The organism is Microbacterium resistens (assembly GCF_031456305.1).
Taxonomy (GTDB): Bacteria; Actinomycetota; Actinomycetes; order Actinomycetales; family Microbacteriaceae; genus Microbacterium; species Microbacterium resistens_A.
In genome coordinates this window covers 112,794-226,147 of sequence record NZ_JAVDUM010000002.1, presented here as the reverse complement: position 1 = coordinate 226,147, position 113,354 = coordinate 112,794, and the positions used below count along the sequence as shown (strand labels likewise).

The window sequence follows — 113,354 nt, the reverse complement described above, 5'->3', positions numbered from 1 at the left end:
CTCCATCGGCTTCGTCGACGCACCGGCGCCGTCGCCCGACGACGTGTTCCACCGCGGACTCGTGGAGACGGAGGAGCGACTGGGGCTCGCCCGCCACGGCGACCGGATCCTCATGAGGATCCGCCTCTCCCCCACGATGAAGGACATGGGCGCAGAGGAGTTCGAGGCCCTGGTCGTCGCCGAGCTCGACCTGCTCCCCGATGACATGGTCGAGGGCCTCGACAACGTCGTCTTCGTCGTCGAGGACCGCCCGGAGGACGGGAGCCTTGATCTGCTCGGCCTCTACGACGGCCTGGCGTTGACCGAGCGGGGCGGCTACGGCATGGGCGAGCTGCCCGATCGCATCGTCGTCTATCGAGAGCCGCACCTGATGCAGTGCAGGAACATGGACGACCTGCGCGACGAGGTCCACACGACCCTCGTGCACGAGATCGCGCACTACTACGGCATCGACGACGCGCAGCTGCACGAGATGGGGTGGGCATGAGCACTCCTCTCCTCGTGCCGGGGACCGACGAGCAGACCGACCTGCGCTCGGCGCCCGCCCACCCCTGGCAGCTCGTCGTCTGGGACGATCCCGTGAACCTGATGAGCTATGTGGTCCGTGTGTTCCGGACCTACTTCGGGTACTCCCAGGACGCCTCGACACGGCTCATGCTCGCCGTGCACAACGAAGGACACGCCGTGGTGGCGACCGGCCCGCGGGAGACCATGGAGGTCCATGCACAGGCCATGCACGACTACGGCCTCTGGGCGACCGTGCGGAGCGGCGATGAATGACGGAATGGATGACCCTGTGAACGACCGCATCGTGCTCCTGCCCCTCGCCCGCATCGAGGGCCGGCATCTCGCCGATCTGATCGAGCAGTTCCTCGGGCTGCTCGCCGATCCCGATGCCGACGCGGAGGTCGACCCCGGTCTCCGCCGGCTCACGCCCGTGGTCTATCCCGATGACGCGGAGGCGTCAGCGGAGTTCGCCCGCGCGACCTCCGACGATCTCCTGGACCGACGCGCTGCGGACGCGCGGATCGTGCGCGCGGGCCTCCAGCGTTTCGTCGACGGCTCCGGTGACGACGGCGACCCGCTCGACGTGGTCATCGCCGACGCCGACCTGGACGCCTGGCTGCGCACCCTCAACGCGCTGCGCCTCATCATCGCCTCCCGGCTCGGGATCGAGAGCGACACCGACCACGATGCCGAGGACCCGCGGTTCGGCGTGTACGACTGGCTCGGCTACCGATTGGACGGACTCATCGAGGCGGCGGAGTCCCCTGACCGGGACTGACGCACCGCGTCGAGGGCGATCCGTACCGCGCCGTGAGCCCCGGCCCAGCCGCCGAGCGTCGCCGGACGGATCGGCGGCACCCGGTGGAACGTCGCCTCCGCGGCCACACGCTCCGCGGTCAGGGTCACCAGTCGATGCGGTGCGGATGCGAGCCCGCCACCGATGACGATGCAACCAGGGTCCACCAGGGCGCTGAGCGTCAGGACCGCCTCGGAGAGCGCGGCGACGGCGTTGCGGACGACGTGGCGAGCCGTCTCGACGCCCTCCTCGTACGCGTGGAGGAGATCCTCGACGCCGCCCGTGCCGCCGACCCTGTGCCATGCCGCCGCGAGCGCCGGAGCGCCGACGACCGTCTCCAGACAGCCGTTGCGCCCGCAGGAGCAGGGGGCGCCGGGGTTGTCGACGGAGATGTGACCGAGCTCCCCCGCCGAGCCGTGCGCTCCGCCGGACAGGCGCCCGCCGACGATGTGGGCACCGGCGATCCCGGTCCCCAACGCCAGGACGAACACATCGTCCCTTCCGCTCCCCGCACCCCACGACGCCTCGGCGAGTGCGGCGGCGTGCCCGTCGTTGACGACGCGCACGGGGAGCCCGGAGCCGTCGGAGAGGACCGCGGCGAGAGGATGCCCGTCAAGGGCGGGTACGTTCGAGGAGCGGATCACGACTCCGTCCTCGTCGACGATGCCGGGGACCGACACCGTGACGGCCGACAGCTCCTCCCCCGCGGCGAACTCGGCGATCAGCTCCTGAAGGCCCGACAGCGGGTCGTGCTTGGGCGTCGGGCGACGCTCCTGTCGCACCACGCGGGGCACCGCGTCCGGCCGGGCATCGGCATCGGCCTCGACGAGCAGGCACTTGACGCTCGACCCGCCGACGTCCAGCCCCAGGACCCTCGCGACGCTCACAGGGACGCGGCCGGCGCGCTCACGCGTGCACCGCCAGCCGCGCCTCCCGGCGCTGCGCCTGCGCGTCGGGATCGGGAACCGGCACCGAGGCCAGCAGCCTCCTGCTGTACTCGTGCCGCGGAGCGAGCAGCACCTGGTCGGCGGGTCCCGTCTCGACGATCTCGCCGCGGAGCATGATCGCCACGTGGTCCGAGATCTCGTGTACGACCGCGAGGTCGTGGCTGATGAACAGACAGGCGAAGCGGAACCTCTCCTGCAGCGTGCGCAGCACCTCCAGGACCGCGGCCTGCACTGAGACGTCGAGAGCCGAGGTCGGCTCGTCCGCGATGATCAGCTCCGGATCCAGAGCGATGGCCCTGGCGAGCCCGATCCTCTGGCGTTGCCCGCCGGAGAGCTCGTGCGGATAGCGGCTCGCGTAGGCGGCGGGGAGCTCGACGGCCTCGAGGAGCTCGGCGACGCGCGCCGCCCGCTCCCGCGCGGAACGAGGACGGACTCGGCGCTGGACGAGCATCGGCTCGGAGATCGCCTCGCCCACGGTCATCCGGGGATCAAGGCTCGAACCCGGGTCCTGGAAGATCGTACCGACCCGCCCGCGCAGTGCGCGCTCCTCGCGACGGGAGACCCCGCCACGCCCGACTTTCCGGCCGAACAGGTGCATCTCACCGTCGGACAGCGGAAGGAGGCCGAGGGCCGCCCGCCCGAGCGTGGACTTGCCGGATCCCGATTCGCCGACGAGCCCGAGGATCTCCCCGGCGCCGATCGCGAGGCTCACCCCGTCGAGCGCCCGGAAGGAGCGTCCGCCCCGCCGGTAGGTCACGGCGACGCCGGAGAGCTCCAGAACAGGAGAGGACGCAGGATCCGACACGGGATCGGAGACGGGGTCGGAGGCGAGCGCGGAGACAGGCGCGGAAGCGGAATCGGTTCGCGCCTCGGCATCGATCGTCCCGGTGAAGGACGCCGCATCCGGCAGCGTCGGCACCGCGCTGAGGAGTCGCCGGGTGTACTCCTCGCGAGGGCGGAGGAGGACATCCCGCGTCTCGCCCACCTCGACCATGCTGCCGCGCAGCATCACGGCGACCCGGTCCGCGATGTCCGCGACCACGCCCATGTTGTGCGTGACGAGCAGGAACGCGGTCCCCGACTCCTTCGCCAGCGTGCGGATGAGATCAAGGATCTCCGCCTGCATGGTCACGTCGAGCGCCGTCGTGGGCTCGTCGGCGATGATGAGCGCGGGCTCGCAGGCCAGGGCGATCGCGATCACCACCCGCTGCCGCTGGCCGCCGGACAGCTCGTGGGGATAGCTCCGCGCCCGCCGCTCCGGCTCAGGGATGCCGACTCGCGTCAGCAGGTCGACGGCACGCGTCCAGGCGTCCGCCTTGGAGGACGCCTGGTGGTTGAGGAGTGCCTCGGTGATCTGGTCGCCGATGCGCATGCTCGGGTTCAGAGCGGTCATCGGCTCCTGGAAGACCATGGAGATCTCCGCGCCGCGCACGCCGTTCATCGCGCGTTCGTCGAGGCCGAGGAGGTCACGGTCACCGAGGACCACCGACCCCGAGATCGCCGCCGTGCGCGGGAGGAGCCCGAGCACGGCCATCGCGGTGACGGACTTCCCCGAGCCCGACTCGCCGACGAGGGCGAGCACCTCGCCCGCACGCACGTCGAGGTCGATGCCCTTGACGGCCTGGACCGGCCCGTCGTCGGTCTGGAATTCGACGCGGAGATCGCGGATCTCCAGCAGCGATGCGCTCATGCGTTGCGTCCCTTCACGTCGAAGAAGTCCCTGAGGCCGTCGCCGATGCTGTTGAAGGCGCAGACGGTGAGCACGATGCAGAAGCCCGCGGGGAAGATCAGCCACCACGCCCCGGCGTAGGTGTAGGTGATGCCGGAGGTGAGCATCGCGCCCCAGTCGGTCGCCGGCTTCTGCAGGCCCATCCCGAGGAAGGAGATGTAGGCGACCAGGAGGATCGCGTCCGCGACCTGGAAGGTCGCGTTCACCACGATCGTGCCGACGGTGTTCGGCACGATGTGCCGCAGCACCGCGCGGCTGTGGGTGCCGCCCATCGCGCGGAGCGCCAGGACGTACTCACGGGACTTCAGCGAGATCGACTCCGCGCGCACCAGCCGGGCGGGCACCAGCCACGACACCAGACCGATGACGACGATCATCAGGGGGACGCTCGGCCGCATGATCGCGGAGAGGATCAGCAGGAGGAAGGTCGCGGGGATCGCGATCCCCGCATCGACGACGCGCATCATGACCGCGTCCACGGCTCCTCCCACGTACCCGGCGATCGCGCCCCAGAGGGTTCCGATGACCGTCGCGAGGACGCCGGCGGCGAGCCCGATGAGGATGGAGATCTGCCCGCCGGTCATGAGGCGACCGAGCACGTCGTACCCGACGTCGTCCGTTCCCAGCAGGTGCCCGGCCGTTCCGGGCGGGAGCATCGTGTTCTTGAGGTCCGTGTGGATCTGATCCGTCGGGTACATCAGCGGCCCGAGGAAGCAGAAGACGAGGAACAGCGCGATCGTCACGATGCCGAAGACGGCGAGGCGGTTGTGCAGGAACCGGCGCAGTCCCCGTTGCCGGGGCGAGAGGATCCGCGACGTCGTCGTGGTTGTGGTGGCGGTCACGAGAGCTCCCCTCGGGTGCGCGGGTCGAGCAGCGCCTGGATGATGTCGGCGAGAAGGGATCCGATGACCGTCGCGACGGCGATGACCATGATGCATCCCAGGAGGACCGGATAGTCGGAGGTCTGCGCGGACGTCCAGAACAGCAGCCCCATGCCGGGGTAGTTGAACAGGGACTCGACGACGATCATGCCGCCGAACATCACGGGCAGGTAGTAGCCGAGCATGGCGATCACGGGCGTGAGGGAGTTGCGCACGACGTGCCGAGTGATCACCACGGGGACCGGTGTGCCCTTCGCCCGCGCGGTGCGGACGTAGTCCTCGGAGAGGTTGTCGATCGTCGCCGAGCGCATGTACCGGGAGAAGGTGGCGATGATGCCCAACGCCGCCGTCACCACCGGGAGCACGAGTCCCGCCGGCTTCGCGAGGACGTCCAGGACCGTGTCGCCCTGAGGCGCCTGGGCCGGCACGAGACGCAGCCACTGGGCGAAGACGACCACGAGGATCAGCCCGAGGAAGAACGACGGCGTGGAGTAGACGATGAAGTTCCAGGTGGTGATGATGTAGTCCGCCGCCTTGCCGCGCCGGACGGCCTGGAAGATGCCCATCGGGATGGCGATCACGAGGGCGACCAGCATCGAGATGAGCGCGAGCATCAGGGTCTTCGGGAGGCGCTGACCGATCGCATCGGCGACCGGCCGGTTCAGCTTGAAGGAGTCGCCGAGATCACCGCGCAGCAGCTGCGCGACGAAGTTGAGGTACTGCTGCCACACCGGCAGATCGAAGCCGTTCTCACGGTTGAAGGCGTCGATCTGCTCCTGCGTGGCCTGCATCCCGAGGACGCCGACGGCCGGCCCCTCGGGAAGCGCGAGGTGGAGCAGGGCGAACACGATCAGGGTCACCAGGAGGATCACGATCACTCCCTGGCCTATCCGCCTCAGCAGATACCACCAGAAGCGGGATCCGCTCGGTGTCCGGGTCTTCGCGCTCTGCGCCTGCTCCACCACGCTCATGTGCCGCTCCGGCCTACTTCTTCTCGGTCCAGGACCAGCGCTGCGGCAGGAAAGACGCACCGGGGTCCTGGTTGGCGACATCGAGCCCGTCGCGGACGACGGACACCTGGTACACCGGGTTCGGCATCCACATCACCGGCAGGTCGGCGGCGAGCAGCGCCGAGTACTTCTTGCCGATCTCCGGGTCGGTCGAGAACGCCATCGCCTGGACGAGCTCCTCGGCCTGCGGGTTGTCGTACTGGCCGGCGTTCCACTTGGTGTCACGCGCGAAGACGCGCTCGCCCGTGGCGTACGGCGGGAAGTACCAGCTGCCGGCGGTGCCGAAGAACGCGAGCTCCCAGGTGCAGGTGGAGCCGCTCTTGCACTCCTGGGCCTGCGAGAGGACGCTGTCCAGGGGCTTCGCGTCGATCGTCATCTTGACGCCGATCTTCCCCAGCGAGGACTGGATCTCGGCCATCATGTTGTCGGTCTCCTGCGAGCCGTTCTGGGTCGTGACGACGATCTCAGCCTTGGTGCCGGCGGCGATGCCCTCGCCGCACTGGTCGGCGCCCGCTCCGGCGTTCGCGCATTCGAGGGTTCCGTCCCCGCCCTTCTTCCAACCGTGGTCGGCGAAGAGCTTGGCGGCGGTGTCGAGGTCGAACGGGTACGGGTTGTTCTTCTGCTCGTCCGACAGGCTGGTCGACTCCGCGGTCTGCGGGATCGGGCCGTAGTCCGGGGTGGCGGCGCCGTGCCAGATCACCTCGGAGATGGTCTCCTGGTCGACCGCATGCTGGAGCGCCTGGCGGATGTAGAGCTGCTTGTAGAAGGAGCCCTTCTCCGGGTTGGCGAAGTTGTACGGCATGTACGTGATCGACCAGCCCTTCCACGGCTCGACCTGGTATCCGAGATCCGTGAACTGCTTCTCGTTCTCCAGCTGCGAGCTGCTGATGTAGCCGTAGTCGACGTCGCCGGAGCGCACGACGTTCATCTCCGCGTCGGCGGAGGTGAACGGCAGGAAGGTCACGTTGGCGATCGACGGCTTGTCCTCGCCGGTGTACTTCTCGTTCGCGGTGAGCTCGACCTGGCCGGAGTCGGACCAGCTCTTGACCGTGTAGGGGCCGGCGACGGTCTGCCACAGCGGGTTGGTGGCGTAGGTCTTCATGTCCTTCGCCTCGCTGAACAGGTAGTCCAGCACCTCCGCGGCACCGGCGGCGTCGCGGTCGGCATCGCCGACCTTGCCGTCCGCGCTGGACTTGTCCCACACGTGCTGGGGCATCGGGTAGACCAGGCTGAGCTGGTTGCCGAGCAGGAACTCGTCGTTGTAGACCTTGTCCATCGTCAGCGAGAAGGTCTTCTCGTCGACGGTGGTGAACGCGACGATGTTGTCGGGGATCATCCCCTGCGAGTATCCGCCGGTCTTCTCCTTGTTGAACCGGACGAGGTTGTACCAGAACTCGACATCGCGCGACGAGACCGGCTTGCCGTCGGACCAGCTGAGGTCCTTCAGGGTGATGGTGATCGTGCGGTGGTCCTCGGAGAACTCGTAGGACTCGGCCGCCGAGGCCTTCTTGTCCCAGCCCATCTCGCCGTCGACCCCGTTGTACTCGAAGAGCCGCGGCCACATGGTCGCCTTGATGGCGCTGTTGTGGGTCGCCATCTTGTCCGGGGCGGCGATCGGAAGGATCCAGTTCGGTCCGGTGCCCACCTGGAGCGCGAAGCTGACCGAGTCCTTCTTCTCGCCGCCGGCGACGTCGCCGCCCGCCGCGCAGGCGGTGAGGGCCAGTGCTGCCACCGCGAGCGCGCCCAGAGGGGCGAGCATCCGGCGACGCAACGTGTGCGTGCGCATCAAACCTCCTTGTCAGAGCGCCACGTTTCAGATCATTTATTCAACGTGTGACGCACTTTTCATCCTGGTCGAAGTAAGTGTTCATCAACGACCACAGCTATTACGTTTCAGTAACAGACTTTGAACGATTTCGAACGAAGTCTCAAGGAACAAGCTCAGCGGAGAGATCCGGCGCGGCGGCGAACTCGTCGAAGGGCGCCATCGGACGCGGGATCCGGTGATGCCCCAGCCGATTCAGATCCTGATCCACCCCTCCGGGGGTGAGCGCCAGCGTCCAGCCGCGCTGGATCGCGTACAGCTCCGGCTCGAGGTAGCCGATCTTGGTGACGACGATCTGCGCCGACGCGGGATCGAGGCCGATGGAGGTGAAGTCGCCGACGTCGTGATAGGCCTTGCGGAACTCCGTGACGATGACGTGGAGCCCGCCGACCCGGATGACCGCGACTCCCCCGGCGTCCACATCGCCCTCGTGGAGACTGTGCAGCACGCCCTCCACCCGGACCGGTCCGCGCGGGCCGTGGTCCACGCGCGCACCCACCTCGACCGAGACCGGGGCCCCGACCACATGCCTGCGCAGCTCCTCGACCGCGCCCCGGTCGAACTCGGACGCGCAGAGCGTGACGGGAGCGCCCTGCGCCGTCAGCTCCGGCATGGCGAGGAGCTCGCCGAGCGTCCAGGTGACGTCCCCAGTGCCGCCGGCGCCCGGATTGTCCCCCGAGTCGCTGATGAAGTACGGGGTCTCCGTCGCCGCGAGCCCTGCGGCGACGCCCTCGGCGAGCGTGCCAGGAGGCCCGACGAAGACGAAGTCGTCACGGACATCCCAGAACGCCCGTGCGAGCTCCTCGGCGGCGGACGATGTCGCGGCCTCGTCATGGCCGGTCACGACGACCGTCGCGTGGCAGCGCGGCTCGTCGGCCCAGGCGTACCCGATCCAGATCGCGGCGTCGACGATCCCCGTCCGCGACTCGATCTCGGGGATGCGCGCGTAGAGGCTCCTCGCCGGCTCGACGCGGGTGCTCGTCTTCTCCCCCGGCAGGAGGATCGGCACCCGCACCCAGGCCTTGTGGGGCACGGCGTCGCCCTCGAGCGCCTCCACCAGGTTGCGGATCGCCCGGTCCCTCGTCTCCGCGGTGTCCTCATGCGGCGCGAGCCGGTAGCAGGTGATCAGGTTGACGTTCTCGATGAGGGCGCGGGAGACGTTGCCGTGGAGGTCCATCGAGGCCGAGACGACCGCGTCCGGGCCGATGACGCCGCGGATCGCCGCGATCAGGTCGCCCTCGGCGTCATCCATGCCGACCACGCTCATCGCGCCGTGGATGTCGAAGAAGAGGCCGTCGAGGGGTGCGTCCTCGACGAGCGCGGACAGGCCGTCGAGGATCCTGGCCTTGATGCCCTCGTACACCTCGGGGAGCACCGCGCCGCCCGGGATCGATCGCGCATGGTAGACGCCGTGCCACTCCGCGCGGTCGATGAGCTCGCCCTCCCGCAGTGCGTCGTAGCGGTCGATGAGTGCGGCACCCTCCAGACGATGGAAGTCCCGCTCCCCCGCGCGGTGCGGGGAGAAGGTGCTGGACTCGATGGCCATGCCGGCGATGGCGATGCGGGGACGGGTCTGAGAGGTCACCCCTTCAGACTAATCCAGCGATCGAACGCAAGAAGCGCACTTCCTGCGATTCTCGAATTTATGGGACGCGCGAGACCGACGCCTCCCCGAGCGCCGCATCGATCGAGGCGGGATCCAGGAGACGCTCCAGCATCTCCCAGCCCACTCCGCGCACGCCGGCGAGCACCCCGGCCTTGCTGACCCGGATCTCCAGGACATCGGTCGACATCGGCAGGCACAGCGTGTAGAGCGCCTGCCGGACACCGGCGACGAAGGCGTCCGCAGAGGACAGCCGCCCGCCGAGCGTGAGCACCTGGGGGTTGAAGAAGTTGATGATCGTCGCGAGCACCTCGCCGGTCCGCGCACCCGCCTCGCGCAGCAGCGCCGTCGCCTTGGCGTGGGCGTTCTGAGCCATCTCCAGGACGTCGTCCACCGTCTCCACCGCCTCGCCTGCCTCGCGAAGGGCGTCGACGATCGCGTTCCCGCTCGCGACGACATCGAGGCAGCCGACCCGCCCGCAGGAGCAGATCACCGGAGGGGCGTCGTGCAGGGCGACGTGGCTGATGTCCCCCGCCACCCCGCGGAACCCCCGATAGACAGCGCCGTCCAGGACGATGCCGCAGCCGATGCCGCTCCCCGCCTTCACGAAGACGAGCTGCTGCGCGTCGCTGCCGCTCTCCAGGTACTCGCCGAGCGCCATCGCGTTCGCGTCGTTCTCGATGATCGCGGGGAGCCCGGTCACCGACTCCAGGACGTCGCGCACGTCCACGCCGTTCCAGCCCGGCATCCGCATCGGGGCCAGGAGCCGAGAGGTGCGGACGTCCACGGGCCCGGGGAGGCCCATCGCGATCCCGTCGACCCGTGGCGAGCCCGCCTCGGCGACGAGCGCCTGCGTCTGTGTCCACACGTTGCGCACCACGCCCTCGACACCGGCGAGGAGCGAGATCTCCTCGGTCGTGGAGGCGATCACCTCGCCACGGCGGTCGAGGAGCCCGACGGTCGCATGCCGCTCCCCCAGATCGACCGCGGCGACGACCGACTCGTTCGCCTTCACCGCGAGCATCCGCGGGCGCCGGCCGCCGCGGGACTCGCCTCGGCCCGTCTCCTCCAGATAGCCGTGGGCGATCAGCGCATCGACGCGGAGGGACACCGTCGATGCCGACAGGCCGGTGACCCTGGCGAGGTCCGCCCGGGAGGACGCCTTGGCCCGGCGGACGAGATGGAAGAGCTCACCGGCGGTGGTTGAGGCGTGCGGAATGGCCTGCATGTTCCCTCCCAGGATCGACATCGAACGATCTTAGTTCGCTCATAGGAGGAACAGGGGTCGCGACGCGAGGATGACATCATGAGTCGACGCGATCCCGTCGATGCGATCACGCGATCGTCACGGGATGTCGATCAGCAGCGTTGCCAGCTCTCGTGGCCGGTCCCGGCGCAGGTGCGTCTCCTCCTGCGCCGCCCACCGGTCCCAATGCGGACGGAACGCGTCGCCGTCCCGTCCGAGCGCCCGCGCCTTACGGCTGCGCTCCGGCGACTCGACCCAGACCCGGACATCGGCGATTCGCGCGGTCCTCGGGGTCAGCGCCCCGCATCCTTCGAGGATCACGCCTCTCGCCGGATCGATCGCATGGCTCTCGGCGTAGGCCCCGGCCTCCCAGTCGTAGCGCTGCCAGGTGCCGACCGTCCCCCTCCCGTGCGGACGGAGGATCCAGTCGTACGCGTTCGCGACGCCCTCCGCCAGCCCGCCCCATCCCGGGTAGAGGGAGTCGAGCGCGACGGGCTGGACATCCGTCGTCAGGGGCCAGTGCTCGGCGAGCAGGCGGGCGATGGTCGTCTTGCCCGCGCCGCTGCGCCCATCGATCAGGACGACGGGGTTGGACGTGGAGACGGAGTGGACGGCGGCACGCATCCGCGCCACGCCGTCCCGAAGCGCCTCCGCGACCGGATCGTCACTTCTTGAGGACACGGATGATGCGAGCGATCGCCCGTCCGGCGACCCAGACAAACGGGATCGCCACAGCGAGCAGCGAGACGAAGTTGGGCTCGAAGCGGAGTCCCTCCTCGCGTCGGACGTACACGCCCAGCGGGATCGCGAAACCGCCACCACCGCCACCGCTCGCGTCGCCCGAGGCGCCGGCCGCGTCGATCCCGCCGCCGCCGAAGCCCGACATCGTCAGCGCCACGGGGGTGAAATGCGCCCCGTCGACCTCCTGGGTCTCTCCATAGGCGCTCTTCACGCCGAGCGATGCGGCGTTCTTTCCCAGTTCGAGTGCGATGTGCGGCATGGACCCACGCTAACCCACCCGGCGCGGGGACGGGGGCCGATTCTGCACCGAAGTCAGTCCAGGCCGTGCGCCCGGGGGTGCTGCGGCGCCCCGCGTCCGTCACCGGCGCCCAGATGTCGGGCGCGGGTGATCATCGTGCTGCCGAACCTCGCGCGCGCATCGTCCACGGCGCCCTCCACGCTTCGCCAATCGGCATCGTCGTCCCACAACGCCATCCCCGCGCCGGTCGTCCTCAGACGCTCGGCGCGCACGCCGATCAGCCGGACCGGATCCCTGCGCTCGACCGCCTCGAACAGGGTCCGCGCCACCTCGCCGATGCGCTGCCCGACCGACGTCGGCTCGGCGAGCGTCTGCGACCGGCTCAGCGTCTTGAAATCCGAGAACCGCACCTTGATCGCCACACCCGCCGCCTCCCAGTCGGCCTTCCGCAACCGCGCCGCGACCCGATCGGCCAGGCGCAGCAGCTCCGACCTCAACAGCTCCCGATCGACGACATCGCGCTCGAAGGTCTCCTCATGACCGACGCTCTTCTCCACCCGCGCCGTGTCCACCGCACGCGGGTCCCTCCCCTCGGCGAGCTCCCGGAGCCTGGTCGCCAGAGCCGGGCCCACCGCGCGGTCCAGCGCCGGCTCGGAGGCGGTGCGGATGTCTGCGATCAGGCGGATGCCCCGCGACTCCAGCGCCTCCGCGGCCTTCGGGCCCACACCCCACATGGCGCGCACGGGCCTCGGCGCGAGGAAGTCCCGGGTGTACGCCTCGGCGATGACCAGCACACCGTCGGGCTTGGCGAGGGTGGAGGCCATCTTCGCAACGTGCTTGGTCGCCGCCGCCCCCACGCTGCAGGTGATGCCGACCTCCTCCACGATCCGACGACGGATCAGCCGGGCGATCTCCGCCGGGCCGCCCCAGAGGCGGCGGACGCCCCGCACGTCCAGGAAGGCCTCATCGATCGACAGCGGCTCGACGAGCGGGGTGATCGACTCGAAGATCTCCATGACCTGACGGGAGACCGCCTGATAGCGCCGGAAGTCGGGCGGGACGATGCGGGCGGAGGGGCACAGCCGGATCGCCTGGGCGACGGGCATGGCCGAGCGGACGCCGAAGCGACGCGCCTCATAGGACGCGCTGGAGACGACCGAGCGGCCGTCGGGAGAGCCGATGATCAGCGGAAGCCCGCGCAGTGACGGATCGTGGAGCACCTCGACCGCCGCGTAGAACGCGTCCATGTCGACGTGCAGGATCCCGGCGCCGGTGTCGTCGACGTCGTCGGGCGAGACGATCCGCCCCGATCCATCGCCACGTCCCATGCGTCCATTCTCGCCGAGGCCGGGGACATTCCGGTCGGGCGTCCGGATTCCGGGGCCCGCTGCCGCGGAACAGCGCAGCGGACCCCGGAACGCACCGGATCAGGAACCGGCGGAGGCTGCCCGCTCGAGGATCAGCTCACGCACGCGGGCGGCGTCGGCCTGACCCTTCATCGCCTTCATGACCGCGCCGATGATCGCGCCGGCGGCCTGGACCTTGCCGTCCTGGATCTTGGCGAGGACGTCGGGCTGAGCGGCCAGGGCGTCGTCGATCGCGGCGATGAGCGCGCCGTCGTCGGACACCACGGCGAGGCCGCGTCCGTCGACGACCTCCTGCGGGGTCCCCTCGCCGGCGATCACGCCCTCCAGCACCTGGCGCGCGAGCTTGTCGGTCAGCGTCCCCTCGTCGATCAGCCGCTGGAGGGCCGCGACGTTCTCCGGGCTCACCAGATCGGCCGGCTCACGCTCCTGCGCGTTGGCCACCCGGGTGATCTCACCCGTCCACCACTTGCGTGCGGCGGCAGGTGCGGCACCGGCGGCGATCGTCGCCTCGACCTCGTCGAGGAGCCCGCCGTTGCGCACGTCCTGGAGCTCCAGGTCGGTGAAGCCCCACGCGGCCTTGAGGCGACGACGACGGGCCACCGGCTGCTCGGGCAGCGCCGCACGCAGCTCTTCCACCAGCTCGGCGGCGGGCTGCACGGGAAGCAGGTCGGGCTCGGGGAAGTAGCGGTAGTCGTCGGCGTCGGACTTCGGACGACCGGGGGACGTCGTCCCCGTGTCCTCATGCCAGTGCCGCGTCTCCTGGATGATCGTGCCGCCGTCGGCGAGGATCTGCGCCTGGCGCTGGATCTCGTACCGCACCGCGCGCTCGACCGAGCGCAGGGAGTTGACGTTCTTCGTCTCGGTGCGCGTGCCCAGCTTCTCCTGGCCGCGCGGGCGGAGCGACACGTTCGCGTCGCAGCGCAGGTTCCCCCGCTCCAGACGCGCCTCCGAGATGCCGAGGGCGCGGACGATGTCGCGGATCGCGGCGACGTAGGCCTTGGCGATCTCGGGCGCACGGCCTTCGGCTCCGAAGATGGGCTTGGTCACGATCTCCACCAGGGGGACGCCGGCGCGGTTGTAGTCGACCAGCGAGTACTCCGCCCCCTGGATCCGCCCCGCGGCGCCGCCCATGTGCGTGAGCTTGCCCGCGTCCTCCTCCATGTGCGCGCGCTCGACCGGGATCGTCAGGAGCGTGCCGTCCTCCAGCTCCACCTCGACCGACCCCTCGGCCGCGATCGGCTCGTCGTACTGGGAGATCTGGTAGTTCTTGCCGAGGTCGGGGTAGAAGTAGTTCTTCCGCGCGAACCGGCTCGACGCGGCGATCGAGCAGCCGAGCGCGAGGCCCAGGCTGATCGAGGAGCGGATCGCCGTGGCGTTCACGACCGGGAGGGATCCGGGAAGGCCCAGGTCCACGGGCGAGATGAGCGTGTTGGGAGCGGCGCCGTGGAACTCTTCGTGTGCCGGGTTCGGCGCGTCCGAGAACATCTTGGTGCGCGTGTTCAGCTCGACGTGCACCTCGAAGCCGAGCACCGGCTCGAACATCTCGATGGCCCGATCGAAGTCCATGAGCGTGGGCTTGGCCATCAGCGGTTCCCTCCTGCGAGCTCGGGGGCGCGGTCCAGCAGCGGGCCGCCCCAGGAATCCACGAGCGCCGACTCCAGCGCGGCGCCCACCCGGTAGAGCCGGGCATCCTCGCGCGCCGGTGCGAGGAACTGGATGCCGACGGGCAGTCCGTCCTCGGCGGCGAGACCCGACGGGATGGAGATCCCGGGGACGCCTGCGAGGTTCGCGGGAATCGTGGTCAGGTCGTTCAGGTACATCTGGAGCGGGTCGTCGATCTTCTCCCCCAGCCGGAACGCCGTGGTCGGCGCCGACGGGGTGGCGATCACGTCCACCTCGGCGAAGGCCGCGTCGAAGTCGCGCTGGATGAGGGTGCGCACCTTCTGCGCGCTGCCGTAGTACGCGTCGTAGTAGCCGGCCGACAGCGCGTAGGTGCCGAGGATGATGCGGCGCTTGACCTCGGGGCCGAAACCGGCCTCGCGGGTCGCCGACATGACGTCCTCCACGGTCGGGTTCCCCTCGGGGATGACCCGCAGCCCGAAGCGCACCGAGTCGAACTTCGCGAGGTTGCTCGACGCCTCCGCCGGGAGGATCAGGTAGTACGCCGCGACGCCGTACTCGAAGTGCGGAGCCGAGATCTCGACGATCTCCGCGCCGTTCGCCTCCATCATCGCCAGCGCCTCGCGGAAGGAGGTCGCGACCCCCGGCTGGAAGCCGGAGTCGGGCAGCTCGCGGATGACGCCGACCTTGAGGCCCTTGAGCGCCTCGCCCGTCGCCCCCTCTCGCGCGGCGGCGGCGAAGGACGGCCAGGCGTCGGGCAGCGAGGTGGAGTCGCGGGGGTCGTGCCCGCCGATGATGTCGTGCAGGAGCCCTGCATCGAGGACCGTCCGGGTCACGGGGCCGACCTGGTCCAAGCTCGAGGCGAGGGCGATCGCGCCGTAGCGGCTCACCCCTCCGTACGTGGGCTTGACGCCCACGGTGCCCGTCACGTGCGCGGGCTGGCGGATCGAGCCGCCGGTGTCGGACCCGAGCGCCAGCGGGGCCTCGAAGGCAGCGACCGCCGCTGCGGACCCGCCGCCGGAGCCGCCGGGGATCCGGTCGAGGTCCCACGGGTTGTGCGTCGGCCCGTAGGCGGAGTGCTCGGTCGAGGAGCCCATCGCGAACTCGTCCATGTTGGTCTTGCCCAGCGGCACGAGGCCGGCAGCGCGGGATCGGGCGACCACGGTCGCGTCGAAGGGCGAGAGATAGCCCTCGAGGATCCGTGAGCCGCTGGTCGAGGGCTGGTCGGTGGTGACCAGCACGTCCTTGATCGCCAGCGGCACGCCGGCGAGCGGCCCCTGCTCCTCGCCCGCGGCGCGGCGCCGGTCGACGTCGGCTGCGGCGTCCAGCGCCGCCCCGTTCACGTGGAGGAACGCGTGGACGTCGCCGTCGACCGCGGCGATGCGGTCCAGGTGTGCCGTCGTCGCCTCGACGCTGGAGACGTCGCCCGCGGCGATCCTCGCGCCGAGCTCCGCGGCCGTCCAACGGATGATCTCGTTCACAGTCCCACGCTCCGTCACTGTTCTTCTCCGAGGATCGCGGTCACGCGGAAGCGGTCGTCCGCGGAGTCGGGGGCGTTCTGCAGCACCTGCTCGATCGTGAGCGGCTGCCCCACCTCGTCGGGGCGGAAGACGTTGCTCAGCGGGATCGGGTGGCTCGTCGCCGCGATGTCGGGCGTCGCGACCTCCGACACCTTCGCGATGTTGTCGACGATGGCGTCGAGCTGACCGGTCAGCTGCGTCACCTCGTCGTCGTCGAGCTGGATGCGCGCGAGCACGCCGAGATGGCGCACGAGATCGGGGGTGATTTCAGACACCTCCCCAGTCTAGGAGAGGAGGCCGGGTCCCACGTTCGCGAAAGGAATAGGCTGTGGGCCATGACGACGTTCGTTCCCCCGCGTCCGTGGACGGCAAGCTATGCGGAAGGCGTTCCGGAGGATCTGGCGGAGGTGGACGGGTCGCTCGTCGACATCGTCGCCGCGTCCGCCCGCGACTACCCGGACGCTCCCGCCCTCCAGTTCTTCGGCCGTGAGACGACCTACGCCCACCTCCAGGAGGCGATCGACCGCGCCGCCGCGGGCCTCCGCGACCTCGGCGTCCGCGCCGGGGACCCGGTCGCGATCGTGCTCCCCAACTGCCCGCAGCACATCATCGCCTTCTACGCGGTCCTCCGGCTCGGCGCGATCGTCGTCGAGCACAACCCGCTGTACACCCCGCGCGAGCTGCGCAAGCAGTTCGAGGACCACGGCGCGACGCACGCGATCGTCTGGAACAAGGTCGTCGCGACCGTCCAGGACCTCCCCGCGGATCTCGCCGTCACGAACCTCATCTCGGTGGACGTCACCCGGGCGATGCCCGCCCTCACCCGCCTCGCCCTGCGCCTCCCGGTCGCGAAGGCCCGCGCGTCCCGTGACGCGCTGACCGCACCGGTCCGCGGGACGGTGGTCTGGGAGTCGCTGCTCCGCACGGATCCGCTCCCGCCGACGCATCCTCGCCCCCAGACCGACGACCTCGCGATCATCCAGTACACCTCCGGGACGACGGGGACGCCCAAGGGCGCGTCGCTCACCCACCGGAACCTGCTCGCGAACGCGGCCCAGGCGCGGGCGTGGGTCCCCTCGATCACCCGCGGCGACGGATGCGTCGTCTACGCGGTCCTGCCGATGTTCCACGCCTACGGACTGACGCTCTGCCTGACCTTCGCGATGTCCATGGGCGCCCGGTTGGTGCTCTTCCCGAAGTTCGACCCCGACATGGTGCTGGAGGTCGCGAAGAAGCACCCCGCGACCTTCCTCCCCCTGGTCCCGCCGATCGCGGAGCGGCTGCTGCGCAGGGCCACGGAGACGGGCGTGTCTCTCGCCGGCACCGAGGTCGCGATCTCCGGGGCGATGGCGCTGCCGCACGAGCTCGTCGTCCCGTTCGAGGAGGCGTCCGGGGGCTTCCTCGTCGAGGGCTACGGCCTCAGCGAGTGCTCGCCGGTGCTGATGGCGAACCCTGTGGCCGCAAACCGTGTGCCCGGGACCGTCGGACTCCCCCTGCCCGGCACCGAGTGCCGGGTCGTGGACCCCGATGAGCCGGACAAGGACGTCGAGCCGGGCTCCCCCGGCGAGCTGATCGTCCGCGGTCCGCAGGTGTTCTCCGGCTACTACGGCAAGCCCGAGGAGACCGAGGCGGTGTTCGTGGACGGCTGGTTCCGGACCGGCGACATCGTCACGGTCGACGAGGACGGGTTCATCCGGATCGTGGACAGGATCAAGGAGCTCATCATCACCGGCGGCTTCAACGTCGCCCCGACCGAGGTCGAGGGCGTGCTGCGTCAGCACCCCGACGTCCTCGACGCGGCCGTCGTGGGGCTCCCCAACGAGCACTCCGGCGAGGAGGTCGTCGCCGCGATCGTCGTGGACGGCGGCAAGGATGTGGACGTCGAGGCGATCCGGGAGTTCGCCCGCGGGATCCTGACGCCGTACAAGGTTCCGCGGCGCGTGTTCGTGGTGGACGAGCTGCCGACCTCGCTCATCGGGAAGGTGCTGCGCCGCCAGGTCCGCGAACGTCTCCTCGCCCTCACCTCCGGGAGCTGACGCCGTGCAGGGGACGCCCGTCGCCCGCTGAGCCGCGCGTCGTCGTCCCCGGAACCCCCGGGAGAGAGGTCGAGGCGCTACGGTTGGGAAGTGACTCCTGACGATGCGCTGACGACCGATGCTCCCGATGAGGTCCTCGGCGACGCTCCCCCCGCCTCCGGGTTCGACGATCTCGGCCTCACCGGCCCCGTCCTGAAGACCGTCAAGGATCTCGGCTACGAGACGCCGTCGCCGATCCAGGCGGCGACCATCCCGCTGCTGCTCCAGGGGCGCGACGTGATCGGCATGGCGCAGACCGGCACCGGCAAGACCGCGGCCTTCGCCCTCCCGGTGCTGGAGCGGCTCGACCTCGCGCAGAAGTCACCGCAGGCGCTCGTGCTCGCCCCGACCCGCGAGCTGGCGCTGCAGGTGTGCGAGGCGTTCGAGGCGTACGCGGCGCGGATGAAGGGCGTCCACGTCCTCCCCGTCTACGGCGGCCAGGGATACGGCGTGCAGCTGTCCGCGCTCCGTCGCGGCGTGCACATCATCGTCGGCACGCCCGGCCGGATCATGGACCACCTGGCGAAGGGCACGCTGGACCTCTCCGAGCTGAAGTACCTCGTGCTGGACGAGGCCGACGAGATGCTGAAGATGGGATTCGCCGAGGACGTCGAGCAGATCCTCGCGCAGACCCCGGCCGAGAAGCAGGTCGCGCTCTTCTCCGCGACCATGCCCGCCCAGATCCGCCGCCTCGCGCAGAAGTACCTGCACGAGCCGGAGCAGATCTCGATCACCTCCAAGACCGCGACGAACGCCAACATCACCCAGCGCTACCTCGTCGTCTCCTACGCGCAGAAGGTGGACGCCCTCACGCGCATCCTCGAGGTGGAGAACTTCGACGGGATGATCGTCTTCGTCCGGACGAAGAACGAGACCGAGACGCTCGCCGAGAAGCTGCGCGCACGCGGGTACTCTGCCGCCGCCATCAACGGCGACGTCGCCCAGGTGCAGCGCGAGCGCACGGTCGGCCACCTCAAGGACGGCAAGCTCGACATCCTCGTCGCCACCGATGTCGCGGCGCGCGGCCTGGACGTCGAGCGCATCAGCCACGTCGTCAACTTCGACATCCCCACTGACACCGAGTCCTACGTGCACCGGATCGGGCGCACCGGCCGTGCCGGGCGTTCGGGCGACGCGATCAGCTTCATCACGCCGCGCGAGCGCTACCTCCTCGCGCACATCGAGAAGGCGACGCGGCAGCGCCCCGACCAGATGCAGCTACCGAGCACCGACGACGTCAACAGCACCCGCCTCGCGCGATTCGACGACGCCATCACCGCCGCCCTCGAGGAGTCGGCACGCGTCGCCGGCTTCCGCGACATCATCGCCCACTACGTCCGCCACCACGACGTCCCCGAGGGCGACGTCGCCGCGGCGCTCGCGATCGTCGCCCAGGGCGAGACCCCGCTGCTCCTCGACCCCGAGAACGACCCCCTCGCGAAGGCGGTCGCCGTCGACGGCGCACCGCGGAAGGCGCAGGCCGACCGCGGAACCCGGGAGCCTCGTGCCCCGCGGCGCGGACGCGAGGACTACGCCCCCTACCGCATCGAGGTCGGCCGCCGTCATCGCGTCGAGCCCCGCCAGATCGTCGGCGCCCTGGCCAACGAGGGCGGCCTCGGACGGGACGACTTCGGCGCGATCACGATCCGCCCCGACTTCTCGATCGTCGAGCTCCCCGCGCGCATGGACCCCTCGGTCCTGGAGCGACTGCGCGACACTCGGATCTCCGGCCGGCTCATCGAGATCGCCCCGGACTCGGGGCGTCCCGGCGGACGTGGCCGCTCCCGTGACGACGCGGGTCCCCGGCGCACGGACACACGACCGTACCGCGAGGCTCCCCGGGACGACCGTCGCCCGGAGAACGGACCCGAAGAGGATCGCCCCGCCCGTAAGCCGCGCCACAAGCGCTGAGCTGCGCGGTCCCGCCGGCGCGTTGACGGTGAACGCTGAGGGTGGGCGCTGAGGGTGGGCGCTGACCTCAGTCCTCGGCGGACTTGAGGTCCGCTCCGTCCTCGTCGTCCGTCTTCTCCGCGCCATCCGTCTTCTCTGCGCCGTCCGTCACCTCTGTGCCCTCCGGTGCGGCCAGGGCGTCCGGTCCCTCGGTGACGAGGAGGTGGAACTCTGCGGCGTCGAGGATGCGGATGCCGAGCTCCTCCGCCTTCGCGAGCTTGGATCCCGCCCCCGGGCCCGCGGCGACGAAGTCGGTCTTCTTCGAGACGCTCGACGCGGCCTTCCCGCCCGCCTTCATGATCGCCTCCTGCGCGCCCTCACGGGAGTATCCATCGAGGCTTCCGGTCGCCACGACCGTGAGGCCGTCGAGCACACCGCCTTCGGCGACGGCCGCTCCGGGGCCGGGGTGCCCCGGGGTCGCCCACTGCACGCCGGCCTCCGACCATCGCCGGACGATCTCCTGGTGCCAGTCGACGTCGAACCAGTCCAGCAGCGAATCGGCGATGATGCCGCCGACGCCCTCGACCGCCGCGAGCTCCTCCCGTGACGCGGCGCGGATCGCATCGAGCGAGCCGAACCACTGGGCAAGGGCGCGGGCGGCGACAGGGCCGACGTGACGGATGTTCAGGGAGACGAGCAGTCGCCAGAGCTCCTTCGTCTTCGCCTTCTCCAGCTCGGCGAGGAGCGTCAGCGCCTGCGTCGAGGGCTGCGGTCCCTCCCGCCCCGCCTTGCGCTCCGCCGCGGTCGGGTTGCGACGGAAGGGCGCCCTGGTCTTGACCAGCCCGTCCTCGTCCTCCTTCGGGAGCCCGGTCTCCGCGTCGCGGACGACCAGCTCGATCGGGACCAGCTGATCCAGCGTCAGGGCGAACAGCCCGGCCTCGGTCTCCAGCGGCGGGGAGGCCGGCGTCGTCGGCTGGGTGAGCGCGGCGGCGGTCACCTCGCCGAGGGCCTCGATGTCGAGCGCGCCGCGGGAGCCGATGTGCTCCACCCGCCCGCGCACCTGGGCGGGGCAGGACCGCGCGTTCGGGCAGCGCAGGTCGATGTCCCCCTCCTTCATCGGACGCAGGGGCGTGCCGCACTCCGGGCAGTCCGCGGGCATCACGAACTCGCGCTCGGTGCCGTCGCGCTTGTCCACGACCGGTCCGAGGACCTCGGGGATGACGTCGCCCGCCTTGCGGAGCACGACAGTGTCCCCGATCAGGACGCCCTTCGCCTTCACCACGTCCTTGTTGTGCAGGGTCGCCTGCCGGACGACGCTGCCGGCGACGTGCGCGGGCGCCATCACCGCAAACGGGGTGGCGCGACCCGTCCGCCCCACCGACACCACGATGTCCAGGAGCGTCGTCTGCACCTCCTCCGGCGGGTACTTGTACGCGATCGCCCATCGCGGGGCCCGGCTCGTCGCGCCGAGCTCGTCGTGCAGCGCGAGCTCGTCGACCTTCACCACGATCCCGTCGAGCTCGTGCTCGATGTCGTGACGGTGCTCGCCGAAGAAGGCGACGACGTCCGCGACCTCGTCGATCGTCCCGCACACGCGCGTGTGCGGGCTCGTGGGCAGCCCCCAGCCGGCGAGCAGCTCGTACACCTGGCTCTGCGCCGCGACCGGCGGCTCGGGCCACGCCCCGATCCCGTGCACGTAGAGGGCGAGGGACGCGACCCGCAACAGGCCGGCCTCGAGCTCCAGGCCCTCCTTCTTGTCCAGCTGCTGGCGCAGACCGCCGCTCGCCGCGTTGCGCGGGTTCGCGAAGGACGGGAACCGCCGGGCGGCCGCGACTCTGGCCTTCTCCTCGTCGAACGGCTTCTTCGCCCCGCCGCGGGCCTCCCATCGCGCCAGCGAGTCCGCGTAGGCGCGATCCCGGAACGAGGCCTGCGCCGCGTTGAGCCGCTCGAAGGCGGCGACCGGGATGAAGACCTCTCCGCGCACCTCGACGATGCGCGGATGCCCTTCCCCGACGAGGCGGGCGGGGATCCCCGCGACCCGCAGGGCGTTCTCGGTCACGATCTCGCCGACCCGTCCGTCGCCGCGCGTCGCCGCGGAGGTCAGGACGCCGTCCTCGTAGCGGAGGTTGATGGCGAGGCCGTCGATCTTGAGCTCGGTGAGCCAGGCGACCTCGCGTCCCGCCGAGGCCTTGGTCTTCGCCGCCCATTCGCGCAGCTCGTCGACGGAGAAGACGTTGTCGAGGCTCAGCATGCGCTCGGCGTGCTCGATGGTCGCAAGCCCCGTGCCCCCGGCGGCGCCGACCATCTGCGTCGGCGAGTCCTGTCCCTGGAGCTCCGGGTACAGGCGCTCCAGCTCTTCGAGCCGGTGCATCCACCCGTCGTAGGTGGCGTCGTCGACGAGGGACGTGTCGCGTCCGTAGTACGCGTCCTTCGCATCGAGGATGCGGGTGGTCAGCCCGTCGGCCTCGGCTCGGGCGGCTTCCAGCGAGATCTCGTTCTCCGGCACCTCGCAATTGTACGAGCGGCCGCCGACATCGACCGGCGCGGAGCGCGATCCGGACTCCGCGCCGGCCGATCAGGACTGCAGGAAGAGGAGGATCGCGCGAACGCGCCGGTTCTCGTCGGTCGGGGCGAGTCCCAGCCCGGAGAAGATGTTGCCGACGTGCTTGCGGACGGCGGCGTCGCTGAGGTGCAGCGCCCGGGCGATGTCCCCGTTCGAGGCGCCCTCGGCCATGAGCGCCAGCACCTCCCGCTCCCGTGGGGTGAGACCGTCCAGAGCGCTGGGCGCGTCGCGCCGGAGCAGATGTCGCGAGACCTCAGGGTCGATCACCGTCCCGCCCGCGACCACGGTCCGAAGCGCCTGCTCGAAGTCCGCGACCCTGTTGACGCGCTCCTTCAGCAGATACCCGACCCCGCCCTCCGGCAGCGTGAGCAGGTCGCGCGCATAGCGATCCGCCACGTACTGCGAGAGCACGAGGATCGGCTGCGACGGCCGGTCCCCCCGGATCGCCAGCGCGGCGCGGAGCCCGTCGTCGGTGTCGTCCGGCGGCATCCTCACATCCGTCACCACGATGTCCGGGGCGGGGTCCATCGCGCGGTAGCGGGCGCGCAGCTCGTCCGCGGTGGCCGCCGTGTCGACCACGTCATGCCCCAGCCGTGTGAACAGCGCGCTGAGCGCCTCGCGGAGCAGCGCCGAGTCCTCAGCGAACAGGATCCGCATGGCGGCTCGCCTCCTCATCGTCCGCCGTCTCCGGCGGGGATTCGGCGACCCTCCGGGTCGCGGGCAGCGTCAGGACGAGCCGCGTCGGACCGCCCGGAGGCGAGACGATCTCGAGGGTCCCTTCCAGAGCGGCCGCGCGGGCGGCGAGCCCTGCCAGACCCGTGCCCTGTTCCGGGTCGGCGCCACCGCGTCCGTCGTCGACGACGTCGACCACCAGCGCGCCGCCGGCCGTCCGCGCCGTGATCGTCACGCGGGACGCGTCGGTGTGCTTGGCGACGTTGGTCAACGCCTCGGTGACGAGGAAGTAGGCCGCCGCTTCCTCTGCGGCTCCCGCCCGCTCCAGCCCTTCGCCCAGGATCCGGACCGGGACGGCGGCACGGCCGGCGAGCTCGTCGAGCGCCGCGCCCAGCCCATGGTCCGTGAGCACCGCGGGATGGATGCCACGGACGGTGTCTCGGAGGATCGATGCCGCCCGCTCCGCCTGGTCCTGGGTCGCGGCGAGCGCGGCCCTGGCCGGCTCCCCCTCCGAGCCGAGCGCACCGAGCTCCAGCTCGAGGACGGCGAGCCGCGAGGCGAGGACCACAAGCTCCTGCTGCACGCCGTCGTGGAGGTCCCGCTCGATCCGTCGCCTCTCCTCCTCATGGGCGGCCACGATCGCCGCACGCGATCGGGTGAGCCGCTCGACGCGCTGATCGATCTCCGCGTCCCGTGGTGCGAGGAGCCAACGGACGGCCACCGCCTGCCCCGCGGCCAGGAGCATGTTGAGATAGGCCGCGATCACCAGCAGGCCGAGGGCGATGAGGGCGGGCTTCCACCAGTCCGCAGGAGTCATCCGGATCCACGTGTCCCCGAACAGCCGCGCCCGCCCCTCCCACTGGCTCACCATCGCGATCGGCACCGCGACCACGGCGATGAGTGCGAGCGCCTCGAAGAAGAGCGTCACCAGGGCCACGGCGCCGACGGCGATGTCCAGCAGGAGCACCAGCAGCTCGCGCCAGGTCGCGGGCTCCGTCAGCCGCACGTTCAGCCAGTTGTGCCGCTGGTCCCGTCCCACCCGGACATGCCCGGAGGGCTGACGGGGGAATCCCAGCATGCGCAGCCGGAGGCGCTCGATCATCCCGCACAGGATCGCCCAGAGCGGGAGCAGGACGAACAGGACGATGCTCGGCAGCAGGAACAGCGCCGCGATGACCGCGCTGAGGGCTGTATAGCCCAGCGCCAGCCACGGCCAGCGGGAGAAGAGCACCCGCCACGGCGGACGCATGAGCGCCTGCGCGACGTTCTCCGCCGGGAGCGGCGCAGGCCCATCGATCCGCCGACTCGTCATCGGGCCAGTCTAGGATCGCGCGCTCCTCCGCGATCGGGCGGAGGACAAGAGTAGCGCCAGGTCTACCCCGTCCCTCTCCCCCGGCCCCTGAGTACACAGCGGGACGCGAGCGCGCGCCGGGCGCCGAGGAGTCCCTTCGGCTCGCTGAGATGACCGCCAACTGCCCCAAGCCGCTCTCAGTCGCTGTCTGACTGGCGCGCCAGTCCGGTGTCTCTCAGGACCATCCCCAAACGAGCAGCTGCCGTTGACGGCAAGAGGCCCGGGTCAAGGTCACCGGGCCTCCTATGCGTGGATCAGCGTGTCTCGATGGGGTGGTCTGTATCCACTTCATCTTGCTGGTTCCGGACCGCTTGGTTGGCGGGGAGCTCGTTCCGGTGGGCGCGGATCATCGATCCCTTGAAGAGCATCACTCGCACGCGTTCGCCGTAGCGCTGCCCCTCCAACGCGGGGTGGCCCTGCCAGAACACACCTGCAGCGAGAACGAAGCTGAAAATGGCCGTGAGCGTCAGGACGAGGCCCGGCATTGAGCCGGTAGGCCCCGCCAGAATGAAGGACAACATTGCAGCGACGAGGAGAACCACGCAGCACAGTCTTGGCCACCAAGAAGCGGTTCGCGTGTCGATCCAGCAGAGCAATACGCCCCAGCTCAGGCCGAACGAGCCGGCCAGAATCCATGCCATTCGATGCCTCCTCCAGACGAGGGTCTAGTAGCAGTCGCCATCGTTGTATCGCCAGACCGATGGGGCCGGGGCCACGATGATGACAACGCACTCACCAGCACCGTTGGCGATGCCAGCTTGCCCTACAAGATAACCCGCGAGTGCCCCGCAGACCCCAGCGAGTGCAGGATTCGCAAAGAGCCCCAACGCACAGATACCTGCGTTGCCGCCGCCATTGGCGACGTCCCGAGTCTCGTCACGATTGAGCTTCGCACCGTATCCAGCGTTCCACCAGGCCCACGTCGGATCAGCCACGATCGGATACGCCGTCGATGCCGAGGGGGTCACCACCTGAACGAGCCGATCACCTCGGATCTCGTATCGAGTCGCGACATCTGCGCCGTTGGCGTCCTTCGCCCACGGGGAAGCGACCGGCACCAAGATGCCATCACCGTTAAGGAATCCGAAGTTCCCCTCGCCGTCCTGGACAGGCGTGAACCCATCCAGCTCATAGCCGAACTCATGTGCACTCGTCGGCGAAGCCAGCACCGTTTGCACGCGGGTAGATCCGTCGGCGAGCGTCTGCACAGCAATCGCATCTCTCGAGGCGGGCGACGCACCCGCATCCGCATACACGACCGTCCCATCTGCCCCGATCGTCCCCTCCGCGGAGACGAATCCCTCAGGCAAAGTGATGGCGGTACGGATCGTCTGCCGCTGATCGCGCCCATCCACCTCGGCCGTAACGTCGACGAAATCAGGAAGAGTCAGCGGCACAGACACCGCCGTGTTCTGAGCCGAGACGTTGAAGGCTTCCTCCTTGGTGAGCCCAGTGACGACGCTGGCCGACGGAGCGACTTGAGCTATCTGCTCCGCAACAGCATCGGCTACTACACCGTCGTGATCGTCTGCGGCGAATGCTGGTGTCGACATCGTCACGGCGAGTGCGACCGCTATCGCTCCCGCGATAACCGGAGTACTGGTGATCCGCTTCTTCACGATTCTGTCCTCTCAACCATCCAACTACGTGGTCCTTCGACAGTAATTAGACACAGTCCAATTGTCTGTCACCCTTTTGGGGGACAGACACGGCATTGATCCGGCAGTGTGATCTCGAAGCCTTCCCCGACAGCGGTATCCCGGCTCGCAGAGCCGCCCGTCAGGGTTCGACTGACAATGCACTGCTCCCACGGCAGCGTCCATCTCCTCGACCTCGGGGCGCTCTTCGAAGAGTAGCGCCAGGTCTACCCCGTCCCTCTCCCCCAGCCTCCTGCGTCCGCCACCGCGTCCCGATGGACTGGGGGGATGAACGAGATCGTGCTGCACGCCACCGGCGTGACGAAGGAGTACGCGGTGGGACGCGAGCGCACCCCGGTGCTGAGGGGCGTGGATGTGGAGGTCCGCGCGGGCGAGATGCTCAGCATCGTCGGCCCGAGCGGCTCGGGCAAGTCGACGCTCCTGTACTGCCTCGCGGGCCTGGAGCGTCCGTCCGGCGGCGAGATCAGATTCGAGGACGTCGACCTCCACTCCGCCTCCGCGGCGCGCCTCGCCCGGCTGCGCCGCGATCGCCTCGGATTCGTGTTCCAGGCGTACAACCTCATCCCCTCGCTCTCGGTGCGCGAGAACGTGGCCCTCCCCGCGCGCCTCGCCCGGCGCCGCAGCCCGGACGTCGACGGCGCCCTCTCGGCCGTCGAGCTCGACGGCCACGGCGCCAGGCGTCCGGGTCAGCTGTCCGGCGGCCAGCAGCAGCGCGTCGCGCTGGCCAGGGTCCTGGCGGCGCGACCGCGACTCGTCTTCGCCGACGAGCCGACCGGCGCCCTCGACTCCGCGACCGGCGTCGTGGTCCTCGACCTCCTGCGCGCCTCCGCGGCGGCGGACAGGGCGGTCGTGCTGGTCACGCACGATCTGGAGGCCGCAGCGCGCGCCGACCGCACCATCGTCCTGCGGGACGGGCTCGTCGTCGCCGAGCTGACCCGGGCCACCCCGGCGCAGATCCTCGACGCCCAGCGCGGCGGGGTCCGCGCATGATCCGCCTGCTGGCCGCCGAGCTCCGCCTCGAATGGCGCTCCTGGGCGGGTCTGGTCCTCGTCGCCGCGGTCGGCTCGCTGGCTCTCGGCGTGGGCGGGTCGATGCTCGAGACCGGGATCACCGCCGGCGGACGGTACGCGATCGGCTTCGGCGGCGCCGCATCCATGGTCCTCGTCTTCAGCGGCGCGAGCGCCGTAGCGGTGACCGCTGCCGTCGCTCGACTGGCCGTCGACCTCGGACGGGCGTCCTATGCGCGCTGGCTGCTGGCGGGGGCGGGGCCACGGCAGGTGGGCGGCATCGTCTCCATGCAGGTGGCGGTCATGAGTCTCCTCGGAGCACTGGCGGGGCTCGCGGCGACATCGCTGGTCGCCGCCCCTGTCGTTCACGGAGCCTTCGAGGGCGGATCCGGCGGGTATCAGGAGGTCCCGGTCGTGGTGGGCCCCCTGACGGCGCTCTTCGCCGTCGGCGGCATCCTCCTGGTCGCGCTGCTCGGCGGCCTCTCGGCGGCCAGACGGGCCGCGCGCACCCCGCCCCTCGACGCGCTCAGGGAGCCGGAGGCGCAGGGCAGGCGCATGCGCTGGTGGCGGTGGGGCCTCTTCGCCGCGATGGTCGCGGCGGCGACCGCGGCGTGCGTCAGCTGGCTCTCGCTCGCCGCGGTGGCGACGGACGATGACCGCAACACGCTGATCTCCCAGACGCCGCTCATCGCCCCGCTGCTCTCCCTGGTCGTCGTCTCCGGCGGCCCCGTCCTCTACGGCGCCGTCCTTCGTGCCTGGACCGCCCTCATCCCCGCCCGCGCCTCCTCCGCCTGGTTCCTCGCGCGTCACCAGGCCCGCTATCACCTGGGGCGCAGCACCGCGTCCGTGACCCCGCTGTTCACGGGGACGGCGATGGTCGGCGGGCTGTACACGGTCACCGCGATCTGGGGGGATGCGGCCAGGGCGTCGGGCGAATCGTTCAACGGCCTGCAGCTCGGACAGGTGATCGTGCTCCTCGGCGGCCCGGTGCTGCTGGCCACGGTCGGCGCGGCCGTCGTCGTCTTCATGAGCAACCGTGCCCAGGCCAGGGAGCAGGCGCTGCTCTCGGCGAGCGGCGCCACGACGGACGTCATCCTCCGCGCCGCCGTGTGGCAGGCCATGATCCACGTGCTGACCGCGGCGATCCTCGCCATCGGGGTGATCGTCGTCACCGGCCTGCTCGCATCGGTCATGCTCGCGCCGTTCTATCCCGTCGTCGCCCTCCGGTACGACCTCGCGGGCACCGCGGCGATCCTTGCGCTCGGCCTCGTCCTCACGGTCGCCGCGGTGGCGCTCCCCGTGGCCGCACGGCTACGGGAGCCGGTCGCCACGGCCCTCGCCGTCACCTGAGGTCTCCCCCTGTGCGGGGCGAGCCGTGCGGGGCCCGGACAGGAAGGATCCGGCCGGGCTCAGACGCCGACCGGGACCGCGGAGACGGTCCGGTCGATCGTGAACTGGCCGAGCACGCGCGTGCCGACGTAGAGGACCGCGCTCTGCCCCGGAGCCACCCCGTCGAGCGGGGCGTCCGGGATCACCCGCACGCCGTCGTCCGTGACGAACGCCCTGGCGGGGACCGGGTCGGCGTGGGCGCGGATCTGGACCTCGCAGCCGAACTCCTCGACGGCGGGGGCAGCCCCCGCCCAGGAGCGGCGCTCCCCGGAGATCTCTCCGATCGCCAGCGCCTCCTTGGGGCCGACGACCACCGTGTTCGAGACCGGCCGGACCTCCAGGACGAAACGGGGCTTGCCGTCCGCCGCCGGCACGCCGAGGCGGAGGCCGCGACGCTGCCCCACCGTGAAGGCATGCGCGCCCTCGTGCGTGCCGACGACGGCACCCTCACGATCGACGATGTCGCCCTGCTCCGCGCCGACCTTCTCCGCCAGCCAGCCGCGGGTGTCGCCGTCGGGGATGAAGCAGATGTCGTGGCTGTCCGGCTTCTGGGCCACGCTCAGACCGCGCTCGGCGGCCTCGGCGCGGACGAGCGCCTTGGACGGGGTCGCCCCGAGGGGGAAGTAGGTGCGCGCGAGCTGCTCGGCGTCGAGGACTCCCAGCACGTAGGACTGATCCTTCGCGGCGTCCGACGCACGATGCAGCTCGAGCCCTTCGGAGCCGTCGACGAGCGTCGCGTAGTGGCCGGTGCAGACGGCGTCGAAGCCCAGCTCAACCGCCCGTTCGAGGAGGGCCGCGAACTTGATCTTCTCGTTGCAGCGGAGACACGGGTTCGGTGTGCGACCCGCCCGGTACTCGGAGACGAAGTCCTCGATCACGTCCTCACGGAACCGCTCGGAGAAGTCCCAGACGTAGAACGGGATGCCGAGCCGGTCGGCCGCGCGACGCGCGTCCATCGCGTCCTCGATCGTGCAGCATCCGCGGCTCCCGGTGCGCAGCGTCCCGCCCGCTCGGGAGAGCGCCAGGTGCACGCCGACCACGTCGTGACCGGCCTCGACCGCGCGCGCCGCGGCCACGGCCGAGTCGACGCCGCCGCTCATCGCCGCAAGGATCCGCATGTCCCCAGTCTAGGAGCGCTCTGCTGGACGGGCACCGAGCGTGCCGCCCGACGCCCTGGCGTAGACGTCGCCGATGAGCGACAGGACGGCCAGGACGTCCTCGGACCCCGAGGTCCGCCCGAGCGTGAAGCGGATCACGCAGCGGGCCTCCGCCTCGCTCCGCCCGAGCGCCTGGACGACGTGCGAGGGCTCCGCGACGCCCGCCTGGCACGCGGAGCCGGCGGATGCGGAGATCCCGGACTGGTCGAGGAGGAACAGCATGCTCTCGCTGGGGGCGCCGGGGAAGAGCAGATGGGCGTTTCCCGGAAGGCGTCCGCCCGGATCCGGATCTCCGAGCAGCTCAGCGTCGGGGACCGCGGCGAGGATCCCCCTCACGAGCTCGTCCCGCAGCTCTCCGAGTCGTCGTGACTCCTCGATGCGCTCGCACTCGGCAAGCTCCGCGGCGAGCGCGAGCGCGGCGGCGCCGGCCACGTCCTGCGTGCCGGCACGAAGGCCCCGCTGCTGTCCCCCGCCGTGCAGGATCGCGGTCATCCGCGCCGTCCGGGATACCACCAGCGCCCCCGTCCCGGCCGGGGCGCCGATCTTGTGACCGGCAAGGCTCATCGCGACGAGGCCCGCACCGACGGGAGCATCCCCCCTCAGCGCGCCGAACCGCACCGGGAGATGTCCGAGTGCCGAGACCGCGTCCAGGTGCAGCGGCACACCGGCGCCCGCCGCCGCTCGGGCCAGGCGGGCGGCGTCGTTCACCGTCCCGACCTCGTTGTTCGCGACGAGGGCGGTCGCCAACGCCGTTGCGGGGTTCGCAACCGCGTCCTCGAAGACGGCCGCGTCGATCCGCCCATGCGAGTCGAGCGGGACGGAGACCATCCCTGCCCCTTCGCCCGCGAGCGCGGCGACGGTGTCGAGAGTCGCGTGGTGCTCGCCGTCGGGGATCACCACGGCCGTGGTCGGCTCGGACCGCGCGCGCCAGAGCCCCTGCAGGGCGAGGTTCACGGACTCGGTGCCCCCGGAGGTGAAGACCACCTCGATCGGCTCGGCGTCGAGGACGGCGGCGAGGCGCTCCCTGGACTCCTCCAGCAGACGCCTCGCCCGCTGTCCGGCACCGTGCGTCGAGGAGGCGTTGCCGACGACGGCCGCCGCGCGCAGCCATTCGCGGGCCGCCTCGTCGCGGAGCGGGGTCGTCGCGGCGTGATCGAGATAGTGCACCTCCCCACTCTCCCACCGTGCGCGGCAGCCGGGCACCCCGATCCGCGCATAGGCTGTCTCCCATGTGCCCGCACGCCACCGCCCTGTCCATCGACCAGGTCGCCGACAAGGCGTGCTCGTTGTGCAGCCCGGCCTACGACGATCTGGGCGTCCGCGTCCGGGACGGCGTCGGGACGCTCCGCGTCTGGTCCGTGAACGCGACGGCGATCCAGCTGGTGATCTTCGACAGCGCGGACGTGGACTGGGCCATCGCCGACCTCCCGCTCGCGCCGGTCGGCGAAGGGGTCTGGGAGATCACGACGCCCCAGCTCTCCGTGGGCGCGCGATACGCGATCCGCGTCACCGGGCCCCAGGGCGGCGGCAACTCCTTCGACCCCAGCGCCGCCCTCATCGAGCCGTACTCGCGAGGCCTCGTGCGCGCGGGCGGGACGGACGACTGGCGTTCGGTCGTCGTCGACGGGACGTTCGACTGGGGAGGCGTCGAGAAGCCGGGGACGCCCCTCGCGGACACGGTGATCTACGAGGGGCACGTCAAGGGCCTCACCAAGCGCCACCCCGACATGCCGCCGGCCCTGCACGGCACGTATGCGGGGCTCGCCCATCCCTCGATGATCGAGCACTTCCACTCGCTGGGCATCACCGCCGTCGAGCTGCTGCCCGTGCACGCGTTCGTCTCCGAGCCCTGGCTCCAGCAGCGGGGCAGGGCGAACTACTGGGGGTACAACACCCTGAACTTCTTCGCACCGCACGCGCCGTACGCCACGACGGAGGCCCGCCGGAGCGGTCCGGAGGCCGTCCTCCGGGAGTTCAAGGGCATGGTCAAGCTCCTGCACGCCGCGGGCATCGAGGTCATCCTGGACGTCGTCTACAATCACACCTCCGAGGGCGGGCCCGACGGCCCTCGGACGAGCCTTCGGGGCATCGACAACGCCCGCTACTACCGGCAGCAGCCGGACGGCTCCTCCTACATCGACACCACCGGCTGCGGGAACACCCTGAACACCTCGGTCGACGCGGCGGGACGGCTCGTGCTGGACTCGTTGCGCTACTGGGCGCAGGAGCTGCAGATCGACGGCTTCCGCTTCGACCTCGCCGCGGCCCTCGGCCGGGACTCCTCCCACACCTTCGCGCCGGGGCATCCGCTCCTCCAGGCGATCCGCACCGACCCCGCCCTCGCCGACGTCAAGCTCATCGCCGAGCCCTGGGACACCGGCATGGGCGGATGGCAGACCGGGAACTTCGAGCCCGGCTGGCACGAATGGAACGACCGGTACCGCGACCGTGTGCGCAACTTCTGGCTGAGCGACATCGACTACGCGCGACGCGCCGCCAGCGCCCCGGTCGGCATCGGCGGTTTCGCGACACGTCTCTCCGGCTCCTCCAACACGTTCTCCCAGGAGCGCGGCCCGCTCGCGAGCGTCAACTTCGTCACCGCGCACGACGGCTTCACGCTGCGCGACCTGGTGTCCTACAACGTCAAGCACAACGAGTCCAACGGCGAGGACAACCGCGACGGCGCCGAGATGAACCGCGCGTTCAACCACGGCGCGGAGGGCCCGACGACCGATCCGGTCATCGAGGCCACCCGGCGCAAGGCCATGCGGAACCTGCTCGGAACGCTGCTCCTCTCCGCGGGCGTGCCCATGCTGACCGCCGGAGACGAGACCGGCCGCAGCCAGGACGGCAACAACAACGCGTACTGCCATGACTCGCCGCTCACCTGGCTCGCCTGGGAGCACGAGGACTGGCAGCTCTCGCTCCGCGACCACGTCTCGACCCTCATCCGCCTGCGCAAGGAGAACCCGGCGCTGCGGCCGACCCGCTACGCCCGGCTCGGCGAGGAGACCCCCGGCGCGAGCGAGATGTACTGGTACGACCAGAACGGCGCGTCGATGTCGATCGACCGCTGGACGGATGCCGCGAACCGAACGCTGCAGTACGTCGCCGCGGCCGAGGCCGAGGAGACCCCGAACCGGGTGCTGCTGATGGTGCACGGCACGGAGAGCGCGATCGACGTGCGGCTCCCCGCGGCCCCCGGCGTCACCCGCTACGTCTCGCTCTGGTCCAGCGCCGACGAGCGCCCGAGCGGGGTGGAGACCCTGCACGCGCCCGGCGACGTGATCGCGCTCCCCGGCACGTCGATGCGCCTGTTCCGCGCGGAATGAGACACCCCGCGAGGATCCGCTGACGCGTCTGCTATCCGCACGACCCGGGGAACGGTAGGTTCAGGGTGTGGCCGCTCGATCCGTTACCCGTCCCACGCCCGACATCCTCCGGAGCCCGGCGCAGATCCCCCTGCGACCCGCGCCGCCGCAGCCCGATACAGAGGCCCTGACGACGCGCATCCCGCTCTCGGATCCGCGACCGACCGCGCCCGGCGGATTCTCCCCGAAGGCGTTCGAGGGCGAGGTCGTCCCGTTCCGGGTCATCGCATTCCGCGAGGGGCATGATCTGATCGGCGTGCACCTGCGCCTCCGCTCCCCCGACGGCGTCGAGTCGCTGCACCGGCTGGCTCCGGTCGAGGACGGCACGGACGGCTGGGAGACGTCGATCGCACTGGATGCCCGGGGACGCTGGTCCTTCCGATTCGAGGCCTTCGCGGACGAGTTCGCCACCTGGGCGCACGCCGCGGAGCTGAAGATCCGCGCGGGCGTCGATGTGCCGGTCATGCGGATGCTCGGTGCGGGCCTCCTGTCCCGCGCCGCCGCCGACGCGGGACGTCCTGCCCCGGAGCGCGCGCGGCTGAAGGCCGACGCGAACGTCCTCGCCGCGCCCCACGACACCCCCGAGGCGGCGGACGCAGCGCTCGCCCTGCTCCAAGACGACACGCTCGCCCGAGCCTTCCGCGAGCGCCCGCTCACCGCCCTCGACTCCGCCACCGCCTGGCAGACGCTGCTCGTCGAGCGCACCAGGGCGGGCGTCGGCGCCTGGTACGAGTTCTTCCCACGGTCGGAGGGGGCCGTGCGCCGGGCGGACGGCTCGATCGCCGGCGGCACCTTCCGCACCGCGGCCGAGCGTCTGCCCGCCATCGCCGGGATGGGCTTCGACGTGCTCTACCTCCCACCGATCCATCCCATCGGGCGCACGCATCGCAAGGGGCCGAACAACACGCTCGTGACCGCCCAGGGCGACCCGGGATCCCCGTGGGCGGTCGGCGCGGCCGAGGGCGGGCACGACGCCGTCCATCCCGATCTCGGCACCCTCGCCGACTTCCGCGCCTTCGTGGAGCGGGCAGGCGGCCTCGGGATCGAGGTCGCCCTCGACCTCGCCTTGCAGGCGGCCCCCGACCATCCGTGGGTCGCCGCCCACCCGGAGTGGTTCACGACGCTCCCAGACGGGACGATCGCCTACGCGGAGAACCCGCCGAAGAAGTACCAGGACATCTATCCGCTGAACTTCGACGACGATCCGGCGGGGCTCGCCGCCGAGGTGCTGCGGGTCGTCGAGCACTGGATCGCACAGGGCGTCCGCATCTTCCGCGTCGACAACCCCCACACCAAGCCCCTGCGCTTCTGGGAATGGCTCATCCGCACCGTGAACGCGCAGGACCCGGACGTGGTCTTCCTCGCCGAGGCGTTCACGCGCCCCGCGCCCCTGCGGGGCCTTGCCGCCGTCGGCTTCCAGCAGAGCTACACCTACTTCACCTGGCGGAACACGAAGGCGGAGCTCGAGGAGTTCCTCACCTCCGTCACGCAGGAGACCGCCGACTACCTCCGTCCCAACCTCTTCGTGAACACCCCCGACATCCTCACGGAGTACCTGCAGTTCGGCGGGCGCTCCGCCTATCGGATCCGTGCCGCGATCGCGGCGACCGCCGCCGCCTCCTACGGCGTCTACGCCGGCTACGAGCTCTACGAGAACGTCGCGAGGCCGGGCTCCGAGGAGAACATCGACAACGAGAAGTACGAGTACAAGCTCCGGGACTGGGATGCCGCTGAGGCCGCGGGAGACTCCCTCGCCCCGTACCTGCGGCGCCTCAACGAGATCCGCCGTGCGCACCCCGCTCTCCGGCAGCTGCGCAACCTGCGCGTGCACTGGAGCGACGACGACGCGATCCTGGTCTACTCCAAGCATCTCGACGCGGCCTTCACCGGGACGGGGGCGCCGGACACCCTCATCGTCGTCGTCAACGTCGACCCGCACTCGGTGCGCCAGACCACGGTCCACCTCGACACGCGCGAGTGGGGCGTTGAGCCCGGCGAGGCCTTCGAGGTCGAGGATCTGCTCACCGGTGCGGTCTGGCCGTGGACGGACCACGCCTTCGTGCGACTCGATGCGTTCACCGAGCCGGTCCACATCCTGAGAGTGAGGGAGCAGGGATCATGATCACCGTCGAACCCGTCGTCCTGGAGTCCGTGAGCGCGGGAACGCATCACGACCCGCATTCCATCCTCGGCGCCCATCCGGAGGTCGACGACGAGGGACGCCGTTCGACGACGATCCGCGTCCTCCGCCCGCTCGCCGAGACCGTCACCGTCCTCCTCTCCGATGGCGGATCCGTGCCCCTGACCCATGCTGCCGAGGGCGTGTGGGAAGGCTCGGTCCGAGGCGCCCCAGGGCCGTATCGCGTCGCGGCGACCTACGAGAACGCCCCGGACTGGATCTCGTCCGACCCCTACCGGCATGAGCCGACGGTCGGCGAGCTGGATCTGCACCTCATCGGCGAGGGCCGCCACGAGCGCCTGTGGGAGGCGCTCGGGGCGCATCCGCTGATCCACGACGGCGACGCCGGGGTCGCGTTCGCCGTCTGGGCGCCGAACGCCAGGGCCGTGCGCGTCGTCGGAGACCACAACGGCTGGGACGGGCGGCTGCACGCCATGCGCTCGATGGGCGCCAGCGGCGTCTGGGAGCTCTTCATCCCGGAGGTCGAGGTCGGCGCACGCTACAAGTACGAGATCCTCACGCGGGCCGGTGAGTGGATCCTCAAGGCGGATCCGATGGCGCAGCTGGCCGAGACCCCTCCGGCGACCGCGTCGGTCGTCACGCGCTCTTCCTACCGATGGCAGGACGGCGCCTGGATGACGCGGCGCGCGGCAACCCATGCCGTCGCGCAGCCGCTCTCGGTCTACGAGGTGCACCTCGGCTCGTGGAAGCCGGGACTCGGGTACCGCGAGCTCGCCGACGAGCTCATCGCCCACGTCACGGCGACCGGATTCACCCATGTCGAGCTCATGCCGGTCGCCGAGCACCCGTTCGGCGGGTCCTGGGGGTACCAGGTCACGGGGTACTACGCGCCGACCCATCGCTTCGGCGAGCCGGACGACCTTCGTCACCTCGTCGACCGGCTGCATCAGGCCGGGATCGGCGTGATCCTCGACTGGGTCCCCGGCCATTTCCCGAAGGACGCGTTCGCCCTGGCCCGCTTCGACGGCGAGACGGTCTACGAGCACCCCGACCCGCGCCGCGGCGAGCACCAGGACTGGGGCACCCTGATCTTCGACTACGGCCGCGCCGAGGTGCGGAACTTTCTCGTCGCCAACGCCCTGTACTGGCTGGAGGAGTTCCACGTCGACGGGCTTCGCGTCGACGCGGTGGCCTCGATGCTCTATCTCGACTACTCGCGACGCGACGGCGAGTGGGAGCCGAACGTCCACGGCGGCCGGGAGAACCTGGAGGCGATCCGGTTCCTCCAGGAGGTCAACGCCACCGCATACCGACGGCACCCCGGAATCCTCATGATCGCCGAGGAGTCGACGAGCTTCCCCGGGGTCACCGCGCCCACGGATCATGCCGGGCTCGGGTTCGGCTTCAAATGGAACATGGGCTGGATGAACGACTCCCTGGAGTACATCCAGCGGGATCCCATGTACCGCGGGCACCACCAGGGGGAGATGACCTTCTCCTTCGTCTACGCGTTCGGCGAGAACTACCTGCTCCCGATCAGCCACGACGAGGTCGTGCACGGCAAGGGCAGCCTCCTCGCGAAGATGCCGGGCGACCACGCCCAGAAGCTCGCGAACGTCCGGGCGTACCTGGCGTACATGTGGGGGCATCCCGGCAAGAACCTGCTGTTCATGGGGCAGGAGTTCGGCCAGCTCGCGGAATGGACGGAGTCCCGCGGCCTGGACTGGTGGCTCCTCGACCAGCCCTCGCACGCCCAGCTCCAGTCCTTCGTCGGTTCCCTGAACCGGACCTATCGCGGCAACGCCCCGCTCTGGGAGCGCGACGGCGACGGCTCGTCCTTCACGCGGATCGGGGCGCCCGACTGGGACCCGAGTGTCGTCGCCTTCATCCGGAGGGACGCGCACGGCGGCCATCTCGCGGTCATCAGCAACTTCGCCGGCGTCACGCGAACAGGGGTCGCCCTCGATCTCCCGCTCGCGGGCGCCTGGAACGAGGTGCTGAACACCGACGCCGCCGAGCACGGCGGACACGGTGCGGGCAACCTCGGCATGGTCTACGCGAACGAGCGTGACGACGGCTCCCCCCGGGCGATCGTCACGCTTCCTGCGTTGTCGACGCTGTGGCTGCGCTATCAGCGCGACCCGCACATCCCCACGGCGACGCGCGGCTGAGGCCGTCTGCGCAGGACCGTCGGAACCCGCGGAGGAGGACGGTCAGAACAGCAGGGATGCGAGGCGCTTGCGCGCGACGACGACCCGCGGATCCGCGTCGCCGACCAGCGCGAACAGCTCGACGAGGCGCTCGCGCACGCGAACGCGCTCGGCGTCCTCCGTCTCGGCGAACAGCGTCAGCAGGCGGTCGAAGGCGTCGTCGACATGCCCGCCGGCGACGTCCAGGTCCGCGACCGCGAACTGGGCATCCACATCGCGAGGAGCCGCTGCCGCGGCCTCGCGCACGGCGTTCAGGTCGAGTCCCTGGGTGCGGTGCAGCAGGCGCACCTGGCCGAGACCGGACCGGGCGTCCTCATCGCGGGGGTTCTCCGCGAGCGCCTTCTGGTACGCCGTGATCGCGGCGGCGAAGTCGCCCGTCTCGATCGCGTCGTAGGCCGCCTGGTGCAGCGGCGGGAGCGGCTTCTCCTCCGCCTCAGCCGGCGGCTCGGCGCCGTCGACGGGCACGACCCCGGTCACGCCGTTCTGCGCGGCGACCTCGAGGAGCTTGTCGAAGACCTGGCGTACCTCTGCCTCCGGCACCGCCCCGGTGAAGAGCGGCACCGGCTGCCCGCCGATCAGCGCGACGACCAGCGGGATCGACTGCGCGCCGAAGCCCTGGGCGAGCTGCGGGTTGGCATCGACGTCCACCTTGGCGAGCACGACGCGTCCGGCGAGCTCCAGGACGACACGCTCGAGGATGGGGCTCAGCTGCTTGCAGGGGCCGCACCACTCCGCCCAGAGGTCCATGACCACGGGAACGGTCTTGGAGAGCTCCAGGATGCTGCCGAAGGTCGCGTCGGTCACATCGACGATGAGGTTCGCCGCACCCTGCCCGCCGGCCGACTGCGCTCCTGACGGCTGCGCACCGGCCGGAGCCGCCGCGGGACGGTTGCGCAGCGAGGAGAGATCGACGGCGCCACGAAGCGCTGCGGGAGAGATGTCGCTCACGGGATGACCTCCACGGAGAGGAGCCGCTGGGTGGCGGCGAGAAGGGTGATGGGTTCCTTGGAGTCCTGCCCGGGGACGGAGAAGAACAGCTGCATCCCGTAGGTCGTCGTGAAGCCCTTCGCCGACGACTCGACGCCGGTGAGCGCCTTGGCCGACGGGTTGTTCGTCAGACGGATGTCGACGCCGGCCTGCGTCGGGGCGACGGCCTGCACGTCCTTGAGCGTGACGGCAACGACCGCACCGCTCGTGATCGAGGACACGGCGACGGGCGCGTCATCGCCCGGGACCGCGTCGAAGGACATCGACGACGTGGTCGACGCGCCGCTGGCACCCAGCTTCTGCACGAGGTCTGCGCGGCTCGCCTGGATGGTGGCCGCGAACTCCACAGCGGTCTTGTCGAACTTCGCGTAGGACGCGCTCTTCTCGGCGTTGTCGATGACATCCGCGAACTCGGTGGCGAGCTTGTCGGGGGTCACCGCGAGGAACGGCGAGTCCGGCGGCGCGAGCTTCGCGCCCAGCCAGGCCGGCGCCATGTCGGGAAGCTTGGCCGATGCCTGCATCTCCGAGAGGTAGTCGACCTTGTAGTCCGCCCAGGGATCCTGCTGGGACATGGTGAGGATCAGCGGAGGCACCGTGTCGTCGCTGCCGTGCTGGACGAGCATGAGCGTCGTCCTCGGCCACGCGTCATATGCCTGCGGCACGAGGATCTGGATCTTGTCGGCGGGGATGACCGGCGGGAGCGCGAAGTCGGGCACCGTCCCGCGGACCGCGTAGGCGGTCGTGCGCTCGGCCAGCGCCGAGCCGGACAGGCGCGTCCCGGCGAGGGTCGAGTCCCGCGTCTCGTCGGCCTGCGCGAGGGTCTTCGAGACGTTCTCCAGGACGCGAGCCGCCTGGGCCTCGGTCATCGCCGGGGCCTGCTGGTTCGCATCAGGCGTCGCGGTGGGAGACGGACTCGCCGTCGGGCTGGCATCGGGCTGCGGCCAGGCGTCGGGCGAGCAGCCGGTCAGCAGGATCGCGGAGAGGCCGATGGCGGGGACCACGAGCAGTCCACGACCGCGGGGGCGCGAGGACGCGGAGCGCTCGGCACGGGCCGGCGGCTCCGGGGGCGTTGTCCCCTGCCGCGCGCCCTCGGACACAGAGCCGACCTCGATCGCACCAGTGCGCCGGCGGGCGACGTCGACCGGCTCGGTCGGGGGCATCGGCGGCGGGCCCTTCCGACGGGGACCGCGGCCACGGCGGGAATGCAGCACCGCGAGGACGTACAGCACGAGGCCGAGAAGCATGAACGCGCCTCCGGCGACCATCAGCGGGCCGGCCCACGGGGTCGCGGTGTCCAGCGGCCAGGACAGGACGACGTCCTTCGGGGCCGGAGCGCTGCCGTCCGAGGCGACGAGGACGCTCACGCCCTCCGGCAGCTGCATCCGGTCGATCAGGGCGTTCTCATCGTTCACCGTCTCCAGCCACAGGTCGGACGCGGCGGGGTTGCGCACGGCCTCCGCCTGATCCGTCGCACTGGAGCTGGAGGAGCTGGAGCTGGACGAACTCGCCGCGGCGTCGGCCTTCGGCTCGACGACCTCGCTGACGGGCTTGCCCGACTTGTCGAGCGACACGTGGTTGTACGACACGTCGGAGAGCCAGGCCTCGAGGTCCGCGGTGCGGGCCTGTGCCGCGAGGATCGGGCCATCGCCCCGGGCGACGAGCGTCTGCTCCCCCGGGTGGGAGCGCAGCACGTCGCCGTCGATCATGGTGTAGCGCTGCTGCTGATCGACGCTCAGCTCGGCCTTGACTTCCTTGGGTCCGAGGAAGATGGTCCGCTGGGCGATGCCGGTCCCGATCAGGACCGCGGCCAGCACGAAGGCCAGGACGGCCCATACAAATCGCACGAAAAGACTCCTCCGCGATCCACGGACTCGTGCCGTGGATCTCGCTCGACGTTTCAGACTAGCGAAACGACCTGAAAGGATGCCAGGCGCGGGCGTCGCTCCCCCGACAGGCTCCTCTGCAAGGCTACGCTGTCGGACGAGTCCGAGGGAGCCGTATGAAGATCCACAATCCGTTCCGCACCGCGCTGGTGGCGACGCTCGGTGTCGGTCTGGGCCTGCTCTTGATCGAGAGCGTCCAGTCGCTCTCGACGATCCTGCTCTATGTGGGCACGGCGCTCTTCCTCAGCCTCGGCCTGGATCCCGCGATCGCCTTCCTCACCAGGCACCGCCTCCCCCGATGGGCTGCCGTTCTCATCTCGATCCTCGGCGTTCTCGGGATCTTCGCCGGGATCGTGCTGATGGTGCTCCCGGTCCTCATCGACCAGATCAGCCAGCTGGTGCGGCAGATCACGTACTTCCTCCAGAGCACCTACATCGGCGACGTCAAGGACTGGATCCTCTCCGTCTTCCCCGGCCTGCAGCCGTCATTCCTCGACGAGGTCGTCAGCAATGCCCAGAAGTGGCTCGGCGAGAACTGGAGCTCGATCACGGAGAGCGTGGTCGCGGTCGGCACGGCGATCGTGGGAGGGCTCTTCGGCGCCTTCATCGTCCTCATCCTGACGATCTATTTCACCGCTGCGATCCCCTCCCTCAAGGGCGCCGTCTACCAGCTTGCCCCCGCCTCCAAGCGAGCGCGGTTCATCGACCTCGCCGAGCAGATCACCGCCTCGGTCGGCTATTACGTCATGGGCCAGGTGACCATGGGCGTGATCAACGGGGTCCTGAGCGCGATCTTCCTCTCCATCATCCGCGCCCCCTTCCCCGTGGTGCTGGCCGTCATCGCGTTCTTCTTCTCGCTCATCCCGCTTGTGGGGACCCTGACCGGCTCGTCGATCATCGTGCTGATCTGCCTCATCCCCGGGCTCGGCGGACTCCCCTATCCGACGACCGCGATCGTCGCGGCGATCTACTACCTGATCTACATGCAGATCGAGGCATACGTGATCTCGCCGCGGGTGATGAACCGGGCGGTCTCGGTGCCAGGAGGCGTGGTCGTCATCGCGGCCCTGGCCGGAGGCGCCCTGCTCGGACTCCTGGGGGCGCTCATCGCGATCCCGGTCGCGGCGAGCATCCTGATCATCTACCGCCAGGTGCTGATCCCGCGCATGAACGAGCGCTGACCCGACGTCCGGGCCCACCGCCCCGTCGCAGCGTTGCCCCGCCCTTCCACGACCGTTCCGGTCGCGAAATCTGCCGTCCGGAGCGGCTTCTCGCGGCACATATCGCGACGGGAACGGCCGAAGGCGGGGGAAGCGCGACAGTCAGCCGGCGGGCCACTCCGTCGGCAACGGCAGTGCCTCGGGGTTGACCGCCGCGACGATCTCGGTCAGCACACGCCTGGTCTGGTTCTCCCCCACCCAGAGGTGCTTGCCGCCGTCCACCGGGATGATGGTGGCGTGCGGGATCGACGCGAACCGCTCCTTCGCCGCGTCGGGGCGGAGATAGTCGTCGAACTCCGGGATCAGCGCGATCACCCGACGCGGGTCGTCGGCCCAGGCCGCGACCTCACCCTCGGTCGCCCGATGCAGGGGCGGGGAGAGGAGGATCACGCCTTCCACGTCGTGCTCCCTGCCGTACTTGAGGGCGAGCTCCGTCCCGAAGGACCAGCCGACCAGCCAGGGCCGGGGCAGCCCACGCTCGTGCACGAAGTCCATCGCGGCATCGAGATCGTGCCGCTCCGCGACGCCGCCGTCGAAGGCGCCGTCGCTCGTGCCCCGAGGGGAGGTCGTCCCGCGGGTGTTGAATCGGAGCACCGCGAGATCGGCCAGCGCCGGAAGACGCCCCGCGGCCTTGCGGATGATGTGGGAATCCATGAACCCGCCCGCCGTGGGCAGCGGGTGGAGAGTCACGAGGGTTGCCACCGGCGCGTGCTCCAACGGCATCGCCAGCTCGCCGACGAGCGTCAGCCCGTCCTCGGTGCGCAGCTCGATGTCCTCCCGCCGCGCGGGAAGCTCCCGCGGTCCGCGAATCTCCATCTCAGCCCTTCCTCCAGCATCCGTTGTGCCAATGCCGTCGCGCGGCGAGGTCGGCCGCATCGCCGAGCACCCCGTCCGCCCGCCAGACGACGAGGTGCGCCGTTCCGCGGAGAACCGTCCCGGAGCACCCGGGACAGACGTACTCCTTCTGCGCCTGCGCGGCCGAGACCGGCTGCACGTACCATTCACCGCCGCCGCGCATCTCAGTGCGCTTCCAGCCTGCGATGAGGCGGTCCAAGGAATCGTCGTTCGATCGTTCCGGACGTCGTCGGTGCGAGCGGGGCATGGCCTAGAGGCTGGTCACCACCAGTGGTTGTTCGACCAGAACGACTGCGCGGCGGCCCAGCTGCCGTAGCGGCCCACGGCATAGCCGTTGGCCCAGCGCAGGTTGTCCACCGGATCGAAGCAGTTTCCGGGGACCTTGCTGCACGGCAGCGCCTGGACGAGTCCGCTCGCGCCCGAGCCCGAGTTCACGGCGTTCGGGTTCCAGCCGCTCTCGCGGCTGACGATGTAGTCGACGTATCCCCAGTCGGCGGGATCGATGCCCGCAGCGGCCAGCCATGTAGAGGAATCGCCTCCACCGGTGTACTGGACCGGCCCGGAGCCGCCGCCGGAGCTCTCCCCTGAGGAATCCTCGCCCGTGGAGGCGGGAGCGGGGGCCTGCGTCGGCGTCGGTGTGGGCGTGGGGGTCGGCGTGACGTAGACCTCGAAGCCGTCGCGGCTCATGGGCGTCGCCTGCGCGCCCTGCACGGTCACGGTGATGTTCTGCGCGTCCTTCGCCGCGAGCGAGTACGTCGTCTGAGCGGCCGCCACCGGTGCGGGCGTCGCCATCGCGAGGCCGGCCGGCGCGAGGATCGCCGCAGAGAATCCCACGACGGCGACGCCGGCGAAGATCGCCGAGAAGCCGCGACGACGCGTCCAGTGCGATGCACCGGACGCGGAGCGGGAGGAACGGGCTGTGTCCTTGACGGCGTCCGCTCGGGCAGCGGCGGTCGAAACCAAATCGTTATCGGGAGTCACAATGCGCACTAGTCTAGCGAGGGCTTTCTGAATCCACCATGGGAACACACGGAGTGCCCGAGGTTCCGTCATCGGACGGCGAGCAGCACCTCGATCGTGGAGTCCAGCAGCGCGTCCACCTGCTCCTCGCGGTATCCGCGGCGCTGCATCCGGAAGGCCGCCTGCCGCACCTGCTCCGCGGACAGGGCGTCGCCGTCGCGCAGATACCGGACGATGCGGTCGGCGACGTGGTCCACCTCATCGATGCGGTACCCGAAGGTCAGGAGTCCCGTGCGGGCGAAACGACGTCCTTGCGGGCGTCCGAGATGATCCAGAATCACCTGCGCGTCCGTCCTCGCCCTCCGCACCCAGGCCCGTGCCCCCCGCTGGGACAGCGCCGTCGTGCGCTCCCGCTGGGCGAAGGCGTCCTCCACGCGGGCGAGAGCGGCGTCCACGTCCGCGATCTGGTAGCCGCCCCGGACGACCGGGAACGACGCCGCACGGATCGAGGCGGAGTCCAGAGTGGGCGGATCCGTCTCGAACGCGTCCTTGGCGCGGGTCAGGAAGACATCGACGGCCGCACGCTGATATCCCTTCTCCTTCCCCTTCGCGAGAGGGAAATGCGTCCGGGCCGCGGAGTCGGTCGCTGAATCTGAGAACGTCACGGTACCGCCAAGGGATCAGGAGACGGACAAGGGGCTGAGGAGGTGGAACAGGCCGAGCGCGACGACCGCCGAGGGCAGGATACTGTCCAGGCGGTCCAGCAGTCCGCCGTGACCCGGCAGCCAGGAGCTCATGTCCTTGATGCCGAGATCGCGCTTCAGCAGCGACTCGCCGAGGTCGCCGATGGTGGCCGACGCGACGAGCGCGGCGCCGAACAGGAGACCTGCCCACCAGGGAATGTCCAGGGCGAAGATGCCGAACAGCACGCCGGCGGCGAGCGAGGCCGTCACGGCGCCCGCGAAGCCCTCCCACGTCTTCTTCGGGCTGACCCTGGGCGCCATCGGATGCCGACCCCCGCGGCCGAAGAGCAGGCCGGACGCGTACGCGGCGGTGTCGGCGGCGACGACGACCCCGATGAAGGCCAGCACCCACCACTCGCCGCTTGGCTCCCGCAGGAGCATGAGAGCGGTCGCCGCGAGGAAGGGGACGTAGATCTGGATGAACCCGCTCGCCACGGCATCGGTGAGGACGTCGCCGTAGGTGCGCTCGTCGCGGACGATCATCTGCGAGACCAGTCGCCAGACCACGACCGCCGCGACCGCGACGAACAGCATGATCCAGCAGAGCCAGGGCTCCGCGAAGTAGCCGGTCACGACCAGCGCGGTGCCGGCGACGAGCTGCGGCCAGAGATCGACGCGGCGTCCTCCGGTGCGCAGGGCGATGGTGAGCTCGCCGATCGCCAGCAACACGCCGGCGCCGGCGAAGATGACGAACGCCCACTTCACGAAGAGCAACGACGCGAGCAGCACGGCGCCGATGAGCAGACCCATCAGGATCGCGAGGACGAGGTCGCGCCCCGTACGCTCCTTGATCCGCTCATTGGCCTGGTCCAGCTGGTCACGCGCATGCGAGACGTGCGTGCCGATCTCCGCCTTCTTCGCCTGCCACTGGGCATGCAGCTGATCGGCGGGCCGCGACGGCGATCGAGGCGGGCCTTCCTGCTCCCCCGGATCCGGTGTCATCCCGACCTCACACCTCGAGGAGCTCGGCCTCTTTACGCTTCACAGCGTCGTCGATGAGGTCGACGTGCTGACGCGTGAGGGCGTCCAGCTCCTTCTCGCCACGGGAGATCTCGTCCTCGCCGAGCTCGCTCTTGAGACCGTCCAGCTCGTCCTTGGCCTTGCGGCGGATACCGCGGACGTGCACCTTGGCGTCCTCGCCCTTGGACTTCACGAGCTTGACGTACTCCTTGCGGCGCTCGGCGGTGAGCTCCGGCATCGTGATCCGGATGAGGTTGCCGTCGTTCGTCGGGTTCGCACCGAGGTTCGGCATGTCGCGGATCGCCTGCTCGATGGCCTTCAGCGCCGACTTGTCGTAGGGCGTGACCAGGAGCGAGCGGGCCTCGGGGTTCGCGAGCGAGGCGAGCTGCGCGAGGGGCGTCGGCGTGCCGTAGTAGTCCACGAGCAGCTTCTGGAAGAGCTGCGGGTTGGCCCGTCCGGTCCGCACCGTGCTGAAGTCCTCCTTGGCAGCCTCGACGGCGCGCTGCATACGGGATGTGGTGTCGGCGAGGACGTCCGCGATCACGGTTGCTCCATTCGTCAGGGTGTTCTTCTCAGTCTAGCCGGGCGGGCCCGGGGATCCCGTGCGAGCGACGGGGCCCCCGTGCCCGCCTCTGTCATGCCGAGACGCGGGTTCCGATCGCCTCGCCCCGGAGCGCCCGGGTGATGTTGCCCGCCGGCTCCATGCCGAACACGCGCATGTCCATCCCGTTGTCCATGCAGAGGCTGAACGCGGTGGAGTCGACGACCTTCAGGCCGCGCTGCAGCGCCTCGCGATAGGTCACCTGATCGATGCGGGTGGCGGTGGCGTCCTTGTTCGGATCGGCCGTGTAGATCGCGTCGACGCCGTTCTTGGCCACCAGGACCTCGGTCGCCCCGATCTCGAGCGCGCGCTGAGCGGCCACGGTGTCGGTCGAGAAGTAGGGAAGGCCGGCGCCCGCGCCGAAGACGACGACGCGCCCCTTCTCCATGTGCCGCTCCGCCCGCAGCGGAATGTAGGGCTCGGCGACCTGCGTCATGGCGATGGCCGACTGCACACGGGTCGCGGCTCCCGCCTGCTCCAGGAAGTCCTGGAGTGCGAGCGCGTTCATCACCGTGCCGAGCATGCCCATGTAGTCCGCTCGACCGCGGTCCATCCCGCGCTGGCTGAGCTCGGCGCCGCGGAAGAAGTTCCCCCCGCCGACGACGACGGCGATCTCGACCTCATCGGTCGCGGCCGCGATCTCACGAGCGATCTGGCTGACGATGTCGGGGTTCACCCCGAGCTGCCCACCGCCGAACGCCTCGCCCGACAGTTTCAGGACGACGCGCCTGCGTCCGGTTCTCTCCGTCATGGATTTCTTCCTCTCGTCCGAGATCAAAATACCCTGCGCTCCCCCGTGAAGCGGGCATGAAGAAGGGGTTCGGATCTGTTGATCCGAACCCCTTCCGTGGTGCTACGCGCCGACCTTGAATCGGGCGAAGTCGGTCACCGTGATTCCGGCGTCCTTTGCGACCTGGCCGACGGACAGCTTGTTGTCCTTGGCGTAGTCCTGCTCGAGCAGGGCGACCTGCTTGAAGAAGGCCGTCACACGGCCCTCGACGATCTTCGGCAGGGCGGCCTCGGGCTTGCCCTCGTTGCGGGAGATCTCGGTGACGATCTCGCGCTCCTTCTCCACATCGGCCGCCGGCACGTCCTCGCGAGCGAGGTACGAGGGGTTGGCGAACGAGATGTGCTGGGCGATGCTGCGCGCGGTCTCCGCGTCGTCTCCCGTGTAGGCGACGACGACGCCGATCTGCGGCGGCAGGTCCTTGCTCGTGCGGTGCAGGTAGACCTCGGTCTTCTCACCCGAGATGGTGCGGACCCGACGCAGCTCGACCTTCTCGCCGATGATCGCCGCCTCGTCCGAGATCAGCTGCTCGACGGTCTGCTCACCGGCGGACGCGGCAAGCGCCTCCTCGACCGTGCTCGCCGAGACGTCGGCGGCGACGTCGGCCACCTTCTCTGCGAGGGCGATGAAGCGGTCGTTCTTCGCGACGAAGTCGGTCTCGCAGGCGAGCTCGATCAGAGTGACCGAGCCGCCGTGCTCGCGGGCGACGACGAGACCCTCGCTGGTGGAGCGGTCGGCGCGCTTCGCGTTCCCCTTGGCACCCTTGAGGCGAAGGATCTCGGTCGCCTTCGCGACGTCGCCGCCGGCCTCTTCGAGAGCCTTCTTGGTGTCGACCATTCCGGTTCCGAGCTGCTCACGCAGCGCCTTGATGTCGGCGATGGTGAAGTTGGCCATGTGTCCTGGCTCCTTGCTTCGTATGTCGTTCGTGTTCGCGGTCAGTCGGTGATCACTCGGCGGCCGGAGCGTCGGCGGCCGGAGCCTCCTCCGCGACCGGTGCGTCGGCGACAGGCGCCTCGTCAGCGACCGGAGCGGCCTCGGCAGCCGGGGCCTCCTCGGCGGCAACGACCTCGGCGGCCGGAGCCTCCTCCGCAGCAGCCTCGGCGACCGGGGCGGCCTCCTCGGCGGCGGCCGGCTGCTCGAGCAGCTCCTGCTCCCACGCGGCCAGCGGCTCGGCGTCACCCTCGGGGTTGTGCTTCTGCTGGAGGCCCTCGGCCGCAGCGTCCGCGATGATGCGCGTGAGCAGCGAGACGGAGCGGATCGCGTCGTCGTTGCCGGGGATCGGGTACTGGAAGTCGTCCGGGTCCGCGTTCGTGTCGAGGATGCCGATCACCGGGATGCCGAGCTTCTTGGCCTCGTCGATCGCGAGGTGCTCACGCTTGGCGTCGACGACCCAGAGGGCCGAGGGCGTCTTGGTGAGGTTGCGGATTCCGCCGAGGGACTTGTGCAGCTTGTCCAGCTCGCGCTTCTTGAGCAGGAGCTCCTTCTTGGTGAAGCCGCTCGATGCCGGGTCGTCGTAGTCGAGCTCCTCGAGCTCCTTCATGCGGGCGAGTCGCTTGGACACCGTCGAGAAGTTCGTGAGCAGACCGCCGAGCCAGCGCTGGTTGACGTAGGGCTGTCCGACGCGCGTCGCCTGCTCGGCGAGGATCTCCTGCGCCTGCTTCTTGGTGCCGACGAAGAGGATGGTGCCGCCGTGGGCGACCGTCTCCTTGACGAAGTCGTAGGCGCGGTCGATGTAGGCCAGCGACTGCTGCAGGTCGATGATGTGGATCCCGCTGCGCTCCGTGAGGATGAAGCGCTTCACCTTCGGGTTCCAGCGACGGGTCTGGTGTCCGAAGTGGACGCCGCTGTCGAGCAGCTGGCGGATGGTGACGACGGCCATGGTCGTTCTCCTGTTTTCTGGCGCTGTGCGCCGTTCCGGTTGATCGAGCCGAACGGGCGTTCGGCTGTCCCTGGTGCCCGGCGCACACCCCGCCCTCGGAAGGGACCGTCGGAGTGAGTCGCCACGTTGAACGCTGTGGGCACGCGTAGTCACCTCGAAACCGAGATGCTCGTCCAGCATATCAGCACGTACACCCCCGCAGCACCCGGCTCCCGGCCCGATCCCGCACCCTGATCCCGCACCCTGATCCTGCGCGCTGGTCGTGCGTCTGGGTCCCCCGCTGTTCGGTGCCGCAGGCATGCCCGCCGCCGTCCTGCACGAGGTCAAGTCCTCGACGCGTTCTCCACGAACGGCGACAAGACGGTCCCGCCCGTCGCTCCTGGCATGGAGCATCGATGGATGACCGCTCGTCCCGCACTCCGCCCGACCCGTCGCATCCCGATGCTCGCCGCCGCGATACTCTCGACCGCCCTCTCGGTCCTCCTCGTCGCCTCGCCGATCATGTCGCCCCCGTCGTTCGGGTCGGTCCTGCCGCCCGGGTCCACCGCCCATGCCGTATCGGCCGACGACGACCGGGCAGGGCCCCGGACATCGAGCGGCGACTGGGCCTGGCCGTTCGCCGGCGCCCGCCGGATCGTCGCTCCGTATCGAGCGCCCGCGCACGCCTACGGCCCGGGGCATCGGGGGATGGACATCGCGGGTTCCGGCGAGGTGCGCAGTCCCGCGGACGGAGTCGTCGCCTTCCGCGGCGTCGTGGTCGATCGCCCGTTGATCACGATCGACCACGGCGGCGGGCTCGTCACGACGTACGAGGCACTGGAGAGCACGCTGACTCCGGGCACCGCCGTGCGCCGGGGCGAGGGCGTGGGGATCGTGGGCACCGGAGGCCATGCCCCGCCGGGAACGCTCCACGTCGGGGTGCGCCGGGACGGTGCCTACGTCGACCCGCTGCCCCTGTTCGGGAAGGCACCGCGGGCGATCCTCCTCCCCTGTGGCGGGACGACCTGCTGAGGCCGGATCTCTGCCCGACACGGGGCGCGGCAGAGCAGGGAGGCGGGTCTATGCGCGGGGATGCGCGAGCCGATAGGCGGCGGTGAGCCGCTCGGCGGAGACATGCGTGTAGATCTGCGTCGTCCCGAGGCTCGCGTGCCCGAGGATCTCCTGCACGGCGCGGAGGTCGGCGCCGCCGTCGAGCAGATGCGTGGCCGCCGAATGGCGAAGGGCGTGCGGCCCCACGGTCTCGGCGCCAATGAGCGGTCCGAGCGTCCGGGCGACGAGGCTGTAGACCGTGCGGGGGCCCAGCACCCCTCCCCTGGCCCCGCGGAAGAGCGCCGCCGAGGGGACGGCCGCGCGTGCCAGGAGAACCGGCCGCGCCCGGCGGAGGTACGCCGCGACGGCATCGCCCGCGGGCCGCCCGAACGGGACGACCCGCTCCTTGCCGCCTTTCCCGAGAACCCGCGCGGTCTCCCGGTCCAGGTCCACGTCGTCCACGTCGAGCCCGCAGAGCTCGGACACCCGCATGCCGGATCCGTAGAGCATCTCCAGCACCGCGCTGTCGCGGAGCGCGATCGGGTCGCCCTCGGCCGCGATGGCCCTCAGATCCTCCAGGAGCCCGCGCAGCGCGTCGGCGGAGGCGACGGCGGGCAGCGTGCGTCCGCGCTTGGGCGAGACGAGACGCAGGCTCGGGTCCGTGACGATGCGCTCCTCATCCTTGGCCCAGGCGAAGAACGAGCGGGCCGCCGCCGTCCGGCGCGCCAGCGTCGCCCTGGCGTCGCCGCGCTGCGTCGCCTGCCACAGCCAGTCGCGCAACGCCTCCAGATCGACCTCAGCGAGGGGCGGATCACCGGTGACCGCGGCGAGGTCGGCGAGGTCCGATCGATACGCGCGCACGGTCGCCGGCGACAGACGACGCACCCTGGCGAGGTGCACCGCGAACTCCTCGACGGCGGCGGACAGCTGCATGCCTCCAGCATGCGCTCGGCCGCACGGCCATCGGACATCCCGCGCCGTCATCGATGGAAGCCACGAGGCTCCCCGTCACCCCGCTCCTCGTCGCTCATGGCCTCGACGCGGATCCCCGGCCAGTCGCTCGTGAGGTAGGCCTCGATCGCACGGTGCCGGAACGTGTACGGCCGACCTCGATCGATGATGCCCCGCACGGTGTCCAGCCGTTGGGAGGTGGGCCCGGCGTCGGTGACCTTGGCGAAGCCCATCATCTCGGCGATCCTCGAGAGGGTGCGCTCGGCGGCGGGGAGCTCGGCCATCGCCTGCAGGAGCTGACGTTCGCGGGCGGGGAGACGCTCGAGGACGCGCTCGACATGAGCGGTGGCCTCGCGCTGCGCACCGCGCCAGCCCCGGCCGACCTCCGCCGCCGTGATCGTCTGGCCCTTGCCCGCGTACCACGCCTGCTCACCCGCGAGCTGGAACAGGAACGGCTCGCCTCGGCACACCTCCGCGATAAGCGCTGCCGCCCTGGGCTCCATCCGGATTCGGGCGGTGCCGCCGTTCTCGTCAGGAATCCCCCAGCCCTCCAGGACGAACTCCTGGAGGGCCTCGGCGAGGTCCTCGTCATCGATCGCGAAGAGCGTCGTGGTCTTGAAGCGGCGAGCGAACGTGGCCCCCTTGCGGGCGCCGGCCATGTCCTCGAAGTCGGGCAGGCCGGTGAGATAGACGGCGATCGGCAGCGAACGGCTCACACGGGCGCCCCCGGGGACCTCGACTTCGACCTCGTGCGTGAGGGCGTCGCCGAGCGCGATGAGCAACTGCGAGAGCGCCTTCTCATCGATGATGTTCTGGATCTCGTCGATGTGGATCAGCGCCATGACCTGGCCGCGTGCGATCGCGGCGAGCCCCACCTCGATCAGAAGGTCCGTGAGCGCCGAATACGGCTCCGGCCCGTCCGCGCCACGAAGGGTGAGCGAGAATCCGGAGACGGCGACCGCCTGCACCCGAGCGATGGCGGCTCCGATGCGCTTCTCACGCGAGGACGGGAGCCCGGCATCGGAGGCGAGCTTCAGTATCGCCTCCGCGACCAGCTTGAGGGGGTCGGCGCCGGCCGGGATACGCAGCTGGGGTGTGACCCAGTCCCCGGCGCGAGACGCCTCCTGGGCGATGCGACGGACCAGCGTGGACTTCCCCAGCCCCGGTTCGCCGAGGATGGTCCGCCCCCGCTCGGGAAGGCCGGCCAGTCGTCGGGGACGCACGACGTCGCGCCAATCGCTCAGCTGGTCGGTGCGCCCCGCCCAGACCTCCGGAATGGTGTCGGAGCCGGGACTGAATGGGTTGTCGAGAGCGTCTCGCATGATGATAACTTTATCAACAATCCGGCCCCTTGATAAAGTTATCAACCCCTGAATAGTCGCCTCGTCCGTCGCCGACGCGTGCGCCGGCATACGGATACCCCCGCCGTCATCCGCGGACGCCGCGCCAGCCCCCGTCACCCCGCACCGCTCCTCCGTCGAGCTCGAGCATCCCGAGCAGCGCCTCGACTCGTTCCCTGGAGAGCCCCGACCGCCGGGCCAGCTCCTGAACGTCACGGAACGCCCGTCCGCTCAGCGCGTCCCGAAGGCCGATGAGATCCGGATCGGCCTCGAGTGCCCCCGGCGGGAGCGAGACTGATGGACCGAGGAGCTCCCGGACCTCGGCAGCCGTGGTCACGCACTGCGCGTCGTACTCCCGCAGCAGGCGATGACACCCCGCGGAGGTCGAGGACGTGACCGGCCCGGGAACGGCCCCGAGCGGGCGTCCCAGCGCCGCAGCGTGCCCCGCAGTGTTCAGGGAACCGCTCCGCCACCCCGCCTCGACCACGACCGTGGCCGCAGCGAGAGCGCCGATCACGCGGTTCCGCGCCAGGAAGCGCCATCGTGTGGGAGCGGCCCCGCAGGGAAGCTCGCTGATCACCGCACCGTTCTCCACGATCCTGCCGAACAGCTGACTGTGGCCTGCCGGGTAGGCGCGATCCACGCCGCCCGCGAGAACCGCGACCGTCTCGCCGTCCACGCCCAGCGCCGCTCGATGCGCGGCCCCGTCGATGCCGTACGCCCCGCCGGACACCACGACCAGGCCGTCGCCGGCGAGGTCGCCCGCGAACTCCGCGGCGACGTGCTCGCCATAGGCGCTCGCGGCGCGGGCGCCGACGATCGCGACGCCGGTCCGGCCGAGCGCCTCGTCCGATCCGCGGACCCACAGCACGTGCGGTGCGCTCTCCTGCAGATCGTCGAGTCGGACCGGCCACACCGCATCTCCTGGGGCCAGCAGCCGCGCACCGCAGCGGAACGCACGATCCATCGCATCCTCGACCCGCCCCGGATCCAGCCGCGAGACCCATCGACGACGTGCTTCCGCCAGCACACGAGCGGCCGGACGCTCGGCGCCCTGCCATGCGCCTCCCCCGTCTCCGAAAGCGACATGCAGCGCCTCCTCCGGCCCCAGAGCCGAGACGATCGCCCCGGCGGTGCCGTCTCCGGGTTCGGCGAGCGTGTTCCAGACGACACGGGCGAGGAGCTCGGACGGCTCCCGGTCCGGGCGCATCCTGCCCACCGCCGCGAGAAGAGCGGTGCTGTTCAGGACGTCTTCGATCGCATGACGTCCTGCGGCACCATCGTGCGACCGTCCGACATCGCCAGACGGCCCATCGGGCCCCTGACCGCTCATGCCTGCAGCCCCCTCTTCAGAAAGAGTGCTCGCCCGACGTGACCGACATCCGGTGAATCCACGCCGTCCAGGTCGGCGATGGACCAGGCCAGGCGAAGAACCCGGTCGTATCCGCGCAGCGTCAAGGCTCCGCGTTGCAGGGCATGATCGAGAGGCTCGCGAACCGTCGCGGCCAGACGATGCCGCCCCTGCCGCAGCCAGGTGCCGGGAACATGGGCGTTGACCGACCACGGCGTTCCCGCCCACCGGCTCGCGGCGCGCCCCCTCGCCTCCACGACCCGTTCCCGCGCCTGCGCGGTCGTGACAGGGCCTCGTCCCTCCCCGGTCGCTACCGCGGCGGCGACGCGCGACACATGGATCTCGATGTCCAGCCGATCGCGCAGCGGGCCGGAGAGACGAGCCCCGTATCGGCGGATGGCCGACGGCGGGCACACGCATTCCTCCCCCGCCACGCCATGCACACCGCAGGGGCAGGGATTGGTGGCGAGGATCAGTTGGAAGCGTGCAGGGAAGGACGCGGTGAACTCCGCACGGTGGATCTCGATGGATCCGGACTCGAGGGGCTGCCGCAGCGCGTCGAGCACCGCTCGCGGCGCCTCGGCCGCCTCGTCCACGAAGAGCACCCCGCCATGCGCCCGGACGACGGCGCCCGGTCTCGCCTGCCGCGACCCTCCGCCGACGAGCGCGGCCACGGAGGCGCTGTGGTGCGGGGCGACGAAGGGCGGGCGGCGCGCGAGGCCGAGGACCGTCTCGCCCGCCAGCGAGCGGATGCAGGCGGCTTCGAGCCCGATCTCGTCCCCCAGGTCGGGCAGGAGGCCGGGCAGGCGTCGTGCGAGCATCGTCTTGCCCGCTCCCGGCGGTCCGCTCAGCAGCAGATGGTGTCCACCCGCCGCGGCGACGATCAGCGCCTCCACCGCTTCCCTCTGGCCGACGACGTCAGCGAGCTCCAGCTCCTCCACGACCGCCTCCTCCCTGGCGACGGCCTGGACCGGGACGACGTCGACGGGCTCCGGCAGCTCTGCGCCGTGCAGCAGCGCGACCTGCGCCAGGGCAGCGACCGCGTGCACCTCGACATCGGGAACGAGCCGTGCCTCCGCCGCATTGGCCGCCGGGATCACCGCACGCGCGAAACCGGCACGGCGCGCGGCGTGCAGCGCAGGGAGCACACCAGGGACAGGGCGCAGGCGTCCGTCCAGACCCAGCTCGCCGAGATGGACCGTGCGCCGGACCGACTCGACGTCCAACGACCCCTGGGTGGCCAGCGCCGCGACCGCGATCGCCAGATCGAAGCCGGAGCCGTGCTTGGGCAGGCTGGCCGGCGAGAGGTTCACCGTGAGTCGACGCGGCGGCAGATCCAGCCCGCTGTTCTTGCAGGCGTTGTGCACCCGGCTGACGGCCTCGCCCAGCGCACGATCGCCGAGACCGATCAGCTCGAACCGGGGCGTCTGCTGCGACAGGTCGGCCTCGACCTCCACCATGTGACCGACGATCCCGGTGAGCGCGACCGCCCAGGTCGTTGCGGTGCTCATCGCAGATCCTCGAGATGCTCCAGCACCGCGGTGTCGGGATCCTCCCCCACGATCCCGATCGCGTCGATGCGCAGGGTCCTCCCCCGGCACACCTCAGGATGCCGGAGCGCCCAGACGTGCGCGAGACGCCAGAGACGCGAGCGCTTGCGCGCATCGACCGCCTCGAACGGATGCCCGTAGGCAAGGGATCGACGGGTCTTCACCTCGACGACGGCGAGGACCCGGCCCCGCACGGCGACGATGTCGAGCTCCCCGTGCTCGCACCGCCAGTTGCGATCGAGGATCCGATAGCCCTGCCGGGTCAGGTGCCGTACCGCCCGCTGCTCCCCGGCCCGTCCGAGGTCGTCCTTCGCTGCCATCCCCACAGCGTGCCCGGCCGCACGGACACGAGGACCGTCGATCCCACGGCCCGTGGAGAAGGCCCTCGAAAACCGCTCTGTGGAGGGAGGCGGGACGGACTACTCGCCGTCGAGCGACAGCTCCTGGGGCAGCTCGAACTCCCGCCGGGACAGCTCCTCGATGTTGACGTCCTTGAACGTGAGCACGCGCACGGCCTTCACGAACCGGTCGGCACGATAGATATCCCACACCCAGACATCGGTCATCGAGACCTCGAAGTAGAAGTCGTTCTCCGTGTCGCGACGCACCACGTTCACGTCGTTGGCGAGGTAGAAGCGCCGCTCCGTCTCGATCACGTACTGGAACTGCGACACGACGTCGCGGTACTCCCGGTACAGGGCGAGCTCGAGCTCGCGGTCGTAGTCGTCGAAGGCGTCGTCGTCCATGGTCCCTCCATCCTATGAGCACCGAGCGCCCTCCGAGCACGGGGCCTCAGAAGAGCGTCGGCGCGTCCGCGATCGCCCAGGACGAGCGGTGGAGAGGACTGAGTCCGTGCTCGCGGATGGCCTCACGATGCTCGGGGCTGGCATACCCCTTGTTCCGGTCCCACTGGTAATGGGGGTGCTCCTCGTGATGACGCACCATGAGCCCGTCCCGCGCGACCTTGGCGATCACGGATGCCGCCGACACCGATGCGCAGTCGCGGTCGGCCTTGACCACCGGGCGCACGTCGAGGGGGCCGGGGTGGACAGCGGACACGTAGTCGTGGTTGCCGTCCAGGACGACCAGGGACTCGGCGACATCGATCCCTCCCGCGCACACGGCCAGGATCGCGCGCGAGGCGGCGAGCCCGAGCGCCCGCATGATCCCCACCTCGTCGACCTCGTCGTTCCCCGCCCAGCCGACGGCGCTGGCGACCACCCAGGCCTCGGCGCGCTCCGCGACGTCCGGGCGCCGTCGCTCCGTCACGAGCTTCGAGTCGCGCAGTCCCTCCGGGACGCGCCGACGCGCGGCGGCCGCATCCACGACCGCGGCCCCCACAGCGACCGGACCCGCCAGAGCCCCTCGCCCCACCTCGTCGAGGGCGATCACGTACCCGTACTCGCGGAGCAGCCTCCGCTCGAGCGTGAGGCGCGGCGCGACGACCGTCATCCGCTCGCCCCTGTCCGTCCTCGCTCCTGAACGCCGTTGAAGACCTCGTAGTGCCCGTCGATCATGCCGAAGCGTCCGAAGGGCCAGGTGATCAGGAACGATCTCCCGACGATGTTCGACATCGGCACGAACCCGCCACCCGGCTGATCCTGATGGTAACGGGAGTCCTGCGAGCGATCGCGGTTGTCGCCCAGCACCCAGACGGCGCCGTCGGGGACCGTGACGTCGAACGGGATGTTCGAGGCCTTCGTGTCGCCGGGGGGCAGCTTGATGTAGGCCGATTCGTCGATCGGCGAGTCGTTGACCGTGATCTGGCCGAGCGCGTTGCAGCAGACGACGTGGTCGCCGGGAAGTCCGATGAGACGCTTGACGAGGTGGTCGTCGGAGTCGGGCGCGGCGATCCCCACGATCGTGAGCAGCCACTCGCCGGCCTCCTCCAGCGGGGAGCGAGGGGGCTGGGGCTGGGCGGGCGGGAGCCACCCTCCCGGATCCTTGAAGACGATGACGTCGCCGCGGTGATAGGAGGTCCAGCGCGGGGTCAGCTCGTCGACGAGGATCCGGTCCTTGACCAGGAGCGTGTCCTCCATCGAGCTGGAGGGGATGAAGAAGCTCCGGACGATGAAGCTCTTCACGAGGAAGGAGACCAGGACGGCGACCAGGAGGATCACGAGCACGTCGCGGAGGAAGATCAGCCAGCCGCGCCGCTTGCCCGGCCGCCGGACCTCCCGTGACGGAGCGGCCTCGGCGGCGGTGTCGTAGCTCATCGGGTTCCTAACACGAGGGATCCAGCCGCCTCGTGACGGCCTCTCTAGCGTCCCACACCGCGGGACGAACAGAGCGCCCCGAGACAACGTGTCTCGGGGCGCTCCGGAAGTGCACGCGTCAGTTGTCGCGCTTCTCCTTGATCTTCGCCTTCTTGCCGCGGAGGTTGCGGAGGTAGTAGAGCTTCGCGCGACGCACGTCACCGCGGGTGACGACCTCGATGTGGTCGATCACCGGGGAGTGCACCGGGAAGGTGCGCTCGACGCCCACCTGGAAGCTGATCTTGCGGACCGTGAAGGTCTCGCGCACACCGTCGCCCTGACGGCCGATGACGGCCCCCTGGAAGACCTGGATACGGGAGCGGCTTCCCTCGGTGATGTTCACGTGCACCTTGACGGTGTCGCCGGGGAAGAAGTCGGGAATGTCGGAACGGAGCGAGGCCGCATCGACGGCGTCGAGGATCTGCATGATCGTCTCTCTCTGCACTCGCCTCAGGTCGGATGCATCTGGAAGGGATAAGAATGTGTCGGTGCCGAACGGCGCATTGCGCGTCCGCGGGCTCCCCTGAGGCAGGGCCGGTCACGGCACAAGGGTCAATTCTGCCACGGATCGGCACCCGCGCCAAAACGGGCATGCGGTCAGCCGCGGCTCCCTGCCGTCAGCGCCGAGGACGGCTCTCGTCGGAGTGCCCGGCCTCGGTGATCACGATGACCTCGCCCTGCTGCCACGATGGCCGAGAACCCCGAGAGGCGTCCTCGGCACCCGAGGCCGTCACCCACGTCGCGCCGGCGTCCGTGACGAGGCGCCCGCGCCCCCTGGCCTCGTTCCACAGCTGCCAGAGCGTCAGCCAGAAGAGGGCGAGGAACGCGACGACCGCCCCGGTCAGCATCCAGGGGAACCCGGGGGCGAAGAAGCCGACGGCGATCGTCAGCGCGTGCCAGAGCGCGAAGCCGCCGACGTCCCACCAGGAGACGGCCCTGGATGCGCGGACGGACGGACGGGCCCGAACGAGCAGCGCCAGCACGAGCTCCCCCACGAGGACCGAGGGGACGGCGATGAAGAGTACCCACAGGAATGCCCATCCGCCGGCCTGGAAGACGCCCCACCCGATCAGGAGCCAGACCGGCAGCACGAGCGCGGCAGGAAAGAGCCACTGGAAGAACGCTCGCCGCAACCACATACCGCGATCGTACGTCGCCCCGCCGACAGTGGCGCCCGTCGTTCGCTGTGAGCGTCCTCTGCATCGCCGCGCACGCGTCCTCGCCGAACGCCGGCACGGATGGGCGAGAATAGCGGGGAGCGAGAGGACCCCCGATGATCGAACTGCGCACACCTGCCGAGATCGACGAGATGCGCGCCGCCGGCCGATTCGTCGCCGAGACCCTGGCCGCGCTCCGCGAGGACACGCGGATCGGGACGAACCTGCTGTCCATCGACCAGCGCGCACACGATCTCATCCGCAAGGCCGGGGCCGAGTCCTGCTACATCGACTACCACCCCTCCTTCGGTGCCAGCCCCTTCGGTAAGGTCATCTGCACATCGGTCAACGACGCGGTGCTGCACGGGCTCCCCCACGACTACGTCCTGCGCGACGGCGACCTCGTCTCGCTCGACTTCGCGGTCGCGGTCGACGGGTGGGTCGCCGACTCGGCCGTGTCCTTCGTGGTCGGGACGGCCCGCGACGAGGACCTCCGGCTGATCGAGACGACCGAGCGTGCGCTGGACGCCGCGATCGCCGCTGCGGCGGTCGGCAATCGCATCGGCGACATCTCCGCGTCCGTTGCGGAGATCGCACGCGGCGAGGGCTATTCGATCAACACGGACTTCGGCGGACACGGCGTGGGGCGCACCATGCACGGTGACCCGCACGTCCCGAACGACGGACGCGCAGGACGAGGGTTCCCGCTGCGCGCCGGTCTCGTCCTGGCCCTGGAGCCGTGGCTCCTCGCCACGACGGACGAGCTGGTCACGGACCCCGACGGCTGGACCCTGCGCAGCGCCGACGGCTCGCGCGGCGCCCATTCCGAGCACACCGTCGCGATCACCGAGGACGGCCCGATCGTCCTCACGGATCGCTCCTTCCTCGGCGTGGACTGATCCGCTCCCCCGGACGCGCCATGCCGCGCAGGATGGCGGGCACCGAGCCGCTTCCCTAGACTCGGAGCCCTGGCGAGTCACCGTGACGAGCCCGCGGAGGGTCGCGCCCGCGATCCGCTCCCCCGTCAAAGAGAGGGTGCCATCATGACCAATCCTGAGCAGCCCGGTCCCGTCCCCGGCGCACCCGTGCCTCCGTCCGTCCCGGCGTACCCGGGCGAGCCGGCCGGGCAGTCCGCACCGGTCTATCCGCCGCAACAGCCGACGGCCCCCGGCCAGCCCTATCCCGGGCCGGCCACCGGATACGCCACGCCGCCGGCGCCTGTCCCCGGCCGCGGCCTGGCGATCACCGGCTTCGTCCTCGCGTTCCTGCTGCCGCTGGTCGGAATGATCATCAGCATCGTCGCGACGGTGAAGCTCCGCAGGATCGGTGCGCCCTCCGGCCTCTCGATCGCAGGCATCATCATCGGCGCGATCCTCACGATCGTCTGGATCGTCGTCGGCCTCGTCGTGATCGCCGTGGTCGCGGCGATCATCGCGAACTGCGCGCAGTACGGTCCCGGTGTCTGGGACGTCGACGGCACGGTCTACACCTGCGGCTGAGCCCGATCACCGGCTACCGGTCCGGTCCACGACACGGGGCCGCCTATTCGATGCGCTCACGCCGGCGGATGCCCGTGAGCGCATCGAAGCTCGTTGAGCGGCCGGGCGTCATGCCTCGGAGGGATCTGCTCCCGCTTCCGGGAGCAGATCGGGGCGACGCTCCCTGGTGCGCTGCACCTGCTGCTCCCGACGCCACACCGCGATGGCGCCGTGGTTGCCGCTGAGGAGGATCTCCGGAACAGCCCTCTCCCGCCACACCGCGGGCTTCGTGTACGAGGGGTATTCCAGCAGGCCGTCCTCGTGCGACTCCTCGACCAGGCTCTCCGGGTTGCCGACGACGCCGGGGATGAGACGTCCGATCGCCTCGATCATCGCCATCACGGCGACCTCTCCCCCGTTCAGCACGTAGTCCCCGAGGCTGATCAGACGCACCTCGCCGTACGAGGCCGCCTCGTCGAAGACCCGCTCGTCGATGCCCTCGTAGCGGCCGCAGCCGAAGAGGAGATGTTCACGGCCGGCGAGCTCGCGGGCCGTCGCCTGAGTGAACACCTCGCCGGCAGGCGAAGGGAAGATGATGGTCGGACGAGCTGCGCCCTCCTTCGGGGCATCGCCGACGAGCTCGTCCAGCACCTGCCCCCAGGGCTCCGGCTTCATGACCATGCCGGCCCCGCCCCCGTAGGGGGTGTCATCGACGGTGCGGTGCCTGTCCTGCGTCCATTCGCGCAGGTCGCGCACGCTCAGATCGAGCAGACCCGTCTCCCGCGCCTTGCCGAGCAGCGACAGCGCCAAGCCGTCGAAGTAGGACGGGAAGATCGAGACGACGTCAATCCGCACCGGGCGCGCCCTGCTCCGTGTCCTCGGCCGGCGTCACCGGCTCGTCGTCCTCCGCGACCTCCTCGAAGAGACCGGGAGGCGGCGTGACCACCACGTGGCCTCCCGCGACGTCCACCGTCGGGACGAACGCGGCCACGAACGGGACCATGACCTCGGCCTCACCCGCGCGGACGATCAACAGGTCCTGCGCCGGGAGGTGCTCGACACGGACGACCCGACCGATCACGGCGTCGTCGCGGAGCACATCGAGACCGACGAGCTGATGGTCGTACCAGGCGTCGTCCTCGGGCTCCTCGGTGTCGTCCTGGTCGATCCAGAGGATCGCCTTGACCAGCCCCTCGGCATCCGACCGCTCCTCGACGCCGTCGAGGAAGACCACGGAGTTGCCGTTCATGACCCGGTAGTCACGGACCGTCACGGTCTTGCCGTGCCACGGAGACGCCTCCGGCACCTGCAACGTGAACTCGGCGCCGGGAACGAAACGCCCGGCCGGGTCATCGGTGTAGAGCTCCAGCTTCAGCGCGCCCTTGAGGCCGTGCGCCTTGACCAGACGTCCGACGCGAAGCTGGTTGCGACCTCCCGCGCGTTCGCGAGCGGCCACGTCAGTCGTCCGCGACATCGACGCGGACACGACGCCCGTCCGCCAGCGCGGCGATGAGCGTGCGCAGCGCCTTGGCGGTGCGGCCGCCGCGCCCGATCACCCGTCCCCGGTCGTCGGGATGCACACGCACCTCGAGCAGGTCGCCTCGCGGCGAGGCGGACGCGGTGATGGTCACGTCGTCCGGGTGATCCACGATCCCCTTGACGACGTGTTCGAGCGCGGCGGCGAGCACGGCGGATTACTCCGCGTCGGTCGCGGCGTCCGCCGCGGCCTCGGCCGGAGCCTCCTCGACGGGAGCCTCCTTCTTCGCGGCCTTCGGCGTGATGACCGACTTCTTGGCGGCGTCGATCTCGAAGGGGGCCTTCGGCTCGGCGGTCTTCAGCGTGGACTTCGCGTCCTTCTCGCCCTTGAAGGTGCCCCAGTCACCGGTGATCTTGAGGATGGCGCGCACCTGCTCGGTCGGCTGGGCGCCGACGGACAGCCAGTACTGCGCGCGCTCGGAGTCGACCTCGATGAACGAGGGCTCCTCGGTCGGGTGGTACTTGCCGATCTCCTCGATCACACGACCGTCGCGCTTGGTGCGCGAGTCGGCGACGACGATGCGGTAGTACGGCGCACGGATCTTGCCCAGGCGCTTGAGACGAATCTTGACAGCCACGATTCTCCTGAATGGTGTGGAAGGAAACGAACTGATCACCTGGAGCGTGGGGTGCACACCCGGTGGAAGCTCTGCGGAGGATGGCACGCTGGATAGAGGGTCGAGCATGCCGTCCGACCTTCTATTCTGCCAGATCCCGCCCCACCCCGCGAACACCGGCCCGAGGCCGTGTCGCACCCCGCATGACGCCCCGAGTCGGGCGCGAGGGCGACGCCGACGCCGCGTGTCAGACTGTGCACGTGACGATCCGCTTCGCCGAATCCGAGCGCTCGACGGTGGGCCTCGAATGGGAGCTCATGCTCGCCGACCCGGAGACCGGCGACCTCGTCGGCCGTGCCCCGGAGCTGCTCTCCGCCCTCGAGGAGCAGAGCGCCGACGAGCGCCACACGGTCACCGGTGAACTGCTCACCAACACGATCGAGGTCACGAGCGGAGTCGGCGCGACCGTCGCCGACGCTGTGTCCGACATCGCCGAGGCGATCGCGTCCGTCCGCGCTGCGACGGAGCCCGCCGGGATCGCGCTGCTCTCGGCAGGAAGCCATCCGTTCGCCCAGTGGTACGACCAGCAGGTGACGGACAAGACGCGCTATCACAGCCTCATCGAGCGGACCCAGTGGTGGGGCCGCAACATGATGATCTGGGGCATACATGTGCACATCGGCGTCGAGGACCGCGACAAGGTCCTCCCCCTCGTCGGCGCGCTGAGCGCATACCTGCCGCACCTGCAGGCGCTCGCGGCGTCGAGCCCGTTCTGGGCGGGCGAGCGCACGGGCTACGCGTCCAACCGCGCGCTGGTCTTCCAGCAGCTGCCGACGGCGGGGCTGCCCTGGCCGCTGCGGACCTGGGCGGAGTTCGAGGCGTACCTCGCCGACATGGAGCGGACCGGGGTGCTCTCGGACGCGACGGAGGTCCGCTGGGACATCCGTCCCGCCCCGCGCTGGGGGACGATCGAGGTCCGTGCCTGCGACGGGATGTCGACGCTCCCGGAGCTCGCCGCGGTCGCCGCGCTCGTCCAGGCCCTCGTCGAGCATTTCTCCCGGATGCTGGACGAAGGACGGGCGCTGCCCGTGCTGCCCCCGTGGTTCCACCGCGAGAACAAGTGGCGGGCGGCCCGCTACGGGCTCGACGCGGAGGTCATCGTCGACGCGGACGGTCTGCAGCGCCCCGTGCGCGAGCACCTCGCCGAGACCCTTGCGCTCCTGACTCCGGTCGCACACGACCTCGGCGCCGCCGTCGAGCTGTCGCGGGTCACCGGGATCCTCGAGAGCGGGGCGAGCTATGCCCGCCAGCTCGCCGTCGCCGACGAGACCGGCGATCTCCGCCGCGTCGTCGGGCACCTGATCGCCGAGTTCGAGGCCGGACTCCGCTGACCGCTCGGGCTGACGGATCCGGCTCAGGGAGTCTCGGCGAGCTCCCGCGCCAGCCCCTCATCCAGGACGACGTCCGTGATGAGCCCCGAGCGGATCGCGGCATGCAGGCTCGGGAGCTTCTGCGTCCCCGCGACCACGCAGAAGCGCCGCGCCACCCGCCGCAGGCGATCGAGGTCGGGGCCGGTGGCGCGCGCGTTGAGGCGGATATCCTTCCAGCTGCCGCCGGAACGGAAGAACACCGTCGCGACGTCGCCCACCGCCCGGTCCTCCCGGAGGCTGCGATAGTCCTCCCGGCTGAGATAGCCGCCGATGTACACCCGGCTCGGCACCTCCGCGGCGGGTGAGCCCAGCCCGAAGACCGCGACGTCCATCTTCGCCTGGAGATCGAGCACCCGCCGCGTGCTCCGCTCCCGCCACATCGCCTCGCGCGTCAGCGGGTCGTCGAAGAAGGCGGGCACGGGGAAGAGCTGCACCTGCGCGCCGAAGGCCTGCCCGAAGCGCTGCAGGATATCGCTGGAGTACTCCAGCCCGCTGGTCTGGGTGTTGCCCGCGCCGTTGAGCTGAACGACCGTCGTGCCGTGGGTCTCCTTGTGGCCGAGCTCGCGGCTGACGGCGCTGATCGTCGACCCCCAGGCGACGCCCACGATCATGTTCGACTCGACGAACTGCGCGAGCAAGCGCCCCGCAGTGAGAGCGACGCGCTCCAGCCGTTCCACCTCGGTCACGCTCTCCGACATCGGCACGACATGGGCCGACACCCGGAAGCGCTCGTGGATCCGGTGCTCCAGCATCCCCACCCGCTCGACGGGCGAGTTGATCCTGATGTCGACCAGTCCGACCTCCCTCGCGTAGCTCAGGAGGCGCGACACCGAGGAGCGGGAGGTGCCGAGCTCGCGGGCGATCACGTCCATCGTCTTGTCCTGCAGGTAGTACAGCTGTGCGGCGGTGAGCGCCGAGACCACCTTGTCGTCGCGCGTCCGTTCATCTCTGGGGCTCATCCGACGCCTCCTTCGGGCCGATTCTTGCACATTCGTGCAGCAGACTTGCGCGATGCGCCCAGTCGCAAGAAGCTGACAGCGAGATACGAGCACCGCCGCCCGAGGCGGGGAAGAGGAGTCGACGATGAACGAACGGATCGGATCCGCCCCGGAACGCACCGAGGTCCGCGAGGTCCGCGAGGCAGGACGAACCACCGTGCTCGTCATCGGCGGAGGCATCAACGGCATCTCGACCTTCCGCGATCTCGCCCTCCAGGGCGTGGACGTCCTTCTCATCGAGCGGGGCGACTTCGCATCCGGGGCGTCCTCGGCGTCCAGCCACATGATCCACGGCGGCATCCGCTACCTCGAGAACGGCGAGTTCCGCCTCGTCAAGGAATCGGTCACCGAGCGCAACGGCCTGCTGAAGATCGCCCCGCACTACGTCAAGCCGCTCGAGACGACGATCCCGATCTACTCGACCTTCTCGGGAATCCTGTCGGCGCCGCTGCGCTTCCTCACGCACAAGTCGGGCAAGCCCCAGGAGCGCGGCGCGTTCCTCATCAAGATGGGCCTGACCATCTACGACACGTTCTCTCGTGACGGCGGCATGGTGCCGCGGCACAAGTTCCTCGGCCGCAAGAAGTCGCTCGCCGAGCTTCCCGCCATGGACCCGAAGATCAAGTACACGGCGACCTACTACGACGCGTCGATGCACGACCCGGAGCGCCTCGCGCTCGACGTGCTGCAGGACGGCCGCGCGGCGCATCCCGGCGCGCGCGCCCTGAACTACGTCGAGGCGATCGGCCACGAGGGCGACGCGGTGCTGGTGCGCGACCGCGAGAGCGGCACCGAGTTCGCCATCGCCGCCGACGTCGTCGTGAACACCTCCGGCCCGTGGACGGACCTCACCAACGAGGCCATGGGCGAGCTGACCCGCTTCATGGGCGGCACCAAGGGCTCGCACATCGTCCTGGACAACCCCGAGCTGCTCGCCGCGACGCGCGGCCGCGAGATCTTCTTCGAGCACTCCGACGGCCGCATCGTGCTGATCTACCCGCTCAAGGGCAAGGTCATGGTCGGCACCACCGACATCGACGCCGACCCGCGCGAGGTCCCGCTGTGCACCGAGGAGGAGATCGACTACTTCTTCGACCTCGTGCACCACGTCTTCCCTGACATCGCTGTGAACCGCGAGCAGATCGTCTACCGGTTCAGCGGGATCCGCCCGCTCCCCCGGCACGAGGACACGGCGCCCGGCTTCGTCTCGCGCGACTACCGCGTCGAGGTCGACAACAGCCGCGCGGTCCCGCACCTCAGCCTCGTCGGCGGCAAGTGGACGACGTTCCGGGCGCTCGGCGAGACGCTGTCCGACCGGATCCTGGATCTCCTGGGCCGCACTCGCGTCGTCTCGACCCTCGGCCGCGCGATCGGCGGCGGCAAGGACTACCCGCAGGACGACGCGGCACGCGCCGCCTGGATCTCCCAGTACCTCCCCGGGGCCGGAGACCGGGGCGAGCCGCTGCTCAAGCGCTACGGCACCCGCGCCGCCGAGGTGTGGCAGTACGTCGAGCAGGGCTCGGACGAGCCCCTCGCCGGCGGGCAGCTCTCGACGCGCGAGCTCGAGTGGATGGTGCAGAACGAGCTGATCGTGCGCCTCGAGGATGTGGTGCTTCGCCGCACGAGCCTCGCCTTCACGGGCGACGTGACCGAGGAGATCCTCGAGGAGACCGCCGAGGCGCTCGCGCCTCTGAAGGCCTGGGACCGCGCGCGCACCGAGCACGAGATCGAGCTGACCCGCGAGCTGCTGAACTCCCGGCACGGACTTTCCCTCGTCGCCCGCGCCCGCGGGTAGCGAGATCCCCGCGCCGCCCTTCTCGGCGTCTACTCGAACACCGCATCGGCAGAGGGGCCGATGCTCTGCGAAAGGTCAATGGAGACATGCCTGATGTGAATATGGGCCTCTACTTCCTGTCCGAGCTGGTCGGCACCGCGATGCTGCTCCTGCTCGGCTGCGGTGTGGTCGCCAACGTCGCCCTCGTCAAGAACAAGGGGTTCAACGGCGGATTCTTGATGGTCAACTGGGGATGGGGCCTGGCGGTCTTCGCCGGTGTGCTCGTCTCCGCCTACTCGGGCGCGATCCTGAACCCCGCGGTCGGCATCGGCCTGTACGTGCAGCACCTGCTCGACGCCACCAAGGGGATCGACTTCTCCCACTTCGCCGTCGCGACGGCGGCGGAGCTGCTCGGTGCGATCATCGGCGCCGTGCTCTGCTGGCTCGCCTACAAGCAGCACTTCGACGAGGAGCCGGAGCCGGCCAACAAGCTCGGCGTGTTCTCGACGGGCCCGGCGATCCGCTCCTACGGCTGGAACCTGGTCACGGAGATCATCGGCACCTTCGTCCTCGTGTTCGCGATCTTCGCGTTCGCGGACTACGGCGACGTCAAGATCGGCACCCCTGGCGGCCTCGGTGCGCTGTCGGCACTTCCCGTCGCTCTCATCGTCGTCGCGATCGGCGCCTCGCTCGGTGGCCCGACGGGGTACGCGATCAACCCGGCCCGTGACCTCGGCCCCCGCATCGCGCACGCGATCCTTCCCATCAAGGGCAAGGGGTCCAGCGACTGGGCGTACTCGTGGGTGCCCGTCGTCGGCCCGCTGATCGGCGGTTCGATCGCAGCCCTCGCCGCCCCGGTCCTGCTGCACCTCGCCGGCTGAGCCCGGGCGAGCAGTCCACCCTCACCCCGCTTCGAATTCAAAGGAGAAACACGTGGCCGATTACATCATCGCCATCGACCAGGGCACGACCTCGAGCCGAGCCATCATCTTCGACCGCAAGGGCAGCATCGTCGCCACCGGGCAGAAGGAGCACGAGCAGATCCTCCCGAAGGCGGGCTGGGTCGAGCACGACGCCCTGGAGATCTGGCGCAACGTGCAGGAGGTGATCGGCCTAGCCCTCAGCCGCGGCGACCTCACCCGGCACGACATCGCCGCCGTCGGGATCACCAACCAGCGCGAGACCGCGGTGGTGTGGGACAAGACGACGGGCAAGCCGGTCTACAACGCGATCGTCTGGCAGGACACCCGCACCCAGGAGATCGTCGACCGCCTCGCGGCCGACGGCGGCGTCGAGCGGTTCAAGTCGATCGTGGGCCTCCCGCTCGCGACCTACTTCTCCGGAACCAAGATCGCCTGGATCCTGGAGAACGTCGAGGGTGCGAGGGCGAAGGCGGAGGCCGGAGACCTGATCTTCGGCACCACCGACTCCTGGGTGCTGTGGAACCTCACCGGTGGTGTCGAGGGCGGCGTGCACGCGACCGACGTCACCAACGCCTCCCGCACGATGTTCATGGACCTCGCGACGCTGGAATGGCGCGACGACATCCTCGAGGCGTTCGGCGTCCCGCGCTCGATGATGCCGGAGATCCGCTCCTCCTCCGAGGTCTACGGCGCGGCCGAGAGCTCCTCGCTCCTCCGGGAGACCCCGATCGCCGGAATCCTCGGAGACCAGCAGGCGGCCACCTTCGGACAGGCCGCGTTCGACGCCGGGGAGAGCAAGAACACCTACGGCACGGGCTGCTTCCTCATCTTCAACACGGGCGAGGAGATCGTCCACTCGAAGAACGGGCTGCTCACCACCGTCGGCTACAAGCTCGGCGACGGACCGACGCACTACGCGCTGGAGGGCTCCATCGCCGTCACCGGGTCGTTGATCCAGTGGCTGCGTGACCAGCTCGGCATCATCGACTCTGCCCCGCAGGTCGAGGAGCTCGCCGATCAGGTCGAGGACAACGGCGGCGTGTACATCGTCCCGGCCTTCTCCGGCCTGTTCGCGCCGTACTGGCGTCCGGACGCCCGCGGTGCGATCGTCGGCCTCACCCGCTACGCGAACAAGAACCACATCGCGCGCGCCGCACTGGAGGCCGTGGCCTTCCAGACCCGCGACGTGCTCGACGCGGTGAACGCCGACGCCGGTGTCGACCTGACCGAGCTGAAGGTGGACGGCGGGATGGTCGCCAACGACGCCCTCATGCAGTTCCAGGCCGATGTGCTGGGCGTTCCGGTGGTCCGGCCCGTCGTCGCTGAGACGACGGCGCTGGGTGCGGCCTACGCGGCCGGACTCGCGGTCGGGTTCTGGAACGGGCTCGACGACCTCTCCGCGAACTGGCAGCAGGACCGCCGCTGGGAGCCGTCGATGGACGCCGCCGAGCGCGACCGCCAGCTGCGGCTGTGGCGCAAGGCCGTCTCCAAGTCCATGGACTGGGTGGACGAGGACGTGCGCTGACCCTCTGAGGAGAATGAATGGGCGGGACCGGTCATCCGGTCCCGCCCATTCTGCGTTCGTGTCCCGCGGAGGTTCACATCCCGCGGTGACGGGTCAGCCCTTGCCGAAGAGCTTCTGGATCTCGGCGAGCTCGCTGTCCGAAGGCTCCTGCTGTCCGCCGAGGCCGAACCCTGCTCCCGTGGACGCGGCGTTCGTCGCGGCGATCCCCGCGTTCTCGGCCGCGCGCTTGGCCGGGTTGCCGGAACGCGAGCCGCCGCCCTTGGCCTTCTTGCCTCGCTTGGAGGATGCTCCCGGACGCCCCATGCCGGGCATGGAACCCATACCGGGGATGTTCGGGGTGCCGCCGCGGGCGACGGTCTTCATCATCTTCGCCGCCTGGTCGAAGCGCTGGACCAGCTGATTGACGTCGGTCACCGTCATGCCGGAGCCTCGAGCGATGCGCAGCCGGCGCGAGCCGTTGAGCACCTTCGGGTTGCGGCGCTCCCCCGGCGTCATGGAGCGGATGATCGCCTCGGTCCGGTCGATCTCACGCTCGTCGAAGTTCTCGAGCTGCTGCTTCATCTGCCCCATGCCCGGGAGCATCCCGAGCATCTTCTTCATGGAGCCCATCTTCTTGAGCTGCTGCATCTGCTCGAGGAAGTCCTCGAGGGTGAACGTCTCGGTCGCGAGCTTCTCGGCGACCTTCTGGGCCTCGGCCTCGTCGAAGGCCTGCTGCGCCTGCTCGATGAGGGTGAGGACGTCGCCGAGGTCCAGGATCCGGCTCGCCATGCGATCCGGGTGGAAGGGCTCGAGGTCGTCGAGTCCCTCGCCCGTGGAGGCGAAGAGGATGGGGCGGCCGGTGATCGAGGCGACCGACAGCGCCGCGCCGCCGCGGGCGTCTCCGTCGAGCTTGGACAGCACGACGCCCGTGAAGTCCACGCCGTCCTGGAACGCCTTGGCGGTGTTGACCGCGTCCTGGCCGATCATGGCGTCGATGACGAACAGGACCTCGTCCGGCGAGACCGCCTTGCGGATGTCCCCCGCCTGCTTCATGAGCTCGGCGTCGACGCCGAGACGACCGGCGGTGTCGATGATGACCACGTCGTGCTGCTGGCGACGCGCGTACTCCACGCCCTCGCGGGAGACGCGCACCGGGTCGCCAACGCCGTTGCCCGGCTCGGGCGCGTAGACGACGGCGCCCGCCTGCTCGCCCACGACCTGGAGCTGGCCCACGGCGTTCGGCCGCTGCAGGTCGGCCGCGATCAGGAGGGGCGTGTGCCCATCGGACTCGAGCTGCTTGGCGAGCTTCCCCGCGAACGTGGTCTTTCCCGAGCCCTGGAGCCCTGCGAGCATGATCACGGTCGGCGGGGTCTTGGCGAACTCGAGGCGTCGCTGCTGGCCGCCGAGGATCTGGACGAGCTCCTCGTTGACGATCTGGACGACCTGCTGCGCCGGGTTCAGCGCCTTGCTGACCTCGTCGCCGAGCGCGCGCTCGCGCACCTTGGCGGTGAACTCCTTGACGACGGGGAGCGCCACGTCGGCGTCGAGGAGCGCGCGACGGATCTCGCGGACGGTGCCGTCGACGTCGGACGCACTGAGCTTGCCCTTCGTGCGCAGGTTGCGGAAGGTCTCGGTGAGCCGGTCGGAGAGCGTGCCGAATGTAGCCATGGTGCTCTCGATTCTACGGGAGAGCGGGGGCTCCGCCTTCGACAGGACCGGATCAGCCCTCCACACCCCCCTGGAAGCCCTCCACGCCCTCCTGGAAGAGGGTGAGCTGGATGTCGCCGGCGGTCCGCAGACGCGCGTTCAGGCTCTGCCACGGAGTGACCCTGGCACCGGCCTCGACCTCGGCTCCCGCGGCGGCGAGCGCATCGGCGGCCGCGACCGTGTCGTCGACCTCGAGCGCGAGGCGGATCCGGTCGCTGCGACCGCCGTCCGTCTCGACGCGGTCGATCAGCTCCACCTGCGCGGGGTTGGCGATCTCCAGCGTCGCGGCACCGCCGTCCAGGATGACGACCCTGACGTCCCCCTCGCCCTCGTACGCGGCAAGCTCGGGCATGCCCAGCACGTCGCGATAGAGACGGAGCGTCTCCTCGAAGTCCTCGGCCCGCACCACCATCCGAAGCTGCCGGACCCCCGGCGCGCGCGCCCCCGCCGACACCCCCGCCGCCGCCGCCGTCGTCGTCGTCGGCATGGGGACGCTGAGCGAGGCCTCGTGGAAGAGATCGCGGATGCTGGCCTGCCCGGCCCCGCGCTCCGCCCAGGCGCGGATGGCCGAGAGCACGGCCGCCGCCCACGCCGCGCCCAGGATCTCCCCCGACATGCGCGCGAGTCCGGTGCGCGCCGCGAACCCGGCCACGGCCTGTGCGAGGTCGGCCTGCCGGACGGCGGCCTCGCGGCGGAGATCGCTCTCGAGTCCCATCGCCTTCGCGTTCGTGTAGGCGAGGGCGAGAGCGTCGGGGACGAGGTCTCCCAGCGCCTCCTCGATCAGTGCGGGGATCGCGGCGATGCCTCGCTCCGCCGGTTCGGCGTCCAGCCTCCGCACCGCGACCTCGAGGCGCTCGTCGAGACCCGACCAGAGCACATCCCCCTTGGAGGAGAAGTAGTTGAAGAAGCTCGATCTGCTCACCCCGGCCCGGCGGGTGATGTCCGCCACCGAGGTCGCCTCGTACCCCTTCTCCAGGAACAGCTCGCACGCCGCCTCCGCGAGCGTCTCGCGCGACGAGACGCGCGGTCGCCCCGCGCGCGCTTCCCTGACCATCCCCTCACCGTACCGCGAGTCGCCGACGAGGACCCGACGGCATCCTCGGGTATATTGTTAGACGCCATCCAACTATCAACTCGGATCGGAGCGCGACCATGCTCGACGTCCAGATCACCGGCCTGTCGCCGGACCTCGTCCCCTACCAGGAGGGGTGGGATCTGCAGAGGCGGATCCATGCGGACGTGGTCTCCGGCGACCGGCCGGACACCCTCCTCCTCCTGGAGCACGAGGCGGTCTATACGGCGGGACGCCGCACGGAGCCCCAGGAGCGCCCGCAGGACGGAACGCCGGTCGTCGACGTGGACCGCGGAGGGAAGATCACCTGGCACGGGCCGGGACAGCTCGTGGGCTACCCGATCCTCCGGCTCGCCGAGCCGGTGGATGTCGTGGCCCACGTGCGCCGCATCGAGCGCGTGCTGATCGATCTCCTCCGTCCGCTGGGCGTCGAGGGCTACCAGGTCGAGGGCCGGAGCGGCGTCTGGGTGCGCCGCCCGCTCTCGGAGGACAAGGTCGCCGCGATTGGCGTGCGTGTGCAGCAGGGCGTCACGATGCACGGCTTCGCGATCAACTGCGACAACACCCTCGCCGGGTTCCGCGGCATCGTCCCCTGCGGGATCACCGACGCCGGGGTCACCACGGTGAGCGAGGTGGTCGGGCGCGACGTCTCCCCCGCCGACATCGTGGAGCAGGTCGCCGCGGCCTTCGTCGCGGACGCCGGAGCACTCAGCACGGGAGTCGCCGCGTGAGCGCCGCCGGACCCGAGGGGCGCAAGCTCCTGCGGCTGGAGATCCGCAACGCCGAGACCCCGATCGAGCGCAAGCCGGAGTGGATCCGCACCAAGGCGAAGATGGGACCGGAGTACACGGCGCTGCACTCCCTCGTCAAGGACGAGGGGCTGCACACGGTGTGCCAGGAGGCCGGCTGCCCGAACATCTACGAGTGCTGGGAGGACCGGGAGGCGACGTTCCTCATCGGAGGCTCGCAGTGCACCCGCCGTTGCGACTTCTGCCAGATCGACACCGGGAAGCCTGCGGACTACGACACCGATGAGCCGCGACGCGTGGCGGAGAGCGTCGAGCGCATGGGGCTCCGCTACGCGACCGTCACGAGCGTCGCCCGCGATGACCTGCCCGACACCGGGGCATGGCTCAACGCCGAGACGGTGCGGATGATCCACGAGCGGAATCCGAACACCGGCGTCGAGCTGCTCGCGAACGAGCACAACGCCGACCCGGCCTTCCTCGGCCAGATCTTCGACGCACGTCCCGAGGTCTTCGCCCACAACGTCGAGACCGTCCCGCGGATCTTCAAGCGGATCCGCCCCGCGTTCCGCTACGAGCGCTCGCTCGACGTCATCACCCAGGCCCGCACCGCCGGCCTCATCACGAAGTCCAACCTGATCCTGGGCATGGGCGAGGAGCCGGAGGAGGTCGTCCAGGCGCTGCAGGACCTTCACGACGCCGGATGCGACATCATCACGATCACGCAGTACCTGCGCCCGACCCCGCGGCACCTCCCGGTGCACCGCTGGGTGAAGCCGGCGGAGTTCGTCGAGTTCAAGGAGGAGGCGGAGCGGATCGGCTTCCTCGGGGTCCTCGCCGGACCGCTCGTGCGCTCCTCCTACCGCGCCGGCCGCCTCTGGGCGCAGTCGATGCGGTCGAAGGGGCGCCCGATCCCCGAGCACCTCGCCCACATCGCGGAGGGCGCGGACCTCGGCTTCGCCCAGGCGGTCTGAGCAGCGCAGGAGCCCTCGGACGTCGGGTCAGTCGGCGCTCATCACCGACAGGACAGCGCCGTCGGAGCCGAAGTTCACCAGGAGCACGTCCTCGGTGGTGTCGGTGTCCAGGGCGTACTCCATGACGGCGAACGGCTCCGATCCACCGTGCTCGTCGGCGAGGATCGTCATGCTCATCAGCCGCAGCGATCGGATGATGTCGACGGCCGCGTCGCCGCTGACGTCCACCAGCACCTCGACAAGCTCCTCGCCGTAGGCCTGCTGCTGTTGCAGGATGTACTCCGTCACCTCGCTGGTGCGGTCATCGACCTCGTCCAGCATCGCGTTGCGCGCGGTCATGTCCACGCTCTCGATCCCGGTGACGAGGGCCGCGGCGATGTCGAGCGCCTCCGCGGAGACGTCGTCCTGATCCGGGGCCGTCAGATCGATCGTGACCACCTGATCTCCGAACTCGACGATCTCCGACCAGAAGATCGAGCCGTCGGGTCCGGAGGACAGCAGTCCGAAGAAGTCGTGTTCGATCGCCATACGGCTATGAAACCAGGCCGATGGGCATGGCGATACCCCGACCCTCCGGTCAGCCGTCGACGAGCGACTGGACGAACACGTGCGGAGTGAACCCAGTGAGGTCATCGATTCCCTCGCCCTGGCCCAGCAGCTTCACCGGGATGCCGGTGCGTTCCTGCACGGCGAGGACGAACCCGCCCTTGGCCGATCCGTCGAGCTTGGTGAGGACGAGGCCGGTGACCCCGGCGTGCTCCAGGAACGCATCCGCCTGAAGGACGCCGTTCTGCCCGGTCGTCGCGTCCAGCACGAGCAGCACCTCGCTGATCGGCGCCTGCTTCTCGATCACCCGGCGGATCTTCGTGAGCTCGTCCATCAGCCCGCCCTTGGTGTGCAGGCGTCCCGCGGTGTCGACGAGCACGATCTCGATCCCCGCGCGCTGGGCGTACTCGATGGTCTGGAAGGCGACGGACGCCGGGTCCTGCCCCTCCTGCTGGGGGCGGACGATCTCCGCCCCTCCGCGCTGCGCCCAGGTGGCGAGCTGGTCGACCGCCGCGGCGCGGAACGTGTCCGCGGCACCGACCACGACCGTGCGGCCGTAGCCGCGCAGGAACTTCGTGAACTTGCCGATCGTCGTCGTCTTGCCCACACCGTTCACACCGACCACCAGCACCACGGCCGGACGCTCGGTGAGCTTCAGAGTGGTGTCGAACCTGGCGAAGTGCTCCTCCAGGGTCTCGCGCAGCATGCGCTGCAGATCCTTCGGGTCCGTCGTCCGGTAGCGGTCGACCTTCTCGCGCAGCTCGTCCACGAGCCGCTCCGTGATGTCGGGGCCGAAATCCGCCGTCAGCAGCGCAGTCTCCAGGTCCTCCCACGTCGTCTCGTCGATCGTGGGCTTGACGAACATCCCGCGCAGCGCACGGGTGAGGGACCAGGACTTCTCCGCCATGACCCCAGCCTACGATCTCCAGCCCGCCCGCCGATCCGCGGCGGGTCTCAGGCGCTCTCAGGCGCTCTCGGCCGCGGCGGCCTGGCGGTCGCCGACGCGCTGTCCGACGACCGCGGAGACGCCGTCCTGACGCATCGAGACCCCGTACAGCGCGTCGGCGATCTCCATCGTCCGCTTCTGATGCGTGATGATCAGCAGCTGCGAGCTCTCCCTGAGCTGCTCGAACACCGTCAGCAGGCGGCCGAGGTTCGCGTCGTCCAAGGCCGCCTCGACTTCGTCCAGGATGTAGAACGGGCTCGGCCTGGCCTTGAAGATCGCCACCAGCAGCGCGACCGCCGCCAGGGAGCGCTCCCCGCCCGAGAGCAGCGAGAGACGCTCGATCTTCTTCCCGACGGGTCTGACGGCGACCTCGATCCCGGTGTTCAGCAGGTCGTCGGGGTTCGTCAGCGAGATGCTGCCCGCGCCGCCCGGGAAGAGCAGCGGGAAGACCTCGCCGAAGGCCTGCCTGGTGTCCTCGAAGGCGGCGCCGAAGATCGACTGCATGCGCTCGTCGAGGTCGGCGATGATCGTGAGGAGGTCCTGACGGGTCTTGGTGAGGTCGGCCAGCTGCTCGGTGAGGAACGCGTGCCGCTGCTCCAGCGCCGCGAACTCCTCGAGCGCGAGCGGGTTCACCCGTCCCAGCTGGGCGAGCTTGCGCTCGGCCTCCTGCAGCCGGCGCTGCTGGATCCGACGGTCGTAGGGGATAGCGCTGTCATCCTGATCACCGGAGTCACCCTTGCCATCGAGGTCGCTGGAGCCACTGGGTCTGCCGAGTGCGACGGGGTCGCGAGGAACCAGCTGGTCCGGACCGTACTCCGAGACGAGGATGTCCTCGTCGAGGGCGAGCTCGGACGCCACCCGCTCCAGAAGGCTCGTGAGATGCAGCTTCTTCTCGTGGATCTGGAGCTCGAGCCCGTGCACGCTCTCGGTGAGACCGGCCAGCCGCTCTCTGATCGACGTCTCCTGCGCCCGCAGGCCCGTCAGCTCCTCGTTCTGCGCGGAGCGCGCCGCCTCCGCCGCGCCCAGCGCCAGCCGCGCCTCCGCGACCGAGCGGTCCAGAGAGTCGAGCACCCGCGGCAGCTCGGACGCCACGCCGGACGCCGCCTCCCTCTGGGCACGGCGGATGACGGCGCGGCGCGCGGCCTCGGCCGCCGCCTCCCGTTCCCGTTCCCGCTGCCTCTCCAGGCCCGCAACGCGCGTCTGTCCGGCACGGACTCGCTCGCGCAGGGTCTCGATCCCGAGACGGGCCTCCATCTCCGCCTCCCGCGCGGCCTCGAGCGCCTCGAGGAGATCGTCGCGCGCGGAGGCGTCCAGGACCGGACGCGGCGTCTCGGCGGCCTGATCCAGCTCCGCCTTCGCGGCATCCGCCTTCGCTGCCGCCTCGGATACCTGGGTCTGCGCCTGGGCGAGCCCTGCCTCCAGCCGCTCGCACTCGGCGACCGCGGATTCATGCTGCACCGTCACGCGGTTGATCTGCTCGGCGTGCGCCGCGAGGGCGGCATCGTGCTCGCGAAGAGTCCGCAACGCCTCCTTCGCCGTCCGCCGAGCGGTCTCGAGCCCCTCGGACGCGTCCTCGCGGGCGCTGCGGAGGGTGTCGACGATGACGCGCACCTCGTCGAGGCGCTCCACGGCCGCGTCGCGCTCGGCGACCAGCTCCAGCCGGGAGCTCTCGCCGGATCCGGTGTGCAGCGTGTGGGCGGTGAGCACTTCGCCCGCCTGGGTGACGAGCGTGACCGGGGGGCCGTCCAGCGCCGCGATCGCGGCGTGCGCAGACGCGGCGGCGGCGAGGTCGGGCACGATCAGGACGTGCGAGAGCACACCGAGCACCCCGGCAGGTCCCGAGACGACGTCGGCGGCGAGGACCGCACCGGGGATCACAGCCGGCGCGGTCGTCGATCGTGACGATTCCGCGATGACGATGTCGTAGGCGCCGAGATCCTCCTCGTCTCCGGCGAGCGCGAAGGCCGAACCGGCATCGGCGACGAGCACACCCTCGGCGAGCGGGCCGAGGACCGCGGCGATGGCCGCCTCATAGCCGGAGCGCACCTGCACCGCGTCGCTGACGAGCCCGCGGACGCCGTCCTGGCCTCGGGCGACGATCTCGGCGGCTCCTCCCGAGACGGCGATCGCGCTCCCGAGGGCCGCGGCCTTGGCCGTGAGGGCGTCAGCCTCCCGCTCGGCCTCATGGAGGCGTTCGCGGATGCCCTCCAGCGCGGACTCGGCGGCGGTGCCCGCAGCCTGTGCGGCCTCGTACGACGCGGCGTGCTCGGCAGCGGTCCCTTCGGGCGCCTCGCCGTCCTCGATCCGCTCCCGCGCCTCCGCGGCCTCACGCCGCCTGGTGTGCGCGGCCTCCAGCGCGTTCTCCTGTCGGAGCACCGCGCCCCGCACCGCGGCGAGCGCGGACGCGGCGGCCTCGGCCTGACCGCGAAGGGTGCTGATGCGCATGTCGTGCGCGGAGACGAGGGCGCTCTGCTCGGCGATGTCGACGTCGAGCGCGTCCAGCTCCGCCCTCGCACGTGTGACGTCGCGGGCGGCATCCGCCGCCGTGTCCTGGGCCTTGCCCAACCCCGAGGAGATCTCGGTGATCTCGTCGTTCGCCTCGTCGATCGTCGCCTGCGTCACAGTGACCGCGGTGACCGCCGCGTCGTCCTCCTCCGTGCCGAGGAGGGCGAGCCGCTGGTTCGCCAGGGTGAACAGGCCGCGCATGCGCTCCTGCACCTGCTCGAGACCGAACGCGACCCGCCGAGCCTCGTCGACCGCGGCGGAGTTCTGCGCGCCTTCGAGCCGGGCGACCTCGGAGCGGATCCGATCGCTCTGCTCGCTGAGGAGCACCCGCTCGGCATGGCGCTCGCGCTCGTTCCGGGTGTGGTCGGCCAGTGCCGTGCGGAGCGCGACGACGTCGTCGGCGAAGATCCGCGCCTTCGCGTCCCGCACCACCGCGGCGATCGTCTGAGCTTCGCGGGCGATCTCCGCCTGCCTCCCCAGCGGCTTGAGCTGCCGCCGGATCTCCCCGGCGAGATCGCTCAGCCGCGTGAGGTTCGTCTCCATCGCGCCGAGCTTGCGAAGGGTCTTCTCCTTGCGGCGGCGGTGCTTGAGGATCCCCGCGGCCTCCTCGATGAACCCTCGCCGGTCCTCCGGCGACGCCTGCAGCACAGTGTCGAGGCGTCCCTGCCCCACGATCACGTGCATCTCGCGGCCCAGCCCCGAGTCGCTCAGCAGCTCCTGGACGTCCAGCAGACGGCAGCTCTCGCCGTTGATCGCGTACTCGCTGGACCCGTTGCGGAACAGCGTCCTGCTGATCGTCACCTCGGCGTACTCGATCGGCAGCGCGCCGTCGCTGTTGTCGATGGTCAGCTGGACCTCTGCGCGCCCGAGGGGCCCCCGGGTGGAGGTGCCCGCGAAGATGACGTCCTCCATCTTGCCGCCACGGAGGGTCTTGGCCCCCTGCTCCCCCATGACCCAGGCGAGCGCGTCGACGACGTTGGACTTCCCGGATCCGTTGGGCCCGACGATGCACGTCACCCCGGGCTCGAACGCGAAGGCGGTGGGCTGCGCGAAGGACTTGAACCCTTTCAGGGTCAGGCTCTTCAGGTGCATGCGTGCGCCTGCGGTCGGGGTCGGATCACGCCCATACGCTATCCGAACCGGGCGCTCCAGGACCGCGGAAACGCCCGGATTCCAGCGATTCCTGAGTGTTGGCTTGACGTATCCCGCCGCGGTTCGCTAGCGTTGCAAACCGACGAACCGAGAAAGGAGGTCGCCCCATGATTCGCATCGCATTCAACCCATTCCGCTGGGAGGATGATGCCTCGGCGACTTCCGTCGGCGTCTCCGGCACCGCGGAAGGGTAGCGCTGACAGGGCGATCACGCCCTTGTCCCCCCTCTCCACGGTCCACCCGCCTCGGTGATCACGGCCCCAGTCTCTGTCGCTGCCGTTCATCGCCGACATGGCGCCTCCAGGAACCGGTCCCTCGAGATCCCCTGGTCCTCCGCCATCCCCGAGCCGCTCTCCGGCTCCTCTGCTCCACGCGCCTCCGCGTCGACGTCCTCAGGGACCACGGCGCCGCCTATCGGCCACGGGCACGTACCGGGAAAACTTCCCGCCTCTGATGAAAGAGTCACCGTGAACACCACGCTCACCGCTTCGCAGACGTCGAAGCACGCCCCTCCCACCACGACGGGGCGCGACCACCTGTCCATCGAGTTCCCCCGCGAGGACGAGCTCCATCGGCTCTCGCTCGCCGATCGCGTCACGCTGCGCCTCGCGCTGCGCGTGCTACTGCGCACCCAGAAGGCGCAGGACGCCGCCCGGAGTCAGGCGCACTACGACACCATCGACCGGATCCGTGCCGAGCACGAGCTGCAGCGGGTGCGATACGCCCAGCCGCAGCGGATCCTGTGAGGCTCCCCCGGATGATGGACTCCTCCTCGACGGCGCACCTCGCGCTGTCCCTCCCCGACGGCGTCCGCGTCCGTCCGCTCGTCCTTCCGGACCGGGCGGACGGGCCGGGCTCCGCCGACCTCCAGGCCCTCGCGCCCGTGCGGAACGAGATCTACCGCGCCGTGACGGGGCGGTCCGAGGACGATCGCACCCCAGCGGAGCTGTTGCCGATCCTCCGTTCCACCGCGGACACCCGGAAGCTCCTCTGGCTGGTCGAGAAGGATGGCGCGCTGGTCGGTCGCGTCGGCCTCTTCCTCCCGCAGGAGGAGGGCGCCGTGTCGGCGACCATGAACCTCGATCTGCTCCCCCGGGTCTGGGGGCAGGGCATCGGGTCGGCGGTGTACCCGCTGATCGAGCAGCAGGCCCGAGAGCACGGTCGCACGGCCATTGAGCTGTGGGCGGAGCAGCCGGCGTCCGCGGGTCCGCGGATCGCCGCGCCCACCGGGTACGGGAGCGTGCCGGACGATCGGATCGCCGGCTTCCTGCGCGGCCGCGGGTTCCGGCTGGAGCAGGTGGACCGGATCAGCATGCTCGCCCTCGACGAGGACGCCCGCGCACGCCTCGGTCGTCTCCTCGCCGACGCCCGCGCGCACGCGGAGGAGTACCGGCTCGTGCGCTGGACGTTCCCGACGCCGCCTGAGCGGATCGACGGGTACGCCTGGATGAAGTCCCGGATGTCCACCGACGCGCCTTCGGCGGGCCTCTCCCCCTTGGAGGAGGTCTGGGACGCCGCACGCGTGCGCGAGTTCGAGCGCTCCCACCTCGACGGCGGGAGGCACGTCGTCGTCACGGCCGCGGAGCACACCGGCACGGGCGAGCTGAGCGCGTTCACAGAGCTCTCCATCGGGCCGGACCGCACGGCCTCGACCCACCAGGACGACACTCTCGTGCTCGCGGCCCACCGCGGCCACCGGCTCGGCCTGATCGTGAAGTGCGCGAGCCTTCTCGGCTGGATGGACGAGATCCCGTCGAGCCCCCGCGCCATCACCTACAACGCCGAGGAGAACAGACCGATGCTCGACATCAACGAGACCCTCGGATTCGCCCCCGTCTCCTACGAGGGCGCGTGGCGAAAGGACCTGACATGAACGATCACCCGTCCGCGAGCGACCTCCGGGCTGAGAGCACGGCGTTCGCGCTCCCCGGCGGCGCGGTCCTGCGCCCCCTTCCTCTTCCCGAGTCTTCGGACGGCGCTCCGGATCCGCTGATCCGCGCATATGCAGCGGTGCGGAATGCGACGATCCGTGAGGTCACCGGACGGGACGGCGAGGATATGACAGCGGAGCAGCTCCTCCCCCTGCTCTACGACGATGCGTACCGGCAGCGGCGGCAATGGTACGTCGAGCAGGACGGAGAGCTCGTCGGGTATGCGACGCTGAACGTCTCCCTCGACGGCGACGGCCGGACCGCGAACGGTGCGATCTGGCTCCTCGCCCGCACCTGGGGCCGCGGGATCGGCAGCGCCGTCCTCCCCGTGCTCGAGGAGGCTGCTCGACGCGAGGGCATCCATGAGCTGCAGGCGTGGATCGAGCATCCGGCGTCGGATGCTCCTCCCCTTCATGCTCCGACGGGATTCGGCACGATTTCGCAGGACCATGCGGCACGGTTCCTCCTCCGCCACGGGTTCGCGCTGGAGCAGGTCGAACGGGTGAGCATCATGGAGTGGGACGCCGGGGTCGAAGACCGCCTGCGGCTCCTCCGCGCTCAGGCGGAGGAACGTGCCGCGGACTACCGCGTCGTGCAGTGGTCGCTGCCCACCCCGCCCGAGCACGTGGACGGGTATGCCGCGATGAAGTCTCGGATGTCGACGGACGCGCCCAGCGCCGCACTCGATGTGCCCGAGGAGGTCTGGGACGAGGCCCGGATCGCCCAGCATGATCAGCGCTACCTCGACGCCGGCCGGACCGTGCTCGTGACCGCTGCGCAGCACCGGGTGACCGGCGAGCTGTGCGCCTACAACGAGCTGAGCGTCCCGCTCGATCGCCCCGATGGTATGACCGACCAGGAGGACACCCTCGTCCTCGCCGCCCACCGCGGACACAGGCTGGGAATGCTCGTCAAGACGGCGGGGCTCCTCGCCTTGCGCGAACGGCATCCCGCGTCCGACCGCATCATCACCTACAACGCCGAAGAGAACAGACCGATGCTCGACATTAACGAGAGCATCGGATTCACCGCCGTCGCCTACGAAGGCGCGTGGCGAAAGGACCTGAAATGACGACCACCACAGGGACCAGGACAGACGGGACCAGGACAGCAGAGACCAGGGCAGCGCTGAGCATCGAGTCGCTCGTCGTGCCGGAACGACTCGACGAGCCGGATGCCGCCGACTTCCTCGCCTTCGCCGCGCTGAACCGCCGGATCTGCGAGCACGACGCCGGTCGCCCGGAGCTCTGTCCGTCGCCCGAGGAGATGCTCCCCGCCTGGCGTGACACCACCGACATGCTCTCGCTCGGTTTCGTGGCCAGACGCGGGAAGGTGATCGTCGGGATGGTGGCCGTCTACATCTCGCAGGAGGAGGGCTCGACGATCGCCGAGTTCGACCTGCTGGTCGCCCCCGAGGAGTGGGGCGAGGGCATCGAGGACGCGCTCCTGGCCCGTGCCGAGGAGGAGGGCCGCCGGCGCGCACGCACGAGTCTGCAGACGTGGACCCTGCACCGGCCTGCCGAGGGCGCGGACGCGATGGACGCGCTGACCCCACGCACCGGCTGGGGACGCGTCTCCGAGACGCCGCTGGCCGCGTTCCTGGGACGGCACGGCTACGCGCTGGAGCAGGTCGAGCGCAACAGCGAGTTCGATCTGCGCGCGGACGCGGCACCCCTCACGGAGATGCTGGAACGGGCGTGCACGGCAGCGGGCCCGGACTACCGACAGCTCTCCTGGACCCTCCCGACCCCGCCGGAGCTTCGCGACGGCTTCGCCGCGATCCTCGCCCGGATGGCGATGGACGCCCCGAGCGGCGACCTCGACATCGACGAGGAGCGATGGGACGCGGCCCGTGTCGAGCGCCGGGAGCGCCATTTCGCCGAGGCGGGACAGCTCGTCTCGGTGGCCGCAGTGATCCATGAGCCCAGCGGCGTGCTCGCCGCGTACAACGAGCTCGTGGTCGGGGCCGATCGCACCCGCGTCACCCACCAGTACGGGACGCTGGTGCACGCCGAGCATCGCGGGCATCGGCTCGGGACGATCGTCAAATGCGCGAACCTGCTGCGCTGGCGAGAGCTCGTGCCCGACTCCCCGGTCGTGTCGACCTTCAACGCCGAGGAGAACCGCCCGATGCTCGACATCAACGAGGCGATCGGCTTCGCCCCCGCGTCCTACGCCGCGGCCTGGCAGAAGCCGGCGGGCGCCTGAGGCACGGCCGCGGGCTCGTCATCCGCGGGGATGACGTCCGTGGCCGCATCTCACCCTCTGGACCGACGACGCGGGCCCGGCATCTCACGAGGCTGGAAGCATGAACGCTCCCGTGCTCGATGCCCACTCCCTCACCAAGTCCTTCGGTCCCACCACGGCCCTCGCCGGCGTCGACCTGTCGGTCCGCGCCGGCGAGTCGGTCGCGATCATGGGGGCGTCCGGCTCCGGCAAGACGACGCTCCTACACGTCCTCGCCGGGATCACGACCCCTGACGCCGGGCAGGTGCTGTTCACGCCACCGGGAGGGGCGACGGCCGAGATCACCGCCCTCCGGGAGACGGCTCGCTCGAAGCTGCGTCGGGAGGCGTTCGGATTCGTCTTCCAGCAGGGGCTGCTCATCCCTGAGCTCACGGCGATCGAGAACGTCGCCCTCGCCCTCATGATCAACGGCGTCGCCCGTCGCGACGCCCTCCAGCACGCGGCAGGGTGGCTGGCCTCCCTCGGCCTGGCCGGATACGAGGAGCGTCGGATCGGTGAGCTCTCCGGGGGCCAGGCCCAGCGCGTCGCGATCGCCCGCGCGCAGGTGACCGGCGCACAGGTGGTGTTCGCCGACGAGCCGACCGGCGCACTGGACTCCCAGACCTCGTCCGAGGTCATGGACGCGCTGCTCTGGTCGACGACCGGCCAGGGGCGCACGCTCGTCGTCGTGACCCATGACGCCGACGTCGCCGCACGTTGCACCCGCACGGTCGCCGTGCGCGATGGCCGAGTGCTCTCCGCCGGGGTGTCCGCATGAACCGCCAGGTCCTCACCATCCTCCTCCGCCCCGTTCGCGGGCAGTCCGGCGTCGTCGCGCTACCGATCGTCGCGTTCGGCGTCGTCACCGCTCTCGTCCTGACCGTGCTCGGCGGTGCGCAGACGTTCTGGACGTGGCAGGACGACCTCGCGCCCATCTACGTGGTCCTCGCCGCGATCGCACTCGTGCTGCTGATCGTCCCGCTCCTCGGGCTCGGCGGGGCCGCTGCCCGGCTCTCCGCCCGGCGCAGGGACGAGAGGCTGTCGACGCTGCGCCTCCTTGGTGTGACCCCCGGCGGCGTCACGATCGCGACCGTCGTCGAGTCCGCGCTGGTGGCCGCGCTCGGCGCGCTCGCCGGCATGCTCTGCTACTTCGCGATGACACCGCTGATCGGCCTCATCCCGTTCCGTGGTCAGCCCCTGGGGGTCGCTGCCGTCATCCTTCCGGCATGGCAGATCCTCGCCGTCCTCGGCGGCGTGGTCCTGCTCGCCGCACTCAGCGCCGTCGTCGGACTGCGCCGTGTGGTGATCTCCCCCTTGGGCGTGCGCATGCGGGCGCAGGCCTCCCCCGCGCACTGGATCCGTGCCGTGGTCCTCGTCGTGGTGATGGCCGCGGGCATCATCGTGTCGCAGCAGTTCGCCCAGGTCGGCGGGATCATCGTCTTCGTCATCCTGGTCGGCGCCTTCGCATTCGCCCTGGCGATGCTGAACCTCGTAGGGCCCTGGATGCTCAAGGTGGTCGCACGGAGTCAGCTCCGTCGCGCCGAGCGTCCGGACCGGCTGCTGTCGGCACGGATCGTCCTGGACTCCCCCAAGGCCGCGTGGCGTCAGGTGAGCGGGATCTCGATGGCCAGCTTCATGGCGGTGTTCGCAGGAACCGGCGTGGCGCTCATGGCGGACGCCGCCTCATCGGACATCAACCCCGAGCAGATCCAGCTGGTCGCCGACATGCGCACGGGACTCATCATCACCCTGGTCGCCTCGTTCCTCATGGTCGCAGCCTCCGTCGGGGTGAACCAGGCATCCGCGATCCTGGATCAGCGGGAGCTGAACAGGAGCCTGCACTTCCTCGGGATGCCGATGGAGACGGTGGACGGCGCCCGGCGCCGAGCGATCATGTCCCCCCTGCTGGTGACGGCTCTGGGCTCGGCGATCTGCGCCGGTCTGCTGATCTTCCCGCTGCTCGGGATGGCCCTGATCCTGGCGCCGCTGTCGCTGCTGACCATCGCCGCGGTCCTCGCCACAGGCATCGGGCTGGTCTGGATAGTCACACGCCTCACCCGCCCGATCCTCGCCCGCGAGTTCGCGGGCTGAGCGCGCGCCGCTCAGGTGAGTGAGACGAACGCGACGGACTGCGCCCTCCTGGTGCGCTCGGCCTGGGGGTTCAGGCCGACGCTCCAGGACGGGTAGACGCGGAAGCCGCGTTTCCCCGGGGAGGAGGCGGACCGGGTCACCCCCAGCGCATCGAGATGGGAGGTGGTGAAGCGGAAGACCCCGAACCGCTGATCGTCCTGAACGAACACGAGAAGCCCGGCCGTCTGGTCGTCCGTTGCGAAAGGCCGCGTCCCGCCGAGCGGATCACGCGTCCAGACGGCGACGAAGGCGCCGGGCTTCTTCGGTGTCACCCGTGCCGTGCGCAGCCGCCATGATTCGGAGCCGATCCGCACGAGACCGGACTCGTAGGCGCCGCTCTGCTCCTCGAGCCATGGCCCTTCGACCGTCGCATCGAGGCCTCCCAGCCTCACGTACCGTTCAAAAGCCGAGAACTCCACCAGCGCAGCTTACGTGTCCCGCGCGCGCGGAGTCTGACCGCTCCGATCGCTAGGATTGCCCAATGACGTGCGGCAGGCGTGTCCGCGGCGTGCACGCCGTCTTCGCGGCATCAGTGCTGAGCCTCGGCCTGCTGCTCTCCGCGTGCACGGGAGACGGGGAGTCTGCGGCGTTCCAGCGGGAGTTCGCCGACGAGTCGTCGATCGAGTCGATGGAGCTCACGAGCCACGATAACCAGCCGTTCACCGGCGGCGTGAGCGGCGACGTCATAGTGCGCGAGGCCGTCACCGACGCGGAGTTCACGGAGCTCGCGGCTCGCGTCGGCAGCTACACCCGCGAGCACGTCGGACGGATGCGTGGCCGTGTGTCGCTCGTCGTCCGCGGCCTTGAGATGGTCGTGACCGGCGACGAACAGACCGATGACGACCATGTGCGGCTGCTGCTCGCCCTGCGCACCGACATGAGCGTGATGTCGGCCGTCATCGCAGAGGTCTCGGTCTCGGTGGGGACGACGACCGCCGAAGAGGCGATCCGGCTCGCGCGCAATCTGCCTGCCAGGCTGGAGGATGTCGCAACGGACCGGCCGTGGCAGTTGTCCGTCCGCAGCGAAGGGGGCGAGGTCGCCGTGACCGGTGACGCCACCGCGATGGCCGCCGCCGTGCGGCTATGGGAGACGCTCAGTGCCTCGGTGCCGCTGACCGGCATCCGCGCTCAAGAGGACTCGGGGGTCACCGCCACGCTGCGGCACGAAGCCGACGTCTCCCGCGCGCAGGCGGTGGTCGCCGGCATGGCTCTCGGGGACGACATGACGCCGACGTTCGCGAGCGACCTGGTTCGCCTCGGCGACTCCGACGGAGAAGACGCGCGTCTCCTGCTCTCGCGCCTCGACCCCGACATGCGCGCGAGGATCGCCTATGTATGGATCTCGGACACGCGGATCCAGGTCGCGGTCCGCACCGAGGCCGACTTCACGGTGTTGGCCTCACCGGTCGACACCGCGCTTCCGTCGCACATTTCCGAGGCGTGGCTGGTGCTGTCCGACGACGTCGAGACGCGTGTTGCCGTACGCCCGGCGAGCGCCGATCGATAGGCGCGCGCCTCAGCGTTTCGGGAGCCCTGCGGGCGGACGCTGACAGTTCGGGCAAAGGTGCGACGAGCGGTTCATGAACGCCTCGCGCACGACCTCGGTGCCGCAGCGCGGGCACGGCTTGCCCTGCTGACCGTAGGCATTGAGCGAGTGCGCGAAGTAGCCGGCCTGGCCGTTGACGTTCACGTACTGCGCGTCGAAGCTGGTCCCGCCCTCGGCCAACGCCTTGTGCAGAACGGTGCGGACTTCAGCCAGGAGCCGGTTCACCGCGACCGTCGAGAGCGCACTCGCGGACGTCTCGGGATGGATCCGTGCCGCCCACAGCGACTCGTCGGCATAGATGTTGCCGATCCCGCTGACCAGGCCCTGATCGAGGAGCACACGCTTGATCGCGCTCCCCCGCTTTCGGAGCGCTGCACGAAGGGCATCGTCATCGAAGGCCGGGTCCAGCGGATCCCGTGCGATGTGCGCGACCTGCGTGGGGATCAACGGATCCTCCGTGCCCCACCCGGCCGGCCGTGCGTCCGGCGTCGCGACCAGTCCGTCGACGGCGAGGGAGCCGAACGTCCGCTGATCGGCGAACACGACCGCCAGCTCGCCGTGCACAGGGTGCTCGACGAAGACCCTGATCCGTTCGTGTCGCTCCGGGTTGGCGTCCGGCCGGCGCAAGAGCATCTGCCCGCTCATGCCGAGATGCCCCACGACCGCATCCGTCCGGTCCGCGAGCGGCATCCAGAGGAATTTCCCGCGTCGCGCGACGGCCGCGATGCCCGCGCCTTCGAGCCGTGCGACGAAATCCGCCGCCCCGCCCGCATGCCGGGTGAGCGCACGCTCGTCGAGGACGCTGACGGACGTCACACGAGCACCGGCCAGTGCCGGGGCGAGGCCCGCTCGGACGACCTCGACTTCGGGGAGCTCAGGCATCACGAACCTCCCGCGACCGTCGCAGGTCCGTCAATCCCGACCGCCGAGCACCTGCCAGGCGCGCAGTGCCGCGGCCATCTCGGCGGCCTTCTTGCTGGTTCCCTCACCGGTCGTGCTGACCTCGCCGACGACGACCGTCGCGGTGAAGAGGCGATCGTGATCCGGCCCGGTCGAGTCCACGGAGTACCGCGGTGGCGTGGTGCCGAGGCGCGCCGCAAGCTCCTGCAGGCTCGTCTTCGGGTCCATCGCAGCGCCGTACCGCTCAGGGTCGGCGAGAAGCGGCTCTGTGAGACGGAGGACCATCTCGGTGGCCGCCTCGGACCCTGCCGAGAGATAGGTCGCTCCGATGACCGCTTCCATCGTGTCGGCAAGGATCGAGTCCTTGTCGCGACCGCCGGTCTGTTCCTCACCCCTGCCGAGGAGCAGGTGCTGCCCCAGGCCGATGGTCCTCGCGACCTCCGCGAGAGCCGTCGTCGAGACGACGCTGGCGCGCCGCTTCGCGAGCGCGCCCTCGTCGAGGTCGGGAAGGGTGGTGAAGAGCATGACCGTCACAGCCTGCCCCAGCACGGAATCACCGAGGAACTCGAGACGCTCGTTGTGCGGGATGCCGCCGTGCTCGTACGCGTACGAGCGATGCGTCAGAGCCAGCTCCAGCAGCTCCGGGGCGATGTCGACACCCAGAGTCTCTGCAAGAGGCCTCGTCCCCCGAGGGACCTCTGTCACGATCGCCTGCGTCGGATCAGACGTCGGCGACCTTGCGGCCCTTGTACTCGAGGAAGAGCTCCGTGCCCTGCGAGTCGGTGACGACCTTGGCCTGGTGCGGCCGGCTGTAGACGACCTTGCCGTTCTCGATGGTCTTGACGAGCGTGGGGGCCTCCGCCTTCCACTGCGCGCGACGCGAGCGGGTGTTCGAACGGGAGACCTTGCGCTTCGGGGGGTTACCAGCCATGGCTACTTACCTTCTGTGTTCTCGGGCGCGCGGTCTGCCGCGCCCCCTTGGTCTGTGATCTGCTGGAGCGCGCTCCATCGTGAATCGATGGGAGCGGTTTTCTCCGTTCCGGTGCTCCTGGCCAGCCGCTCGCCGGTCTCAGGATCGAGACCGGGGCAATCCGGCTGGCACACCGGCTGAAACGGGAGCGACAACACGACCGCATCCCTGACCAGAGTTTCAAGATCCACGTGGTCGTCTTGAACCTCGAAGTCGTTCGCTTCCTCACCAGGATAGGCGAAAAGCTCCTGAAACTCGACTTCGACAGGCGCCTCGATGGGATTGAGGCATCGTCCGCACTCGCCACGGTAGGTCGAGTCGACCGTTCCAGAGGCGAGGATGCCCTCATGGACCGACTCCAGACGGACGTCGACGACGACCTCGGTGCCCGCCTCGACGGACACGAGCCCTTCGCCCCATCGATCCTTCAGGTCCACGACGATCTCGTGCTCGCGCATCTCGCCGGGGTGCCGGGTGATGTCGCGGACCGGGATGACGAACGGTCCGTTGAATCGGGTCTTCACCCCCTCAGTCTACCGGCCGGGGCCTGTGCAGGACCGCGGACCGTGACGGGGCCGCTCAGAGACCGCGGGCGCCGGTGTCCAGGAAACGCGAGACCGGCGCGGGGACGAACGGGGACACGTCGCCGCCGAGCGCCGCGACCTGTCGCACCAGCGAGCTGGACACGAGGGCGTTCGCGGGGTCGGGAAGCAGGAACACCGTCTCGATGCCGGCGAGGTGGCGGTTCACGATCGCCATCGGCGACTCGTAGGCGACGTCCACCTGCGAGCGGAGCCCCTTGACCAGGACACCCGCGTTCACATCGCGTGCGTAGTCGACGAGCAGGCCCATGCTCCAGGAGCCGACGATCACGTTTCCCGACACGCCGACCTCGGCGATGGACTCCTCCAGGAGGGCCAACCGCTGCGCGACCGGGAGCATCGCCTGCTTGTCGGGGTTGTGCACCACCAGCACGTGCAGCTCGTCGTAGAGGGCGGACGCCCGACGGATGACGTCGAGATGGCCCAGTGTGGGCGGATCGAAGGAACCCGGGACGACGGCGATCCGGCTGCTCATTCCTCCAGCCTAGCGGCGGCGCTCCGGGTTTCGTCCAAGACCCGGATCCCGTGCGCCCGCATGTCCGCCCGAGTCAGCTCTTCGAGAGCGCAGCCCTGTCCTCTTCGCTGAGCCGTCGATCGATGGCCTGACGGAGGCCGGGATGCGCCTGGAGCCCCGGATCCTCGGCGAGGATCCTCTCGGCGACCTCCCTGGCCTGCACGATCAGCTCGGCATCCTTCACCACGCGCAACAGCTTCAGCGAGGAGCGGACCCCCGACTGCCGGGCGCCGAGCACGTCGCCCTCCCCCCGGAGATCGAGATCGATCTCCGCCAGGACGAACCCGTCGAGGGTTCCGGCGACGGCGTCGACCCGCTCGCGCGCCGGTGTCCCCTGCTCGGCCTCCGTCACGAGCAGGCAGAGTCCGGGGACTCCCCCTCGACCGACGCGCCCTCGCAGCTGATGAAGCTGCGAGACGCCGAACCGATCGGCGTCGAGGACGATCATCGTCGAGGCGTTGGGCACGTCGACGCCGACCTCGATCACGGTCGTCGCCACGAGCACATCGATCTCGCCGCGGGCGAAGGACTGCATCACGGCGTCCTTCTCCTCGGCCCCCATGCGCCCGTGCAGCCCGGCGACACGCAGCGCGCCGATCCTCGGATGACTCGCCAGCGCCGCGAGGAGCTGGACCACGCCCCAGCGCGGCCCCGTCGGCGCCTCGCCCTCGACCTCCACGGCCTCCTGATCCGCCTCCGTCGTGTTCCTGTCGACGTCGATCGCCGCGCATACCGCGAACACCTGCCGCCCCTGGGCGACCTCCTCCGCCGCCCGCTCCCACACCCGCGGGAACCAGCCGGGATGATCGGCCAGCGGGGCGACGAACGTCTCGATCCCGGCGCGTCCCGCCGGCATGCTGCGGATCACCGAGGTGTCGAGGTCGCCGAACACCGTCATGGCCACGGTCCGCGGGATCGGCGTCGCGGTGAGCACCAGCGCGTGCGGGCTCGATCCCTTCGCCCGCAGCGCCTCCCGCTGCTCGACGCCGAACCGGTGCTGCTCGTCGACGACGACGAGCCCGAGGTCCGCGAAGGTCGTCTTCGCCCCCAGCAGCGCATGGGTGCCGACGACGATGAGCGACTGTCCCGAGGCGACCCGCAGCGCGGCCTTCCGCCGCTCCGGTGCCGACATCTGCCCGGTGAGGAGCGTCGGCATCACCTCCGGGGCGAGCTTCGGTCCGAGCATCTTCGTGATCGAGCGGAGGTGCTGCCCGGCGAGCACCTCGGTGGGCGCGATCAGCGCCGCCTGCCCCCCGGACTCGGCGACCTGGAGCATCGCTCGGAGGGCGACCAGCGTCTTGCCCGAGCCGACCTCTCCCTGCACGAGCCGGTTCATGGGCGATTCCCCGACGAGGTCCGCCGCGATCGTGGCCCCGACCGTCTCCTGGTCCGGCGTCAGCGAGAACGGCAGCCCGGCATCGAAGCGCTCGAGGAGCCCGCCGGGTCTCGACGCACGACTGGTCGCGGACAGGCCGCGGACCTGCAGGCGCTGTTCGAGCAGCGCCGTCTGCAGCGTGAGCGCCTCGTGCATGCGCAGGGTGCGGATCGCCGGGCCGATCTGGTCCTTGGTCTCGGGACGGTGCACGCGTTCGAGCGCCGTCCGCGCATCGAGCAGCCGTTCCTCGTGTCGGAGGTCGTCCGGCAGCGGCTCTGGCACGGTGTCGAGATCGTCCAGCGCGATCGCCACGAGCTTCTCAATCTGCCAGGTCGCCACCGCCGCGGTCGCCGGATAGATCGGGATCGGGCGGGTCACCACGGTGTCCGCCTTGCTGCGGGCCTCCCCCTCGTCATCGAAGAGCTCGTACTGCGGATGGGCGAACTGGGTCACGCCCTTGTACCGCCCGACCTTCCCCGAGAACACGCCACGGCGCCCGAGTCGGAGCTCCTTCTCGCGCCACTCCAGCTGCCCACGGTGCTTGCCGAAGAAGGTCAGCGACATCCGGCCGACCCCGTCGCCGATCGTGACCTCCATCATCGCCCCGCGCCGCGCCTTCATGTCGCGGACCGAGACCGACATGACCTCGGCGACGATCGTGACGGTCTCGCCGACCGGGAGATCGAGGATCGGGGTGAGCTCCCCGCGACTGGCGTAGCGTCGCGGATAGTGCGAGAGCAGATCGGCCACCGTCGTCATCCCGAACGCCTTCTCGAGCGCCTTCGCATTGGCGCTGCCGAGTGCGCCGTCCAGGCGCGTCTCCAGGGTCAGGGACATGCTCCGAGTCTAGAGTCGCGCATCGACATCCTCCTGCGGCTGTCCACCGGCCGACGCTCTGGCCGGTTGCGCGGACCGCCGACCACGTCGGTGACCGCCCAGTGACCTCCGGTGACCGTTCGGTGACCTCCGGTGACCGTTCGGCGGCCTCCGGTGACCGAATAGGGTGTTCGGGTGACGAGAATCATCGCCGGAGTCGCCGGGGGCATGCGTCTCGACGTCCCCGGGACCGGCACCCGCCCGACGAGCGACCGGGTGCGCGAGTCCCTCTTCGCAGCGCTGACCTCATCCGACGCGATCGACGGCGCCCGCGTCCTCGATCTCTACGCCGGCTCCGGTGCGCTCGGTCTGGAGTCCCTCAGCCGGGGGGCCAGAAGCGCTGACCTCGTCGAGAAGGGCCGGGCGGCCGCGACGATCATCCGCCGCAATGCCGGCCGGATCGGCAAGGCCCTCGGCGACGGGGCCGCGGTCCGCGTACACGAGAGCGCCGTCCGTCCGTTCCTCGCGCGGGCGACCGGTCCGTACGACCTGGTCTTCTCGGATCCGCCGTACGACCTTGCGGACGCGGAGATGACCGCCGACCTCGTGGCGCTCGCACCGCTGCTGAGCCCGGATGCGGTCGTCGTCATCGAGCGCGCCCGTCGCTCCTCGCCGCCCGATCTGGACGCGGCGGGCCTTGAACCGATCCGCGACCGCGTCTACGGCGACACCACGCTCTGGTGGGCTCGCCCCCGCTGAGCGCTCCCGGACCGTCGCGGCCCTCGTTCCCGTCGCGGCTCTCGCTCCGGTCGCCGCTCTCGCTCCCGTCGCGACTCTCGTTCCGGTCGCGACTCTCGTTCCCGTCGCAACTCTCGTTCCGGTCGCGACTCTCGCTCCCGTCGCGACTCTCGTTCCGGTCGCAAAAAGTGCCGTCCAAACCGTCCGGAGGCGGCCTTTTCTGCGACCGGAACCGTGGCAACCCGCGACAACTGCCACGCCGTGACGGACGGTCACCCCGTGACGGAGTCCCAGTCGCGATAGGGGTCCCAGCCGAGGGCGCCGACCGGCTCGCCGTCGACCGTGACGGGAGCATCCGCGATCGTGGGGACGACGAGGCCGATCACCCGGAACCCTGAGGGCAGGATGTCGGGCGGGAAGGTCGCGAGCAGAGCGTGGTCCTCGCCGCCGGCGAGGGCGCGGCCGGGATCCGTCCCGAGCGCGTCGCGCCGGAGGGCAAGCGTCACCCCGGAGGCTCCGGCAAGGCGTCCCGCGTCGAGGGCGAGGCCGTCCGACACGTCCATCATCGCCGTCGCGCCGGCCACCGCGGCGAGCGGGCCCAGACCGATCGGCGGAGCAGGACGCAGCTGTGCGCCGAGCAGCGCGCTCTCCCCCTCCCCGAGCGCCGAAGGATCCACCGGAACCGGCTCCCCGTCGCGCCGGAATCGGCCGAACAGCACCGCGAGCCCGGCGGCCGCGGCACCCAGCTCCCCCGCGACCGCGACGACGTCGCCGACCCGCGCGCCCGATCGTCGGACGGGTGCACGGCCTTCGAGGTCGCCGAGAGCGGTCACCGCGATCGTGAGGACATCCGACACGGTCAGATCCCCGCCGACCACGGCGCAGCCTGGAGCGAGGGCCGCGCACGCATCGCGCAGGCCGTCTGCGAGCTGCTCCACGAAGGAGACCGGCATCTCCCTAGGGATCGCGAGCGCGACCAGCAGTGCGGTGGGTCGTGCGCCCATCGCCGCGACATCGGCGAGGTTCACCGCCGCCGACTTCCACCCCAGGTCGTAGCCGCTGGACCAGGCGAGTCGGAAGTCGGGGCCGTGCACGAGCGTGTCCGTGGTGGCGACGACCGATCCGGACGGAGCAGCGATCACCGCGGCGTCGTCCCCGGGGCCGAGCAGTGCATGCTGTGCCGCAGGAGTCCGCGTCAGGATCGCGCGCAGCAGCTCCCCCTCCGAGACGTCGCCGATGCGCGGGGAGGACGGCTCTGCGTTGTCGGGCATGATCTCAAAGGTAGCCTGGACTACATGCGTCGCCTCCGCCGTCTCACGACCGCCGTCCTCGTCGTGGCGGGGGTCTTCGGTGCTGCCGGCTGCTCCGCGGCGGCCGTTCCTCTCAAGCCCGCGGCGGACGCGAACGACCCGCTCTGCGCGGAGGTGTCGGTGCGTCTCCCCTCCGCCTTCGAGAACTCGGTGGGACCGGCTCAGGAGCGCCGCTGGACCGATGCGCAGGCGACCGGCGCCTGGGGGGACCCGGTGTCGGTCACCGTGACCTGCGGGCTGGAGCCGCCCGGACCCAGCACTCTGCAGTGCGTGACCTTCCAGAACGTCGACTGGCTGGTGGATCCGACCGACGCGCCCTGGCTGCGGATCACGTCCTACGGGCGCACACCGGCGGTGCAGGTGAACGTGAACTCCACCGCGATCAGCCCCGACAGCGTGCTCGACGCGCTGGGTCCGAAGCTCGCGACCCTCCCGGTCGATGCGCGGTGCACGGCGCCGGACACGAACCCCACCGCTCAGCCGACCCCCTGAGGCGCCCCGGACCCCGCCCCGGCGCGGTCCGCACGGCCTGCCCGTCCCGCACGGCCTCAACCGCGAGACTGCAACTGCGTTCCGAGACAGCGCAAAAATCGCGCAGTCTCGAGACGCAACTGCAGTCTCGGCGGGGAGAAGCGTCGAGAGGGGCGGGTCAGCGGCGCAGGCCCGCCTCGATGAGCTCGGTGATGAGGTCGCGGTAGGACAGGCCTGAGGCGATCCAGCACTTGGGGAACATCGAGATCGGCGTGAAGCCGGGCATCGTGTTCAGCTCGTTCACCACGATCCCGCCGTCGGCCGTGAGGAACATGTCCACCCGCGCCAGCCCGCGGCCGTCCACGGCCTCGAATGCACGGACGCCGGCATCGCGGATCGTCGCGATCTCGGCGTCGGTCAGCTCCGCCGGGCACACGACGTCCACGCCGTCTCCGCCCAGGTACTTGCCCTCGAAGTCGTAGAAGCCGCGGTCGGTGAGGACGATCTCCCCGGGAACGGACGCACGAGGGCCGTCCGCGCCCTCCAGCACGGCCACCTCGATCTCCCGCCCGGACACCCCGGTCTCCACGAGGACCTTGTCGTCCTCGGCGAAGGCCAGCGCGAGCGCCGCGTCGAGCTCAGCCGGGTCGGCGGGATCGGCGACCTTGGAGACGCCGACGCTGGATCCGGCACGGGCCGGCTTCACGAACAGCGGCGAGCCGAGCGCGAGCACCCGCGCCCGGATGCCCTCGGGGTCGCCGGCCCAGTCGCGCTGCCGCACCGTGATCCAGGGCGCGACGGGGATGCCCGCCGCCTGGAGCGCGATCTTCATGAAGTGCTTGTCCATGCACAGCGCCGAGTCGAGCACCCCTCCCCCCGCGTACGGGAGGCCGATCGTGTCGAAGTAGCCCTGGAGGGTGCCGTCCTCGCCGTGGGGGCCGTGGAGCAGCGGGAGCACGGCGTCGACGAGCCCCAGGGACTCCACCTCGCCTCCCGCGCGGGTGACCCGCAGCGTGCGGTCCCCGCCGGGCTCCGGCCACTGCACACGCGTTCCGTTGTCGACGACCTCGGGAAGATGGGCGGCGTCCAGCGGGAACTTCGCCGGGTCGTCGTCCTCCAGGACAAACGCGCCGTCGCGGGTGATCCCCACCGGAATCACGTCATAGCGTTCGCGATCAATCGCGTGCAGCACCCCGCCCGCCGTGGCGGAACTGATCGAATGCTCGCTGGAACGCCCGCCGAAGAGCACCACCACTGCCTGCTTGTCCATTCTGGGTCCTCTCCCCCTGGGGGGTGTCGTCGTCGGTGGTCAGGTGAGGCGCGATGTCCCGCGGATCCATGGTGCCGTCCAGCACCATCTTGACCTGCTCGACGATCGGCATCTCCACGCCGGCGGCGCGGGCGAGCTGCAGCACCGGGGCGAGGGACGCGAGCCCCTCCGCCGTCTGCTGCATCTGCTTGACCACGTCCTGGTATCCGTATCCCTGTCCGAGCAGGCGCCCGGCGGTGTTGTTGCGGCTGAGGGGCGACTGGCACGTGGCGATCAGGTCGCCGAGGCCGGCCAGTCCCTGCAGGGTCTCGGGCTGGGCGCCGTTGGCGACCGCGAAATCGGTCATCTCCACCAGCCCGCGGGTGATGATCGACGCCTTGGTGTTCTCCCCGTAGCCGACGCCGTCCACGATGCCGATGGCGACGGCGATGAGGTTCTTCAGGACCCCGCCGAACTCCGTGCCGATCACATCGGTGTTCACGAAGCTGCGGAAGTAGCCGTTGCGCGCCGCCCTGGCGACCGCATCGGCGGTCTCCTGGCTGTTCGAGGCGATCACGGCCGCCGTCGGCTGCTCCCGGGCGATCTCCAGCGCGAGGTTCGGACCGGAGGCCACGGCGATGCGGTCAGGATCGCAGCGCAGCTCCTGCTCGATCACCTGGCTCATCCGCAGGCCGGTCCGACGTTCCACGCCCTTCATCAGGCTCACGACCGGCGCCTCGCTGTCGGCGAGCAGGGGGCGCAGCGCCTTGAGGTTCTCGCGCAGCGACTGGCTCGGCACGGAGAGGTAGACCTGCTCGGCTCCGTCGAGCGCGAGGGCGAGCTGATGCGTCGCCGTCATCGCGCGCGGCAGGTTGATGCCCGGCAGGTACTGGGAGTTGCGCTTGGCCTCGGCGATCTCCTGGGCGAGCTCCGGCCGCCTCGCCCACATCGTCACCTGGGCTCCGCCATCGGCGAGGATCTTGCCGAAGGTCGTGCCCCAGCTGCCGGCTCCGATCACCGCGACGCGGAGTCCGGAGGCCTCACGCCGGGAGAGGGCTGTCCTACGAGTCAAGGCGTCCGGTCTCCTTCTGGCCGTGCTCGGTCGGGTTCCAGCGCTTCGCCGGAGCCTTCTCGCCACGGGCCTCTTCGAGCAGCGCGGTGATCGCGGCCATCAGCCGGTCGTTGGCGATGCTGAGCGCCGCCGACTCCCCCGCGCGTCCCCGCAGATCGGACAGGTCCACCGGCTCTCCGATCAGGACCTGCACGCGCTTGCGCGGCGGCCACAGGCTCAGCCCCTTCGCGTAGCGGCCCTTGATGTTCTGGGTGCCCCACTGCGCCATCGGGATCAGCGGGATGTCGCCGGAGAGGGCGAGTCGCACCGCACCGGACTTGCCGCGCATCGGCCAGAGCTCGGGGTCGCGGGTGAGCGTCCCCTCCGGGTAGACGATCACGCCGCGGCCGTGCTCGACAAGCGCCGTGGACTGGATCAGGGTCTGCTTCGCGGCCGAGGCGGAGGAGCTCCGCGCCACCGGGATCATCCCGGTCCTGCGCAGCGCCCATCCCAGCACCGGGATGCGGAACAGGCTCTCCTTCGCCATGAAGCGCGGCGCGCGGCCCAGCCTCCATACGGCGACGGCGACCACGAGCGGGTCCAGCTCCGAGTAGTGGTTGGGCGCGAGGACGAACGCGCCCTTCTCGGGCAGCCGCTCCTTGCCCCGGATCTCCAGCTTCGCCGCGAAGGAGATGAACGGGACCACGAAGATCGCGAGCAGCCAGAACAGGCTCGGTCGCGTCTTCTCCTGCGAGGCTCTGGCCATGGTTCAGCCGATGACGTCGTAGTCCGCGCCGAGGGCGTCCAGCTTCAGCAGGAACTTCTCGTAGCCGCGGCTGAGGATGTCGACACCGGAGACGGTGGACTCGCCGGTGGCCGTCAACGCGGCGATGACGTGGCTGTACCCGCCGCGGAGGTCCGGAACGACGATCTCCGCGCCGTGCAGGGGCGTCGGGCCGGTGATGACCGCGGCCTGCTCGAGGTCGCGCCGGGGCACGCGCCGGGGCCCGTCCTGGAGGCCGTGCGGGTGGACGACGATATCGGCGCCCATCTTCACGAGGGCGCCGGTGAAGCCCATCCGGTTCTCGTACACCGTCTCGTGCACGATCGAACGGCCGGGCGCCTGGGTGAGGGCGACGATGAGCGGCTGCTGCCAGTCGGTCATGAAGCCGGGGTGCACGTCGGTCTCCACGATCACGGGCTTCAGCTCGCTGCCGCGGCGGAAGAGGATCCCGTCCTCCTGGATGTCGAACCAGCCGCCGGCCTTGCGGAAGACGTTGAGGAACGTCAGCATCTCCTGCTGCTTCGCCCCGCCGACGAAGATCTCGCCGTCGGTCGCGAGCGCGGCGCTCGCCCAGGAGGCCGCCTCGTTCCGGTCGAAGATCGAGCGGTGGTCGTAGCCGCGGAGCGTCTCGACGCCCTCGATGAGGATCACGCGGTTGGGCTCGTAGGAGATGATCGCGCCCATCTTCTGGAGCAGCGCGATCAGGTCCATGATCTCGGGCTCGATGGCGGCGTTGCGCAGCTCCGTCGTGCCCTGGGCGCGGACGGCGCTGAGCAGGACCTGCTCGGTGGCGCCGACGCTCGGGTAGGGCAGGTGGATGTTCGCGCCGCGGAGCCCGTTGGGCGCCGAGAGACGGATGCCGCTGGGCAGCTTCTCCACGACCGCGCCGAACTTGCGCAGGGCGTCGAGGTGGAAGTCGATCGGGCGGTCGCCGATGCGGCAGCCGCCGAGGTCGGGGATGAAGGCCTGTCCGAGGCGGTGCAGCAGCGGGCCGCAGAAGAGGATCGGGATGCGGGAGGCGCCGGCGTGGGCGTCGATCTCCTCGAAGTGGGCGGACTCCACCTCGCTCGGGTCCAGGACGAGGGAGCCCGGCTCGTCGCCCTCGGAGACCCGCACGCCGTGGACCTCCAGCAGCGACCGGACGACCGCCACGTCGCTGATGACGGGAACGTCGCGCAGGATGCTGGTGGTCTCGCCGAGGATGGAGGCCACCATCGCCTTGGTGGCGAGGTTCTTCGCGCCCTTCACGTCCACTCGCCCTCGCAGCGGCCGCCCTCCCCGGATGGCCAGGACGTCGCCGGTGAGCGGAGACCCGCCGCCTGCGGGGATGGTGTCGCGGAGGGGTGTCGTCATTCGCTGGGCCTCTTCTTCCTCAGACGGACCACGGCCGGAGCCGCCGGGGCGGATGCCCCCGGCCCACGCTGCCCCCGCTCAGCGAGCGGGGAGTGTGCGTGGCCGCCACGACTCGCGGCGGGCCTCGAACTGCGCGATCTTGTCTTCGTTGCGCAGCGTGAGCCCGATGTCATCGAGCCCTTCGAGGAGCCGCCATCTAGTGTAATCGTCGATCCCGATGGAGGTCTGGAAGTCGCCGATCACGGCGGTGCGGGCCTCGAGGTCGACGGTGATCGTGCGGCCGGGATCCTCGTCGATCAGCGCCCAGATCCGCTCGATGTCCGCCTCATCGACGGTGGCGGCGAGAAGGCCCTGCTTGCCGGAGTTGCCTCGGAAGATGTCGGCGAAGCGCGGGCTCAGGACCACACGGAAACCGTAGTCCCGCAGCGCCCAGACGGCGTGCTCACGGCTGGAGCCCGTGCCGAAGTCGGGTCCCGCGACAAGGACGGAGGCGTTCCGGAACGGCTCCTGGTTGAGCACGAACCCCGGGTCCTGGCGCCAGCCGTGGAACAGGGCGTCCTCGAAGCCGGTCTTGGTCACGCGCTTCAGGAAGACGGCGGGGATGATCTGGTCCGTGTCGACGTTCGAGCGGGTGAGCGGGGCTGCGACCCCGGTGTGCGTGACGAACTTCTCCATGTCAGTTGCTCCCCTCGGTCTCGAGATCGGCGGGACTGGACAGCGTCCCACGGACGGCGGTCGCGGCGGCGACCAGCGGCGAGACCAGGTGCGTCCGTCCGCCCTTGCCCTGGCGTCCCTCGAAGTTGCGGTTGGACGTGGACGCGCATCGCTCCCCCGGCGCCAGCTGATCGGGGTTCATGCCGAGGCACATCGAGCATCCGGCGAACCGCCACTCGGCACCGAAGTCGGTGAAGACCTTGTCCAGCCCTTCGGCCTCGGCCTCGAGGCGGACGCGCGCGGACCCGGGGACGACCATGACGCGCACACCGTCGGCCTTCTTCTTCCCCTTGACGATCGAGGCGAAGGCGCGGAGGTCCTCGATCCTGCTGTTCGTGCAGGATCCCATGAAGACCGCGTCGACCCTGACGTCCTTCAGCGGCGTGCCCGGCGCGAGGTCCATGTACTCCAGCGCCCGCTCGGCCGCCGCCCGCTCGTTCGGGTCGGCGATGGCCGCGGGATCGGGGACCGCGGAGGAGAGGGAGCTGCCCTGCCCCGGGTTCGTCCCCCAGGTCACGAACGGCTCCAACTGGTCGGCGTCGACGAAGACCTCGGCGTCGAAGACGGCGCCGTCGTCCGTGGGAAGGGTCCGCCAGTAGGCGACCGCGTCCTCCCAGTCCTGCCCCTCCGGGGCGTGCGGGCGTCCCTCCAGGTACGCGAAGGTCGTCTCGTCGGGAGCGACCATGCCGGCACGGGCCCCCGCCTCGATCGACATGTTGCAGATCGTCATCCGCCCCTCCATCGAGAGGGCGCGGATCGCGCTGCCGCGATACTCCAGGACGTAGCCCTGTCCGCCTCCGGTGCCGATCTTCGCGATCACGGCGAGGATGATGTCCTTCGCCGTCACTCCGGGGCGAAGGGTCCCGTCGACGTTGATCGCCATGGTCTTGAAGGGCTTCAGCGGCAGCGTCTGGGTGGCCATGACGTGCTCGACCTCGCTGGTACCGATGCCGAAGGCCATAGCGCCGAAGGCACCGTGGGTGGAGGTGTGCGAGTCACCGCAGACCACCGTGATCCCCGGCATCGTGAGGCCCAGCTGCGGGCCGACGACGTGGACGATCCCCTGCTCGGCGTCGCCCAGGGAGTGCAGCCGGACCCCGAACTCGGCGGCGTTGCGACGCAGCGTCTCGATCTGCGTGCGGCTGGTGAGGTCGGCTATCGGCTTGTCGATCTCCAGCGTCGGGGTGTTGTGGTCCTCGGTGGCGATCGTGAGATCGAGGCGACGCAGGGGTCGCCCCTCGGCGCGGAGGCCGTCGAACGCCTGAGGACTCGTGACCTCGTGGACCAGGTGGAGGTCGATGTAGATGAGGTCGGGCTCGCCGTCCTCGCCCTTCACGACGAGATGGTCGTCCCAGACCTTCTCCGCGAGGGTGCGGGGTCGTGACGGCGCGGTCGCTTCAGTGGTCATGTCGCATTTCTCCTGGGTTCGGCGTGCGGCCAGAACGAGACTCCGCGACGAGGAAGGCCTAGATGATCGAGGTCTCGTCGCGGCTGCTAAGGAGAAGCACCACCGCCTGCATGCCGGTCAGTTTACACCGGCATGCAGGCGGTGGTGACCGCGTCACTCCGAGAGCGTCGAGGGCTCGCGCTTCTTCTCACGCGACGAGGCGATGAGGCTCGCGACGGTCGCGACCGCCATCGAGGCGAAGATGACCCCGAGCGACACCCAGTTGTTGATGTCGGGCGCCCACTCGATCGGGTGTCCGCCGTTGATGAACGGCAGCTCGTTCTCGTGCATCGCGTGCAGGATCAGCTTCACGCCGATGAAGGCGAGGATGAAGGCGACGCCGTAGTGCAGGTACCTCAGCTTCTCCAGCAGGTCGCCCAGGAGGAAGTAGAGCTGACGCAGACCCATCAAGGCGAACAGGTTGGCGGTGAACACGATGAACGGGTTCTGCGTGACGCCGTAGATCGCCGGGATCGAGTCGACCGCGAACATGAGGTCGGTGACGCCGATCGACACGAAGACGATCAGCATCGGCGTCCAGATCCTCTTGCCGTTCACGACCGTGCGGAGCTTGGCACCGTCGTAGTCGTCGCTGATGTCGATGCCCCGGCGCAGCATCCGGATGATGAAGTTCTCCGTCTGCGCATCGTCGTCGTGCTTCTCCGGCAGCGCCTGGCGGATCGCCGTGAAGACCAGGAAAGCACCAAAGATGTAGAAGATCGGGCTCAGGTGCTCGACGGCCGCGCCGACGACGAGGATGAAGATCGCGCGCAGGACCAGCGCGATGATGATCCCCACCATCAGCACCTCCTGCTGATAGCGCCGAGGTACGGAGAACTGCGCCATGATCAGCACGAAGACGAAGAGATTGTCGATCGAGAGGCTGTACTCCATCGCCCACCCGGTGACGAAGTCGACCGCATCCTTGGTGTCGCCGAGGAGGAAGAGGATCCCGGCGAACACGAGCGCGAGCGTGACGTAGAAGACGACCCAGAGGGCGGACTCCTTCGTCGACGGGATGTGCGGGCGCTTGAGGATCAGCAGCAGGTCGCCGAGAAGGATGAGGGTGAGCACCACCAGCGAGGTGATCTCGAACCAGACGGGGATTTCCACAGGCGTGGTGAACCTTTCGAGAGGTCGGTCAGGGCCGAAAGTCTCTCCCCCGCGTGGGAACGCGGTACGCGCCCGGGAACCTCGATGCGGCTCCGTGATGACGAACGCGCGATGACGGGATACTCCCTCTCGCCCTGTCAGCATATCGGACCGCAGTACGTCCATAGGCTCGTCGTGATGAAATGTTCGTCGTGAACGAGACCACGGACCTGCCGACGCCCCTGGAGACCCCCGCACGCAACCCCTGGGCGAAGGGCATATCCTCGCTCATCTTCGTCAGCCGCTGGTTGCAGGCTCCCCTCTACGTCGGTCTGATCGCCGCCCAGCTGATCTACGTCTGGGTGTTCATGGTGGAGCTCTGGCACCTCATCGAGAACGTCTTCTCGGGCCACGGGCTCAACGAGGCGCAGGTCATGCTCGCCGTCCTCGGTCTCATCGACGTCGTCATGATCGCCAACCTGCTGATCATGGTGATCATCGGCGGCTACGAAACCTTCGTCTCCCGCATCAACGTGGACGGCCATCCCGACCAGCCGGAATGGCTCTCGCATGTGAACGCCAACGTGCTCAAGGTCAAGCTCGCGATGGCCATCATCGGCATCTCCTCCATCCACCTGCTGAAGACCTTCATCGAGGTGGGGGCGATGAGCCCGGAGGGGACCTCCCAGTACACCCCGACCGGCGTGTTCTGGCAGGTGACCATCCACATGGTGTTCATCCTCTCGGCGCTCGCTCTCGCCTGGATCGACCGGATGGCGCAGCACACGCCGGCCAAGACGGCGGCCGAGCAGACCGCCCACTGAGAGCGCCCGCCCCGCGAGCCTCGCCGTGTACGAGCGGATCTGAGACGATTCCCCCACACGCGACACTTACCCGGTGAGAGACACCGAACGGAGCGGGGATGGCGCACGAGCAGGATGATGCGACGCTGGTCGCACGAGCGGCCGAGGGAAGCGAGCACGCTTTCCGCAGCCTGTACCGCGCGTACGCGCGCCCCGTCTACTGGATCGCGCACGGCATCCTCGGCAGCGCCGCGGATGCCGAGGACGTGGTGCAGGAGACCTTCGTCACGGCGTGGCGGAAGCTCCCCGGCCTCGTGCTGGCCGGGGAGTCGCTGCTGCCGTGGCTCGCGACGATCTGCCGGTTCCAGGCCGCGAACCGGCTGCGACGCCGCCTGCGCGACCGCGCGCACGAGGGCGGCGCGGTCGATGAGACCCTCCCCGGCACCATCGACGTGGAGCAGCAGGTGATCAGCGCGGAGCTCGCCGAGCGGATCGCCCGCGAGCTCTCGGGCATGAGCGATCTGGACCGCGAGATCTTCCGCCTCTGCGCCGCCGAGGGATACGCCTATCAGGCCGCCGCCGAGGAGCTCGGCATCGCCCACGGCGTCGTCCGCAACCGTCTCTCCCGCGTGCGCACCCGCCTGCGCGGCGCTGTGACCGAAACGGAGCCCGCATGAACACCCAGAACCCCGACGCTCCCCGGAACGCCGCCGAGCCCGACCACCCCGAGCTGCCCGACCTCCCCGACCTCCCCGAGTTCTCCGACGAGGCCGTCGATCGCGTCGAGGACGCCGTGTTCGCACGCATCGCGGACGAACGCACCGCCTCGACCGTCCGAACGTCCGCGAGGTCCCGTGCTCGCCGACGTCGCTGGCTCACCGCCGGCGGGGTGGCGGCGGCCTTCGCCGCCGGGGTGCTCGTGACGCCGGCAGTCCTGAACGGCATGGGCGAGTCCGGGTCCTTCACGTCCGCAACGGTCCCGCAGCCCGCCGATGCAGTAGCAGAAGGCGGAGCCCTGTCCGAAAGCGTGAGCGGGCAGGCTGCCGATAGCGCCAGCGGGGCGAAGGCCGACACCGGCACCAGTTCCGGCGTCCGGTCCTCGACACCCCGCGAGGTCGTCACGACCGGCAACGCGACCGTCCGCGTCGACGACGTCCGGAAGGCCGCGGATGCGCTGACCGCGCTCGCCGAGACGCACGGAGGGTACGTCGAGAGCGTGACCGTGGGAACGACCGACCCGAAGACCGGCGCGCTCCTCCCCGATACTGCCCCCGGCTCCGCCCCGACTCCCGAGGACAACGGCTGGATCAGCCTGCGGGTCCCCTCCGCGGACCTCACCGAGGTGATGGCCGCGCTCGGGGACTACGGGAAGGTCGAGTCGTCCTCGATCGGCAAGAGCGACGTGACGGCCGCCGCCGTCGACCTCCGCGCCAGGATCGCCTCGTCCACGGCCTCCGTGGAGCGGCTGACCGCACTGATGGCGAATGCCGGATCCGTCTCCGAGCTGCTCGAGGCGGAGGTGGCGCTGACCGACCGGCAGGCCCAGCTGGAGTCCTACCAGCAGCAGCTCACCGATCTGGAGTCGCAGATCTCGATGTCCTCGCTGCAGGTGACGCTCTCGCGCACCGCGCCGGCGGCAGCCGACCCCGCCGGGTTCGGTGACGGCCTGAGTGCGGGCTGGACGGGCTTCATCGTCTCCCTGAACGCGCTCGTGGTCGCCGCCGGCTTCGTCCTCCCCTGGCTCGGCATCGCCCTTCTCCTCGGCCTCGTCGTCTGGGGCATCGTCCGTCTCGTCCGCATCCGCCGGCGTCCCCGTCGTGCGAGTTCCGCAGACGAGTCCTGAGCATCGTCTACGGTGGGCGGCATGGAAGGGATCGCCGCCCGCCGCCGTGAACCGGCTCCGATCGGCCTCGCGGCGACTGCTCTCGGCGCGGGGATCGCCGGAGCGTTCCTCCTTTCCGCGCAGGGCGACGCCGTCCTGATGGGCCGGTTGCTGCTGACCACGATCGGACCGCTGTTGTCCTTCGCGGCGGCAGCGCCGGCGTTCCTCGCTCATCGCACCACGGTCGCCGCGTCGCTCTGCACGCTCGGCTGCGGGGCAATGGCGATCGTCCTCAACGGTCTCGCGATCGACGCCTGGTACCAGATGGTCGATGAACGAGCACCGCTCGCGCCTCCGTGGGTCCTGTTCGTCCTCGCCTGCGTCGTCGCCGGTCTGGCGGCGCTGGCAGCCTGGCCACAGAGCCGATTCATCGCGTTCGCCCTCTCCCTCCCTGCGGCGGCAGCGGTGTTCCTGATTATCGCGATCCCCTTCACGTCGATCGGGCTTGCCGCCCTCGCGCTGTCGATGACGCTCCTCGGGAAGCCGCATCGGCGGGCGCGAGGGTATCCGCTCGCGTAAAATCGGCACAATGACCGACGAGCCCTTCGACGAGCCCCAGAACAACGAAGGCTCCGACCTCGGCGCCGGCATCGACCCCACCGATCTCGCCACCACTCTGCGCGTGCTCGCGGAATTGCACGAGATCAACAAAGCGCATCCGGACTTCATCGCCGTGCGCCGGGCGACAGCCGCGATGTTCAAGGCCGCCAAGCGCGTGCGCCGCAGGGAGATCCGTGACGCGATCGCCGATGCCGACAGGGCCGTCGTCGCCCGGACCGCCACCGGCGCTCCCGACCGCATCGACGACGAGACGCGCGGCGTCGATCTGACCACCAGCTCGGAGGCGCCGATCGCGGGAGAGCTGATCAAGCCGCGCAACTGCTACATCTGCAAGCAGCCCTACACGATCGTCGATGCCTTCTACCATCAGCTCTGCCCGGACTGCGCCCGCTTCAGCCACGGCAAGCGCAACGCCCGCACCGACCTCAGCGGCAAGCGCGCCCTGCTCACGGGGGGCCGCGCGAAGATCGGCATGCACATCGCGCTGCGTCTGCTGCGCGACGGAGCCCACACCACCATCACGACCCGCTTCCCCCGCGATGCCGTTCGTCGCTTCTCGGCGCTGCCCGACTCGGCCGAATGGCTGCACCGCCTGCGGGTCGTCGGCATCGATCTGCGCGACCCGGCCCAGGTGATCGGCCTCGCCGACTCGGTCGCCGCCCAGGGGCCGCTCGACATCCTCATCAACAACGCCGCGCAGACCGTGCGCCGGTCGCCGGGTTCGTACTCGCTGCTGGCGGACGCCGAGCTGCACCCGCTCCCCGACGGCCCCCTCCCCGAGATGGAGACCTTCGGGCACACCGCCGACCCCCACCCGCAGGCGCTGCAGGCATCCGTCGACGCCCACCCGCTGCTGTCGGTCGCGGCGCTCGGCGGCACGGTCGCCGAGCAGGGCGGACAGGCGCTCACCGCCGAGGATCTCGCCCGGGTGGCGATGGCGCCGGGATCGTCGTCGCTCGAGAAGCACGCTGACGGCACGGCCATCGACGCCGGCGGGCTCGTGCCCGATGTGAACAGGGTCAACAGCTGGGTGCAGTCGATCGAGCAGGTCGATCCGCTCGAGATGCTCGAGGTCCAGCTCGCGAACACGACGGCGCCCTTCCTGCTGATCAGCCGCCTGCGCGCCTCGATGGCCGCCTCCGACGCGCACCGCAAGTACGTGGTGAACGTGTCGGCGATGGAGGGGCAGTTCTCCCGCCGCTACAAGGGGCCGGGGCATCCGCACACCAACATGGCCAAGGCCGCGCTCAACATGCTGACCCGCACCAGCGCGGGCGAGATGCTCGAGAAGGACGGCATCCTGATGACCGCCGTCGACACCGGCTGGATCACCGACGAGCGCCCGCACTACACGAAGGTGCGCCTGGCGGAGGAGGGCTTCCACGCCCCGCTCGATCTCGTCGACGGCGCCGCTCGTGTGTACGACCCGATCGTGCGGGGCGAGGCGGGCGACGACGTGCACGGCGTGTTCCTGAAGGACTACGAGCCCAGCCCGTGGTGAGCGGACTACTCGCGCACGGAGTCGCTCGACACGAACGGCGGAAGTTCGCACTCATCGGCGACGTCGAGCTCCACCCAGTACTTGGAGAGCCCCGCGCCCGATGCCTCCTCGACCTCTGAGAGAGGGGTCGTAGCCGGGTGCGCGGTGTCGAGTGTGAATGACCGCCGCTCAGCCCTCACCGGTATCCGTGGATACGAGACGCCTCGAATGGAGCGAACCGTGCCGGTGACCTCCCAGTGCGGCACATCATCAGGCGTCTGATCGTGGTGCTCCTCCTCGAAGCGTGAGAGCCCGCCGGGCGTTGTCGAGGCCGGGTCGGCGGCGAGCAGGTTCCAGATCACATCGTCCCCGACACGGAACGCCGCGCCGCAGCATGCCTGCTCCCATCGCTTCACCACCACCTCGATCCGCATACGCCGAGTCTACGAACCGCCATCGAGTCATCGCCTACCCCGGCTCGACCTACCTTTCTGCCGGTATCCAAGCCGCGCTCTGCTGAGACAGAGCAGCTGCTCAACATCTCCTCGGGTATACCCGACGTGAGCGCATTCCCCAGCGCCGCCTGGTTGCGTGCAGAACGCCGTGTGCTCACCACGACGACGGAGAACGAACTCGGGTACGCCGACCCGCAAGGCGCTTTTCGGAACTCGGCGGTGTCAGCTGCCGCCAACCGCCCCGTAAATTACAGGGTTCAACACGAAGCGGCAGGTTATCAGGGCAATGATCGTCAATACCGCTACTCCCCCGGAGGCGACCAAGGCTGTCCGCACGCGAACCTCAGATGACCTACTGGCATTCCATCTGATGAGCAGCAATCCCAGGAAGCCCGATAGGAGCGGTGCAACCGCAATGAAAAGTATGGCGGCCGCATACAGGTAAGTCAGCGGGTTCGTGGCGTAGAGCAGTCCGAACATCATCAGGAATCCCACATAGGCTGTGAGCGCAGCTCCGGCAACGCCTACGACGATCGCAGCCCACAGCGACAGCCACGACGAGTCCGGAATCCTCGCGATCAGTACCAGTCCGGCAATGATCAGAACGAACGCGGCGAAGTAGCTCCACTCCGCTAGGAGGTTCTCCGTGGGCTGCACCAGCGCGAACATCCGTATGCCAAGGGTGTGCGCGATGGAGATGCTGCAACCGACGGCAAGCAGGATGACCGCGGCGCACCGTGCCGCCCAGACGGCACGGTGCTGAACCTTCGGGGCGGCCGGGTCGTTCACGTCACAGTCCCCCGAGCGTCTTCAGCGCATCAGAGAACGCTAGCCCGATCTGCGTTGCAGTCACATCACTCGTTGGCAGCGGCACGTCGGCCAGGAGAGTGGCAGCAAGGGATCCCCAAGCTGTCGTGAACACCGACTTGCCTGCGGCGGCGGCCGTGCTCAGATTGTTCCGATCCAACTCAATTTCTTTCGTGTCCTCGGTATGGAGCAATTGGCTGATGGACGTTCTTGGATGATGCAGTCAGCGTTCGTAGATCGGAGTCACGGGAGCGGTCGGATCGGGGCGAAGCGTCAGCACATCCCTGGGTTGAACCGTCCAGCCTGGCCTCTTTTCAATGCTGCCGATACCGCTGGTGCAGAAACGGTCGTTGATCCCTGAGATGCTGTCGTTCTCCGCAACTGTGTACGTAGAGAGGTGCCCCTCGGCGTCAACGGTCGTCGTCCCTGACGCACCGACACGAGGACCGGTGTCCTGCATCTCACCCAGCAGCGCTGCGGTATATGGATCGCTCTCTTCAGCTTTCGTGACGGCGATCGCAGAGTTCGACACGCACGGTCCATCGCCATCGGAGTCAACAGGAATCCCCATCCTCCCCGCGTTGGTGGTGAACCACAGGTATTTCGGATCCTCATCTGACTCCAAACCGCTGGCACCGGTCGGGGTTGGGCTCGGCGTGCTCGTCACAGCATGGGCCGTCGTCACATCTGGATCGCTCGTTGTCGGGGCGCAACCGGTCAAAGCGCCTACGAGGGCCAGACCAGCCGCCGAAGCATGGAGCATCCGGTCACTGTTTGACATGGCTAGCAATCTAGCTTGCCCTGTCGACAGTGGATTGAAACTCCATGCTCCTTCGCAGAAGTTGTCAGCATCGCTGGAGTCTCTGTACCCAAGCTGCTCATCAGTCCCCCAACGCTCGGGCGAGACCGGTCCTGAAGAACATGTCGTCCGGCGACTCTCGACGTGTAGCTTCTGGAAACAGGAAAACCCCCGCCTGAGCGGGGGTTTTCTTGTGTTGGTGACCCCAGCGGGATTCGAACCCGCGTTACCGCCGTGAGAGGGCGACGTACTAGGCCGCTATACGATGGGGCCGTCTTCGCGGGGCTTTCGCCTCGCGACAACCGTTCAAGTATGACATGTGCCTCCGTGCTCGCCAAATCGCTGCCGCCTTCGCTTTCCCGCCGGGAGTGTCGTGGCGATGTTGCCCGAACGGAGGCGACGGAGTTGACTCTTCTCATGCGCGTCACCAAGCACGAACACGCCGCCCTCCGCATCGACGACCACCGGCAGACGCTGCTCGTCGACCCGGGATCGTTCACGCTCCCCCTCGATGACCTCGGCGATCTCGCCGGCGTCGTGATCACGCACGAGCACCCTGATCACTGGACCCCGGAGCATCTCGACCGAATCCTGCGCGCCTCGCCCGGAGTTCCGATCTTCACGACAGCGGGCGTCGCCCGCGCCGTCTCGGAGCGCGACGTCACCGTGGTCGCTCCGGGTGACACGGTGTCGGCCGGAGCATTCTCGCTCCGCTTCTTCGGCGGGCCCCATGCGGTCATCCACTCCTCGCTCCCGACGATCGAGAACCTGGGCGTCCTCGTGGACGACGAGCTGTACTACCCCGGCGACTCGTACACGGTGCCCGAAGGGGTCGCCGTCGGCACGCTCGCCGCACCGCTCGGCGCACCGTGGCTGAAGATCGGCGAGGCGATGGACTTCGTCCTGGCCGTCGCGCCCCGCCGAGCCTTCGGCACGCACGACATGACCCTCTCCGTCATCGGCAAGGAGATGCACCGGCAGCGACTGCGCTGGGCGACCGAGCAGGGCGGGGGCGAGTTCTTCGTCCTCGAGCCGGGCGACGAGCTGGAGGTCTGAGTGGCGGATTCACCCGCCGCCGAGATCGCCCTCGACGAGGACGGGATCCGTGACCTCCTCCGCGCCTCGGCACCCGATCTCGCCGACCTCCCGCTGCGCCTGGTCGCGGAGGGCTGGGACAACGCGGTCTGGCGCCTCGGCGAGGACCTTGCCGTACGGATCCCCCGGCGGGCCGTCGCGGCAGAGCTGATCGAGCACGAGCAGCGGTGGCTGCCAGAGATCGACGACCGCCTCGCCCCTCTCGGCGTCGCCACACCACGACCGGTGCGGGCCGGCCGACCCGCCGCCGGCTTCCCGTGGCCGTGGTCGGTCGTGGCCTGGGCCGAGGGCATCTCCGCGGATCGGCAACCGCAGGCCGAACGCCGGGACTGGGCGCAGTCCCTCGGACGAACGCTCCTCGCGCTCCACGTGGAGGCCTCGCCCGACCACCCGGTCAATCCCGTGCGCGGCGTGCCGCTCGCGCTCCGCGACGACGCGATGCGGGAGAACGCAGGACTGGTCGCACTCGACCGCCCGCGACTGGCGGCCGCCCTCCTCGCGTGCTGGGACGAGGGTCTCGACGCCGCACCGCACGCCGGCGCGCCCATCTGGATCCACGGCGACCTGCACCCGGCGAACATCGTCGTCGCGGGCCCTCGACTGGCGGCCCTCGTCGATTTCGGCGACGTCACCGCCGGCGACCCGGCCTACGACCTCGCGATCTCCTGGCTCGGCTTCGACGCTGCAGGACGGGCGGAGTTCCGGTCGGCCTTCGCCGGCCAGTACGACGCCGACGCCTGGCGGCGCGCGCGAGCCTGGGCCGCCGCCGTCACCCTCATCCTCCTCGCCCGCAGCGACGACCGGCCGGCGATGGCGGCGATCGGCGAGACCGCCGCCATCGAGCTGGTCGGCACCGTCGCAGAGGACTGAGACCGACGCCGGAGTTTGCCGGTGCGGGCGTCGCGGATCGAAAGTCGCGGATCGAGAGTCGCCGGTCGCGTCAGGCCTGCCTGGGTTGACCCGCCCGAACGCTCAGCGCGCGGGAGAGATGATCGCGCTGCTCGATCACCAGCCGTCGGAGCGACGCCGGGGCGTCCTCGTTCCCCGCCAGCCAGGCGTCGACCGCAGCGGTGCTCCCGGCCTCCGGGAAGAGACCGATCACGAGCCGCTGCGCGAGCTCGATGCTCCGGCGAGACCACGCATCCCGGATCCGATCGAAGTACTCCGCATCGAACCCCGCAATGAGGTCGCGACGCCCACCAGCACGGAAGCCGTCGATCACGGCGTCGAGGTGGTCGTTGCTGAGCGTCTCGTCGGTCCACGCGGCCGCCCAGGCGGCGGCCCTCACATCCGCCGCGGGGCGGGATGCCATCGCGCCGATCGAGGCGGTGCGTCCGCTGGCGGTGCGGTCGCGGGCGAGCTCCGCGTCCACATCGGCCGCTGTCGCGTGGCCGGTCGCCACGAGGGCCGTCAGCAGCGTCCATCGCAGATCAGGGTCGAGCGGCAGCCCCTCCGGAGCTTCGCCTGCGAGCATTCCGCCGAGCTCGGCATGCCGCGCGTCGTCGAACCCGGAGGCCGCCGCGAAGGCGCGGGCCCAGATGAGCTGGGCATCGCTCGCCGGCGAGGCCGTCGTCAGCGCAGTCCACGTCGACTCGGTCCACTCCCTGCGCTGCGCCTCGCGCTCCTCCTCGGGCACGAAGTGCTCCACGGCGAAGGCCGCGTTCAGCAGCACCCCGCCGAGAAGGGCGCTGTCGGACTCCGCGGGGGCATGACGCCGGGCGATCCGGAGGTAGCGAGCGGCGGGGAGCTCGCCGTCGCGCGTCGCGTTCCAGAGCGCCGACCAGACGAGCGCCCTGGCCAGCGGATCGGCGATGCCCGACAGCGCCTCCTCGACCGCGTCGAGCGACCGGTCATCCAGCCGCACCTTCGCGTAGGTGAGGTCGGAGTCGTTGACGAGCGTCAGGTCGGCCGGGGCCAGGTCCACCGGGGTCCGCGCATCGATCAGGTCCACGGGGACGCGCTCGCGCAGGGAGAGCACGCCGTCGCGGAGGTCGTAGAGACCGACCTGCAGCCGATGCGGACGCGGCTCGGACTGGACGAGCACGGCCGATCCGTCCTGCCCGTCCGCACGCTCCAGTGAGAGCGTCGTCACCCCGGTCGTCTCCAGCCACGCGCGCGACCATCCGCGCACGTCCCTCCCCGAGGCCTCCTCCAGCTCGACCAGCAGGTCTTCGAGCGTGGTGTTGCCGAACGCGTGCCGGGCGAAGTAGCGCCGCGCACCCTCGAAGAACGCGTCCTCGCCGACGAACGCGACGAGCTGCTTCAGGACGGCGGCGCCCTTCGCATAGGTGATGCCGTCGAAGTTGAGCTTGGCCGCCTCGAGATCCGGGATGTCGGCGACGATCGGATGCGTGGTCGGCAGTTGATCCTGCGTGTAGGCCCAGGCCTTGCGACGGTTCGCGAAGGCGACCCATGCCTCGATGAACCCGGTGGCGGCGACCGAGGCGTGCGACCCCATGTAGTCGGCGAAGGACTCCTTCAGCCAGAGGTCGTCCCACCACCTCATCGTGACGAGGTCGCCGAACCACATGTGCGCCATCTCGTGGAGAAGCGTGTTGGCGCGCGCCTGGTGCTGAGCCCTGGTCGCCGCGCCACGGAAGACGTAGGCCTCGGTGAAGGTCACGAGACCGGGATTCTCCATCGCGCCGAGGTTGTACTCGGGCACGAAGATCTGGTCGTACTTGCCCCACGGATACGGGAAGGCGAACGCGTCGGCGAAGAAGTCGAGCCCCTGTGCGGTGAGCTCGACGATCTCGTCCGCATCCAGGTGCGGAGCGAGGGACGCTCGGCACAGGACGCCCAGGGGCACGATGAGATCACCGCGCCGCCACTCCGCATCGACACGGTGGTACGGGCCTGCCGCGACGCAGGTGATGTAGCTGGAGATCGGCAGGGTCGGCGCGAACTCCACCGACTGCGCGTCGTCGCTCTCCGAGGTCGAGACCGGGCTCTGGTTCGACAGCACCCGCCAGCCACGAGGGGCGCGGATCGAGAACGTGTAGGCGGCCTTCATGTCGGGCTGCTCGAAGCAGGCCATCACCCGGCGGGAGTCGGCGGGCTCGTACTGCGTGTAGAGATAGGTCTCGCCGTCCACCGGGTCGACGAAGCGGTGCAGCCCCTCTCCGGACCGGCTGTAGCGGCCGACGGCCTCCACTATGACGGTGTTCTGCGCGCCGAGGCCCGATACCGCGATCCGGGCGCCGTCCCAGCGCACCTCCTGCTCGACGCCGTTCACCAGCACCCGACGTACCTCTTCGCCCAGGAAGTCGAGCCAGGTCTCGTCGGTCTCGGCCGCGAACTCCAGCGTGGTCGTCGACGGGAAGCCGGTGCGCTCCCCGTCGGGCGCCCCGGTCAGGTCGAGCTCGACACGGATGCGCTGGGCGGTCACCGCCGCGGATCGCGCGGCGGTCTCTTCCCTGGTGAGGTTCGCGGTCGTCATCCCTCCATCGTTTCACGGGCCGCGGCCGCTCCCGGCCGTGGGACTCCCTGGCCGAGAGGGGTGCGCCGCGGACCGCTCCGTGCAAGGCTCGAAGCACCAGGAAGGCTTAGAGCACGGGAAGGAGGACGACATGCGCGCACGACCCCGCCGGACCGCCCTGTTCGCGGTCGCGATGCTCCTCGCGCTCGTCCCGATCTCGGTCGGCTGCGGCTCCCCCTCCCCCGACACGACCGACTCGCCCTCCCCGGCCCGCTCCTCGATCCCGACATCGAGCGGGGCACCGACGACCATGTCGCCGCCGGATGCCGCGCCCCTCCGGCCGTCGGGTGCTCCGTCGGAGCTCGCCCGAGGGCTGGAGGCGCCGTGGGGCCTGGCATTCGGCGACGGGTTCACGCTGATCGGGGAACGCGACACCGGCCGCATCCTGCGTCTCTCCGCCGACGGTGGGCTCACCGAGCTCATCCGCGTCGACGATGTCGTACATGGTGGCGAAGGAGGTCTCCTGGGCCTCACCCTCGACGGGACCGGGCGGCTCTACGCCTACTCGACCGGTCCGCAGGGCAACCGGGTGCAGCGGTTCCCTCTCGACGCCTCCGGGACGACCCCCGGCGCTCCGGAGACCCTCATCGGCGGGCTGCCTTCGGCGCGCAACCACAACGGCGGACAGCTCGCCATCGGGCCGGACGGGATGCTCTACGTATCCGTCGGCGATGCCGGCGATCGCGCGGCCGCCCAGGATCCGGCCTCGCAGGCCGGAAAGATCCTGCGTCTCACACTCGACGGCGGCCTCCCCTCCGACAACCCGTTCCCCGGATCGGCGGTCTTCAGCCTCGGGCACCGGAACGTCCAGGGGATCGCCTGGGCGGCCGACGGCCGGATGTTCGCCTCGGAGTTCGGACAGGACACCTGGGACGAGCTCAACGAGGTCATCCCCGGCGGAAACTA

107 protein-coding genes, 1 tRNA gene and 1 pseudogene (2 of these 109 cut by a window edge) are annotated in these 113,354 nt (G+C 70.1%); 38 read left to right on the top strand and 71 right to left on the bottom strand.

Annotation, left to right across the window (positions count from 1 at the left end; all coding sequences use genetic code 11):
- The 4 genes and pseudogenes from J2Y69_RS03120 to J2Y69_RS03105 all read left to right on the top strand — a co-directional run.
- Positions 1–10: pseudogene (locus tag J2Y69_RS03120) on the top strand (GNAT family N-acetyltransferase) (its annotated part extends 383 nt beyond the left edge of the window); the annotation flags it as partial.
- A gap of 126 nt (positions 11–136) precedes the next feature.
- Positions 137–487 carry a metallopeptidase family protein gene (locus J2Y69_RS03115; protein WP_310017767.1) on the top strand — a complete coding sequence of 117 codons (351 nt, stop codon included), beginning with the start codon at positions 137–139 and terminating at the stop codon, positions 485–487.
- Positions 484–780 (top strand): ATP-dependent Clp protease adapter ClpS, encoded by a 297-nt coding sequence (gene clpS, locus J2Y69_RS03110; protein WP_310017439.1) that lies wholly within the window; start codon positions 484–486, stop codon positions 778–780. The genes J2Y69_RS03115 and clpS overlap by 4 nt, the downstream gene beginning before the upstream one ends.
- A gap of 16 nt (positions 781–796) precedes the next feature.
- A complete protein-coding gene (locus J2Y69_RS03105; RefSeq protein WP_310017437.1) occupies positions 797–1,285 on the top strand; it encodes a DUF2017 family protein in 489 nt (162 codons plus the stop codon).
- On the opposite strand, the gene J2Y69_RS03100 is transcribed toward J2Y69_RS03105, so the two are convergent.
- The 13 genes from J2Y69_RS03100 to gatC all read right to left on the bottom strand — a co-directional run bounded on the left by J2Y69_RS03100 (position 1,234) and on the right by gatC (position 16,305).
- Positions 1,234–2,190 carry an ROK family protein gene (locus J2Y69_RS03100; protein ID WP_310017436.1) on the bottom strand — a complete coding sequence of 319 codons (957 nt, stop codon included), beginning with the start codon at positions 2,188–2,190 and terminating at the stop codon, positions 1,234–1,236. The two genes, J2Y69_RS03105 and J2Y69_RS03100, sit on opposite strands and share 52 nt — an antisense overlap.
- A gap of 19 nt (positions 2,191–2,209) precedes the next feature.
- On the bottom strand, positions 2,210–3,940 hold the full coding sequence (locus tag J2Y69_RS03095) for an ABC transporter ATP-binding protein (RefSeq protein WP_310017435.1): 1,731 nt from the start codon (positions 3,938–3,940) through the stop codon (positions 2,210–2,212).
- A complete protein-coding gene (locus J2Y69_RS03090) occupies positions 3,937–4,821 on the bottom strand; it encodes an ABC transporter permease (RefSeq protein ID WP_310017433.1) in 885 nt (294 codons plus the stop codon). The genes J2Y69_RS03095 and J2Y69_RS03090 overlap by 4 nt, the downstream gene beginning before the upstream one ends.
- Entirely contained in the window at positions 4,818–5,831 is a 1,014-nt protein-coding gene (locus J2Y69_RS03085; RefSeq protein WP_310017432.1) for an ABC transporter permease, read from the bottom strand. The genes J2Y69_RS03090 and J2Y69_RS03085 overlap by 4 nt, the downstream gene beginning before the upstream one ends.
- Positions 5,832–5,844: 13 nt before the next feature.
- The gene (locus J2Y69_RS03080) at positions 5,845–7,656 is read right to left on the bottom strand and encodes a peptide ABC transporter substrate-binding protein (protein WP_310017430.1); all 1,812 of its coding nucleotides are present in this window, start codon (positions 7,654–7,656) and stop codon (positions 5,845–5,847) included.
- Between the two features lie 142 nt (positions 7,657–7,798).
- Positions 7,799–9,280 (bottom strand): M81 family metallopeptidase, encoded by a 1,482-nt coding sequence (locus J2Y69_RS03075; protein WP_310017427.1) that lies wholly within the window; start codon positions 9,278–9,280, stop codon positions 7,799–7,801.
- A gap of 58 nt (positions 9,281–9,338) precedes the next feature.
- On the bottom strand, positions 9,339–10,547 hold the full coding sequence (locus tag J2Y69_RS03070) for an ROK family transcriptional regulator (RefSeq protein ID WP_310017425.1): 1,209 nt from the start codon (positions 10,545–10,547) through the stop codon (positions 9,339–9,341).
- A 96-nt stretch (positions 10,548–10,643) separates the two neighbouring features.
- Positions 10,644–11,225, bottom strand: a complete 582-nt coding sequence (locus J2Y69_RS03065; RefSeq protein ID WP_310017423.1) for a nucleoside/nucleotide kinase family protein — start codon at positions 11,223–11,225, stop codon at positions 10,644–10,646.
- Positions 11,209–11,544 (bottom strand): hypothetical protein, encoded by a 336-nt coding sequence (locus tag J2Y69_RS03060; RefSeq protein WP_310017421.1) that lies wholly within the window; start codon positions 11,542–11,544, stop codon positions 11,209–11,211. Before J2Y69_RS03060 ends, J2Y69_RS03065 begins: the two co-directional genes overlap by 17 nt.
- Positions 11,545–11,597: 53 nt before the next feature.
- Positions 11,598–12,851, bottom strand: coding sequence for a DNA polymerase IV (gene dinB / locus J2Y69_RS03055; RefSeq protein WP_310017419.1), 1,254 nt, complete (start codon positions 12,849–12,851; stop codon positions 11,598–11,600).
- 99 nt (positions 12,852–12,950) lie between these two features.
- Positions 12,951–14,474 (bottom strand): Asp-tRNA(Asn)/Glu-tRNA(Gln) amidotransferase subunit GatB, encoded by a 1,524-nt coding sequence (gene gatB / locus J2Y69_RS03050; RefSeq protein WP_310017417.1) that lies wholly within the window; start codon positions 14,472–14,474, stop codon positions 12,951–12,953.
- A complete protein-coding gene (gatA, locus tag J2Y69_RS03045) occupies positions 14,474–15,991 on the bottom strand; it encodes an Asp-tRNA(Asn)/Glu-tRNA(Gln) amidotransferase subunit GatA (RefSeq protein WP_310017415.1) in 1,518 nt (505 codons plus the stop codon). Before gatA ends, gatB begins: the two co-directional genes overlap by 1 nt.
- Positions 15,992–16,005: 14 nt before the next feature.
- Positions 16,006–16,305 (bottom strand): Asp-tRNA(Asn)/Glu-tRNA(Gln) amidotransferase subunit GatC, encoded by a 300-nt coding sequence (gene gatC, locus J2Y69_RS03040; protein WP_310017413.1) that lies wholly within the window; start codon positions 16,303–16,305, stop codon positions 16,006–16,008.
- A gap of 60 nt (positions 16,306–16,365) precedes the next feature.
- On the opposite strand from gatC, the gene J2Y69_RS03035 reads away from it, so the two are divergent.
- Both J2Y69_RS03035 and J2Y69_RS03030 read left to right on the top strand, forming a co-directional pair.
- On the top strand, positions 16,366–18,066 hold the full coding sequence (locus tag J2Y69_RS03035) for a long-chain-fatty-acid--CoA ligase (protein WP_310017411.1): 1,701 nt from the start codon (positions 16,366–16,368) through the stop codon (positions 18,064–18,066).
- Positions 18,067–18,156: 90 nt separating this feature from the next.
- Positions 18,157–20,016, top strand: coding sequence for a DEAD/DEAH box helicase (locus J2Y69_RS03030; protein WP_396653026.1), 1,860 nt, complete (start codon positions 18,157–18,159; stop codon positions 20,014–20,016).
- Positions 20,017–20,083: 67 nt separating this feature from the next.
- Here the strand turns inward: J2Y69_RS03030 and ligA are convergent, their stop codons facing one another.
- The 5 genes from ligA to J2Y69_RS03005 form a co-directional block, all read right to left on the bottom strand.
- Positions 20,084–22,501, bottom strand: coding sequence for an NAD-dependent DNA ligase LigA (gene ligA, locus J2Y69_RS03025; protein WP_310017409.1), 2,418 nt, complete (start codon positions 22,499–22,501; stop codon positions 20,084–20,086).
- A gap of 69 nt (positions 22,502–22,570) precedes the next feature.
- Positions 22,571–23,215 carry a response regulator transcription factor gene (locus tag J2Y69_RS03020; RefSeq protein WP_310017407.1) on the bottom strand — a complete coding sequence of 215 codons (645 nt, stop codon included), beginning with the start codon at positions 23,213–23,215 and terminating at the stop codon, positions 22,571–22,573.
- Positions 23,196–24,542, bottom strand: coding sequence for a sensor histidine kinase (locus tag J2Y69_RS03015; RefSeq protein ID WP_310017405.1), 1,347 nt, complete (start codon positions 24,540–24,542; stop codon positions 23,196–23,198). Before J2Y69_RS03015 ends, J2Y69_RS03020 begins: the two co-directional genes overlap by 20 nt.
- A 293-nt stretch (positions 24,543–24,835) precedes the next feature.
- Positions 24,836–25,222 (bottom strand): hypothetical protein, encoded by a 387-nt coding sequence (locus tag J2Y69_RS03010; RefSeq protein ID WP_310017403.1) that lies wholly within the window; start codon positions 25,220–25,222, stop codon positions 24,836–24,838.
- Positions 25,223–25,246: 24 nt separating this feature from the next.
- The gene (locus J2Y69_RS03005; RefSeq protein ID WP_310017401.1) at positions 25,247–26,200 is read right to left on the bottom strand and encodes a hypothetical protein; all 954 of its coding nucleotides are present in this window, start codon (positions 26,198–26,200) and stop codon (positions 25,247–25,249) included.
- Positions 26,201–26,506: 306 nt separating this feature from the next.
- Between J2Y69_RS03005 and J2Y69_RS03000 the strand changes: the two genes are divergently transcribed.
- Together J2Y69_RS03000 and J2Y69_RS02995 are read left to right on the top strand one after the other, a co-directional pair.
- A complete protein-coding gene (locus tag J2Y69_RS03000; protein ID WP_310017399.1) occupies positions 26,507–27,229 on the top strand; it encodes an ABC transporter ATP-binding protein in 723 nt (240 codons plus the stop codon).
- Positions 27,226–28,596, top strand: a complete 1,371-nt coding sequence (locus J2Y69_RS02995) for an FtsX-like permease family protein (RefSeq protein WP_310017396.1) — start codon at positions 27,226–27,228, stop codon at positions 28,594–28,596. The genes J2Y69_RS03000 and J2Y69_RS02995 overlap by 4 nt, the downstream gene beginning before the upstream one ends.
- 59 nt (positions 28,597–28,655) lie before the next feature.
- Here the strand turns inward: J2Y69_RS02995 and mnmA are convergent, their stop codons facing one another.
- Both mnmA and J2Y69_RS02985 read right to left on the bottom strand, forming a co-directional pair.
- A complete protein-coding gene (gene mnmA / locus J2Y69_RS02990; RefSeq protein ID WP_310017394.1) occupies positions 28,656–29,753 on the bottom strand; it encodes a tRNA 2-thiouridine(34) synthase MnmA in 1,098 nt (365 codons plus the stop codon).
- Positions 29,754–29,762: 9 nt separating this feature from the next.
- Positions 29,763–30,959, bottom strand: coding sequence for a cysteine desulfurase family protein (locus tag J2Y69_RS02985; RefSeq protein ID WP_310017392.1), 1,197 nt, complete (start codon positions 30,957–30,959; stop codon positions 29,763–29,765).
- A 62-nt stretch (positions 30,960–31,021) separates the two neighbouring features.
- On the opposite strand from J2Y69_RS02985, the gene glgX reads away from it, so the two are divergent.
- From glgX to glgB, 3 genes are all read left to right on the top strand, one after another.
- Complete coding sequence (glgX, locus tag J2Y69_RS02980; protein ID WP_310017390.1) at positions 31,022–33,124, top strand: glycogen debranching protein GlgX; 2,103 nt, start codon at positions 31,022–31,024, stop codon at positions 33,122–33,124.
- Between the two features lie 67 nt (positions 33,125–33,191).
- Positions 33,192–35,285 carry an alpha-1,4-glucan--maltose-1-phosphate maltosyltransferase gene (locus tag J2Y69_RS02975; RefSeq protein ID WP_396653025.1) on the top strand — a complete coding sequence of 698 codons (2,094 nt, stop codon included), beginning with the start codon at positions 33,192–33,194 and terminating at the stop codon, positions 35,283–35,285.
- Positions 35,282–37,474 (top strand): 1,4-alpha-glucan branching protein GlgB, encoded by a 2,193-nt coding sequence (gene glgB, locus J2Y69_RS02970; protein ID WP_310017388.1) that lies wholly within the window; start codon positions 35,282–35,284, stop codon positions 37,472–37,474. The genes J2Y69_RS02975 and glgB overlap by 4 nt, the downstream gene beginning before the upstream one ends.
- Before the next feature lie 42 nt (positions 37,475–37,516).
- On the opposite strand, the gene J2Y69_RS02965 is transcribed toward glgB, so the two are convergent.
- Positions 37,517–38,461: a tetratricopeptide repeat protein gene (locus J2Y69_RS02965; RefSeq protein WP_310017386.1), complete on the bottom strand. Its 945-nt coding sequence runs from the start codon at positions 38,459–38,461 to the stop codon at positions 37,517–37,519.
- Positions 38,458–40,344 carry a glycosyl transferase gene (locus J2Y69_RS02960; protein WP_310017384.1) on the bottom strand — a complete coding sequence of 629 codons (1,887 nt, stop codon included), beginning with the start codon at positions 40,342–40,344 and terminating at the stop codon, positions 38,458–38,460. The genes J2Y69_RS02965 and J2Y69_RS02960 overlap by 4 nt, the downstream gene beginning before the upstream one ends.
- A gap of 155 nt (positions 40,345–40,499) precedes the next feature.
- Between J2Y69_RS02960 and J2Y69_RS02955 the strand changes: the two genes are divergently transcribed.
- Positions 40,500–41,564, top strand: coding sequence for an AI-2E family transporter (locus tag J2Y69_RS02955; RefSeq protein WP_310017382.1), 1,065 nt, complete (start codon positions 40,500–40,502; stop codon positions 41,562–41,564).
- A 141-nt stretch (positions 41,565–41,705) separates the two neighbouring features.
- Here J2Y69_RS02955 and J2Y69_RS02950 read toward each other — a convergent pair whose 3' ends face one another.
- The 9 genes from J2Y69_RS02950 to rpsB all read right to left on the bottom strand — a co-directional run bounded on the left by J2Y69_RS02950 (position 41,706) and on the right by rpsB (position 48,388).
- Positions 41,706–42,419: an alpha/beta hydrolase gene (locus J2Y69_RS02950; protein ID WP_310017379.1), complete on the bottom strand. Its 714-nt coding sequence runs from the start codon at positions 42,417–42,419 to the stop codon at positions 41,706–41,708.
- Position 42,420: 1 nt separating this feature from the next.
- Entirely contained in the window at positions 42,421–42,705 is a 285-nt protein-coding gene (locus J2Y69_RS02945) for a hypothetical protein (RefSeq protein ID WP_310017377.1), read from the bottom strand.
- 14 nt (positions 42,706–42,719) lie between these two features.
- Complete coding sequence (locus J2Y69_RS02940) at positions 42,720–43,421, bottom strand: aggregation-promoting factor C-terminal-like domain-containing protein (RefSeq protein WP_310017376.1); 702 nt, start codon at positions 43,419–43,421, stop codon at positions 42,720–42,722.
- A gap of 86 nt (positions 43,422–43,507) precedes the next feature.
- Positions 43,508–44,083 (bottom strand): DivIVA domain-containing protein, encoded by a 576-nt coding sequence (locus tag J2Y69_RS02935; RefSeq protein WP_310017374.1) that lies wholly within the window; start codon positions 44,081–44,083, stop codon positions 43,508–43,510.
- A 15-nt stretch (positions 44,084–44,098) separates the two neighbouring features.
- Positions 44,099–45,103: a phosphatidate cytidylyltransferase gene (locus J2Y69_RS02930; protein WP_310017372.1), complete on the bottom strand. Its 1,005-nt coding sequence runs from the start codon at positions 45,101–45,103 to the stop codon at positions 44,099–44,101.
- Positions 45,104–45,110: 7 nt separating this feature from the next.
- The gene (gene frr, locus J2Y69_RS02925) at positions 45,111–45,665 is read right to left on the bottom strand and encodes a ribosome recycling factor (protein WP_310017370.1); all 555 of its coding nucleotides are present in this window, start codon (positions 45,663–45,665) and stop codon (positions 45,111–45,113) included.
- Positions 45,666–45,756: 91 nt separating this feature from the next.
- Entirely contained in the window at positions 45,757–46,473 is a 717-nt protein-coding gene (gene pyrH, locus J2Y69_RS02920) for a UMP kinase (protein ID WP_310017367.1), read from the bottom strand.
- Between the two features lie 102 nt (positions 46,474–46,575).
- Positions 46,576–47,403, bottom strand: coding sequence for a translation elongation factor Ts (gene tsf, locus J2Y69_RS02915; protein WP_310017365.1), 828 nt, complete (start codon positions 47,401–47,403; stop codon positions 46,576–46,578).
- A gap of 52 nt (positions 47,404–47,455) precedes the next feature.
- The gene (rpsB, locus tag J2Y69_RS02910) at positions 47,456–48,388 is read right to left on the bottom strand and encodes a 30S ribosomal protein S2 (protein ID WP_310017363.1); all 933 of its coding nucleotides are present in this window, start codon (positions 48,386–48,388) and stop codon (positions 47,456–47,458) included.
- Between the two features lie 399 nt (positions 48,389–48,787).
- On the opposite strand from rpsB, the gene J2Y69_RS02905 reads away from it, so the two are divergent.
- On the top strand, positions 48,788–49,399 hold the full coding sequence (locus tag J2Y69_RS02905; RefSeq protein ID WP_310017360.1) for a murein hydrolase activator EnvC family protein: 612 nt from the start codon (positions 48,788–48,790) through the stop codon (positions 49,397–49,399).
- A 48-nt stretch (positions 49,400–49,447) separates the two neighbouring features.
- On the opposite strand, the gene J2Y69_RS02900 is transcribed toward J2Y69_RS02905, so the two are convergent.
- The 10 genes from J2Y69_RS02900 to J2Y69_RS02855 all read right to left on the bottom strand — a co-directional run bounded on the left by J2Y69_RS02900 (position 49,448) and on the right by J2Y69_RS02855 (position 58,003).
- Positions 49,448–50,350 (bottom strand): tyrosine recombinase XerC, encoded by a 903-nt coding sequence (locus tag J2Y69_RS02900; protein WP_310017358.1) that lies wholly within the window; start codon positions 50,348–50,350, stop codon positions 49,448–49,450.
- A 47-nt stretch (positions 50,351–50,397) separates the two neighbouring features.
- Positions 50,398–51,690: an ATP-binding protein gene (locus J2Y69_RS02895; RefSeq protein WP_310017356.1), complete on the bottom strand. Its 1,293-nt coding sequence runs from the start codon at positions 51,688–51,690 to the stop codon at positions 50,398–50,400.
- Between the two features lie 106 nt (positions 51,691–51,796).
- Entirely contained in the window at positions 51,797–53,041 is a 1,245-nt protein-coding gene (dprA, locus tag J2Y69_RS02890; RefSeq protein WP_310017355.1) for a DNA-processing protein DprA, read from the bottom strand.
- The gene (locus J2Y69_RS02885) at positions 53,038–54,570 is read right to left on the bottom strand and encodes a YifB family Mg chelatase-like AAA ATPase (RefSeq protein ID WP_310017353.1); all 1,533 of its coding nucleotides are present in this window, start codon (positions 54,568–54,570) and stop codon (positions 53,038–53,040) included. The genes dprA and J2Y69_RS02885 overlap by 4 nt, the downstream gene beginning before the upstream one ends.
- A complete protein-coding gene (locus tag J2Y69_RS02880; RefSeq protein ID WP_310017351.1) occupies positions 54,567–54,929 on the bottom strand; it encodes a YraN family protein in 363 nt (120 codons plus the stop codon). The genes J2Y69_RS02885 and J2Y69_RS02880 overlap by 4 nt, the downstream gene beginning before the upstream one ends.
- A 99-nt stretch (positions 54,930–55,028) precedes the next feature.
- On the bottom strand, positions 55,029–55,355 hold the full coding sequence (locus tag J2Y69_RS02875) for a DUF2469 family protein (protein ID WP_310017349.1): 327 nt from the start codon (positions 55,353–55,355) through the stop codon (positions 55,029–55,031).
- Positions 55,356–55,401: 46 nt separating this feature from the next.
- On the bottom strand, positions 55,402–56,061 hold the full coding sequence (locus J2Y69_RS02870) for a ribonuclease HII (protein ID WP_310017347.1): 660 nt from the start codon (positions 56,059–56,061) through the stop codon (positions 55,402–55,404).
- A complete protein-coding gene (gene lepB, locus J2Y69_RS02865; RefSeq protein ID WP_310017345.1) occupies positions 56,058–56,825 on the bottom strand; it encodes a signal peptidase I in 768 nt (255 codons plus the stop codon). The genes J2Y69_RS02870 and lepB overlap by 4 nt, the downstream gene beginning before the upstream one ends.
- Positions 56,826–56,943: 118 nt before the next feature.
- The gene (gene rplS, locus J2Y69_RS02860) at positions 56,944–57,291 is read right to left on the bottom strand and encodes a 50S ribosomal protein L19 (RefSeq protein WP_310017343.1); all 348 of its coding nucleotides are present in this window, start codon (positions 57,289–57,291) and stop codon (positions 56,944–56,946) included.
- Positions 57,292–57,481: 190 nt separating this feature from the next.
- Positions 57,482–58,003 carry an MFS transporter permease gene (locus J2Y69_RS02855; protein ID WP_310017341.1) on the bottom strand — a complete coding sequence of 174 codons (522 nt, stop codon included), beginning with the start codon at positions 58,001–58,003 and terminating at the stop codon, positions 57,482–57,484.
- A 134-nt stretch (positions 58,004–58,137) separates the two neighbouring features.
- Between J2Y69_RS02855 and map the strand changes: the two genes are divergently transcribed.
- Together map and J2Y69_RS02845 are read left to right on the top strand one after the other, a co-directional pair.
- Positions 58,138–58,920: a type I methionyl aminopeptidase gene (gene map, locus J2Y69_RS02850; RefSeq protein ID WP_310017339.1), complete on the top strand. Its 783-nt coding sequence runs from the start codon at positions 58,138–58,140 to the stop codon at positions 58,918–58,920.
- Positions 58,921–59,064: 144 nt separating this feature from the next.
- Positions 59,065–59,520: a hypothetical protein gene (locus J2Y69_RS02845; protein WP_310017337.1), complete on the top strand. Its 456-nt coding sequence runs from the start codon at positions 59,065–59,067 to the stop codon at positions 59,518–59,520.
- 108 nt (positions 59,521–59,628) lie between these two features.
- Here J2Y69_RS02845 and trmD read toward each other — a convergent pair whose 3' ends face one another.
- Genes trmD through rpsP form a run of 4 tightly spaced genes read right to left on the bottom strand, consistent with a single transcriptional unit; the run spans position 59,629 to position 61,613 of the window.
- Positions 59,629–60,354 (bottom strand): tRNA (guanosine(37)-N1)-methyltransferase TrmD, encoded by a 726-nt coding sequence (gene trmD, locus J2Y69_RS02840; RefSeq protein ID WP_310017334.1) that lies wholly within the window; start codon positions 60,352–60,354, stop codon positions 59,629–59,631.
- Positions 60,344–60,973 (bottom strand): ribosome maturation factor RimM, encoded by a 630-nt coding sequence (gene rimM / locus J2Y69_RS02835; protein ID WP_396653024.1) that lies wholly within the window; start codon positions 60,971–60,973, stop codon positions 60,344–60,346. The genes trmD and rimM overlap by 11 nt, the downstream gene beginning before the upstream one ends.
- Complete coding sequence (locus J2Y69_RS02830) at positions 60,957–61,187, bottom strand: RNA-binding protein (protein ID WP_310017331.1); 231 nt, start codon at positions 61,185–61,187, stop codon at positions 60,957–60,959. The genes rimM and J2Y69_RS02830 overlap by 17 nt, the downstream gene beginning before the upstream one ends.
- 6 nt (positions 61,188–61,193) lie before the next feature.
- Positions 61,194–61,613 carry a 30S ribosomal protein S16 gene (gene rpsP / locus J2Y69_RS02825; RefSeq protein ID WP_310017330.1) on the bottom strand — a complete coding sequence of 140 codons (420 nt, stop codon included), beginning with the start codon at positions 61,611–61,613 and terminating at the stop codon, positions 61,194–61,196.
- A 239-nt stretch (positions 61,614–61,852) separates the two neighbouring features.
- Between rpsP and J2Y69_RS02820 the strand changes: the two genes are divergently transcribed.
- On the top strand, positions 61,853–62,983 hold the full coding sequence (locus tag J2Y69_RS02820; RefSeq protein WP_310017329.1) for a glutamate--cysteine ligase: 1,131 nt from the start codon (positions 61,853–61,855) through the stop codon (positions 62,981–62,983).
- Positions 62,984–63,006: 23 nt separating this feature from the next.
- Here J2Y69_RS02820 and J2Y69_RS02815 read toward each other — a convergent pair whose 3' ends face one another.
- Entirely contained in the window at positions 63,007–63,981 is a 975-nt protein-coding gene (locus J2Y69_RS02815) for a sugar-binding transcriptional regulator (RefSeq protein ID WP_310017328.1), read from the bottom strand.
- A 124-nt stretch (positions 63,982–64,105) separates the two neighbouring features.
- Here J2Y69_RS02815 and J2Y69_RS02810 point away from each other — a divergent pair, with 124 nt between their 5' ends.
- From J2Y69_RS02810 to glpK, 3 genes are all read left to right on the top strand, one after another.
- On the top strand, positions 64,106–65,815 hold the full coding sequence (locus J2Y69_RS02810) for a glycerol-3-phosphate dehydrogenase/oxidase (protein WP_310017327.1): 1,710 nt from the start codon (positions 64,106–64,108) through the stop codon (positions 65,813–65,815).
- Positions 65,816–65,901: 86 nt separating this feature from the next.
- Positions 65,902–66,675 carry an MIP/aquaporin family protein gene (locus tag J2Y69_RS02805; RefSeq protein WP_310017326.1) on the top strand — a complete coding sequence of 258 codons (774 nt, stop codon included), beginning with the start codon at positions 65,902–65,904 and terminating at the stop codon, positions 66,673–66,675.
- A gap of 52 nt (positions 66,676–66,727) precedes the next feature.
- Positions 66,728–68,242 (top strand): glycerol kinase GlpK, encoded by a 1,515-nt coding sequence (gene glpK / locus J2Y69_RS02800; RefSeq protein ID WP_310017324.1) that lies wholly within the window; start codon positions 66,728–66,730, stop codon positions 68,240–68,242.
- Between the two features lie 93 nt (positions 68,243–68,335).
- On the opposite strand, the gene ffh is transcribed toward glpK, so the two are convergent.
- Complete coding sequence (ffh, locus tag J2Y69_RS02795; protein ID WP_310017322.1) at positions 68,336–69,889, bottom strand: signal recognition particle protein; 1,554 nt, start codon at positions 69,887–69,889, stop codon at positions 68,336–68,338.
- A gap of 52 nt (positions 69,890–69,941) precedes the next feature.
- Positions 69,942–70,982: a TetR family transcriptional regulator gene (locus tag J2Y69_RS02790; RefSeq protein WP_310017321.1), complete on the bottom strand. Its 1,041-nt coding sequence runs from the start codon at positions 70,980–70,982 to the stop codon at positions 69,942–69,944.
- A gap of 98 nt (positions 70,983–71,080) precedes the next feature.
- Between J2Y69_RS02790 and lipB the strand changes: the two genes are divergently transcribed.
- The gene (gene lipB / locus J2Y69_RS02785) at positions 71,081–71,731 is read left to right on the top strand and encodes a lipoyl(octanoyl) transferase LipB (protein ID WP_310017319.1); all 651 of its coding nucleotides are present in this window, start codon (positions 71,081–71,083) and stop codon (positions 71,729–71,731) included.
- On the top strand, positions 71,728–72,720 hold the full coding sequence (lipA, locus tag J2Y69_RS02780; protein ID WP_310017317.1) for a lipoyl synthase: 993 nt from the start codon (positions 71,728–71,730) through the stop codon (positions 72,718–72,720). The genes lipB and lipA overlap by 4 nt, the downstream gene beginning before the upstream one ends.
- Positions 72,721–72,747: 27 nt before the next feature.
- On the opposite strand, the gene J2Y69_RS02775 is transcribed toward lipA, so the two are convergent.
- Genes J2Y69_RS02775 through smc form a run of 3 tightly spaced genes read right to left on the bottom strand, consistent with a single transcriptional unit; the run spans position 72,748 to position 77,809 of the window.
- Entirely contained in the window at positions 72,748–73,248 is a 501-nt protein-coding gene (locus J2Y69_RS02775; RefSeq protein ID WP_310017306.1) for a DUF2004 domain-containing protein, read from the bottom strand.
- A gap of 49 nt (positions 73,249–73,297) precedes the next feature.
- Positions 73,298–74,173: a signal recognition particle-docking protein FtsY gene (gene ftsY / locus J2Y69_RS02770; RefSeq protein WP_310017305.1), complete on the bottom strand. Its 876-nt coding sequence runs from the start codon at positions 74,171–74,173 to the stop codon at positions 73,298–73,300.
- 57 nt (positions 74,174–74,230) lie between these two features.
- Positions 74,231–77,809 carry a chromosome segregation protein SMC gene (gene smc / locus J2Y69_RS02765; RefSeq protein ID WP_310017304.1) on the bottom strand — a complete coding sequence of 1,193 codons (3,579 nt, stop codon included), beginning with the start codon at positions 77,807–77,809 and terminating at the stop codon, positions 74,231–74,233.
- A 527-nt stretch (positions 77,810–78,336) separates the two neighbouring features.
- Between smc and J2Y69_RS02760 the strand changes: the two genes are divergently transcribed.
- The 6 genes from J2Y69_RS02760 to J2Y69_RS02735 all read left to right on the top strand — a co-directional run bounded on the left by J2Y69_RS02760 (position 78,337) and on the right by J2Y69_RS02735 (position 84,117).
- Positions 78,337–78,615, top strand: a complete 279-nt coding sequence (locus J2Y69_RS02760) for a hypothetical protein (RefSeq protein ID WP_310017303.1) — start codon at positions 78,337–78,339, stop codon at positions 78,613–78,615.
- 11 nt (positions 78,616–78,626) lie between these two features.
- Entirely contained in the window at positions 78,627–79,742 is a 1,116-nt protein-coding gene (locus J2Y69_RS02755) for a GNAT family N-acetyltransferase (protein ID WP_310017302.1), read from the top strand.
- Positions 79,739–80,872: a GNAT family N-acetyltransferase gene (locus tag J2Y69_RS02750; protein ID WP_310017301.1), complete on the top strand. Its 1,134-nt coding sequence runs from the start codon at positions 79,739–79,741 to the stop codon at positions 80,870–80,872. The genes J2Y69_RS02755 and J2Y69_RS02750 overlap by 4 nt, the downstream gene beginning before the upstream one ends.
- The gene (locus J2Y69_RS02745; RefSeq protein WP_310017299.1) at positions 80,869–82,008 is read left to right on the top strand and encodes a GNAT family N-acetyltransferase; all 1,140 of its coding nucleotides are present in this window, start codon (positions 80,869–80,871) and stop codon (positions 82,006–82,008) included. The genes J2Y69_RS02750 and J2Y69_RS02745 overlap by 4 nt, the downstream gene beginning before the upstream one ends.
- Positions 82,009–82,108: 100 nt before the next feature.
- Complete coding sequence (locus J2Y69_RS02740; RefSeq protein WP_310017297.1) at positions 82,109–82,804, top strand: ABC transporter ATP-binding protein; 696 nt, start codon at positions 82,109–82,111, stop codon at positions 82,802–82,804.
- A complete protein-coding gene (locus tag J2Y69_RS02735) occupies positions 82,801–84,117 on the top strand; it encodes an FtsX-like permease family protein (protein ID WP_310017294.1) in 1,317 nt (438 codons plus the stop codon). The genes J2Y69_RS02740 and J2Y69_RS02735 overlap by 4 nt, the downstream gene beginning before the upstream one ends.
- Before the next feature lie 11 nt (positions 84,118–84,128).
- Here the strand turns inward: J2Y69_RS02735 and J2Y69_RS02730 are convergent, their stop codons facing one another.
- A complete protein-coding gene (locus J2Y69_RS02730) occupies positions 84,129–84,548 on the bottom strand; it encodes a MepB family protein (RefSeq protein ID WP_310017292.1) in 420 nt (139 codons plus the stop codon).
- An 89-nt stretch (positions 84,549–84,637) separates the two neighbouring features.
- Here J2Y69_RS02730 and J2Y69_RS02725 point away from each other — a divergent pair, with 89 nt between their 5' ends.
- The gene (locus J2Y69_RS02725) at positions 84,638–85,663 is read left to right on the top strand and encodes a hypothetical protein (RefSeq protein WP_310017291.1); all 1,026 of its coding nucleotides are present in this window, start codon (positions 84,638–84,640) and stop codon (positions 85,661–85,663) included.
- Positions 85,664–85,672: 9 nt separating this feature from the next.
- On the opposite strand, the gene mutM is transcribed toward J2Y69_RS02725, so the two are convergent.
- The 6 genes from mutM to J2Y69_RS02695 all read right to left on the bottom strand — a co-directional run bounded on the left by mutM (position 85,673) and on the right by J2Y69_RS02695 (position 90,900).
- Complete coding sequence (gene mutM / locus J2Y69_RS02720) at positions 85,673–86,584, bottom strand: bifunctional DNA-formamidopyrimidine glycosylase/DNA-(apurinic or apyrimidinic site) lyase (RefSeq protein WP_310017289.1); 912 nt, start codon at positions 86,582–86,584, stop codon at positions 85,673–85,675.
- A gap of 30 nt (positions 86,585–86,614) precedes the next feature.
- On the bottom strand, positions 86,615–87,307 hold the full coding sequence (gene rnc / locus J2Y69_RS02715) for a ribonuclease III (RefSeq protein ID WP_310017286.1): 693 nt from the start codon (positions 87,305–87,307) through the stop codon (positions 86,615–86,617).
- Between the two features lie 16 nt (positions 87,308–87,323).
- The gene (rpmF, locus tag J2Y69_RS02710; RefSeq protein WP_019179169.1) at positions 87,324–87,533 is read right to left on the bottom strand and encodes a 50S ribosomal protein L32; all 210 of its coding nucleotides are present in this window, start codon (positions 87,531–87,533) and stop codon (positions 87,324–87,326) included.
- Positions 87,534–87,535: 2 nt separating this feature from the next.
- On the bottom strand, positions 87,536–88,030 hold the full coding sequence (locus J2Y69_RS02705) for a YceD family protein (protein ID WP_310017762.1): 495 nt from the start codon (positions 88,028–88,030) through the stop codon (positions 87,536–87,538).
- A gap of 121 nt (positions 88,031–88,151) precedes the next feature.
- Complete coding sequence (gene coaD / locus J2Y69_RS02700) at positions 88,152–88,649, bottom strand: pantetheine-phosphate adenylyltransferase (RefSeq protein WP_310017273.1); 498 nt, start codon at positions 88,647–88,649, stop codon at positions 88,152–88,154.
- Positions 88,650–88,722: 73 nt separating this feature from the next.
- Positions 88,723–90,900, bottom strand: coding sequence for an ATP-dependent DNA helicase RecG (locus tag J2Y69_RS02695; RefSeq protein ID WP_310017271.1), 2,178 nt, complete (start codon positions 90,898–90,900; stop codon positions 88,723–88,725).
- Positions 90,901–91,074: 174 nt separating this feature from the next.
- Between J2Y69_RS02695 and rsmD the strand changes: the two genes are divergently transcribed.
- Positions 91,075–91,638, top strand: a complete 564-nt coding sequence (rsmD, locus tag J2Y69_RS02690) for a 16S rRNA (guanine(966)-N(2))-methyltransferase RsmD (RefSeq protein ID WP_310017270.1) — start codon at positions 91,075–91,077, stop codon at positions 91,636–91,638.
- A gap of 251 nt (positions 91,639–91,889) precedes the next feature.
- Here the strand turns inward: rsmD and thiL are convergent, their stop codons facing one another.
- A complete protein-coding gene (gene thiL, locus J2Y69_RS02685; RefSeq protein WP_310017268.1) occupies positions 91,890–92,888 on the bottom strand; it encodes a thiamine-phosphate kinase in 999 nt (332 codons plus the stop codon).
- Between the two features lie 24 nt (positions 92,889–92,912).
- On the opposite strand from thiL, the gene J2Y69_RS02680 reads away from it, so the two are divergent.
- Positions 92,913–93,419 (top strand): DUF3515 family protein, encoded by a 507-nt coding sequence (locus J2Y69_RS02680; RefSeq protein WP_310017266.1) that lies wholly within the window; start codon positions 92,913–92,915, stop codon positions 93,417–93,419.
- 157 nt (positions 93,420–93,576) lie between these two features.
- On the opposite strand, the gene J2Y69_RS02675 is transcribed toward J2Y69_RS02680, so the two are convergent.
- The 7 genes from J2Y69_RS02675 to J2Y69_RS02645 all read right to left on the bottom strand — a co-directional run bounded on the left by J2Y69_RS02675 (position 93,577) and on the right by J2Y69_RS02645 (position 101,109).
- Positions 93,577–94,668, bottom strand: a complete 1,092-nt coding sequence (locus J2Y69_RS02675; protein WP_310017264.1) for a D-alanine--D-alanine ligase family protein — start codon at positions 94,666–94,668, stop codon at positions 93,577–93,579.
- The gene (locus J2Y69_RS02670) at positions 94,574–95,719 is read right to left on the bottom strand and encodes an NAD(P)H-dependent glycerol-3-phosphate dehydrogenase (protein ID WP_310017261.1); all 1,146 of its coding nucleotides are present in this window, start codon (positions 95,717–95,719) and stop codon (positions 94,574–94,576) included. Before J2Y69_RS02670 ends, J2Y69_RS02675 begins: the two co-directional genes overlap by 95 nt.
- Positions 95,709–96,464: a lysophospholipid acyltransferase family protein gene (locus tag J2Y69_RS02665; RefSeq protein WP_310017258.1), complete on the bottom strand. Its 756-nt coding sequence runs from the start codon at positions 96,462–96,464 to the stop codon at positions 95,709–95,711. The genes J2Y69_RS02670 and J2Y69_RS02665 overlap by 11 nt, the downstream gene beginning before the upstream one ends.
- Positions 96,465–96,467: 3 nt before the next feature.
- Positions 96,468–97,835 carry a UDP-N-acetylglucosamine 1-carboxyvinyltransferase gene (murA, locus tag J2Y69_RS02660; RefSeq protein ID WP_310017256.1) on the bottom strand — a complete coding sequence of 456 codons (1,368 nt, stop codon included), beginning with the start codon at positions 97,833–97,835 and terminating at the stop codon, positions 96,468–96,470.
- A gap of 78 nt (positions 97,836–97,913) precedes the next feature.
- The gene (leuD, locus tag J2Y69_RS02655) at positions 97,914–98,510 is read right to left on the bottom strand and encodes a 3-isopropylmalate dehydratase small subunit (protein ID WP_310017254.1); all 597 of its coding nucleotides are present in this window, start codon (positions 98,508–98,510) and stop codon (positions 97,914–97,916) included.
- A gap of 1 nt (position 98,511) precedes the next feature.
- Positions 98,512–99,957, bottom strand: coding sequence for a 3-isopropylmalate dehydratase large subunit (gene leuC, locus J2Y69_RS02650; protein ID WP_310017252.1), 1,446 nt, complete (start codon positions 99,955–99,957; stop codon positions 98,512–98,514).
- Between the two features lie 153 nt (positions 99,958–100,110).
- Complete coding sequence (locus J2Y69_RS02645) at positions 100,111–101,109, bottom strand: TerC family protein (RefSeq protein WP_310017250.1); 999 nt, start codon at positions 101,107–101,109, stop codon at positions 100,111–100,113.
- A 191-nt stretch (positions 101,110–101,300) separates the two neighbouring features.
- Between J2Y69_RS02645 and J2Y69_RS02640 the strand changes: the two genes are divergently transcribed.
- The 5 genes from J2Y69_RS02640 to J2Y69_RS02620 all read left to right on the top strand — a co-directional run bounded on the left by J2Y69_RS02640 (position 101,301) and on the right by J2Y69_RS02620 (position 105,835).
- Entirely contained in the window at positions 101,301–101,912 is a 612-nt protein-coding gene (locus tag J2Y69_RS02640; protein ID WP_310017249.1) for a TIGR00645 family protein, read from the top strand.
- A 98-nt stretch (positions 101,913–102,010) separates the two neighbouring features.
- Positions 102,011–102,568 (top strand): RNA polymerase sigma factor, encoded by a 558-nt coding sequence (locus tag J2Y69_RS02635; protein ID WP_310017247.1) that lies wholly within the window; start codon positions 102,011–102,013, stop codon positions 102,566–102,568.
- Positions 102,565–103,734 carry a DUF4349 domain-containing protein gene (locus tag J2Y69_RS02630; RefSeq protein WP_310017246.1) on the top strand — a complete coding sequence of 390 codons (1,170 nt, stop codon included), beginning with the start codon at positions 102,565–102,567 and terminating at the stop codon, positions 103,732–103,734. Before J2Y69_RS02635 ends, J2Y69_RS02630 begins: the two co-directional genes overlap by 4 nt.
- A 21-nt stretch (positions 103,735–103,755) precedes the next feature.
- Positions 103,756–104,292 (top strand): hypothetical protein, encoded by a 537-nt coding sequence (locus J2Y69_RS02625; RefSeq protein WP_310017244.1) that lies wholly within the window; start codon positions 103,756–103,758, stop codon positions 104,290–104,292.
- A 10-nt stretch (positions 104,293–104,302) separates the two neighbouring features.
- The gene (locus J2Y69_RS02620; RefSeq protein ID WP_310017242.1) at positions 104,303–105,835 is read left to right on the top strand and encodes an SDR family NAD(P)-dependent oxidoreductase; all 1,533 of its coding nucleotides are present in this window, start codon (positions 104,303–104,305) and stop codon (positions 105,833–105,835) included.
- Positions 105,836–105,840: 5 nt separating this feature from the next.
- Here the strand turns inward: J2Y69_RS02620 and J2Y69_RS02615 are convergent, their stop codons facing one another.
- The 4 genes from J2Y69_RS02615 to J2Y69_RS02600 all read right to left on the bottom strand — a co-directional run bounded on the left by J2Y69_RS02615 (position 105,841) and on the right by J2Y69_RS02600 (position 108,148).
- Positions 105,841–106,248 carry a DUF6578 domain-containing protein gene (locus tag J2Y69_RS02615; RefSeq protein ID WP_310017240.1) on the bottom strand — a complete coding sequence of 136 codons (408 nt, stop codon included), beginning with the start codon at positions 106,246–106,248 and terminating at the stop codon, positions 105,841–105,843.
- 243 nt (positions 106,249–106,491) lie between these two features.
- Positions 106,492–107,058 carry a hypothetical protein gene (locus J2Y69_RS02610; protein WP_310017238.1) on the bottom strand — a complete coding sequence of 189 codons (567 nt, stop codon included), beginning with the start codon at positions 107,056–107,058 and terminating at the stop codon, positions 106,492–106,494.
- Positions 107,059–107,299: 241 nt separating this feature from the next.
- On the bottom strand, positions 107,300–107,857 hold the full coding sequence (locus J2Y69_RS02605) for a hypothetical protein (protein WP_310017236.1): 558 nt from the start codon (positions 107,855–107,857) through the stop codon (positions 107,300–107,302).
- A gap of 215 nt (positions 107,858–108,072) precedes the next feature.
- Positions 108,073–108,148 (bottom strand) — tRNA-Glu (locus J2Y69_RS02600).
- A gap of 144 nt (positions 108,149–108,292) precedes the next feature.
- On the opposite strand from J2Y69_RS02600, the gene J2Y69_RS02595 reads away from it, so the two are divergent.
- Together J2Y69_RS02595 and J2Y69_RS02590 are read left to right on the top strand one after the other, a co-directional pair.
- Complete coding sequence (locus tag J2Y69_RS02595; protein ID WP_310017234.1) at positions 108,293–108,931, top strand: MBL fold metallo-hydrolase; 639 nt, start codon at positions 108,293–108,295, stop codon at positions 108,929–108,931.
- Positions 108,932–109,840 (top strand): aminoglycoside phosphotransferase family protein, encoded by a 909-nt coding sequence (locus J2Y69_RS02590; RefSeq protein ID WP_310017232.1) that lies wholly within the window; start codon positions 108,932–108,934, stop codon positions 109,838–109,840. It begins immediately after the preceding gene.
- Positions 109,841–109,910: 70 nt separating this feature from the next.
- Here J2Y69_RS02590 and pepN read toward each other — a convergent pair whose 3' ends face one another.
- Positions 109,911–112,409: an aminopeptidase N gene (gene pepN, locus J2Y69_RS02585; RefSeq protein ID WP_310017230.1), complete on the bottom strand. Its 2,499-nt coding sequence runs from the start codon at positions 112,407–112,409 to the stop codon at positions 109,911–109,913.
- A 130-nt stretch (positions 112,410–112,539) separates the two neighbouring features.
- Between pepN and J2Y69_RS02580 the strand changes: the two genes are divergently transcribed.
- Positions 112,540–113,354, top strand: the 5' portion of a protein-coding gene (locus J2Y69_RS02580; protein WP_310017229.1) for a PQQ-dependent sugar dehydrogenase. The gene runs 334 nt beyond the window's last position; the window shows 815 of its 1,149 coding nt (coding positions 1–815); the start codon lies at positions 112,540–112,542; its stop codon lies beyond the right edge, outside the window.

Bases quoted from the DNA above. Each gene is read 5' to 3' on its own strand.
- J2Y69_RS03115 (WP_310017767.1), top strand. From the start codon at position 137: ATGAAGGACATGGGCGCAGAGGAGTTCGAGGCCCTGGTCGTCGCCGAG.
- clpS (WP_310017439.1), top strand. From the start codon at position 484: ATGAGCACTCCTCTCCTCGTGCCGGGGACCGACGAGCAGACCGACCTG.
- J2Y69_RS03095 (WP_310017435.1), bottom strand. From the start codon at position 3,940: ATGAGCGCATCGCTGCTGGAGATCCGCGATCTCCGCGTCGAATTCCAG.
- J2Y69_RS03085 (WP_310017432.1), bottom strand. From the start codon at position 5,831: ATGAGCGTGGTGGAGCAGGCGCAGAGCGCGAAGACCCGGACACCGAGC.
- J2Y69_RS03080 (WP_310017430.1), bottom strand. From the start codon at position 7,656: ATGCGCACGCACACGTTGCGTCGCCGGATGCTCGCCCCTCTGGGCGCG.
- J2Y69_RS03070 (WP_310017425.1), bottom strand. From the start codon at position 10,547: ATGTCGATCCTGGGAGGGAACATGCAGGCCATTCCGCACGCCTCAACC.
- J2Y69_RS03060 (WP_310017421.1), bottom strand. From the start codon at position 11,544: ATGCCGCACATCGCACTCGAACTGGGAAAGAACGCCGCATCGCTCGGC.
- dinB (WP_310017419.1), bottom strand. From the start codon at position 12,851: ATGGGACGTGGCGATGGATCGGGGCGGATCGTCTCGCCCGACGACGTC.
- gatB (WP_310017417.1), bottom strand. From the start codon at position 14,474: ATGGCCAAGCCCACGCTCATGGACTTCGATCGGGCCATCGAGATGTTC.
- J2Y69_RS03035 (WP_310017411.1), top strand. From the start codon at position 16,366: ATGACGACGTTCGTTCCCCCGCGTCCGTGGACGGCAAGCTATGCGGAA.
- J2Y69_RS03020 (WP_310017407.1), bottom strand. From the start codon at position 23,215: ATGCGGATCCTGTTCGCTGAGGACTCGGCGCTGCTCCGCGAGGCGCTC.
- J2Y69_RS03015 (WP_310017405.1), bottom strand. From the start codon at position 24,542: ATGACGAGTCGGCGGATCGATGGGCCTGCGCCGCTCCCGGCGGAGAAC.
- J2Y69_RS03010 (WP_310017403.1), bottom strand. From the start codon at position 25,222: ATGGCATGGATTCTGGCCGGCTCGTTCGGCCTGAGCTGGGGCGTATTG.
- J2Y69_RS03000 (WP_310017399.1), top strand. From the start codon at position 26,507: ATGAACGAGATCGTGCTGCACGCCACCGGCGTGACGAAGGAGTACGCG.
- J2Y69_RS02995 (WP_310017396.1), top strand. From the start codon at position 27,226: ATGATCCGCCTGCTGGCCGCCGAGCTCCGCCTCGAATGGCGCTCCTGG.
- mnmA (WP_310017394.1), bottom strand. From the start codon at position 29,753: ATGCGGATCCTTGCGGCGATGAGCGGCGGCGTCGACTCGGCCGTGGCC.
- glgX (WP_310017390.1), top strand. From the start codon at position 31,022: ATGTGCCCGCACGCCACCGCCCTGTCCATCGACCAGGTCGCCGACAAG.
- glgB (WP_310017388.1), top strand. From the start codon at position 35,282: ATGATCACCGTCGAACCCGTCGTCCTGGAGTCCGTGAGCGCGGGAACG.
- J2Y69_RS02955 (WP_310017382.1), top strand. From the start codon at position 40,500: ATGAAGATCCACAATCCGTTCCGCACCGCGCTGGTGGCGACGCTCGGT.
- J2Y69_RS02950 (WP_310017379.1), bottom strand. From the start codon at position 42,419: ATGGAGATTCGCGGACCGCGGGAGCTTCCCGCGCGGCGGGAGGACATC.
- J2Y69_RS02945 (WP_310017377.1), bottom strand. From the start codon at position 42,705: ATGCCCCGCTCGCACCGACGACGTCCGGAACGATCGAACGACGATTCC.
- J2Y69_RS02930 (WP_310017372.1), bottom strand. From the start codon at position 45,103: ATGACACCGGATCCGGGGGAGCAGGAAGGCCCGCCTCGATCGCCGTCG.
- pyrH (WP_310017367.1), bottom strand. From the start codon at position 46,473: ATGACGGAGAGAACCGGACGCAGGCGCGTCGTCCTGAAACTGTCGGGC.
- tsf (WP_310017365.1), bottom strand. From the start codon at position 47,403: ATGGCCAACTTCACCATCGCCGACATCAAGGCGCTGCGTGAGCAGCTC.
- rpsB (WP_310017363.1), bottom strand. From the start codon at position 48,388: ATGGCCGTCGTCACCATCCGCCAGCTGCTCGACAGCGGCGTCCACTTC.
- J2Y69_RS02905 (WP_310017360.1), top strand. From the start codon at position 48,788: ATGACCGCTCGTCCCGCACTCCGCCCGACCCGTCGCATCCCGATGCTC.
- J2Y69_RS02900 (WP_310017358.1), bottom strand. From the start codon at position 50,350: ATGCAGCTGTCCGCCGCCGTCGAGGAGTTCGCGGTGCACCTCGCCAGG.
- J2Y69_RS02895 (WP_310017356.1), bottom strand. From the start codon at position 51,690: ATGCGAGACGCTCTCGACAACCCATTCAGTCCCGGCTCCGACACCATT.
- dprA (WP_310017355.1), bottom strand. From the start codon at position 53,041: ATGAGCGGTCAGGGGCCCGATGGGCCGTCTGGCGATGTCGGACGGTCG.
- J2Y69_RS02885 (WP_310017353.1), bottom strand. From the start codon at position 54,570: ATGAGCACCGCAACGACCTGGGCGGTCGCGCTCACCGGGATCGTCGGT.
- J2Y69_RS02880 (WP_310017351.1), bottom strand. From the start codon at position 54,929: ATGGCAGCGAAGGACGACCTCGGACGGGCCGGGGAGCAGCGGGCGGTA.
- J2Y69_RS02875 (WP_310017349.1), bottom strand. From the start codon at position 55,355: ATGGACGACGACGCCTTCGACGACTACGACCGCGAGCTCGAGCTCGCC.
- J2Y69_RS02870 (WP_310017347.1), bottom strand. From the start codon at position 56,061: ATGACGGTCGTCGCGCCGCGCCTCACGCTCGAGCGGAGGCTGCTCCGC.
- lepB (WP_310017345.1), bottom strand. From the start codon at position 56,825: ATGAGCTACGACACCGCCGCCGAGGCCGCTCCGTCACGGGAGGTCCGG.
- rplS (WP_310017343.1), bottom strand. From the start codon at position 57,291: ATGCAGATCCTCGACGCCGTCGATGCGGCCTCGCTCCGTTCCGACATT.
- J2Y69_RS02855 (WP_310017341.1), bottom strand. From the start codon at position 58,003: ATGTGGTTGCGGCGAGCGTTCTTCCAGTGGCTCTTTCCTGCCGCGCTC.
- map (WP_310017339.1), top strand. From the start codon at position 58,138: ATGATCGAACTGCGCACACCTGCCGAGATCGACGAGATGCGCGCCGCC.
- J2Y69_RS02845 (WP_310017337.1), top strand. From the start codon at position 59,065: ATGACCAATCCTGAGCAGCCCGGTCCCGTCCCCGGCGCACCCGTGCCT.
- rimM (WP_396653024.1), bottom strand. From the start codon at position 60,973: ATGTCGCGGACGACTGACGTGGCCGCTCGCGAACGCGCGGGAGGTCGC.
- J2Y69_RS02815 (WP_310017328.1), bottom strand. From the start codon at position 63,981: ATGAGCCCCAGAGATGAACGGACGCGCGACGACAAGGTGGTCTCGGCG.
- J2Y69_RS02810 (WP_310017327.1), top strand. From the start codon at position 64,106: ATGAACGAACGGATCGGATCCGCCCCGGAACGCACCGAGGTCCGCGAG.
- J2Y69_RS02805 (WP_310017326.1), top strand. From the start codon at position 65,902: ATGCCTGATGTGAATATGGGCCTCTACTTCCTGTCCGAGCTGGTCGGC.
- ffh (WP_310017322.1), bottom strand. From the start codon at position 69,889: ATGGCTACATTCGGCACGCTCTCCGACCGGCTCACCGAGACCTTCCGC.
- J2Y69_RS02790 (WP_310017321.1), bottom strand. From the start codon at position 70,982: ATGGTCAGGGAAGCGCGCGCGGGGCGACCGCGCGTCTCGTCGCGCGAG.
- lipB (WP_310017319.1), top strand. From the start codon at position 71,081: ATGCTCGACGTCCAGATCACCGGCCTGTCGCCGGACCTCGTCCCCTAC.
- J2Y69_RS02775 (WP_310017306.1), bottom strand. From the start codon at position 73,248: ATGGCGATCGAACACGACTTCTTCGGACTGCTGTCCTCCGGACCCGAC.
- ftsY (WP_310017305.1), bottom strand. From the start codon at position 74,173: ATGGCGGAGAAGTCCTGGTCCCTCACCCGTGCGCTGCGCGGGATGTTC.
- smc (WP_310017304.1), bottom strand. From the start codon at position 77,809: ATGCACCTGAAGAGCCTGACCCTGAAAGGGTTCAAGTCCTTCGCGCAG.
- J2Y69_RS02755 (WP_310017302.1), top strand. From the start codon at position 78,627: ATGATGGACTCCTCCTCGACGGCGCACCTCGCGCTGTCCCTCCCCGAC.
- J2Y69_RS02750 (WP_310017301.1), top strand. From the start codon at position 79,739: ATGAACGATCACCCGTCCGCGAGCGACCTCCGGGCTGAGAGCACGGCG.
- J2Y69_RS02745 (WP_310017299.1), top strand. From the start codon at position 80,869: ATGACGACCACCACAGGGACCAGGACAGACGGGACCAGGACAGCAGAG.
- J2Y69_RS02740 (WP_310017297.1), top strand. From the start codon at position 82,109: ATGAACGCTCCCGTGCTCGATGCCCACTCCCTCACCAAGTCCTTCGGT.
- J2Y69_RS02735 (WP_310017294.1), top strand. From the start codon at position 82,801: ATGAACCGCCAGGTCCTCACCATCCTCCTCCGCCCCGTTCGCGGGCAG.
- J2Y69_RS02725 (WP_310017291.1), top strand. From the start codon at position 84,638: ATGACGTGCGGCAGGCGTGTCCGCGGCGTGCACGCCGTCTTCGCGGCA.
- mutM (WP_310017289.1), bottom strand. From the start codon at position 86,584: ATGCCTGAGCTCCCCGAAGTCGAGGTCGTCCGAGCGGGCCTCGCCCCG.
- rpmF (WP_019179169.1), bottom strand. From the start codon at position 87,533: ATGGCTGGTAACCCCCCGAAGCGCAAGGTCTCCCGTTCGAACACCCGC.
- J2Y69_RS02705 (WP_310017762.1), bottom strand. From the start codon at position 88,030: ATGCGCGAGCACGAGATCGTCGTGGACCTGAAGGATCGATGGGGCGAA.
- coaD (WP_310017273.1), bottom strand. From the start codon at position 88,649: ATGAGCAGCCGGATCGCCGTCGTCCCGGGTTCCTTCGATCCGCCCACA.
- J2Y69_RS02695 (WP_310017271.1), bottom strand. From the start codon at position 90,900: ATGTCCCTGACCCTGGAGACGCGCCTGGACGGCGCACTCGGCAGCGCC.
- thiL (WP_310017268.1), bottom strand. From the start codon at position 92,888: ATGCCCGACAACGCAGAGCCGTCCTCCCCGCGCATCGGCGACGTCTCG.
- J2Y69_RS02680 (WP_310017266.1), top strand. From the start codon at position 92,913: ATGCGTCGCCTCCGCCGTCTCACGACCGCCGTCCTCGTCGTGGCGGGG.
- J2Y69_RS02675 (WP_310017264.1), bottom strand. From the start codon at position 94,668: ATGGACAAGCAGGCAGTGGTGGTGCTCTTCGGCGGGCGTTCCAGCGAG.
- J2Y69_RS02665 (WP_310017258.1), bottom strand. From the start codon at position 96,464: ATGGCCAGAGCCTCGCAGGAGAAGACGCGACCGAGCCTGTTCTGGCTG.
- murA (WP_310017256.1), bottom strand. From the start codon at position 97,835: ATGACGACACCCCTCCGCGACACCATCCCCGCAGGCGGCGGGTCTCCG.
- leuD (WP_310017254.1), bottom strand. From the start codon at position 98,510: ATGGAGAAGTTCGTCACGCACACCGGGGTCGCAGCCCCGCTCACCCGC.
- leuC (WP_310017252.1), bottom strand. From the start codon at position 99,957: ATGACCACTGAAGCGACCGCGCCGTCACGACCCCGCACCCTCGCGGAG.
- J2Y69_RS02635 (WP_310017247.1), top strand. From the start codon at position 102,011: ATGGCGCACGAGCAGGATGATGCGACGCTGGTCGCACGAGCGGCCGAG.
- J2Y69_RS02630 (WP_310017246.1), top strand. From the start codon at position 102,565: ATGAACACCCAGAACCCCGACGCTCCCCGGAACGCCGCCGAGCCCGAC.
- J2Y69_RS02625 (WP_310017244.1), top strand. From the start codon at position 103,756: ATGGAAGGGATCGCCGCCCGCCGCCGTGAACCGGCTCCGATCGGCCTC.
- J2Y69_RS02620 (WP_310017242.1), top strand. From the start codon at position 104,303: ATGACCGACGAGCCCTTCGACGAGCCCCAGAACAACGAAGGCTCCGAC.
- J2Y69_RS02615 (WP_310017240.1), bottom strand. From the start codon at position 106,248: ATGCGGATCGAGGTGGTGGTGAAGCGATGGGAGCAGGCATGCTGCGGC.
- J2Y69_RS02605 (WP_310017236.1), bottom strand. From the start codon at position 107,857: ATGTCAAACAGTGACCGGATGCTCCATGCTTCGGCGGCTGGTCTGGCC.
- J2Y69_RS02595 (WP_310017234.1), top strand. From the start codon at position 108,293: ATGCGCGTCACCAAGCACGAACACGCCGCCCTCCGCATCGACGACCAC.
- pepN (WP_310017230.1), bottom strand. From the start codon at position 112,409: ATGACGACCGCGAACCTCACCAGGGAAGAGACCGCCGCGCGATCCGCG.